This is a genomic window from Paenibacillus massiliensis 2301065 = DSM 16942 (assembly GCF_000377505.1).
GTDB lineage: Bacteria > Bacillota > Bacilli > Paenibacillales > Paenibacillaceae > Paenibacillus > Paenibacillus massiliensis.
In genome coordinates, this window is the sequence record NZ_KB898185.1 from 576,717 (window position 1) to 692,059 (window position 115,343).

Consider the following 115,343-nt stretch of genomic DNA (forward strand, 5'->3'; position numbering starts at 1 on the left):
CAACCTTGAATCTTGCCTGTTTACCTTCCTTATAAGGAATCTCCTCATTCGTGACCGCAATACCAGGCACACCAGGTTCAGGAGCTACCAACTCAGCGATTAACTGACCTTTACGCACATTCTTCAGCCTGGTTAGTTCTTTATAGTCTACTACCCCGTTGTTATTCTCAAGTGGCTTATGCTCATCATCCTGCAGCATAACATCTGCATACATGACATAGCCATCTACACCGTGAACCGGTTGCTTTCCTTTGGCAATCAGTGTCTTGGTATGCAAAAACAGCTCCGGCCTAACACAAAATTCAGCCAGTGCTGCATCGATGACACCAAAGCGAATCTGATTACGTTCCACGAACTGCTCCAGCTCCGGCAATGAGCAAGTGAAATCCTCCACCGGCTTGACGAACTCAAGATATGCAGCGCTTTTATCAGCAGATTGTGTAATTTTAAGTACAGATTCTAAGGTATGTGGCTGCTCCATTGCAATTAGCCCCCTTTGCATCAGTTCATTCCGATTTATCCTTAATCCTTGCTCATTAACAGATCCTTTTGTTTGTCTAGGGCTGCACGTAAGCGAAGAATGGCCTTGGAATGCAGCTGGGAAATGCGGGATGGGGAGAGCGACATTACCTCAGCAATCTCGCTTAAGGATAAATCCTCATAGTACAAGAGGGATACTACCGTACGTTCTTTCTCTGTAAGCTTATCAATACCTTGGACCAAGGCTTCCTTCAAGTAAAATTCATTGACCTTATGATCCGGATTTTTCGCTTTTTCATCTACCAACAGAGAAAGTCTAGTCTCGGATTCCTCTTCCCGAATCGGGTCCTCCAGAGAACAAATGGACATGACCGCTACTTCCTGCAGCATCGTATTGAATTCCTTCTCCGAGATGTCCAAGTAATTGCTCATCTCTTCATCGCTTACGGATCTGAGATAACGCTGCTCCAGATGCTGATAGGCATCCTCAATCCGTTTAGCTTTTTCTCTAACCGAACGCGGGACCCAATCTCCCTGACGAAGACCGTCCAGAATGGCGCCACGTACACGCCAGGAGGCGTAGGTCTCAAATTGCAAACCTCGCTCGTAGTCAAACTTTTCAATAGCATCAATCAAGCCCATTACCCCATTGCTGGCCAGATCATCTTTGGAGACATTTTTGGGCAAGCCCACAGCCAGACGGCCAGAGACATAGTCCACGATGGGAAGATAGTTCTCGATTAACTGCTTTTTGGCTTCCACTTCACCATGTTCTTTCCATTGCTCCCACAGCTCTGAGTAATTCAAATGAGCGGCTTTTCGCTCGTTCATCGAGTTCACCCTTCCTTATTGGTCTGTCAGGTGACGAACGGCCTTGGCCAATTCCTCAGGTTCCTTGGTTGTAACTAGCTTGGGCGGGTTCAAAGGCGTGAATGCTGCTTGTGCCGGATCAGGCTCCGGCTTTGGCTTCAGCATGTTGTTCAGATCTTCCCCCTCATCAGGAGTAACCAGGTCCAGATTGGTGCCGAGACCTTGCTCCTGCCCGTCCTGCCTCATGTTAGACAGCCCGGCAGACGACAAATCTGGTCTGGATACATACCCGATCACCCAGCGAACCAGATAAGCCAGGATAAACCATACCACAAAAGCAATTATGCCACGTATGAAGCTCGTCACCAGCAAGTTTTTGCCGGTAGATAACAAGAATGTCAGCACAAACCCAAATATTCCAGACCACAGATTAATGCGCAAGCTTCCAAATAGCATAGTTTACAGTTCCTTTACACCTTTTTGTACGCTCCGAATACTCAAAACGCCAGTCTCACAATTCAATTCGATTGTTCTGCCGACACTTCCGCCAGTGTCTTCACCTAGCAGTGGAATCTTCAGATCCAGCAGGACATCCCGGCAGGATTCCACATTCCGGGGACCGATTCTCATCGTATCCCCGCTGCCAGCAAATGCAAACATCTGAGAGCCACCAGCCATCTTGGCAACAATCCGGTGCTTGGATGCTCCCATGGAAATCAAGCGATTCAGCAGCTCCGGAAGGGCTGTGTCAGCATACTTGGCAATATTCAGATTTCCTTCACGGGCAATCTCCGAGGAGGGCAGCATGACATGTGCCATGCCTGCCAGCCTCAGATTTGGATCGTACATCGTTAATCCGACACAGGAGCCAAGGCCTGTAGTCCGGATTAAGTCTGTAGAACTAGCCACGTTTAAATCAGCCATTCCGACTTTAATGATGTTCTTTTCCTCAATCATGATTTAACGGACTCCTAGTGACTCAAATATTTTCGCAAAGGATTCTGGATCGGGAATCAGGAAGAATTGTCCCTCAATCTGATCCTGCCCTTCTAGAAAAGCTGTGTCAATCAACAAGGCGTCGTTACCCATTTGGCCAAATTGCAAGAGTCCATAGCTCAGAATGGCACCAGCCATATCCATCGCAAGTCCCGGTACGGTAGGGAACATGGACAGCTTGGTAAAGTCCGCCAATGAGGACAGATAAGAGCCTGCCAGAATGTTGCCAATTTCCGAAAGAGCTGAATGTTCCATCTCATTAAATGTTTCGTCATCGTCCGACTCAATTCCTGCTAATCTGCGCACCAGACTTTTGGCGGCCTCAGGAGAGAGAATAAAGAACAGATTGCCAGGGACCTCTCCCTCCACTCTAAAGAAAATAGCAATGACAAGCCGCTCAGGCCCGCCTACTTTCTCGGCTATCTCCTCGAATGGAAGAAGCTGTACCTTGGGAACCCCCATGTCAATTGGCTTATCCAGGAGACGGGATAGGGCGGTCGCCGCATTCCCTGCTCCGATATTGCCAACTTCCTTCAGCACATCTAGCTTAAAATCCTCCAAATGATTAAACACGGCTTAGTCCTCAATACTTTCCAGCTGAACAATCTCGCTCTTATTCAAGACTTCTGCAAGATTTAGCATAATCAGCAGACGGTCTTCGCTGATCTTCGCTACACCACGTAGGTATCTAGCTTTCACACCGCCAACGACCTCTGGTGGAGTCTCAATACTGTCTGTATTGAGATCGATAACGTCATTCGCAGAATCTACGATAAAGCCAACTTGCATCTCATTAACAGCCACGATGACAATCCGCGTCTGGTCCGTATATTCTGCTTCTGGAAGGCCAAAGCGTCCACGCAGGTCGATGACTGGGATCACGACCCCACGCATATTGAACACACCCTTCACGAAGGTGTACGTCTTCGGTACCCGCGTAATCGGCACCATCCGTTCGATGGACTGAACCTTATCTACCTCAATACCGTATTCCTCGTTCCCCAGTTTAAAGACGATAACTTTAATCTCTTCTCCCATGTCTAAAGACCTCCTCCAATGAGTTAAGCAGCTTTATTTAATGAAAACATTCGGGTCAAGAATGAGTGCTACCTGACCGTCTCCAAGAATGGTTGCACCTGAAATCCCTTGAATGGCCGGCAGATATTTCCCCATATTTTTAATGACAATTTCACTTTGTCCAAGGAAATCCTGCACTGAAATCGCAGCAAGTCGATCCCCTTTGCGGATGACTACGATTTCTGTCTCTTCCTCTTCGTTTTCATTAAAATCAGGTACCTCGAACACTTCGCTCAGAGAGATCAGCGGAATCGTGAACTCACGGTATGAGATCATCTTGTTACCATGTACATTCCGGATACGGTTGCGCTTGATAATAGCTGTCTCCAGGATTGAGGAGAGCGGAATGGCATATTTCTCGGAACCAATCTGCACCATCATGGCTGCGATAATCGACAAGGTCAGCGGAAGCTGTACAGAGAAATTGGTACCTTTTCCAGGTGTCGAGAATATCGTAACATTACCGCCGAGTGATGTGATCTTGGATTTGACCACGTCCAGTCCTACGCCGCGACCAGATACGTCGGAGATGACCTCTGCGGTACTAAAGCCCGGAGCGAATAGAATCTGGTAGGCTTCCTCATCGCTCATGGCGTCAGCCTGCTCCTGCGTAATGATGCCTTTCTTGATGGCATTTCCCAGCACCTTGTCACGGTTAATACCAGCGCCATCATCTTCGATTTCAATGAAGACATTGTTCCCACTATGGAAGGCACGAAGGTTTACCGTACCAATCTCCGGCTTGCCAGCAGCAATACGATCGGCAGCGGATTCGATACCATGGTCTACTGAGTTACGCAGCAAGTGAACCAGCGGATCCCCAATCTCATCAATAACTGTGCGGTCTAGCTCAGTCTCCGCGCCCGTAATGATAAGCTCCAACTTCTTATCCAGCGTCTTCGCCAGATCACGAACCATTCGAGGGAACCGATTAAATACCGTGTCGATCGGAACCATCCGCAGCTTCAGAACAATGTTTTGCAGGTCTGAGCTAACACGGCTCATGTGCTCAACCGTCTCTGTCAAGGACTGGCTGCCCACTTCCGAAGCCAGCTGCTCCAGACGAACACGATCAATCAGAAGCTCACTGAAGAGGTTCATCAGGACGTCCAGACGTTCTATATCCACGCGGATCGTCCGGCTCTGAGCTGCTGCTCCAGTCTTCGCAGGGCTACTAGCCGCCTTGGCAGTCTTTGGAGCTGCAGTTGGTTGTACAGGAGCAGCAGTAGGAGCTTCAACTGGCGTCACTGCCTCAGCTACAGCTGCAGCCATCTCTGTAGAAGCAGCTCTTGCAGCAGCCATACTCTCTTCTGTCATGTGCCGGAGTGATTCCTCATCCAGCAAAGTCAGCACTGCGTCTTCAATTTCGGAAATCCCTTTGATTTCTTTCTCCAGCTCAGCGGCGTCCTTCTGGGTTATGTAGTACAACGAGAAGCCGCGATCGAATTTCTCCTGTTCTATGTCCTGTACTGAAGGGTAAGCCTTCACTACTTCCCCCGAGTTCTCCAGAACGTTGAACACCATGAATGCGCGGGCAGCCTTTAATTGGCTTTCCTCACTTACCGTAACCTGAATATAAAGTACACGATGGCCTTCCTTGATGGATTGCTCAAGAATCGAGTACTGGTACTGGTCGAGCTCAAGTCCGGCATTGATGTAGGATACAGTAGCATCAGCAGGAGCTCCTGTTGCAGCTACTTCAGCAACGGCCGGGCTTGCTGCCTTGAAGTCTCCACTCACAATTGATTGCAGGGATGCAACAATTGAGGATACATCTGCCTTTCCGTCTCCACCCTCCGTAATGTTCTGGACCATGGATTCCAATGCATCCAGACCTTTAAAGAAGGTGTCGAAAATGAACTCATGCATTTCGAGCTTCTCGTTGCGCACTAGATCTAGTACGTTTTCCATTTGATGTGTTAGTGACGCAAGGTCTTCAAAGCCCATTGTAGCTGCCATACCCTTCAACGTATGGGCGGAACGGAAAATGATCTGAACGATTCCGAGATCGGTCGGATTGCTTTCCAATTGAAGCATGTTTTCGTTAAGAGACTGCAGATGATCATTCGACTCATCAATAAACATGGATAAATACTGATTCATGTCCATTGTGAGACACCTCCTCCATGAGTTACACTCCGATTATTTCACAACTTGTACAAGCTTTGGCGCTATCTGGTGCAATGGTAACAAGTACTGCACACAATTCAACTCCACAGCAGAGCGGGGCATCCCATATACAACACAGGTCTCCTCATTCTCCGCAAATGTAGATCGAACTCCCGAATCGTAAAGCTTCTTCATCATTCTGGCTCCATCACTGCCCATGCCTGTCAGCAATACCAGATGTCGATCTAGTGCAGTGAGCGGGGCAAGTGATTCGAACATCGTGTCCACAGAAGGTCTATGTCCGTTGCGTGGCTCCTCTGTCGTTAAGGAGAATGCGTATTTACCACCGGATTGTGATGTGACTCTTAACTGATAGCCGCCTGGTGCGATATAGGCTGTCCCACTCTCCAACGTCATTCCTTGTTCTGCCTCAACGACTCGAATAGCACTTAGCGAATTCAGACGCTGGGCAAGAGAACGGGTGAAATTCGGCGGCATGTGCTGCACAATTACAACGGGAGCAGGGAAATCGCCTGGAATCTGTTCCAGGAACGCCTTTAAGGCTCGAGGCCCCCCTGTAGAACAACCAACAGCCACAAGCTTACGGAACTGGACACCCCCGGTAGGTTTCTTCACGCTCTTTGCAGACTCCTCTGCCAATGATGATACGGTTGGCGGATTGGCCTTTGCTACTACTGGAGTAGTCTTCACTGGCTCTGGGGGTCTGGCAGTCATCCCAGAGGGCTTCTTCGTTACCGAAGGATCAGCAGGCTTCTTCTCACTTAAGCTCTTGGGAGGCTGTGCTTTTCCGATTTCCGCTTTGCGAGGCTCTGTCTTACGAGGCTCGCTAGGCTTGGAAGCACTTAGCTCCTGCCAAGTCCTGCGCAATTGTTCATCCAACTCTTTTCTAAGTAGCGATTGGGCTGGGACAGGCTTGGGCTCTGCACTAGGTGGGACCTTAAGTACTGCTTGAGCAGATTCCTCCGATTGTGATGGCTTAGGAGGAGCCACCTGCGAATCCTGCTTGCGTTCTGCCGGCGGTCTGCTAGACAGTGCAGGCTCGGTTCGAGAAGATTCCTTGAAGCGTTCCTGCTTCCTCTCAGCCGCCTGTACAGCTGCCTTCAATCTCTCCAGCAGTTCGACCCCCACCTTCGCAATATCATGAGAATTGCTGATTGAGGGTTTGCGGATGAAATCAAAAGCCCCATTTTCCAACGCTATGATGGTCTCCTTCATCCCCTGCTCATTAATTGCAGATAGCATAATAACAGGAAGAGGACATTCCTTCATAATCAGCTTTAGAGCCTCTAAGCCATTCATTTCAGGCATCTCGACATCCATCGTCACCAGATCGGGCTTCAGGTGTCTAATCTGTTCCACAGCCTCACGACCATTGCTGGCTGTCCCAGCAATTTCAAACGACGCGTCTGCTACGATCAGATCGGAAAAAATTTTCCTCATGAACGCAGAATCGTCGACGACGAGTACACGATATACCGTCATTCATTTCACACCTCTGTCCTCGTTTCAAGAATCATTTGGTTGTCAATCGAAGCCATTTTTGCATGAAGCCCTTGATTCCTGTCACGTTACCTCCATTTTGCTCTGGCAAAGCCATACCTGCATAGTGATGAGCCAAGCGCACAAGATCCCTTGTCGCTGGGCAGCCTGGAAAGCCAAGTGAGAAAGGGACCTGCTTTTTGACAGCCTCGCTCACATGAGGATCATCACTAATGTAGCCAAGCAGCGGAATATCAAGGTTCAGAAATCGACTGGTGACTAGTGAAATCTTATCAGCCACAAGACGGGCCTCATTATCGTTATCGGCACGGTTGACGATAATCTTAAATTTTGTATCTGATTGATTACCACTTACCACCTTTATAAGTGCATATGCATCTGTAATGGAGGTAGGTTCTGGCGTTGTTACAATTAAGCATTCGTCCGCGGCCATGATGAATTTCAGGTTCTCCATCGACAGTCCAGCTCCGGTGTCGAAGAAAACATAGTCCATGTCAGTGGCTAGGAGTTCTATTTCTTCCATAAAATAATCCAGATCAGCAGGAGTTAACGAGAACAGCTCCTTCACACCAGAGCCGCCTGGCACAAAAGGGAGTGAGCTGGCCCCCTTTTGCACAATCTGTGTCATCGTCTTTTCCCTTCTTAGAACATGGGAAAGGTTGTACTGGGAGGATGTCCCCATTAACACATCAATGTTGGCCATTCCTATATCCGCATCGAAAAGTAAAACCTTTCTTCCGAGCGATTGAAGAGCCAATGCAAGATTTAGCGTAATATTGGACTTACCTACTCCACCCTTGCCGCTCGCTACAGTAACGATTCTGGCCTGTCCCGTCCTCTTTGGAAGTCTGTATTTATCCAGAGAAGACACCAGTTGTCGCAACGACTGAGCTTGATCACTCATCACGATTCACCAAGCAGCAGATGTAATAGCCGCTTCGTATCTGGCAAAAATACATCCTCAGGCACGTTCTGTCCATTCGTCATATATGATATTTTCAACGGATACTCGTGCAAAAGATTGAACATGGCTCCAACACTGCCTGTCTCATCCACCTTGGTGAAGATGACCTTATCCAGATGATACTGGCTGAAATGCTGTGCAATGGTCTTCATATCTTTACTTTTGGAGGTGAGGCTGAGCACCAGGTATGTCTCGCTATCCTCCCTATGAGCCAGCAAGCTTTGTAGCTCGGATACAAGCAGCTCATTTCGATAATTCCGACCAGCTGTATCCATCAGGATCAGATCGCAGTCTTCCAGACGCTGCATCGCCCGGTGTAGGTCACCAGGAGATTGAACAATCTCCAAGGGAACATTCAAAATGGAAGCGTACGTTCTAAGCTGGTCAACTGCTGAGATTCTGTATGTGTCCGAAGTAATAAGTCCAACTTTCCGATTGAATCTGAATAGCTGCTCTGCTGCCAGCTTGGCAATAGTCGTCGTCTTACCGACACCCGTTGGTCCGGCTACATATATAATTCTGGTGCTTGGAGCAATTCCACCGCCAATTCGCTGGTCGATGAAGCCTTTAAGCACCTCCCGAAATGCTTGTTCCCAGTCGAAGTTACTTGCGCTGGACAGCTCTCGGTCTCTTTGCTGATACACCATTTCCAGCCAATCATCCAGTAGCTCGCGGTCCACATCCTGCTCAATAAGGCGATCGCAGATGCGCTGCGCTGGCTCTGGTAGCTGTGGCTCCGTGACCGCGCTTCGGGACAAGCGGGTCATCATCAACTTCATTTCTCGTATTTCCTCTAATAGAGCTTGGTCTGCTGTGCTTACTTCAGCATATGCATGAGGCTCATTCTTGACTGCACGGTGACCTGCTAGGGCCATCAGCTCCTGCATCTGATCCTCGGAAAAAGGTGCCGAGACCTTCGCCTGCGGTGCGCTCTGCTCAGGCTGAATATCATTCACTCTAATCTGTGGTTCTGTAGTTATATTGGGCCGAGCCTGTGGCGATGCGTAGTCCTCTGCTGCTCTTCGATAAGCATCTGGCGCGGCAGAGCGTGGCACCGTTACGGGCCGCGGAGGCTGTATTTCTTTGGTGACTAGCTTCTCCACAGGTCTTGCTATTGTAGCCGTGTTGACGCGTGGCGAAGAGTCAGCCTCCTTTTCCAGTGCAGCAATAACCTCTATTTTCTTCTGACGGAACATACCTAGGAAGCCGCCAGTTTTCATAGACTTCGTGCTTAGTATTACAGCGTCGGAACCCAGGTCTTCCCGAATCTGCTGCATGGCTTCCGGCATAGTGTTCACGATATACCGTTTGACCCTCATAGATTCACCACCCCGACACTTTGAATTTCAACGTTAGGCTCCAGCTCACTGTAAGACAGCACCGGAACATCCTGCATGGTCCGCTCCAGCACCTGGCGCAGATACATACGAATCGTTGGTGAGGTTAACAAAATTGGCTGTTGACCTGACTGAATCAAGCGATTGACTTGCTCTGAAATCTTCTGATATACGGTCTGTGTTGAGATAGGGTCAAGTGCCAGATAGCTTCCTTGCTCCGATTGCTGTACACTCTCTGCAATCTTCTTCTCCAGTGACGGACCGACTGTAATCACCTTCAGCGTGTCTCCTTGTCTGGAGAACTGCTGGGTAATCTGACGGGACAGCGCCTGACGTACATACTCTGTAAGTACATCCGGGTCTTTCGTGTAGGTTCCGTAATCTGCGAGCGTCTCGAAGATGGTCACAGTATCACGAATGGACACTTTCTCCCGCAGCAGCTTAGCCAGCACCTTCTGCACATCACCAATGGTGAGCACCGAAGGAATCAGCTCATCCACAAGCACTGGATAGTTCTCTTTCAGATTGTCTACAAGTGCACGTGTCTCCTGTCTGCCGATCAGTTCATGCGCGTGACGCTTGATCATCTCGGTCAGATGAGTAGCAACGACAGATGGCGGGTCAACCACTGTATAGCCAGATAGCTCTGCCGCATCCTTGGTTCCTTCGTCAATCCATAGCGCTGGCAGACCAAAGGCAGGTTCAGTGGTCTCAATACCTGTTATGCTTTCGTCATCGAATCCGGGACTCATAGCCAGATAGTGATTCAGCAGCAGCTCACCGCTACCTACGGTATTTCCTTTTATTTTAATAATGTACTCATTGGGCTTTAATTGAATATTGTCCCTGATGCGAATAACCGGTACAACCAGCCCCATCTCCAGCGCACATTGACGCCGTATCATGATGATCCGGTCAAGCAGGTCTCCGCCTTGCTGAGTATCCGCTAATGGTATCAGTCCATAGCCGAACTCGAACTCAATCGGATCTACCTGCAGCAGGTTAATGACACTCTCAGGACTTCGAACCTCTTCAATCTGCTGTTCCTCCTCCAGCTGTTCTTCCTCGATCGACTTTCGATCCAGATTCTGCTGCATTTTCCTGGCCACAAAAAAGAGCAATATCGCCAGAGGCAGCGTCGTAATTACATGAATTGGTGTGAAGAAGCCGAGTAGAGCAACCGTTACGGCAACAATATAAATCAGCTTCGGATACATGAAGAGCTGACCTGTCAGATCATCAGCCAAGTTCCCGTCGGAAGAAGCTCTGGTAACGATCAGACCCGCAGCCGTCGAAATCAGCAGCGCCGGAATCTGACTCACCAGTCCATCCCCGATCGTAAGAATCGAATAGGTGGACAAGGCGTCCGTAAAGCTCATCCCCTTGGCGGTCATACCGATAATAAAGCCGCCGACAAGGTTGATAATCATGATGATAATACTGGCGATCGCATCTCCCTTGACGAATTTACTCGCACCATCCATCGATCCATAGAAGTCAGCTTCTCTTTCGATCTTGCTACGACGCTCACGAGCCTGCTGTTCATTAATAAGTCCTGCATTCAGATCCGCGTCAATACTCATTTGCTTACCTGGCATAGCGTCGAGGGTAAATCGAGCCCCAACCTCAGCTACACGCTCCGAGCCCTTCGTAATGACGATGAACTGGACGACAACGAGGATCAGGAACACGACGAAGCCTACTGCAATCTGTCCTCCAGCGACCCAGCTACCGAAGGTAGCTACTACTTCACCAGCATGACCCTCGCCAAGAATTAGCTTGGTTGTGGACACGTTCAGGGATACCCGGAACAATGTCGTAATCAGCAGGAGGGCCGGGAAGATGGAGAATTCGAGCGGCTCCTTGGTGTTCATTGCCACCAACAGAATCATCAATGCAATCGAAATATTAATGACCAGCAAAATATCGAGCAGCCATGCAGGGATCGGAAGTATCAGCATGAGTACAATACCGATGATACCAACAAGGACAGATATATTTTTACTTTTCAATGGTCTCTTGGCCTCCGATCCCGTTATTTCGTTTTACCTTTAAGCTTATATACATAGGCCAGCACTTCAGCGACTGCCTGGAACAAGTCGGCAGGGATGGAGTCCCCGACCTCGGCCCGCTGGAACAGCGCACGTGCAAGCGGCTTATTTTCCATAGTTATCACACCATGCTGCTTGGCGATATCTTTAATACGGAGCGCCAGATAATCCTGACCTTTTGCAACAATCTGCGGCGCCTCCATCTCCGAGCCCTCATACTTCAAGGCTACAGCAAAGTGAGTCGGGTTCGTGATAATAACATCCGCCTTGGGCACCTCCTGCATCATACGCTGCATGGCCATCCGACGCTGTCGTTCACGAATTTTCCCTTTGATTAAGGGGTCCCCCTCCATCTTCTTATATTCATCCTTAATATCTTGCTTGGACATTCTAAGGTTCTTCTCATACTCATAGCGCTGATAGATATAGTCTAGAATAGCCAAGACAAACAGACATGCGCCTATCTTCAGACCCAGCTCCAATGTCAGGCCTGCAGCGAAGCTTAGAATCTGATCTCCTGATAGCTCGGACAACTTGGCCAGATTGCCACGCGTCCCCCAAATGACGTTATACACAAGAATCGCGATAATCGACATTTTGAATACGGACTTCAGAAGCTCCACAATGGAGCGCATAGAGAACATATTCTTGAAGCCTTTGATCGGACTTAGCTTACTGAATTTTGGCATCAATGGCTTGCCTGTAAGGAGAAAGCCGATCTGCACATAATTGGCCAGCAGCCCAACCAGAATCGTAACTCCAAATACGGGCGCCAAAAGTAAAACAATCTGGACTCCATATTCAGAGAACATCATCATGATATTTTGCTGTGTGACATCCATCGTGAGTCGATTTGTGAATACATCTGTAAAGAGACCAACTGTTCGGGTCTTGAAATAGTCGCCCAGCATCATTAAGCAACCGAATACGAGCAACAGGATCGAAGCAGCCGATATTTCCATACTCTTGGCTACTTGTCCTTCTTTTCGGGATTCCTGTCTTTTCTTCGGAGTAGCCTTCTCGGTCTTCTCCCCAGCGAACAGCTGCAGGTCCAGCGTATACCTCAGTCTCACTTGCACACCTCCAGCCCTTAAGGGCGGGTCCCAATTACGTTTAGCAGATCTCTCATTGATTCAAAAATCATATTGAACAGACGTTCGAATACAAAACCAAAGCTAGGCATCATCAGCAGGAGCATAAATAGCCCTACAATAATCTTCATCGGAACACCGATAACAAAAATATTGAACTGCGGAGCCGTCTTGGCAAGAAATCCCAAGCCAACATCCGTCAAAAAAATAGCCACCACAAATGGCGCTGCCATCTGAAAGGCTAACAGAAACGATACCGCAAACGTCCGGAGCAGAAAGCCCGAAATATTACCGGCGTACAGCTTGAGGAAAAATTCATTATCAAGCGGTACCCAATTGTAGCTGTACACGATCGCATCCAGGAGATAATGGTGACCATTCATTGTCAGAAAGAGCAATGTTGCTATAGCATATTTGAAGTTCGCCGTCACTGGCACCGAGGCACCTGTCATCGGATCATAGACGCTGGCCATAGCGAAGCCGATCTGAATATCAACGAAGGCTCCTGCGGTCTGGATGGCTGTCAGGATCAAATAAGCGACAAAACCAAGCAGCAGACCAATCAGTATCTCACGGACGACCAGCAATACATAGCTGACATCCGTAGGAATCTGCTGGTTCACACCAAAGATCAGAAATACAATAAGTGCAATAAACGCCGAGATGCCAACTTTATAACGAACGGGTACGCTTCGTGTTGAAAAGATTGGTGCAACTACAAAAAACGATGTAATTCGACAGAATAGCAGCAGAAAAATAGGAAAGCTCTGAAGTATGATCTGCATCGCTCTCCGCCTACCCTATATATCTATAAAGATTGTCTAGGATACCGTAAGTAAAATCGATCATCGTCGTCAAAATCCAGGGGCCGAACAACAATAGTGCCAACAGGACAGCTACAATTTTAGGTACAAAGGCGAGCGTCTGCTCCTGAATCTGGGTAGTGGCCTGGAATACACTGACGATTAGGCCCACAAGCAATCCCAAAATCAGCATGGGTGCGCTCGCCTTCAATACGGTAAAGACTGCTTGTGCGGCCAAAGAAATAATAAATTCTGTTGACATTTCCGGCCTCCTTGGCATGAATCTGGACTTGGATCGAATGTACTCAGGTGTTAAAGCTGAGCAGCAATGACTTCACAACCAAATACCAACCGTCCACAAGGACGAAGAGCAATATTTTGAAAGGCAGTGAAATCATGACAGGTGGTAGCATCATCATCCCCATGGCCATCAAGGTACTAGCAACAATGATGTCAATAATGAGAAATGGTATAAAGATCATGAAGCCCATCTGGAATGCCGTCTTTAATTCGCTGATTGCGAATGCAGGCACCAATACGTTCAGCGGAATCTCCTGATGATTGTTCGGCTTCTCCAAACCCGTATACTTCATGAACAACAGCAGGTCCTTCTCTCTCGTATGTGTGAACATGAAGGTCTTGATCGGCTCCTGGGCCTTTTCCAGCGCTTCCGACTGATTCAGCTCGCCTTTGAGATAAGGCTGTAAGGCTGTGTCATTCATTGTCGAGAACGTCGGCGCCATAATGAACAGGGTGAGGAACAATGCGAGTCCAACCAGTACCTGGTTGGGCGGCATTTGCTGCGTCCCCAGGGATGTCCGCACAAAACCGAGAACGATGACAATACGCGTAAAGCTGGTCATGAGCATCAATAGGGCTGGTGCGATACTAATGATGGTTATAAGTAAAATAATAGACAGCGACGTCGTTCCGGGCTGTCCGCTCTCTGAATTGCCAATGTCTATGCTAATATCAGGTATCGGATTGACAGCTGATGCTGAGGCAACCGTCACGGACATGAAATGACACAGAACGATCAGCAGACAAGCAAGTATCAACTTTTTCTTCATCTTTCTCCCGACCGATCTGTAGTATTATCCTCATCCCGCAGCTTTTCGAGCTTATCCTTGCGATCTGGCCTTTGCCGCAGCTTCGATTCGAACAGCTCATGGAATGAAGCGTCATCCTCTAGTTCCTGCGACTCTATCGTATTTCTCTTGCGGAGTCTCTCCGTTAGCTTGGCGACCAGCGGGGCTAACGGGCCGCTGTGCAGGGATGTCTCCTGCTCAAATGCGGCCACTATTCGCTCCACTTCCTCGGGATCGGATACTTTGTCAATGAGACGAATCTCTTCTCCTACACCAATCAGATATATACTGCTGCCAACCTCGATAAGCTGCAATGATTTGTTGGGGGCCAGTCCCACGCCACCCAAAATACGAACCGAACGGCTGCTGAACCAGCTCTGATTCCGACGGCTCAAGAAACGAATCAGATAGAGGATCAGCATAATGACGAAGGCAAGGACGACGATCACCCAGATCAGATTTCCAATACCGTAATCGTCTCCGCTAACCATTAGCTGGTTTCCTTGGTCAGTACCCATATTCAGCGTGCCTTAGCCCAGCGTTTTGCTGATCGCCTCGATGACACGATCGGATTGGAATGGCTTCACGATGAAGTCTTTTGCACCAGCTTGAATCGCATCGATAACCATCGCTTGTTGTCCCATCGCAGAGCACATGATGACCTTGGCATTTGCATCAATTTTCTTGATTTCTTTCAAAGCCGCGATTCCATCCATTTCTGGCATTGTGATATCCATCGTGATCAGATCAGGACGCAGTTCCTTGAACTTCTCAACAGCTTGTGCTCCATCTGGTGCCTCTCCTACCACTTCATAGCCATTCTTGGACAAAATGTCACGAATCATCATTCTCATAAATGCAGCGTCATCAACGATCAAAATACGGTTAGCCATGTAAAATAAATCCTCCCTAGATTATGCTTATTGTAATTTCTGAATCCGGTCCCATTGGCTTACGATATCCGTTACGCGCACACCAAAGTTCTCGTCGATAACTACGACTTCCCCTTTGGCAATCAATTTATTGTTAACCAGTATATCTACTGGCTCACCGGCTAGCTTGTCCAGCTCGATGATTGACCCCTGCGACAGTTCCAAAATATCTTTAATTTGCTTCTGGGTCCTTCCTAATTCTACGGTGACTTTAAGGGGAATGTCCATCAATAAATTCAGATTGTTCTCGTCCAGGTTCGAATAGGAGCCTGACTGCAGATTCGCGAATTGAATTGGCTGGACATTTACATTTCTACCCGGTGTTCCACCATAATGCTGAGGCCCGCCATAGGCTGGCTGTGGAGGCATACCTCCGTAATTCATCCCCTGCTGCTGCATGCCGTAATCCTGCGGCATACTATAATCCTGCTGCATTGGCGGTGGATTATAAGCAGGCTGCGCTGGCGGTGCTGGTGGCGTATGAGCTACCGGTGGTGCTGGTGGGGCTACTGGTGGTGCAGAGGCGGCCGCTTCAGCTGGTGCCGAATCATCGCCTTGAACCAGAATTCTCACCATTTCCTTGGCAAATGGTACTGGGAGCAGCTGCATTAATGTCGAGTCAATCAGATCCCCAATCAGCAAGCGGAAGGAAACGGTGATTAACGTCTCATCGCTAGGCAAGCTGGTCACTCCGCTCCCATTCGCTGGGTCCAGAATGTCAATTCCCGGTGGCGAAATGTTCACGAACCGGTTAAAGATCGTGGACATGGAGGTAGCCGATGAGCCCATCATCTGGTTCATCGCTTCCTGAACAGCACTGATGTGAATTTCGTTCAGTTCCTCATCCTTCGGATTACCCTCTCCCCCCAGCATCAGATCAGCAATCACCTGTGCATCCCGGGTCTTGATTACCAATGAGTTGATTCCTTCAAAGCCATCCACATAATTGACATGTACAGTTACATGCGGCTTAGGAAAAGTCGTCTCAAACTCAGAGCGAGTAATAATCGACACCTTTGGCGTTGTAATATCTACTTTCTTGCCGAGCAACGTTGAAAGAGCTGTCGCAGCACTACCAAACGTGATATTCCCAATCTCTCCCAAAGCATCCTGCTCAAGAGGAGTCAAGTAATCATCCACAGTACTCTGACTGGAGGAAGCAGGAGCCGAAGCACTTTCCCCCGATTCAGTCTGCTTCAAGAGAGCATCGATCTCCTCCTGAGACAGATAGTCTTTACTCGTCAATTTCTTCAACTCCTTCGCTGACGATTTCATCAATCTGGATAGCTGCCCGATCCTTGACGACACCAGGGCTTCCAATATATTTAAGCTTTTCTCCTACCCGGATGGACAGGCCCTCACCGACGGGTTTATTCAATGAAATGACATCACCGACAGTCAGACCCAGGAATTCTGCAATTGAAATCTGGGATTCACCTAATTCAGCCACAATAGGTAATTGCGCCTTGCTGACACGTGCACGCAGTGCATCAAATTCCTCTGGTGCGCGTGATTTCTTCTCGGATATGAACCACTGGTGCGTCGATAATCTTGACATTATCGGCTCCAGCACCACATGTGGAATACATAGATTGATCATCCCGGTAGTATCACCGATTTTGGTGCTTAAGGAGATCAACGCAATGGTTTCGTTCGGAGAGACGATCTGCATAAATTGCGGATTGGTCTCCAATGCTTCCATCCGAGGTGTAATATCAAGCACAGTCTTCCAAGCTTCTTGCAAGCTGTCAAAGGCACGGCTAAAAATTCTCTCCATTATAATGGTCTCAATCTCCGTCAAGGAGCTGATCTTCGCAGGAGATGAGCCTACTCCACCTAAAAGACGATCCAGCATCGCAAAGGCCACGTTGGGGTGAACCTCAAGCACCATCCGGCCTTCAAGCGGCTCAGCTTCAAAAATATTCAGAATCGTCATCTTCGGAATCGAACGGATGAACTCATCATATGGGAGCTGCTCGACCTGAACCACACTGATCTGCACAAAAGTACGAAGCTGTGCCGAGAAATACGTGGTTAGGAAACGTGCAAAGTTCTCATGAATTCGGGTGAGACTTCGGATGTGATCCTTGGAGAAGCGAACGGCTCTCTTAAAATCATAAGACCGGACTTTCTTCTGCGTATCCTCTTTCTTTAACTCTTCCGCATCCATCTCGCCCGAGGAAAGTGCGGCTAATAGTGCGTCTATCTCACCTTGCGATAATACATCCACCAATGTTTCTTCACCCCCCCTGCATGCTCAACCGGCTGTGTGATCAAATAGGTGCTAGAATAAAGTTTGTGATCTTCACCGAGGTCAGCTTTCCATCGGGGATCGATTCGTTAATAAGTTCCATAAGCTTGTCGCTGAATTCAACTCTTCCTTTGGCAGATCTGAGCTGCTCAGGCTTGGTATCCGCCAGAGTCTGAATAACGACAGGCTTGATACTGATCTCCTTGATCTTCTCGAAGGACTCCTTCGCTTCCTTGCTGTTCAACTGGAAGGAAAAATTCACAGAGACGATGTAGTCAGCATCAGCAAGGTTCGTCTTGATGTCTTGAATCTCAGAGGTTACTTCCACAATTTCGTCAGCCGTGAGTTTAGGCTCGGTATGATCAACAGCAGCTGATCTGGCATTATTGCCTGATGGATTACCCATGAATTGCGGGACCAGCAGGAACACGGCAAGTACAATTAATGTGATAGACAATAAAATCGTAATTAGCCAAGGCAACATCTTTTTCATTCGTCTTCCTCCAATTGTTGCACCTTAATCGTGGCGGCGTGTATACCGACCTCCCGATTGTAATCCTTGATCATCTTCACAACCTCTGCCGCTTTCTCAAGTACAATCAGCCTCTTGCCGGTGACCAGAGTGACATAAGTGTCAGGCGTTTCCTCCACGACCTCAATCATCAATGCATTCAGCCACATGGGGGAACCATTCAAGCGTGTTACCGGGATCATCTATATACTCGCCTCCTGATTTATACGAAGAGACCCGGAGGTCTCTCCGCTATAAATAACTTAATTATCGTTTCAGGTTAACGACTTCCTGAAGAATCTCGTCAGAAGTAGTAATAATCCGGGAGTTTGCCTGGAATCCACGCTGTGCAACGATCATTTCCGTGAACTCGGATGTCAGCTCTACGTTGGACATCTCAAGCTGTCCAGCAATGATAGCTCCTGTTCCAGCTTCGGCGTCGTTACCTCCGAAGAATTCTGCCATTTCTCCGTCCGGATTGGCATTGACAGTCATGCGATACAGGCTACCTCCGATTTTCTCCAAGCCTTCAGGGTTAACTACCATGCCGAGGCCAATCTGGGAAGTCACTCCTGCTACACCATCCACTACCTCAACAATTTGGCCATCCTGCTGAATGGAGAAGGAAGTTGTATCCTCACCAATCGTAATTGGTGCTCCACCGATATCTGTAACGAAGAATCCGTCACTGGTAACCAGGTTGCGGTTGGCATCCAAGTGGAAATCCCCTGCTCTGGTCAGGTAAGGAACATCCTGGTCTGCATTTAGCTTGACGAGGAAGAAGCCGTCTCCGTTAATACGCAGGTCAGTTGGATTGTTTGTAGTCATGGCGCTACCAGCCAGGTGAAGTGTATCAATCGAACTGATACTCATTCCAAGGCCAACCTGTTTTGCATTCGTACCCGCTACGTCCGTACCGTCAGGTCCACCTGCTCCGGTAGTTGTCTGGCTCAAGATATCCTTGAACATAACCCGCGAGCCTTTGAAGCCTGTTGTATTTACGTTCGCGATGTTATTACCAATTACGTCCAGCTTGGTCTGAAAACCTTTCATCCCGGATACCCCAGAGTACATGGATCTTAGCATGAATTAAGCCCTCCTAAATGTAATTGCTTGATTACCGCATCAGTCGGTCAGCGGTATTCTGGCTTCCTTATCGGGCCAGCCAGGGATCTACGATATAATGACAGCACTATCAATTTGTGTAAATACATTGTTCTTCATGGACTGCTCATCCAGAGCAGTGACTACTGTTCTATTCTGAACATTCACGATCAAGGCGACATCCTTCATGAGAATCAGCGATTCCTTGGCGCCTTTGGCAGCCGCTTTATCCAATGCAGAATTGATCTGATCCATCTGCTCTGTCCTCAGCTCAATGCCTCTCTGCTCCAAGCGCTTCGCAGCGTGTCCACTCAGCTTAACCACTTGCTCCTGAAGGACCTCATTGAATGGCTTGATGGCCTGTCCTGAAGCCTGTGGAGCCTTTTTTTGATGAACCGTAGACGGTGGTGCCGCTGTCGGATATAGACGTCCAACGGTCATACGTTCATTCATGACTCTTCTCCCTGCTCCGTCGTTGTGGAGATATCAGAGGAATCACTTTCTGAATCATTCGCAGCATTCGTGCTAGACTGTGCTTTGTTAGCAGTTATTGAAGTGATCTCTGATAACAGCACTTCTGCTGCTCCGACAACAGCATATTGCTTGCCATCTTTCATCACAATCGATTCCACGACACCCTTCTTCGTGGCACCTTCAGCTGCTTCACCAGTAATACTGTCTTTAGCACCTGCCTGAATCCATGTGATTTCTTTACCAATCATACTGGATGCAATACTCAGGGACTGACTTAGAGACGTCACTTGTGTATTAATGTTCATCAGTTGCTCTACGGTTGAGAATTGCGCCATCTGGGCAATGAATTCCTTGTCTTCCATCGGATTCATCGGGTCCTGATTCTTAAGCTGTGCAATCAGGATCTTAAGGAATTGATCCTTCCCCATCTCAGCGTTGCCATTGGTGTCCTTCTTGGCCGCAGCCGCTCTGGTGACATTCTGCTCTGAGTAGTTCGGCCAAACATTCGATGTTGATACCGCCTCATTGGCCATTTCTGTATTCACCTCCACTTTAAGCTCTGGCTGTGAAGGAAGTTGTATTTCCTTCTCGTTCTACCCTTTGCTCCTCATTCCAGTTGCGAAGCTCTTCCACCATCTCAGACATCTTCACTGCATCATCCGACTCTTCCTCGGTGCGTTGCTTGGAACGACGTCCAGATTGCTGCTGCTGTGAGCCCGAGCCTTTGCCATCCTGATACATGTAAGAAGATGCGGACTCGTTGTGAGTTACTTCTACCTTGCTCACTTGAATCCCCTGACTCTGCAAGTTCGCGCGCAGCTGGGACATTTGTTGCTCCAGTAGATCCTTAGCGCCGATTCGCTCTGTTACAAATTGTGCTACCAGTTGTCCATTTTGCATACTCAGCTTGATATCCAGCTGTCCTAGGTGATCTGGACGAAGAGAAATCTTCGCTTCAGTAATACCAAGCTGCTTCACGATATCCAGCTTCTGTACCACGAACTCTGTCATTTCCTGCGAGAACTGCCTTACATGAACAGTTGAAGCAGCGGGGCCTGTTGCTGTAGTCCCATGATTCTGAACGACCAGTTGACCAGCTGTAGTAGTTACTGGTGCAGTTTTACCATCTGTCAATGTAGCTTCAGGTGCTGCGTTTGTCGTCACATCCTGTTCATTCGCATTGGCCGCATTTACAGTAGCTTGCGTCTGAATGACCGGCATGGCTGGCTTAGCCTGCGCATTTCCCTGATTCAGGTTCGTGCTGCTTTGCCCCTGACTGGAAGCCTCTACAGTAGCATGTGTTGGCTTCGTCTGAGGTAGTGCCTGATTAACTTCTTGCTTCACAATTACTTTAGGTGCATCCGGCTCCAACTGCTCTACTGCCTTCGTTACGGATGACCAGAGCTCCTTCGGAAAAATATCCGTGTTTTTCGTCAGCGTCTGCAGGGATTGGAGTAGCTGCGCAGCCTTAGTCGCTACCTCCGGATTCTGTTGATCACCTGTTAGAGCCACGAGCTGCGTCAATGCATCCTGTACTGCAAATCGAATCGTTGCTGGCTCCTGTGCAAGCAGTGTAATCGTCGCTGACGCTTCTTGATCTGCTCCATTGTTGGATGACACTTCAGAAAGCAACTGCTGTACCTGCTGAATCCAATTCTGAAGCACCGCAAGCAGCTCAGGATCCGCTTCAATCTCGGTATCCAGCTCCTTCAGTCCATCCAGCAATGCTGGCAGTAGCTCAAGCAAAGCTTCAGCTCCTTCTGCGCTTGCCTCAGCCTCCTGCGGTATTACCATCATGGTAAGCAGATTGCCTGCATTCCCTCCGGTCTCTGCATCAGCAGAAGTTCCTTGACCCATAACCTGATTCAAGGTGGCGGTAAAACCTCCTGTACCAGCCGCAGCAGTATTACCTGCAGAGGTCGTACTGGATGTTGAGGTCGTACTCGCAGGACTGCTCATAGAAATATTTCCGGCTACCATTGTCATATTGTCACCTCCTTTCCTAATCTCGTTAATTGCTACCCAGCATCTTGTTCAAAATCTTGGTTGTTGCTGCCGGGTTCTCCTTGTTCATGGCCTCTAGCAATTTAGAACGAGTCGCAGCATCTACGGAGCTCAAAATGTTCAGAGCCTTATCCGGGCTGATCTTGTTCGTCTCCAGAATCAGCTTGGCACCAGTATCAGCATTCATGGAAGAGAAAGTCGCTCCCAGTTGTGTGGTATCAAGGTTCGTCGAAGAGGTAGACGAAGGCGTCGCCGCTTCCTTCTTAATTCTGGATTGTAGAGCTGCTACGCTCAGGTCACTAGAATTGGTCGCATTCTTCAGCTCTTGCGTAATGTCAGCTGCGAGCTGAGGGTCCATCTTCTCCAAGATTCGCACCTGATTCTCAGGACGCATGAAGCTCAGTAGCTGCACAACCTCTTCATTCGTCATATTTTGCAGAATTGGAGCAGATTTGCTTGGTCGCATGTCCTCATACATCGACGACAGTGACTTCACTTGTTTGAGATAAGGGTCCTCATTTGTCGTAGAAGAATCTTGCTGCTGTTCTGCCTGAGCTGTCTGCTCCTGCTCTATGGTGCTGATCTTCTGCTCAAGCTCCTGAACTTTCTTATCCTGCTCGGCCTTCTCGGTTGCCGCTTGCTCCAGTTGAGCCGTCTGCTCTGTAAGCTCCGTTTTCAACTGCTTGATTGTTGCCTCCGAGCTCTCGGTCTGTGCCTTGGCATCAGCCACCTTCTGCTCCTCGGGAGTCAATTTGGGATCAGGAACCCAGTTGTTTACATAAGGAATTTTGTTGGCCACTTTCAGTAAGCCGTCGCGGAAATCCATATTAAAAAGAGTTAGCAGTACGGCAACCAGGACCGCAGTAAACACGATTGGAATCAGGACAAACATGACCCGCTCCATTCCCGTACTAGACTCTTTCTCTAAATCCAAATCGTTGTCTGCCATCGTTACCCTCCTCAAACCGTCACTCGCAAGTGACCCGTGCTAGCGCGCTCTCATTGCAAAACGAACGGTCGCCATCTCATCCAGCTCGTTTTGTTCTTGGAGGAGCAGTTCTTGTTGGAATCTGACTTTAGCTTTCTCTCTTGCCTTCAACCAGACTTGCTCATCCAGCATTTTATCGGTCAGAACTACCTTTTTACTGTTCACGTTCTCCTGTGCATACCGCACATCCATTTGTTTGCGGGCAATACACTGATTCAAATGGTTGATATAGCTTTGCAGCTCTTGAATTGTGGACAAGGATACGCACTGCTCAGCAGCTTGCTGAATCCCCATGAACACTCGCTGTTGCTCAGCCATCAATTGCTGTAATGTCTGTTCCTCGCACTGTAACTGGCCTACTGCACTAGAGAGCATCCATTCTGCCTGTGACTTCTCATTGGACTTCAGGTCCACAACCTTTTGAAATGAGTACTGGAACTTCATTATTCAGTAGTCAACTCCTCGCAAACTCTGATATCAACCGTTTCTGTACTTCTTCAAGCTCAACCTTCTCATCCGTGCGCTGACGGGTGAAATCCCAGACATCCTTAATTCGTTCAATGGACTCATCTATATCGGCATTCGAACCTGGCTGGTAAGCACCGATATTAATCAGATCCTCCGACTCTCGATATACAGACATAATTCGTTTGATATTCTCAGCCGCATCCAGCTGTTCGCTTGGGGAGATATCCTTCATCACCCGACTTATGCTGGCCAACACATCAATGGCGGGAAAATGTCCTTTATTCGCAATCGAACGATTCAAGACGATGTGACCATCCAATATCCCTCGAACTGCATCTGCAATCGGCTCATTCATATCATCACCGTCTACCAGAACGGTATAGAAGGCAGTGATCGAACCTGCAGGACCCGTGCCAGCACGCTCCAGTAGCTTCGGTAGACTTGCAAATACAGAGGGAGTATAACCACGCATCGCTGGTGGCTCACCCACAGCAAGGCCCACTTCACGTAATGCCATCGCATACCGGGTGACAGAGTCCATCATCAGCATGACATTCAGACCACGATCCCGGAAATATTCCGCGATCGTCGTAGCAATCAGAGCCGCTTTAATCCGAATTAGCGCCGGCTGATCGGAGGTAGCAACAATGACTACCGAACGGGACAAGCCTTCAGGACCGAGATCCCGTTCGATGAAATCGAGTACCTCCCGACCCCGCTCACCGACGAGTGCAATGACATTGACATCTGCTTCTGTATTCCGTGCAATCATCCCCATCAGGGTACTTTTACCAACACCAGAGCCCGCAAAAATACCTACACGCTGGCCCTTACCGACCGTTAGCAGGCCATCAATCGCGCGCACTCCAATACTGATCGGCTCCAGTACACGAGGTCGAGTTAGCGGATTGGGAGGAGCATTAAATGTCGAATAACGAGTCATCCTTGACGGAATCAAGGAGCCGTCAAGCGGTTGTCCAAGTCCATCCAGCACCTTGCCCAGCAGCTCAGATCCAACCTGGACATTAAGCGGCTTGCCTGTACCGACCACATCGCAGCCTGGTCCAATTGATTGTAGCTCACCGAGCGGCATCAAGAGCACCTTGTTATCACGGAAGCCTACGACCTCAGCCTGCAACGGCTTTGCATTCTTACCAGGATAGATGTAGCATACATCTCCGATGCTGGCATCCGGCCCTTCCGACTCTACCATGAGTCCGATAACCTGGGTGACCTTGCCGTTCACACGAACGGTGTCAAGATTCTTCAGATGATCCAGATAACGACGTGCACTAAGCTCCTTCATGTCTATGCTCCTCTTCCTCTAGCACCAGACGCAGCAGCTCTTTTTTGATCTCTGCCAGCTGGGTATCCACCCGAGCATCCACACTACCGAATGCAGAACGGATCACAACTCCACGGTCCTTGACAGAACCATCAGGAACAATTTGAAGCTCAGCCTGTGAATCAATAGACAGTGTCAGTTCTTCACGAGCAGCATTCACATAGGCAAAATGATCAGGTGACACGCACAATGTAATTGTTCCTTGCTCACGTTTACGCGCCAGATGCTTGCGGATCAGCTCAATCGTGTACTCAGGGTCTGTGCTTAGCTGTCTATCAATCACTTTCTCGGCAATTCCACAGCTCAGCTCTACCAAGAAAGGCTCGGCCTCCAAAATAAGCTGTTCCTTCACCGCATAAGCGTGCTGAAGCACTTCCTGAGCTTCTTCCATCATCTTGTCTGATTTGGCCTGCCATTCTGCTGCCGCAAGCCTCTGTCCTTCCTCATAGCCCTGTTGAAAGCCCTCTGCCCTGAGTGATTCGGACAGCTGCTCATCCTGTTCACGCTTCTCCAGCCACCAGGCTTCAATCTGTGCCTGAGCCTCCTGCACCATTCGCTCTGCTTCCTCTGAGGCTTCACGGATCTGACGCTCAGCAAAATCACGGGCATCCCTCAGCATCTCATCACGCATGCGCAGAGCCTCTACACTTACTTGAGGTTCTGCCTGAGCCGCCTCGACTGCAGTCTCGGTTACTTCCGACTCCTCAGTCTCTACATATGAATAGCTGGGCTCAAGCTTTTTTAAAGTCTCGACAGGAACGTATTGGAAAGACTTAATCAAATTAGACAATGATGTCATCTCCTCCGCCGCGTGCAATGATAATCTCTCCGGATTCTTCCAGTCTGCGGATTGTAGCTACAATTCGAGTCTGAGCCTCTTCTACATCACGCAGCCGGACAGGACCCATGAATTCCATTTCTTCCTTGAAGGTCTCTGCCATCCGCTTGGACATGTTGTTGAAGATCGCATCCCGAACTTCCTCGCTGGACACCTTGAGTGCCAGTTGCAAGTCAGCATTGTCAATATCACGAATAATACGCTGAATCGAGCGATTATCCACATTGACGATATCTTCGAATACAAACATCCGTTTCTTGATTTCTTCGGCCAGCTCCGGATCTTGAATTTCCAGAGAATCGAGAATCGTACGCTCTGTTCCGCGGTCTACACCATTGAGTATCTGTACGATTGATTCAATACCACCTGCATTAGTGTAATCTTGAGTAACGGTAGATGAGAGCTTCTGCTCCAGAACACGCTCAACCTGTGAAATGACTTCAGGCGATGTGCTGTCCATCACTGCAATTCTTCTCGCCACATCAGCTTGCTTCTCTTGTGGAAGCGATGAGAGAATGGCTGCTGCTTGATCGAACTGCAGATAAGAGAGTACCAGTGCAATTGTCTGAGGGCTCTCATTCTGGATAAAGTTCAAGATTTGGTTCGGATCAGCCTTACGCGCAAAGTCAAACGGTCTAACTTGCAGCGTAGCCGTCAATCTGTTAAGCACCTCAATGGCTTTTTGTGAGCCGAGCGCTTTCTCCAGAATCTCACGAGCGTAGTTAATACCGCCCTGGGAAATGTACTCTTGGGCCAGACACATCTGATGGAATTCAGCCATAATGACATCTTTTTCTGACGCATCGACCGTTCTCACATTCGCAATTTCCAAGGTGAGCTGTTCGATTTCTTCATCACGCAGGTGCTTGAAAATTTCAGCCGATACTTCTGGTCCTAACGTAATTAATAAAATGGCTGCTTTCTGTCGTCCCGATAATGTTCCCGATTTAGCCAATGCATTCACCTCTATTCGTCAGCCAGCCACGTACGCAGCAGATTGACGAATTCATCCGGCTTTTTCTTAGCCAAACTTTCGAGCTGTTTGCGTACTTGACTTTCACTAGTCACACTTTCCAGATTAATGGACGGGAATTCCGCAGGTGTTGGCAGCGACAATTCGTCCTCAAGCTCTTCCTCTTGCTTGCGACGGTTTCTGACAATCATGATGATTGCGCCCGCTACAAGTGCGAGAACCGCGGCACCAATCCCCCATAACCATGGATTGGACAGGGACAAGAAGTTAGCATTCGTTGCAGCTGCAGGAACATACTGAGGAACTACTGATACTTTCTGAGTCAATTGTTGCTCTGTAAACTCAGTTCCTGAATCCGCCAATGAAGCTCTGACAATATTGGTCAGAATGGTATTGATTGGCCCGGATATATTAGGGTCTACTTGCGCACCCTCTGGCGTCTCAACTGAAACGTTAATCGTCAGATCCTTGACCGTATAAGGGCTAGAGATAATATCTCTTGCAATCCGGTTAACCTCGTAGTTAATCGTGCTTTGACTTTTCTCCGACTCACTGTTGCCGGAGGTATCACCACCTGGATAACCAGGTACATCCTGTTCACCAGTTCCAGCAACACCGCCAGTGTTTCCGCTGGACCCAGAGAAGCTCTCCTGAATGTCCTGAACACTGATCTCGATGCCCTTCATTCGATCCTGATCGACTGGTGTGACCAGCTGCTCCTTGGAGCTCACCTTGTCGAAGCTCAGCTTGGAGGCTACCAGTACCTTGATCTTGCGATCCCCAGCGATCTCGGAGAGGAATTGCTCAACCTTGAGCTTTACGTCATTCTCGAACTTCTTCTGCAAGGCCATGTTCTCCTGCACGCCGCTGGAGATACCACCTTGTCCACCTTTAATAGTAGGAATCAGTTCATATTCGTTGTTCGTAATCGTAATATTCTCTACTGGAAGATTCGGAACTGCCGTCTTCACCAGGTTAAAGTAGCCGTCAATCGCCTGCTGACTTGGCCGGAAGCCTGGTTGGAAGTCCATGACTACCGATGCGGAAGCCTTATCAGCCTCCTCAAGTCCTGCAAAGATGTTTTCCTTTGGAAGATTAATAATGGCCTTGGCGCTCTTGACCCCTTCCATCCGGCTCAGCAATTGCTGAACCTCGCCATTGAGTGCGTTGTTATACTTCACATCGAACTCATTCTCGGTCATCCCGATGGCATTGGTGGATTGATCAAATGCGCTCATTCCAATAGAGCCATTCTGAATAAGACCTTGGGACCCCACTCCCACTTTGGCCTGAGCTGCTTGTGCAGTCGGCACACTGATCGTCGTACCGCTGGCGCTGAGCTGATATGGAATGCTTGCTGAGTCCAGATACTGCATAACTGCGGCCGCATCGTTAGCATTCAATTCCTGAAATGCAACCTCATACTCCGTCTTGGTAAACTGCACGGTCAGTACGCTGAGTGCGACGATGATAATCGCTAAGGTCGAGATCAATAATATTTTTTGTTTGTTACTAAAGTTATTCCAAATACCGGATACTTTGTCACGATATTGGGCAAGTCTCTCGTTCACTGTGTCACCCCATCCGAAACTTTGCTAGATCTATTAAATCTGCGTTCGCATTATTTCTTGATATGCTTCAATCGCCTTGTTTCGAACCTGGGTTGTGAACTGTAAGGACAGCAAAGCTTCTTGGGAAGCAATCATTACTTGATCAATATCAACCTGCCCGGTCAAAAACTTGTTTGACATTTCCTGAGAGTTTTGTTCCTGCTGATTGACTTCTTCCAGAGCATTTTTCAGATACGCCCCAAAATCCTGCATCGCCTCAGATGGAGAGGTCTTATTTCCTTTTCCAGCTATGTCTGTACTAGGAGCAATGGGTACCGGGATGTTAAACATGGTGTTCTGAATCATTTCTTGCAGTCCTCCTTAATGAATTGTAGAATCGCTCTTATTTCCCGATTTCCAAAGCTTTGGTAATCATGGCCTTCGTGGCATTCAGAGCCGTTACATTGGCCTCATAAGATCTAGTAGCTGAGATCATGTCTACCATTTCTTTCATAATGTCTACGTTAGGCATATATACATAACCGCTGGCATCTGCATCAGGATGTGATGGATTATATACCGGCTTCAGCGGGGATTCATCATTTCGAATCTGGGCCACTTTAACACCTGGCGTGTTCGCCTTGCCTTCCATCTGGTTTCTCATCGTTTCGGCAAAGCTCGCTTGATTCGGCTCCAGCACCACTACTTTTCGGCGGTATGGAACTGCTTGTCCGTTAACTACCTGTGCACGTGTCGTTTCAGCGTTGGCAATGTTACTTGAGATTACATCCATGCGCAGACGCTGAGCGGTAAGCGCTGAGGAGCTGATATCAAAGCTGTTGCTAATCTTCATCCTTAGGTTCTCCCTTCAATGGCGGTTCGGACCATTTTAATGCGGTCATTGACTTGCTGGATATAAGCATTGTAGCGTAGCTGATTTTCAGCCATGAGACTCATTTCCCGATCCACATCCACGTTGTTAAAGTTATTATTCATGGTGGAATATGGGTCTATAGTAACAACGGATTCCGGTACGAAATTTACAGGACCTATACGAAAATGCCGGCGATCCGTCACCCGGCCAACGAGCTGCGGCATCTCTCCTTCAACCTGCTCGCTTAGCATGCTTTCAAACTGCACTTCTGCTCGTTTGAAATAAGGCGTATCCACGTTTGCAATGTTGTTTGCGAGCGCTCTTTGCCTTACGTTGGCGGCTTGCAGCCCTGCTTCAAGCCTGTTGAAGGTTACTCCGCCGAGTAAATTCATAAGTACCTCCTCTCCGCTGTCTAACTGTCTTATTCAGGTGATTTTCAGCATTTAATCGCCGAAAATCTCCTTTTTCGACAAAAGAACTACATTTTTACACACCAAGACTTAGGTCTTAAGTAGAAATATCTCTTCTGCTGTCGTATATTCTAAGTTTCGTAGAGTTTGGACCTAATTACAATAAGAAAAAAGCCCTATCTTTTCAGAAAAAGCGGGCTTGAGGTGTATTTTTTTGTAATTTCTTTCATTTTATACGTCTATACCCGAGTAACTTTACAGTATTATATCCTTTTATAAGGTCCTATTTCCTATCACAGAATTGGGCCATTCATAGCGGTTTCAAAAATTGCAAGTTGCACCATTGGCTTGTTATCGGCCTTAACTAGCTTTTCTGAACGCAAAATAGGGACAACGGCAGCCGTTGTCCCTATTTTTGCATCCAGCAGAAGCGAAAGGATTCGACATCCTACGACTATGACATGTCGATTTCAGTAAATGTTGTACTTGATGCAGTCGAAATCGAATTGTTCAGTTCCGCTTGAAAATGTATAAATGCTTTATCTATAAAATATACTGGCTAAGATCCCGATCCTCGGCGATCGTCCCCAGCTTCTCTTTTACATATTCCGGTGTGATGATCATACGCTCCAGGGTAAGCTCAGGCGCCTCGAAGGACAGATCCTCCAGCAGCTTTTCCAAAATAGTATGAAGTCTGCGAGCACCGATGTTTTCCGTATTTTTATTCACGGATTCCGCTATCTTGGCAATTTCACGAATAGCATCCTCAGAGAACTCCACCTCAATATCTTCGGTACGGAGCAGTTCTACATATTGCTTGGTCAGTGCATTTTGGGGCTCGGTCAAAATAGACACGAATTCATCCAGCGTAAGGCTGCTTAGCTCCACCCGGATTGGGAAACGCCCTTGAAGCTCGGGAATCAGATCGGATGGCTTGGAGACATGGAAGGCTCCTGCTGCGATGAACAGAATGTAGTCCGTTTTGACAGGTCCATATTTGGTCATAATAGTGGACCCTTCAACGATAGGAAGGATATCCCGCTGCACCCCTTCTCTGGACACATCAGGACCGCTTCCTTGACCGCGAGCGGCAATTTTGTCGATCTCATCGATGAATATGATTCCCGATTGTTCAACACGCTGTATGGAGTCCTGAATGACGTCATCCATATCGATCAGCTTGCCAGCCTCTTCCTGAATAAGCACCTTGCGTGCTTCCTTGACGGTCAGCTTGCGTTTCTTCGTACGCTTCGGCAGAAGGTTGCCGAACATCTCTTGCATATTCATGCCCATCTGCTCATTGCCTTGTCCAGCAAACATGTCGAACATATTGGGTGCGTTATCCTCAACATCAATCTCGATCAGGTCATTCTCCAAGTTACCAGCCAACAAATTGAACTTAACCTGGCGTCGTTTCTCAGTAACAGAGGAATCCTGTTGCTCATCCTCTTCCTTGTCGTTGTTATCATTGTTGCCGAACAGCATTTCAAACGGATTGCGTTGGGAACGGGAGGAGCGTGCAGACGGCACAAGGATACTCACAATACGATCATTGGCCAGTTCCTCGGCTTTATCTTTGACCCGCTCTGTACGCTCACCTCTCACAATCCGGATCGAGGTCTCCATCAGGTCACGAATCATGGATTCGACATCTCTGCCGACATAGCCAACCTCAGTGAATTTGGTAGCCTCAATCTTGACGAAGGGGGCACCAACCAATTTGGCGAGTCTGCGTGCAATCTCTGTCTTGCCGACCCCTGTTGGACCGATCATGAGAATGTTCTTAGGTACAATCTCATCACGGACACTCTCAGGCAATCGACTACGCCGATAGCGGTTGCGCAGAGCAACCGCTACTGATTTCTTGGCATCCTTTTGACCCACAATATACTTATCCAGCTCAGCTACAATCTCTCTGGGGGTTAACGCCTGATTTTTCATTTACATTCCTCCAACCAGATTACTGAATCCGTTTATCAGTATGGAGAGCGGTGTCGTGAGCGCCATCGTCACAGCTCTTCCACGATAATATTATCATTCGTATATACGCAAATCTCAGATGCGACTTGAAGAGCTTCCTTAGCAATATCCTTCGCTTCCAGACCAGCTGGATGACGCTTCAGCGCACGCGCTGCTGCCAGAGCAAAGTTGCCGCCAGAGCCTATCGCCAAAATATGATCATCTGGCTCGATGATCTCGCCGCCACCAGAGATGAGCAGCATTCCTGTACGATCCATCACAATCATGAGTGCTTCTAGCTTGCGCAGTATGCGGTCCTGACGCCAATCCTTGGCCAGCTCTACCGCTGCTCTCTGAAGATTGCCATGATGCTCCTCCAGCTTGCCCTCGAACTTCTCGAATAGCGTGATCGCATCAGCGACCGAGCCAGCAAAGCCAGCAATCACTTGACCTCTATACAGTCTGCGAACCTTTTTCGCGGTCTGCTTCATCACGACATTGTTGCCGAAGGTTACCTGCCCGTCACCAGCAATAGCTCCCTTACCATTATGCATGACTGCGCAAATCGTAGTTGCGTGAAAAGACATCTCCATGTCCTGCCTCCTCCCTGAAAGTAACCTTATGCTTACTGCCCAGCAGGTATGACATCTGACTCTGTCATGTACCGACGCAAGGAATCCAGCGCACGCTGAGCGAGAGCTTCATTTTTTTCCTTTTTGTTACGGATGCGTGTCTCCAGCTTAGGCAACAATCCAAAGTTAGCATTCATAGGTTGAAAATGCTTGAAGTCTGCCGTCGTGATATAACGAGCCATACTGCCCAGTGTGGTATCTGCTGGCAGCACCAGCAGCTCTTGACCCAAGGCTGCACGCGCTGCATTCATGCCAGCGATCAGACCTGATGCAGCTGACTCGACATAGCCCTCTACGCCTGTCATTTGTCCTGCGAAGAACAAGGTGCTACGGCCCTTGAACTGATAAGTCGGCTCAAGCTGCTTCGGTGAGTTAATAAATGTATTGCGATGCATTACGCCATATCTGACGAATTCAGCATTTTCCAGACCCGGAATCATAGAGAAGACCCGCTTCTGCTCACCCCACTTCAGATGCGTCTGGAATCCGACCAGATTGTATAACGTACCTGCCGCATTGTCCTGACGCAACTGGACAACCGCATGCGGCAACGTCCCCGTATGCGGGTTCATCAGTCCTACCGGCTTCATCGGGCCGAATAAAGCCGTCTGCTTCCCGCGCTTCATCATAACCTCGATTGGCATGCAGCCCTCAAAATAGATTTCCTTCTCGAACTCCTTCAGTTGTGCAACTTCGGCAGTGATAAGTGCATCATAGAATGCATCGAATTCAGCCTCGTTCATCGGACAGTTCAGATACGCGGCTTCTCCTTTATCATAGCGGGAAGCCAAATACACCTTGCTCATATCGATAGAATCCTTCTCGATAATTGGTGCAGCTGCATCATAGAAATAGAAATATTCCTCGCCTGTCAGCTTCTTGATCTGCTCAGATAGGGCCGGGGAGGTCAGTGGGCCTGTCGCTACGACCACAATGCCATCCTGCGGAAGCTCCTGCAGTTCCTCCTGAACAACCTCCACAAGTGGATGCTCGTGTAGTCTGGAGGTAATCTCTCCAGAGAAGCCGTCCCGATCTACGGCAAGCGCTCCACCCGCAGGAACTGCATGTCGATCAGCCGCATTCAGTATGAGTGAATCTAACATTCTCATCTCTTCCTTGAGCACGCCGACTGCGTTACTCAAGCCATTAGCCCGCAATGAATTACTACAGACCAACTCAGCGAATTTATCCGTATGATGCGCCGGCGTCTTCACGACCGGTCTCATCTCATATAATCGAACAGGTACACCGCGACTGGCAATCTGCCAAGCAGCCTCACTTCCGGCCAGACCGGCGCCAATCACAGTGACCTTCTGTAATTCACTCACTTGATAATCCCCCTACACTTTCCATTTTCACATCGCTGCTTCATGCTCTCAAGAATTTTCCGCAGCCTCATCGCTTTCTTCCACCATCTCGACATGGTCGCAGGATGTACATTGCAGCTTGGTACCTTGTTTACTGCGCTTCTCCACCATCATGCTGCTGCATACAGGACATGGCTTTGTCGAAGGACGATCCCAGGATACAAAATCACATTCAGGATAGCGGTCACAGCCGTAGAAAATTCTCCCCTTCTTGCTCCGACGCTCCACTACATGCCCCGTTTTGCAGGAAGGACAAGTAACGCCTATATCCTTCACAATCGGCTTCGTATTTCGACAATCCGGAAATCCTGAGCAGGCGAGGAATTTGCCAAAACGCCCCAGCTTGTAGACCATCGGCTTGCCACATTTGTCGCAGACCTCATCGGATACTTCATCCTCAATCTCAATCTCTGCCATCTCTTCTTCAGCAACCTCAAGCCGCTTCTCAAAGGACTTGTAAAAGTCATTCAGGACCTTTACCCAATCCTCGGCCCCTTCCTCAACATGGTCCAGATCCCCTTCCATGTTCGCGGTGAACTCTACATTCAGAATTTCAGGGAAGAATTGCTCCATCTGCTCAATGACCAGTTCACCCAGTTCCGTAGGGACGAATTTCTTCTCTTCGATCGCTACATATCCACGCTTCTGGATCGTCTCCAGTGTCGGTGCATAGGTACTCGGTCTCCCAATTCCCAGCTCCTCCAGAGTCTTTACTAGTCTGGCCTCCGTATAACGGGGCGGCGGCTGCGTGAAGTGCTGCTTCGGCTCAATGCCCTCACGCTTCAACGCATCTCCTGTCTGGAGCGGAGGCAGCAGTTTGTCCTCCTCAGTCTTACCGTCGTCGTTACCCTCAACGTAGACCTTCATGAAGCCTGGGAACCGAACCTTGGAGCCATTGGCACGGAACACGGTATCGCCCGCTGTGATATCCACAGAGAGGGTATCCATAATTGCTGATGACATTTGGCTTGCCATGAAACGTTCCCAGATCAGCTTATATAGCCGCAGTTGGTCTCTACTCAGGAAAGGCTTCATTGTATCGGGATCACGCAGCATCGAGGTAGGCCTGATGGCTTCATGCGCATCCTGCGCATTGGCTGACTTCTTGGCATACTGGCGAGGAGTCTCCGGCACAAAAGCATCCCCATATTGACCAACGATATACTCCTTGGCCTCTTCCTGTGCGGATGCAGCTACACGAGTGGAGTCGGTACGCATGTAAGTAATCAGACCGACCGTTCCTTCTTTGCCCAGATCCACACCCTCATACAACTGCTGAGCTACAGACATCGTCTTCGACGCCCGGAAATTCAGCTTCCGAGCAGCTTCTTGTTGGAGAGAGCTTGTCGTGAATGGAGGCGAAGGATTACGGAGACGTTCCTTCTCCTTCACACTGGCGACAGTGAATTCATCATTGCCGATGGCTGCCAGCACCTTTTGAACATCCGCTTCACTGCCGAGCTCTGTTTTCTCACCGTTCAGCTTGTGAAATTTGGCTTCAAAGGTGCTGCCCTTGATCGCAAGCTTGGCTGTTATCGTCCAGTATTCTTCAGGCACGAAGTCACTGATTTCATTCTCACGGTCCAGAATAATCTTCACAGCTACTGACTGTACACGCCCAGCTGATAGACCCTTCTTAACCTTCTTCCACAATAGAGGACTAATCTTGTAGCCCACAAGTCGATCCAGAATACGTCTGGCTTGCTGTGCGTTCACAAGGTCCATATTGATCTTGCGTGGTGTCTTGAAGGCATCCTTGACCGCCTGCTTCGTAATCTCATTGAACACTACCCGACATTCCTCAGTACCATCCAGCTCCAAAGCATGAGCTAAATGCCAGGCAATCGCTTCCCCTTCGCGATCGGGGTCAGCCGCCAGATATACTTTTTTTACTTTCTTGCGGGCATCCTTTAATTCCTTCAGAACCGAGCCCTTCCCGCGAATGGTAATATACTTGGGATTGAAATCATTTTCGACCTCTACGCCGATCTGGCTTTTGGGCAAATCCCGCACATGCCCCATAGATGCCTTTACTATGAATTTGCTGCCCAGGTACTTGCCGATTGTCTTCGCCTTGGAAGGCGATTCCACAATGACGAGTGAATCCGCCACAGGCCCATCCTCCTCTCAAATGCAACCGTTACTCTCTACTTCACACATAGACAGAATAGGATCTGCCCATAAGCGGCTTATTTCGCACGCTCCCTGTTAAGATCAGTTTATCTGATCAATCATGCATCACAGGTATAGTAAGTTCCGCTACAAGCCGTAGATTTATGGTTCAATTTACATTGTTTTTTCGTTTTCATGTTCATTTTTACTTTTTCGTTGATATTAAAGAAATTCACTATGGATTGTCGCAGATATTGCCCATTAAATCAAATGATAGCGAGCACCTGCTAGTTGAAGAACGCGTTTTTTTATGATTAACGATAACAGAACTGAGTGTAAAAGTCCAAAATCCCAGCCTGTCATGGTTAGCAACTCATCTAATGTCTGGTCCCCTTGTTCCAGCAGTTCAACAATTCGCTGTTCCTCGCTACTGAACTGGCCATCGACCGCACCAAGCATACTAGAAGACTGTGCGCAGGCAGCTGAACCTTGGACTGGCACTGCTGTTCTGTCCAATGAAGCCGTATACTCCTCCATAACGTCCTCAGCCTCTGTCACAAGCTTCGCCCCTTGCTTGATCAGCTGTAGCGTGCCCCGACTCTTCGGGGAAGTTATTGGTCCCGGGACAGCAAATACATCTCTACCTGATTCCAAGGCGCAATCCGCCGTAATCAGCGAGCCACTTCGTGCGTCTGCCTCCACAACAAGCGTCCCACGCGAAAGCCCTGCGATAATCCGGTTACGTTGCGGGAACAGACCTGGATGAGATTTGGTACCTGGCGGATACTCGGAGATCACCAGTCCTGTACGTGCAATCTTCCAGTAAAGCCCATGATTCTCGGCAGGATAGACCGCATCAATGGCCGTTCCTAACACAGCAATTGTACGTCCCTGGACTTGCAATGCCGCTTCATGACATATACCATCGATCCCTTTCGCCAATCCACTGATGATCGTGATGCCATTAGAAGCCAGTGCAGCGCCTAGCGCTTCAGCGACCTTCCGTCCGTATGCCGTAGGTACACGGGTACCAACCATGGCTACTCCCAAAGTATGAAGCAACTCGGTGTTGCCCAACGCATACAGCACCCAAGGCGGATCTGCAATCTCACTTAGCATCTGCGGATATTCCTGATCAAGAAATGTTATAACCTGAATGCCTGCCTCTTGAATCTGGCGCTGTCGCTCCAGAATCCAAGCTTTATTAAAGGTAGCAACCGCCCGACGGGACTGCTCAGGCTTCATACCCGCCCCAATCCATTCCTTCTCCCCGAACCAAAGTGTATCCGATAAAGCACATCCACTGTTCAACAAACGAGAGATGGTCTTGCGGCCTACGCCTTCCAAGGCATCCAAGGCGACTAATATCCATTTATCCTCCATCAGTAGCTCTCTCCTCTTACAGGGAAGTAGAGCACTTCCCTATTATTTGATATGCGCAACTATTTTGCAAGCGTTTCAATCCGATTCCTTATGCACAACAAAAAAAGCAACCCTTTTTCTCCCCGGTACAGGGACAAAAAAGGTTGCTTACCTTTGTTCTACATTATAATGCAGATAATATGAAAATGCTATGCTGCCTTAATGTGTCGTGCATTGGCTGAGAAGACCCTTCTCTTCCAATACACTGACCAATGTCGAGCCCATCTCGGATGGGGTCGGTGCAACCTTGATTCCACAGGACTCAAGCTTCTCGATCTTCTCTTTGGCCGTACCTTTCCCTCCAGAGATGATGGCGCCCGCATGTCCCATCCGCTTGCCTGGAGGCGCCGTTACGCCGCCAATGAAGCCCACGACTGGCTTCGTCATGTTCGCCTGAATCCACTCTGCTGCTTCTTCCTCAGCTGTACCACCGATTTCACCAATCATAATTACTGCATATGTGTTCGGGTCCTCGTTGAAGCGACGCAGTACGTCAATGAACTCCGTTCCTTTAACAGGGTCGCCACCGATACCCACAGCAGAAGATTGGCCAATGCCACGCGTTGTCAGCTGGTGAACAGCCTCGTACGTCAGTGTTCCACTACGGGATACTACGCCGACATGGCCTGGTGTGTGGATATAGCCCGGCATGATACCGATTTTGCACTCGCCGGGTGTAATGACACCTGGACAGTTCGGGCCGATCAATACGGTATCCTTACCTTCCATGAAGCGGCTAACCTTGATCATGTCCACGACCGGAATTCCTTCCGTAATACAGATCACCAGCTCCAGCCCTGCATCCACAGCCTCCATAATGGAATCCGCTGCAAATGCTGGGGGAACATAAATAACACTTGCCGTTGCGCCCGTTGCTTCCTTGGCCTCAACAACCGTATTGAAGACCGGCAGACTGACTGTGCTGCCATTCTCCAGTGTAATTTCTACTTGCGTACCGCCCTTGCCTGGAGAGGTTCCGCCGACCATCTGGGTACCGTAATCAAGCGCCCCTTTGGCATGGAACAATGCCGTCTTCCCTGTAATCCCTTGCGTAATCACCTTGGTATGCTTATCGACCAAAATACTCACGTTGTTCACATCCCCTATCTTTATATTCATCCATCTGGAATGCAATTGCTGATGAAGGATGCAAATACGCATCCTCAATTCATAATTACTTCACAAGAGCAACGATCTTCTGAGCACCATCTGCCATGGAATCAGCCGATACGATGTTCAGACCGGATTCCGACAGGATTTTCTTGCCCAGATCGACATTCGTGCCTTCAAGACGAACAACAAGAGGACGAGTAAGACCGATTTGTCTAGCAGCCTCCACGACACCGTTCGCAATGACGTCACACTGCATAATTCCACCGAAAATATTAACGAAAATCCCCTTCACACTAGGGTCTGACAAAATAATTTTGAAGGCCTCGGTAACCTTCTCGGTTGTCGCACCGCCCCCTACGTCGAGGAAGTTCGCGGGCTCACCGCCGTAATATTTAATAATATCCATAGTAGCCATCGCAAGTCCTGCACCATTAACCATACAGCCAATGTTGCCATCCAGCGCAATGTAGCTGAGGTCGAACTTGGAAGCCTGAATTTCTCTCTCATCTTCTTCGTCCAGATCCCGGAGCTCCTGGATATCCTTATGACGATAAAGAGCATTGGAGTCAAAGTTCAGCTTGGCGTCCAGTGCCATTACATTTCCGTCGCCAGTTACTACCAGTGGATTAATCTCAGCAATCGAACAATCCTTGTCGATGAATGCCGCATAGAGAGCAAGCATGAATTGGGCAGCCTTGTTCACCAGCTCATTCGGAATATTGATGCTGTATGCCAGCTTCCGCGCCTGGAACACCTGCAGTCCGACAGCCGGATCAACCACTTCCTTGAAGATCTTCTCTGGCGTAGCTTCTGCTACCTCTTCAATCTCTGTTCCGCCTTCTTCAGAGGCCATCATAACGACACGTCCGGTCGCACGATCTACTACCACACCCACGTAATACTCCTTGCGGATGTCACAGCCCTCTTCAATCAGAAGACGCTTAACTTCTTTCCCTTCTGGGCCTGTCTGATGCGTGACCAGGACCTTGCCCAGAATTTCTGATGCATAGGTACGTACTTCGTCCAGATTCTTTGCGACCTTTACACCGCCTGCTTTTCCGCGGCCACCCGCATGGATTTGTGCCTTTACAACAGTAACAGCGCTTCCAAGGGACTCAGCTGCTGCTACAGCCTCCTCCACCGTGTATGCTACCTTACCGTTCGGTACCGAAACTCCGTATTGCTTCAACACTTCTTTCCCTTGATATTCATGGATATTCATTCTAGTATCCTCCTATCAACATGACTGCAACAAGGCGGTTTACAAAAAAATCTGACTATAAACCCACATCATTGTAACATGTTTTTAAAACGCTTTCCTTAAAAATGCATCCATAAATACACAGCATTTTTATATCGGTATCATTCCTAAAATCGAATATTTGGAATTATATGTAATTTAAATGGAATACAAAAAGGACTATCCCCGCTGCAAAAATCCTCTGCGGCTGGAACAGTCCCTTCCATAGGGGCCTAGCTTTGCTCTTTGGGCTCTAGATTACACGCATGAACGCGTTTCAAAAGATCATTAAATTCCTCTAGCAAAGACTGAAAATGCTGAGTCGAGAAGCACACCTTCCCACGAATGGCTCCAGGGATAGAGGCAGCCTTCAAGCGCAGCTGATCCCCTTCCTCGGTCAAGCTGATCATCACTTTGCGTTCATCCTGTTGCGAGCGTTCCCGGTGGATCAAGCCAGAGCTCTGTAGCCGCTTCAGCAGCGGAGTGAGCGTTCCGGAATCCAGATGCAGGGCATCGCCAAGCTCCTTGACCGTTGAAGTCCCTTTCTCCCACAGCACCATCAGGACGAGATACTGTGAATAAGTAACGCCAAGCTGCTCCAAGTAAGGCTGATACAGCTTGGTTATCTCGCGCGAACACGCATATATGGCAAAGCAGAGCTGATTCTCAAGCTTCAAAGCCTCTTCTGGACGATTGATTTCAATCACGTTGTTCACCTACTTTCTTGCTCTATTTTAACACAAATTCATCTCTAAAGCATATAAATTGACAACAATTTAAATTATGTTCAATATTATTTACCACAATTATATATGTATCATCGGCCCAATACAAAGTTATGTGTGTATTCAGCAACCTCTGTGCACTAATCTTGGCTGCAAAAATACACTACATCACATTTCGTTCGCCGTGTGCCCATAATATGGCCCTATGCTGCACGATTCATGCGCTCGTAGTCAGCATAAGACCGCAACCTGCCAAGCACTATTCCAGTCGTTTGAGCATCATTACACTATAGGCACGACGCAGCAGCACTTTGACTACCATATATACAGGAATGGCCAGCAGCAGACCCCAGAATCCGCCAACCTTAACACCTGCAATGCTGACAAGCACCGCACTAAGCGGATGAAGATCCATACTTTTCCCGTATACAACTGGTGAGAACACATTGCTCTCAATCTGCTGTGCCACAATAATGATGACTAATGACCATAGCGCCGTCACGGGGGAGTCAATGAAGGCGACAATCACAATCGGAATCGTGGATATGATCGGTCCGAAATATGGGATAAAATTAAAGATAGCTGAGATAAGTGTCATCAGAAGTGGGTAGGGCTGATCAATGATGAGAAAGCCCGCATAGATTAGTATGCTCATGAGAAAGGTCACGATGAAGCGCCCCATAATGAATCCACCTAAAGCCTTGTCAATATCATGCAGCATGATTTGGACATCACTACGATAATGGTGCGGAACCAGATTCCCGAGCCCGGTTCTGAATTTCTCCCCTTCCTTAAGCATGTAATACAGTACGATAGGAACTGTTGATACAACCAGCACAATATTCGTGATCGTCGTCATCCAATTTGAAATCGAATTAATAGCTAGGTTGATAAAATGATCCAAAAATTCGGATACCCGATTCAGCAAATCTGATTGCTCGGGGATCACTCCTGCCCAGAATGGATGCCGCCGCAGCTCCTCCAGAGCGATTCTTGCATTTTGGATCATATCCGGGGCATTCTCCGCAAAGCTGACGGCCTGCTCTTGCAGGGACGGCCAGATCCAGATCATGAAGACTGCACTGGCAACAGCTGCAAAAAGATAGATAAGCAATACTGATATCATCCGGCGAATATGAAGCTTGTCCATGTAATGAATTAGCGGACGCAATATATAATAGAAGAAACCCGCTATGACAACCGGAGCAAGGATCAGAAAGGCCACACTGAATACTGGAGTGAATAGAAAGCTCAGCTTGTTCGCCATATACAGGATCAGCATGGTTAGCAGAATACGAAGCGCATTTCGCAAATATACATCTTTAAGCATAGGACACCTTCCTCCAGTGATATGAATTCGACCTCTACTAAAGTAGAGTTAGCAGTGCGGTAGCTATGCTAAAGTAAATGAACAAGGAGAGAATGTCATTGATGGTCGTAATCAGCGGGCCTGACGCTACAGCAGGATCTACCTTCAGTCGGTTCAGCAGCAAAGGAATCACAGTTCCCGACATGGTGCCGATGATCAATGTCAGGAACAGAGAAATTCCCACGACGAGACCCAGCATCATATCTCCCCTCCATAGATAGGCAATGAGAAAAATCAACACTCCGCAGCAGGCTCCAATGGTAACACCCACTTGCAGCTCACGCAGGAGCAGCTTCCAGAGCTTGCGCCGATTCAATCGCTCGGAGGCAAGCCCTCGTACAATCACCGCAAGAGATTGCGTACCTGTATTTCCCGTCATTCCTGCAATCATGGGCATAAAAAAGGCCAACGCCACGACCTGGGTTAGAGTATCTTCGAACCCGGCAATAATGCTGCCTGATACCAGGCCAATGAAGAGCAGCAGCACCAGCCAAGGTAAGCGCCTGAGGGAAGCTGTAAGTGCCGGGGTATGAAGGCCGATCTCCTTACCTGAGCCTGACAAACGTCCAATATCCTCATCTGCCTCCCGCACGACTACATCTACAGCATCATCAATGGTGATAATGCCGCATATCCTGTGCTGCTCATCCACTACAGGCAGCGCTAAGAGATCATACTTGCGAATCGTACGCGCCGCCTCCTCCTGATCCATATCCGCCGCAATCGTAATAACTTCCGTATTCATGAAGTTCTCTACAAGATCATCTGGCTCGGCTAACAAGAGATCACGATAGGAGCAGACACCGAGCAGTCCTTCGTTCTTGTCCACGACGTAGACATAGCTCACACTTTCAAGGACAGGCAGCATTGCTTTTAGTTGTCCAACGATTGCTTGTACACTCGAATGAATCGGTACGGCCAGATATCTACTCGTCATCATTCGTCCAGCTGTCTCAGGAGGATAATTCATTCTTCGCCTAATGACTGCCGAATACTCAGCCTCCAGAGTAGACAATAGCTTATGCTTCTCTTCTGTATTCAGGGCATCCAGCATATAAGTAAGGTCATCATCTTCCATAGCTGCGACGACCAGCATCTGCTGCTCCGGGTCCATTAACCCGAATGCCTCGGACTGCTCCTCCGGCTCCAGTTCCGGGATCAGGGCTGCTACTTGCTCTGCAGTCATCTGGCTTAGTAGCTTGAATTGGTGATCCAGGACCAGGTCTCTATACAATTGGCCTACATCGTAAGGATGCAGCTTTTCGATCAAGCCTTGCAGCTCGAACTCATTTCCTTGCAGAATCAATTCGATAATAGTTGTCGTTGAGATAGCTTTTGACATATAACCCCCTCTTTCTTACACTCTCTGGATTTATATAGATTTATATGGATCTTTCTTGATCTTTCTTGATTTATCCTTATCTCTTCGAACTATTCACATATTCCCCCATCTGTTTTCTTCTATTTTGATCTCCTTTGATTACTCTGAACCACCTTGTCCTCTCTGGACTACCTTGATTCCTCTAGGTCGTTCTTGCTTTTCCATTACCCATAAATTCCGAGGTTTAGACACAGGGGTTCACTATAGATCAGTTCTATAGTCGGCATCACCGCAACGCATTTATACAAAAAAGGAAACCCCAGATCGGAGTTTCCCTTGTCGATTTCATATCTACGTGCTGTTATAAGCGTCATCTTGCTCTACTTCAAGGTTATATTGAATCTTTGCTCAGCGCTAATATATTCCACCTGAGCCCCTAGTCCTCTGGCTACAACCTGAAGAGGCACATACGTTACCCCATTGATGACTTTGGGAGCTACCTGCACAGTATCAGCCGTCTCGCCGTAGTACACCGTTTTGCTCCCGATCTGAAGAGTCAGCTTGTGTTCTCCACGAATCACTTCAACCTTCCCGGCTTGCTGATCCCAGCTCAGCGTGGCTTTCATGGCGTCCGCAATATCACGGAGCGGCACTACATTAGTCTGCTCGATAAGCAATGGACGATTCGTGAGGCTCAGCTTGCTACCATCCACATACACTTGTAGGTCAGAACTCTTATAGGTCGGAGTAGATGAGGCTGTGCTCTTTTGGGTGCTTGAGGAGGACTTGGACTTCGAATCTGAGCTAGAGCTCTTGCCAGATCCCGAACTGCTTCCACCGTTATGTTTGTGATACTCCCCGTCTTCAAGCCCCCACTTGGCACAATTCGTTCGGCAATAGTGTCCTCCCTTACTATCTGTTCTTCCCGGATGAGCAGAGGCAGTAGAGCTCACCATTAGTAGCAGAACTAGAACCATTGAAGCGGACAACCAGCGTTTGATCATAACCAACTCTCCATTTCTAGTATATTTTTCCTACATCCTATCACAATAGTCCTATTAACTGTGCTGTTTTTCAAAATTTAATTACCATTCGACAGCCTTTGACACCAATTTCAGCTAATAGTACACTCTTCAACTGAATCTGCAAGTTCTTCTGGAATACGTTTGTGCAACAAAAAAAGAGTATCTGCCAACTCCAGTGCAGATACTCTACATATACAGTCCTTCCTATTCAACATACTTATAATCAAGTTCAGCATACTTATAATCAAGATTAGTTATTCGAGATGATCATAGTCAGAATACTAATAGCACGCTAGCTACAGTTGAAAGTCACGACCATAGAAAAATACAGTGTTTTTGCCAGCACGCTTGGAGCGGTACAATCCCTCATCCGCCAGATTCAGCACCTCATCAAATTGCAGGCTATGATCAGGGTAGACGGCACCGCCTATACTGCAGCCGATGTGAACCTGCTGGTAATCAATGACGAAAGGCCGATTCATGGCAGCAATGACCTGCTCCGCAAGCTGTCCAGCCTTCTCAAACTGATGATCGCGCGGTGTATGCATGACAATCAGGAACTCGTCACCACCTAGACGAACCGCAATATCCCCTTCCGACAGCAGCTCAACAAGTCGCTGAGCCACCTTTTGCAGCAGAATATCTCCGGTCTGATGCCCTCGTGTGTCATTCACAAGCTTGAAGCCATCCAGATCAATATATAGGAAGGTTAACGTATGCCTGTTAGCATCTACAGTAGTGATTGCCTTCTCCAGATAGCTCTCCAATGCGATACGGTTCGGCAGCCCCGTAAGCTGGTCCGAATGAGCCAGGTTCTGCATGATTCCAAGCTCTGTCTCCTTCTTGGATACAGCCTCTACCATCTCCCGCAGTGAACGGGACAACGTGCTGATCTCCTGAAAGCCACCAGTCTGGGGAATCTCACGAATCTCCCCTTCCTTTAATCGGTTGGCATGGCGAGTCAGCGTACGAATAGGCAATGATATTCGGGCAGCAAGCACCCAGCCAATAAGCGCGAACAGCAAGACAGCTGCTCCACCTGCGAGCAGGTTGAAGCGGAGGAGGCTGGTAACTGAGGAAAAAGCCTCCGGCTCTGGCTGACGCACCACTACAGTCCAGCCCAAGCCCGGATAGTCCAGATATCCATCCCCATAAGCATATCCCGTGAGATAGCTCTTGCCGTCTGGCCACGTCTCGACAGCCCAGCCGTCCTTAGCCCTCTTGGTCGCCTCAAGGCTCGGCAGCTGGAGCGGCATACCTACCATGGACCTTGGGCCAAGCAGGATGGTCTGATCGTTCTTGCTGACGATGAACATTTCCACGGACTCATTGCGCGCCGCCTCCGGTTCCATCACAGTCTTCTGCACCTCATCTGCCCAAGCCCAGCTCATATGTGCCGCTAACACCCCATATAGCGTTCCTTCTTTGTCCTTAATCGGGATACTGATATCTACGAATTGCAAGGGCTCTCCGGTCGGATTCGGCAGCAAGGATGCCAGAAGAACTGCATCATGCACGTCTCCAATGAACTTTCCCTTAATGCCTTCCAGATAGACAGGCCTTTCAGCCAGACTCTTCCCCTCCAATATACGTCCTGTAGCAGCCAGCACTTTACCTTGCGGGTCCGTGAAGCCTACCCAGGAGAAAGAAGGGAAGCTAGTCTGAAGCTGATGAATCATGCTCCGGACTTGATCTGGATCAGGCTTGCCCTGCGAAGCAACCAGATTCCCCAGTAGATCCACTTCTCCACTTCGTGACCACATGAAATTATCCAGTTTATCCGCCATATGGTTGGCCATTCCCATCAGGGATTGACCAACCTCTGTCCGGACCGTGTCTGCGGATTTTTTGTTCAGCACCCAGCTCAGGCTGGTTGTCAGCAATAAGGACACGATCACAAATGTCATGATTAATACCGTCTTCAATCGAAAAGACATCTCTCTACTCCCCGGATGAAAAATTTAGTAGAAGAATCACTCCTTCTAACATAACATAGCTTGAGCGAGGAGGTGTATCCATAATGTATCATTTGAATCTCATGCCTACTCCTGAGCCTCCCCCGGCTTCATACCCAGCTTGCGGTAGTCACCCGGAGTAACTCCTACGATCCGTTTGAATACCCGACCGAAGGTGATAGAATTCGCATAGCCCACCTGCTGGGCGATGTCCTGTAGCGTCTCAGCTGTGGTTGCCAGCAAATATTCCGCACGCTGCATACGTAGTTGGGTAAGGAAATCCACGAATTTCATATCAAACTCTTCCTTGAATAAATAGCTCGCATACTTCCCCGAAATCTGAAATCGATCACTCAAATGCTTCAATGATAGATCTGGATTAGCAAAATTCTCTTCAATATAGACTTTCATCTCACTGATCATGGCCCTGTAGCTCTTCGACTCATTTACCGATACATAGATTCGATAGATCTCTCCCAGCCAGCGTAGCATCACGGCCTGCACCTGGGACAGCGTCGTCTCAGCCTCAATTTCCCGATAATAGGACTGAAGACTAGGTTCCTCAAAAATTCGCTGCAGACTGTCCGACACCTCACTCAACTCGCGTCCAAGCATCTGAATGAGCGTATACAGCATCATGCGAATCTCTTCATCTCTAATCTGATCGTTGCGAAAAGAAATGAACAATTCCTCCAGCTTGCGCCGCCAGCGCTCATCAGCCAGCCGGAAGTCACGGACAAGCTCGCCCAACTGCTGAAGATATTGATAGGACTGCAGAGTTGTCTTGTCGGGTAAATGATCGCTTAAGACAACCATATTCTGCCCTAGTGACAACTTATGCTGTAGTGCGATGTCCGCCGCCTCACGAGAAATCGAGATTGCCTCCAGCCCCTTGACGACAGGCCCAACGCCGATCGCGAGAGACAACCCCAAATTGTCAGTGATCCAGCGCAGACAAGCTTCAGCGAGCCTGCGGAGCTGCTGGGTATCCACCTCTGCTTCCATTGGAAAACCGATGATCAGACCGATTCGGCTACTGCTCACCCATTCTGCCCAACCCTCCAATCCTTCCTGATACGTGAGCTCCCGCAGCAAATTCATCAGCGTCAGCTTCAGCACACTCTGATCCTTTAATGCATGGCTCTCACGGAACTGGTCATATTGGTTGATCTCGGCTGTGACAAAGGCATATTGCCCTACTGACTCAGAGAACAGCTTAAAGCGCTCAAGGATTTCATCCGGGATCGGTAATGCTTCACCCTCCAGCAGATTCAGAAAGAGCTGCCTGCGCTGTACGAGCATATTCTCATCATATTGCTTCTGATAATTGACGGTCTGCTCAATCAGGTTCTCTAGCGCCTGATCAATGATGAGCAGTTCATTTCTCGCTCTCACACCTGTACCTGTCGGCTCCTGTCTAAGCTGTAGCTCCTGAATCCGATTAAGCATGACCTTGATGGGGCGGTAGTTCTTACGGGTGATGTACAGAATGTATGCTGTGCCTGCCGCTACCGTCAAAATGCCAAGTATGATCCATACATAAGACACGACCGACATCCAGGCGAACAGCTCTCCAGCCCGAATACCGCTCTCGAATGTCCAGCCTGTACTATCCAACCGTATCGCGGTCAAGACATTCGTCTGTGCTGAATCCTCGACCAGATCTGGAGTATATACGAGCTCACGATCATCGTTAACAACTCGCAAAAAAGAGACCTGGCTATTGACCATATCATTGATCATTCGTTCCAATCGGTACATACTCAGACTGACGACGACTACGCCCTCCTGCCCGAACGGCAATGGAAGCTGCTTGTACATGCTGATTACCCTTCGCTCTGATTCCGAGGTTGCCAGCCGCAGCTTACGCACAGGACTCCAGCCGCGCTCTTCCTTGTCCCTTAGCGCCATCTCCAGAAACGCTCGGTCTGCGAACACATCCAGATCAACCAAACCATTCAAGGTCAGTACCTTTCCATCTACAGCACGATAAATATACAGGGAATCTATCAGATCATTACGCACCAGCAACCGTCGCATATCATTGACTGTCAAGTAGAGGTGTGTGAGGTTACCTTCCTCATCCCGTCCACTAAGGAAATTGCCATACCTTTCATTGGTCTCCATTTCCTGCAGCAGTGACAACTCGGCACTCTTTAGCGCATTGCTCACGGAGTCAACCACATAGCCTGTAGAAATTCGATTGGCCTTGGTCGTCTCATTTCGCGATAGCTCCCCAACAATAACAATTGACAGGAAAATCAGGATCGACACTGTCAGCAGAAAGATGGGAAAATAGGAGAACATCATCCTGCTAGACCAACTCCGCTTCATTCGCCATCCCCCCATTTTTTTCTTTGGTCGGAATCAGAAGGAGTTGCCTGATCTTCTGTTCATGAGTCGAGTTAATGTCATCTAATGTGACACAACAACCCGCTTGGCCATTTTATTTATCCAATATAGCATGCCCGCCCCGATTAGTGCACTAATTGTACATGCAAAATACATGACATTGGCACCTCCACTCGAAAAGAGAAAGCCATTAAGCAAATTCCCTGCAATCCCTCCAAGACCGGAAAACACCATATTAAAGATACTTTGTCCTGTTGCTTGCATCCTCTTGCCCGCAGCGGCTGCCACATATTCCACAGCGGCGACGTAGAACAGACCAAACGATAAGCCGTGCAGCACCTGGATGCCAACCATAACCATAGGAATCGGAAACAGCCATTGTATAGCCCAGCGCAGGGCGTAGAAGAAAGCAGCGAGCAACAGCGTTCTCTCATGTCCCCACGCCTTGAGTATTTTCGCTGCCAGCAGCATCGAAGGCACATTGGTCAGGGAAGCGAGCAGCAGGGCCGTTCCCACAAGTGAATAGCTCCCCCCTGCCTCCTGAAAAGCAAGCACAAAAAACGAATTGTAAGCTGTCAGTGTCTGATTCACAAAAAAGCAGGCAATCAAAAACAACAAGAACAGACGATTTCCCAGCAGCTCACGCAAGCCTTCCGAGAGAGATACCGGCGCCGCTGCATACTCTCGCTTGTTATTTGACAGACTGAGCACCGTCGCAGCCCCCGCCAGACTCAGAAGCAGGAAGGGTAACCATAATCGAGTTATCTCGAAATGCGATAAATAAAAACCACCCGCATAGCCTCCCAGCGCAGTCCCGAGGCTGCCCAGCATGCGAATCGTTCCATAGGACGTACCTGCTGCGCGGGCTGCCGACACCGCATAAGAGTCTGCAATCGGACTTTGCGTTGTACTGAAGATAATAGAAATAATATAAGCGAATACGATAACAGCAAAGATTTGAAAGCTATAAAAAAAGGAGAGCACCGCCGGAATAATAATCGCTAGCAGGAGCACTCCTTTCGTCTGACGGTAGCGGTCCACCAGCACTCCCCAGATCGGCTGTACGATGATCGACAGCAATATCCCTACAGACATCATTCCTCCTACGATGCTCGCATTCATCTTCTGGTGCACTAATAATGTTGTCAAATAAGGATTAAATAGCCCTCCTGCTGTACCCGTCAGCAAATAGAGAAGCCGAAGCCGATATAGATCTCTTTTGGCTCCTAATGGGATGACCGCTGTATTTTCCATGTCCATAACTTCCTTTTCGTGGATTCAAGCTAGAAAAATAACCTCCGGCAGTGCCGGAGGACTTTGAACATTAACCATATAAATACAGTGCAACTTCAAGGTTACAGTATGTTCAAAAGGAGTCGCTTGAGATGGCATTACGAATGGTTATGTTTCCTTCTATTCGGCCACAGGGTCCAGCTCCAGATCAAAGCTCATATGACCGTTAACATTCGTCCCGAGATGAGCGTATACGATTTCAATCCGGTTATCTGTCCGAATAACATGAGGATGCGGCGCCTTGCTATCTACCTTGCAGGATAGTCCGGGTAGCTTCCAGCTGTCAGCCGTAATCTCCGCTTGTGATAGACCCGGTCCCTCAATCTCAAAGTACACCTCGACATCCAACTCCGTTTCCAGACTTACCTCTGCAGACAAGCGGTCTTTATCCACCTTAGCGTCGAAAACAATACCTTTCAGATGAGTGTTCCAGCCCTTGCCCTTTTCCCTTCGAATCAGCCGCATATAATACTTATCCCCACTGACTGACTTCCAGTGTATGGTTGCGGAATGCATCTGACCATTCGTATTGCGACTCCCAGACATCGCTCCAATCATGCGGGAGCGCTCGATCCACGCACTCGCTGTGCAGAGATGACGATTCTCTCCAGGCTTATTACGTTCACAGAGCTCACGAAACTGCTTATCCACTCTACGGTCTCCAGCATGAGTGGCGAGCTGCTGCCGCACATCCTCTGGTACATTCACGCCAACCAGCGCAATCATCGGATCATGACTTGTCTCACAATTGGGAAGCGTCAAATGCTTATAGTCCTGTCCTAAGGCCAGATAAATGAAAACGCCCATCGAGCTGTGCCCCAGCATTTCCATTTCATAGGCTCTTGCGAAGGGACCAGACACATTCTCAAGCTCAGGGTTGTAGAACAGCGCAATATTCCGCCATAGCCCCTCTTCAATCTCGGCTCCAATCTCCTTAAGAGCAGCGGTACGCCCATAACATCTCCACATCCCAAGCACGGTTAGATCAACACCGTAGTAAGTCGTTGTGTTGAACTCGGCGAAGCTACCGAATTCACGGAATTCAGCCAGCAATCGCTCGGCCTGAAGCTGGGCATGCTCCTGCCAATCCTGCCGCTTCAAGCGATATCCGAAATAGTGAACGGCGAAAATATGCATAAGTTCAATATTGGTATTCATGGGGATAGCATCGGAGCCACGGCGATCTATGGAAGCTCCCACCGTCTTTACCATGCACTCATCCATTCGGGCTACCACCTCGGAAGGCAGAATATGCTCAAAATGCTCCAATATAATAGCAAATGCACAAGCAATGAACTCTCTCCAGTTCGGATCGTAGCTTCTCCAGACACGCGGAATGACCTTATCGGCCGCATCGCGCAAAGATTGTATAATGAACCGGGAATCCGATGCATCGGGCCCCATATTCGTATTCTGGCTCCATTGGATGCTTAGTTGCTGCCCGATCCTGTCCAGAGTATCATCCCAGAAATAGGTGAAGCCGGGTGCAAACTCCTTCCAGGCGTAGTTCCCAGCAGGTGGATCTGGTCGCTCGGGTGCCGTACGAAAGGTACCGTGATAGATTTCATCCGGTAGATCAAATTGCAAATCCATTACCTGATGTAGCAGGGTGCAGGCGCGGGTGATGTCCCCTTCACCTGCACGTATCAACAGACCTAATGCATAATGGACACTACTTCGGGTATCATGGCGTTCCGGTACTTCTTCATCCTGCAACAGCCCTTGCTCATCATCGTAGAGACCATCCATCACATGCATAGCCTGGTCTACCAAATAACGCTGCTCCTCTGTCAACTGCTCTCGTAAAGAGATCATGAATATACTCCTCCTCATTAGCCCTTCACGGCACCTGCCGTAATTCCACTGATAAAGAAACGCTGCAAAAACGGGTACACGATCAGGATCGGAATAGTTGAGAATACGACGCTGGCTGCCTTCAGACTTTCCGGCATCATTTGTGCCATCCCTATCCCTTCCTGCATCATCTCACTCACCTGATTATTCTGAATCATCTGATAGAGCTTAAGCTGCAGCGGGTACAGCTCTGGCTTCGAAATATACATCAAGGCATCCTGGAACCCATTCCAGCGGCCTACTGCGTAGAACAGACTAAGCGTAGCCAGCACCGGTAACGACAAGGGGAGAATAATGCGAAACAATGTCCCTATGTGACTGCTGCCGTCAATCTCGGCCGCCTCCTCCAGGCTTTCGGGAATCCCGTGCAGAAAGGAGATGAGAATAATCATATAGAAGGGACTGATCAAGTTCGGCAGTACGAGCGCCCAAATCGAATCCAACAGCTCCAGATTACGAATCAGAATATAGTCCGGAATAATTCCCCCGCTAAAAAACATCGTAACCACAATAATCAGCATGATCCATTTACGACCGCGCAGGTTCCGCTTCGACATGGCATAACCCGCCATAATGGTCATCAGCATAGACAGCACGGTCGTAAGCAGCGTTAGAAAAATGGTGAAGCCCAGTGATCGAATCATCGACATGTCCGCAAATACTTTACTATAGGCATCCAGTGTAAATTCGACCGGTATAAAAGAGACGAGACCTGCCATGATCGGACGGCTGGAACTTAAGGATATTGCGACAATATGGATAAAGGGTGTCAAACACAGCAGAATGACTACCGAAATCAACAGGACATTAAAGATATCGAATATCCGATTTGAAGTGTGCTCGCTCATCGCTTCTTTCCCCTTTCAATACATCATTGTACGTTAGATCTACAATATGCTCTCATCTGTAAGCTTCTTGGATGTATAGTTCGCCACGAGCAGGAAGATCAATCCGACAAGAGCCTGGAACAAGCCCACTGCCGTAGCCAGGGAGATCTGCCCGGACTGAAGACCTACGCGGTACACGAATGTACTCAGCACCTCAGCATAATCTCTGACGGCAACGTTACCAATGATGTAAGGACGGTCGAATCCTATCGATATCATATTCCCAAGGTTAATAATAAGCAAGGTAACAATTGTCGTCTTGATGCCTGGGATAGATATGTGCCAGATCTTCTTGAAACGCCCTGCTCCATCGACCTCAGCAGCCTCGAACAGTTCCTTGTTAATGCCCGTCAACGCAGCCAAATAGAGAATCGTGCCCCATCCCGCGCTTTGCCATACCCCAACGAGCAGGTAGGTAATCAGCCAGTAATTTTTGTCGGCGAGGAACGGGATTGCATCAAGACCAAGACTTGTCAGCAAGTTGTTAATAAAGCCGGATTGGGTACCGAATACCTGTAGCACAATGCCGCCAATAATCACCCACGAAATAAAGTGTGGAATGTATAGAATCGTCTGCGATAGCTTCTTGAACCACTTGACCTTCAGCTCATAGAGCATAATAGCGAGAATCAGCGGAGCTGGAAAGGATACGATCAGGTCCAGAAAATTCAGCATCAATGTGTTGCGCAGTGCTTTGAAGAAATCGTTGTTCGAGAACGCCTCACGGAAGAATTCCAATCCGACCCATGGACTATCCGAGATCCCTTGAAAAAAGTTAAAATCCTTAAATGCCACCTGTACTCCGTACATTGGACCATACTTGAAAATAATAAAGTACAGCATAGGAAGCATTAGCAGCGCGTACAGCTGCCAATGTCTTCGTAGGTATGTGGATGTCCGCACTGCCTTCACCTCTCCTTGATCATTAATGATGCTACAGTGAAGAGTACTTGGACCATTGCCTTGACCAGATCAAATGTGAGTAAAGAGCCGCTTCAAGCGGGGAGCCCTGTCGACCACTGATAAGCTTGCTGTTCTAATGAACGAATATATAAGCAGATGAACAGCAAGCTTAAAGGCGTCCACTCCGTTTCTTTAGGGCTTCCCCGCTTTCCGCTAACCACGCTCTTTGCAGATCATTTAAGCCCAAAATCGTATTCGGCCAAGGTACTAGTAGCCCCTCCACTGTGCCAAGGTATTCATACGACACTCATACGACATTCATAACAATATCCCTTAAGACGCTTTAGTTAGATGTGTAGTTCAGTCCGTTAGTGTAATTAGCATTTGATGAGCATTTGAATGAGCTTGTGACAATGCTTTATTGGCCTTTCATAGCCTTATAGGCTGCCGTACGCTCGTCCAGAATGGCCTGTCCACCACTTGCCATATAGTCTTTGAGCATCGAATCAAAGGTAGCATCGAACTGATCCGCCTTCACCATCGCAGTCTTCACGATAATTTCCTGATACTTGTCAGCCAGTGTTGTGCCATATTTAGCCTCTGATTCAATCGGGTGACCAAAGCGAACCTGCTGGATATTGTCCACATTCGAGATTTCAACTGACTTACGCATATCCTCTTGATAGACGTCCATCGTCTGTGCGATATAAGCCGCTTCATTCTTGGCATCGTCTCCTGCGAACTTACCGTTTACGATGATAGCCAGGTCTCCAAAATTGTAGAGACGGTTCTTCGCTTCATCTGTCGCATCGGACTTCACTACAGGCACGCCATCCTTCATGACATAGTTCTCATTTTCAATACCAAATTGAATGTCGAACAAATTGCTATCCGAGGCCATCCAATCCAGATACTTCAGCGCAGCCTCCACATTTTCACTGGATTTCGGAATCATGACGTACATTGCATTTGGTGCATAGGCCGGCTTGGAATGCTTGCCCTCAGAGTCTGTGAAAGCATCGACAGGCGTCATGACAGCTCCAGGAACGTTCTTCTGCAAATTCTCATAGGTGCCGTTGTACGGGAAGTACATTTCGCCTGCATCATCCGTGTAGAATCCGACATTACCATTCTGAACATCTTGCCACAGCTGCTTCTTGTCCTTATCCAGACCGAAGTCCTTGCTGATTAGCCCCTCATTATAGAGATTGTTCAGGAATTTCATGGCATCCTTGAAGCCTGGCAGCAAGGTTGGGTAATCGCTGGACCCGAGTTGCTGAGTCAGAGTGTAGCGTTGCTCCTCCGTAAGCGGCTGGATGAACGACCAGATTAACGGATCATATTGAGCGGGAGCCAGGCTCATACCGAACGGAATGGCTTTGCCACCTGTATTTCCCGGGTCCTGTTCTTTAAATGCCTTAAGGGTGCTGTGCAGCTCCTCTGTTGTCTGTGGAACTGGCATATTCAGCTTGTCCAGCCAATCCTGGCGAACATATCCTGCATACTTGCCCAGTACAAGACGTTTTCCAGGAATCGCGAACTGTCTTCCGTCATACTGACCATATGCCAGCGTCTCCTCTCCCAGAAACTTCTTCAGGTTCGGTGCATGCTGATCCAGTAGCTCAGTGAGGTCTGTCAGACCACCTTGTTCGGCATAACGGTTGAAGGTACCCGAATCGTAGGTGAAGACAATATCTGGCACTTCACTTTTACTGGCCATGAGAACATTCAGCTTTTGTGTCTCTTCTGAGCGCGGCACAGGTACGAATTGCACCTTAATATTGTTCGGATCGCCGAATCTCTCCTGAATGAGGTTGGTCAAATAGCTGTCTGTTATCGTATAGCCTGCAGGAGTATTCCCCCGATCAAACAGCTCTACCTTTAATGTAGTAGCTCCAGCAGAGCCTCCATTCCCAGTGGAGGACTGTCCTTCAGTAGCTCCGCCACACGCCGAGATGAGCATCGTGGATGCGAGTACAGTCGCCATCAGAGGACCCGACCATTTCTTGGACCAACCTTTTGTCATGAACACATCACCTTTCCCCTTTTAAATAATAGGATGCCTTCTGTGCTTTCTGTCATCTCCAGCAGCTCGCCTTATAGGCATCGAACTCTAATCGCTTGCTTGTATACGCCAGCGCCTTTGATGTTAACAAGTATCACACAGAAAAACAAAAATGCACAATAAACTATTTTCAAATCATTTTTAAAAGCGAAATTTTATTGATTTAGGTCATATTTATTCACATATAAACTGTTGTCCCGTGCAATAAACTTGTTTCCATATACATTTTATGTCACATTATATTACATTATATGAGTATTTCGAAACATACTAAGAATGAACTCTCAATCTCCCCCATACTTGACTCAACTGCACGATTCCTTCTTCGATTCGCTCCTCATCCATGCCGGCAAAGCCGATGATGAATTCACGCCGTTCCTGATGCCTTGTCCCATGCCAGGTATAAGCTGAGGAGGCAACGTGAATGCCTGCCATTCTGGCTAGCTGCAGCAGCTCAGCTTCTGTATGCTCCATATGTACCCTCAGCACGATATGAAAGCCCGCATTCTGTCCAATAACCTCTCCCCAGCCTGCAAAATGCTGCTTGATCGCCTCCACAAGAATATCGTGCTTACGGCGATAGATCTTTCGCATTTTACGAATATGCTGCTCCAGGTAACCACGCTTCATGAATAGCTCCATCGCGCATTGGTGAATCCGAGAAGCAGATTGCTCGAATAACAGCTCGTATTGTAGGGCCCGGAATGCTTCCATCAGTTCAGGAGGCAGCACCATATAATGCAGGGATAAGGCCGGCGCCATAATCTGAGAGAAGCCTCCCATATAGATAACTCGACTCGACTCCATCCAGCCCTGCAGAGACGGAATGGGACGACCGTGATAACGAAATTCTCCATCATAATCGTCTTCAATAATATATCCCTGCTGCTGCTGAGCCCATTCCAGTAATTGCAGACGTTTACTGACCGACATAACCATCCCCTGAGGATATTGATGGGATGGTGTTACCGCTACTAGCGTTGCTTCACTGGCAAGCAGTCTACTAACATCCATTCCGTCAGGCTCTAGCGGGATTCGCTCCAGCTGGTAGCCCATCCGGCGAAAGGCCGCCGCTATAAGCGGGTAGCCCGGGTTCTCCAAGCCTATGACACTGTATCTGTCCTGCAATAGCATGGCTAGAAAGACCAATAAAGTCATTTGGTCAGCTGCAACGACGATATGATCCGGGTTGGTACGTACACCGCGAAAATGCTCCAAATAGGTACAAATCTCCTTGCGCAATCCAAGCTCTCCCTGCGGATCGCCATAGAACAGCACGTCTGGTGACTGCTGCATGACCTCTGCGGTCACCCTGCGCCATTGTATATGGGGAAATCGACTAAAATCATTACGTGACAAATGAAAATCATAGGTGTATTCTCGCTGTGGTCGCAGAGGATTTGGCACGAATGACTTTAGAGCGGGCGTATCTGCGCTGGAATAGTTCCAAGTCCGGGTACCAAGACGAGCGTAATCCTCTGGCAATGGAAGCACATGATAACCACTTCGATTTCGTGCCTCGACGAATCCTTCAGCGACTAGCTGCTGATAAGCCATTTCGACTGGCGTCGTACTGATGCCGAGTGTGTCCGCGCATTGACGGACGGAGGGGAGACGAGTGCTCACCTCCCAAGCTCCTAATACAATCTGTTCCTTCATATAATCATAAAGCTGAATATAGAGTGGGGAGTCCGGTTCAAATCGAATGCCTGCCAATATCATAGTGATCCTCCATACATCTGTCCTTTAGTTTTTATTCAATCTGACTATTTCTGAGTATACAGAAATCCATTATAGTAATGGAGTCTGGACATGCAGGAACCATTAATGGGCTTATTTCTATTACGGAGGGAAAATATATATGAGCAAGTGGATCGATGATGAAGCTACAAAGGACTTGCGCTTGGTCCAAGGGAAGAAGGTATATCTACGCCCGGTCGAGGTCGAGGATGCGAGGATGTACTATAGCACTTTGAATGATCCAGATATGCGTAGACTGACAGGTACCCAGGCTGTCTTCTCCCTTGCACGAGTGCAGAGCTATCTGGATCGCAAAGTCACCGATACCTCATCCGTGCTGCTGTGGATCGGACTGCAGGATACAAACGAGCTGATTGGGGATATTGCCCTTCAGGATATCGACACCACGAATCGGAATGCGAATCTGCGGATTGCGATCGGCAATGCAGACCACCAGGGGAAAGGCTATGGCAGTGAAGCCATTCGGCTACTACTGGGCTATGGCTTTGGCATTTTGAATCTGCACCGCATTGAGCTGAATGTATTCAGCTATAACGATCGGGCCATTCATGTGTATGAAAAGGCAGGCTTTGTACGGGAAGGAGTGCAGCGACAAGTCCTCTATTACGATCATGCCTACCACGATTCCATCTGGATGAGCATACTTGCGGATGAATTCCGCCAACAAGGCTGAGTCCAAATACTACGAGGTCCCGAGAGCCCTGTTCTCGGGGCTTTTTTGCCCATCAAGGTTCATTTTGTACACTCCGATCCACATCCTTCACATTAGAAAAATATACTTTTGTTCACCAACCACGAAAGGCTTCACTTCCCAAACTGTATGCGCTTACATAATAATGAACATACGCTACTTCTGCTTGCATCACCACGGCTCCACATCTGATAGCAGCTGGGCGAGCATGAAATCACACGAGTGAACTCTTTTTACTCACTATTCGTCTTCATGCTACTTCTACTCTGTCTACATACCAGAAAGGAGTGACCTGCATTGACCCCTGCCTCCAAGCAAGCCGTTCATTTGCCTGCAGATGCCTCCCTCCCCGTCCCTACGCCCAAAGTCGGGAGACTCCGAGGCTTCCTGCTGGAGCTACGACGAAATCACATCCTGTTCCTGATGCTGCTACCGACCTTGATCTTCTTCTTCATTAATTCCTATCTCCCTATGGTCGGGATCTATTACGCCTTCACCCAGTTCGATTTCAATACCAGCTTGTTCAATGCTCAGTTCGTTGGTCTGCAGAACTTTCAATTTCTATGGCAATCTGGCACCTTGACCAAGCTGACGCTGAACACGGTCGGCTATAATGCCGCCTTTATTCTGCTCGGCAATACGATGGCGATCGCCTTCGCCATTATGCTCAATGAGCTGCGGACTCGCTGGTTCAAGCGTCTGGCTCAATCCGTCATGTTCCTGCCCTACTTCGTATCCTTCGTGATCCTGAGTGTCATTGTGTATAATCTTTTCAATTATGAGAGCGGATTCCTCAATACGATGCTTCAGCAGCTCGGGAGCGAGCCCGTTGACGTGTACAACAAGCCTTGGGTATGGATATTCCTGATTATCTTCTTCTACCTATGGAAGAACCTTGGCTACAGCACGGTCATCTATCTGGCAGCCATTGTCGGTATTAATGAAGAATATTATGAAGCCGCCAAAATGGATGGAGCGAATATCTGGCAGCGAGTCTGGTACATTACCGTGCCCATGCTCAAGTCCACCTTCATCGTCCTGCTACTATTCGCACTCGGCAGTATTATGAAGGGACAATTCGACCTGTTCTATCAGCTTATTGGCAACAACGGGATGCTGTACAATACGACTGACATTCTGGATACCTACGTATACCGTTCACTCAAGGTTACCTTTGATGTGGGGATGGCTACGGCCGCCGGTGTGTATCAATCTCTGTTCGGCTTCGTGCTAATCATGACCGTCAATTATATCATTCGCAAGATTAATGATGAATACGCCTTATTCTAGGAAAGGAGTTCCCTTGCCATGACTATTAAAGAGGAGCTTTCCAGTCGTATTTTCCAATGGATATCCTACTTGTTGACCCTTGCAGCAGCCATCGTCTGCCTGCTTCCCTTTCTGTTCATCCTGTCGGCATCGTTCACGAGCAATGAATCGATCATACGCGATGGCTTCCATTTCATTCCTAAAGAGTTCTCGCTGGAGGGCTACCGCACCGTGTTCACCTTCCCGGAAGAGGTCCTTCGAGCCTATGGGGTCACCGTCTTCACCACGGTTGTCGGTACGACGCTAGGTCTATTCTTCATGACGATGGCTGGCTATGTATTGGCACGCAAGGATTTCAAATATCGTAACAGCCTGTCCTTCTACATTTACTTCACAACCCTGTTTGGCGGTGGTCTTGTGCCTTGGTACATCCTGCTGACCAAATATTTGGGATTGCTGGACTCGTATGCTGTTCTCATTTTTCCGGGCCTGATGACTCCATTCCTCATCATTCTTATGAAGAACTTCATTCGTTCCTCGATGCCAGATGAGCTATTCGATTCTGCCAAGATCGATGGGGCGGGTGACTTCAAGATTTATTACAAAATTGTACTGCCACTGTCCACGCCAGGCATTGCCACCATAGGTCTGTTCCTGGCCCTTGCTTACTGGAATGACTGGTTCTTATCCTCGCTCTTCATCAATGATCCGCACAAGTACCAACTGCAGTACTATCTGTACAATGTCGTTAATTCGATGCAGTTCATTGCGCAGATGGGCGCAGGCACAGGAGTCTCTCTCTCGGCGGATATGCCGACCGAATCCACCAAGATGGCCATGGCCATCGTCGTCACTGGTCCGATCCTGCTACTGTACCCCTTCGTTCAGCGCTACTTCGTCAAGGGACTGACCATCGGTGCAGTCAAAGGATAATGGGTCGGATTACCTGTTGTATCGCCAGGTCCAAACATAACTTACGTAACCTAAGGAGGCCTTCCAATGGATTTTTTTCAATACAGCAAGCCGTATCTGCTTATACTGGTGCCAATGCTGCTCGTCCTCTTTCTGCTGAGCGGCTGCGGTGGTAGTCAAGAGCCACAGAAACCAGGTAATCCTACAGCCGTTGTCAAGGATGATATGTCCAAGAAAGTGCAGCTGCAATTCTATATGCTGGGAGATGCACCTAAGGAGCTGCCAACGATCGAAGCTGAGATTAACAAGATGGCGGAGCAGGAGCTCAATGCCACCGTCAAATTCAACTATACGACCTGGACCGATTGGGATCAGAAATACAAGCTGCTTCTATCTTCAGGCCAGCCCATTGACTTGATTTTCACAGCCGATTGGACACAATATCAATCCTATGCCAAAAAAGGGGCCTTTCTCCCTCTGGATGAGCTCCTGCCTGAAGCCGCTCCTACATTAAATTCATTCGTGCCCAAGGAGATGTGGGATGCCGTCAAGATTGATGGCAAAATCTATACCGTACCTAGCACCTTCAAGGAATATGTCACGAATGGGTTCGTCTGGCGCGAGGACCTGCGCGAGAAATACAACCTGCCAAAGCCCACGGATCTAGCCAGCTTTGAGGCTTATCTGGATGGTATCCGTCAGCATGAGCCCAATATGCGTCCCATCTCGCTCAACAGCGATGTCAAAGGCAATCTGCATGATCGCTACACAGAATTGGCCACGAAGAGCGTCGGTGCGCTTCCTTATGGCATCGGGATCAAATATGAGCAGCCCACCAAGGTATATGCCTATTGGGGCTCCGACGAGCATAAGGAAGAGCTGATTACCTACAAGCGCTGGGCCGACAAAGGCTTCATTCCGAAGAACGTTCTGAATATTAAGGATACCCTGCAGGATCAGGTGACATCAGGTAAGGCTGCCACCATCTTCGGCGACAATCCGAATCGCTTCAACGATATGGTCATCAAGCTGAAGTCCTCCCACCCGGATTGGAAGCTGGAATACTATCCATTCCCACTGACGACAGGCTATGCGACACCCGTGCACCCGATTCATAATGGGTTCGCCATTCCAAAGAGCAGCCCGAATCCTGCTCGAGCGCTGGCCTTCTATGAGAAGCTTGTGACCGACAAGCGTTACAATCTGCTGACGCAGTATGGAATTGAGGGTACAAATTACACCGTCAAGGATGGCTACTATCAAATGCTGGGGACGAGCGCAAGCAATGGCTTCCCACGCGAGGCCATGAACGGCTGGGCTTGGCGCAATCCCGAATATATGCTGTTTGATCCAAGCTTTGATAAGGTGAAGGAGATTTTTGCAGAGCTGGACACGATTCAAAAGCCTGATATCTATACTGGGTTCGCCGAGGACTACACCACCTATCAAGCTGAGAAGGCTGCCCTGGAGCAAGTGGAGAAGCAATATCTTTATCCACTGCAGGCTGGGCTTGTAGCTGATCTTAATGAAGGTCTTGAATTATTTATGCAAAAAGCCAAGCAAGCCGGACTAGAGAAGGTGCAAAGCGAGTACACCAAGCAATGGGAAGCCTATGTGCAGGAAAAGGGAATTCAATAATCCTCTCAAGTAACGCAGCTATGATAGATCGAACCGATGCTGACCAAAAATAACAGCCGTGCTACGCTCCACTTAAGGAGCTGTATTGCACGGCTGTTGTCTGTAGACTTGCTTGCCTTATACCGAGATCGGACGGGAGCGGCGATAATCTGTAGGAGTTACGCCTAGAGCACGTTTGAACATCCGGTGAAAGTAAGATGTACTGGCAAAGCCCGTTTGCATCGCAATATCCGCTACAGGCCAATCTGTCTCCAGAAGCAATTGACAGGCCTTCTCGATACGGGTTCGCTGCAGAGCATCTACGATCGTAATCATCATCTGCTGCTTGTAGATTCGACTGATATACACAGGGGAGCGATCAAGTTCCTCCGCGATCTGATTCAGACAAAAATTAGCATCCCCATAACATCTATTTATTTTCTCCTGAATCTGCTCCACCAGTCGCTCTTGCTTGGTACTTCTCTTATGCAGCAGCTGTTGCCGTACACAAGAGAATACGATTTCCACCTCCCTTTGCCATTCCGTCACCGTATCGTAGGCTTCTGGTACGGGTACCTGTGGGAATACTCCTGCCTTAAAGCCGTTCATTTCCTCGATATGACCGATCATTTGCTGTAGATTCAGCACCAACCTTGAAAGCGCTATCTGCGTTGCCGAGAACGAAGCCCCCTGCATCGCTGCAATCATTTTCTGCAACAGCGTATAGGCTTCATCGGTATGCCCTGACCTCAAGTAATCCAGCAGCTTCTTCTCCTTATCAGCAGGATAATAGTACGTATGCTGAAGTGCAGCTTGCTCCATCGCCTTTGCATCCACAATAATTCCATTACCCAGGAAATAACGTTGCTCCATCGCCTCCTGTACCTGAAGGTATAAGGTTGGTAGTTGCTGTGGCTGATTACTTACTTGACTATAAGTCGTTGATATAGATAACCGTAAATATTCAAGGCATGCCTCACGTATTTGACGCAGCACAGCTTCCAGCAGTAGCTTCGAATCGTCCCCCTGATGTGAAATCGTAGCACTCTCCATATGCAGCAGCAGAATAACCTCTGCTCCCTCCGCATCAATCGTCTCCACACGATAAGCCTGACCTCCGATCTCGGATGCAATGTTCATAATCGCGAATTTGTAGGGAAGGAGATCCGGGCCGCGCTCCTGCTGCCAGCGGAGATATTCATCAATGTGGATGAGTACGAGACGATAATCCTCATGAAATGGGAATGTAATGCCAAGCTCCATTCGTCGAGTCAGCCCCTTCTCCTCTAACATGGACTGATTGCCTCGTACCATACTCAAGAGCATGCTTTGACGAATCGTGTACATACTGTTACGTTTCTCCGATTCAAGTCTGTTCACATAGGCCAGCATACGGTTGATCGGCTTATATAGAATACGAGATATTTTCCAAGAAGCCGCGAGCCCCGCCACAGCAATCATAAAAGCAATGAACAGCATTGTATTTCGTAATGAACTAGTCGTACTAATAACGCTTTCATAAGGAGTGATACTGATATATTGCCAATGCATTTGGTCTGGTGAGGTGAACGAGATCAACGATTTCCTTCCCTGGAATTCATCAATAAAGTAGCCTGAGCTCTGCTTATAGATCTTCGTCGTTAACCAACCCCGATCGTGCTTATTTGCCTCTGTGTCTATTAGTGTCCCAGCAGACAATAGTCTCCCCTGATCATTCAGAATATAGGATTGAATAGCAGAGCTGCTATTTCCTTCTTCGGCAGCCATCCCTGTATTCATCCAGGCCGCAGATACATTAACGATAATTGCGGATTGGATCCGCTCCTCCGCATTGATTGCGTCATAGCATAGATACGTATAAGCAGCTACTCTTGAATCATCCCACTGACTCGCTCCAGCTGCTGATTCGGCAGCCGCAAGCTCCGCGGGAGGTAACACGGAGTACACTCTTGGAATTGGCGTAAAGGGCTTATACCTCTGATACTGCTTCATGATCTGCAGAATGCCTTTATCCGCCAGCTCCTCCTTGTGAAAGATGCCATTTTGTCCGCGATTAGAGGCGATGTATACGGTATTGCTTTGTGCATTATACACATAGATGGACTCAATATAAGGCATAGAGCTTAGATAGTTGTTCATTTCCGCCATAGCACCCGTGACATCATAGACTATGGGCTCCGGGTAATACAGCAACTTGGACAGTGTACTACTTCGATACATCTGAAAGGCGAGCGACTGAGCTACAGACGTCATATTATTGACCTCACGACTCCTGCGCATCAGACCAGCATGGTTCGCCTCGAAGGCTTGCTCCTGCTCAACCTGAACATAATAGAAATAATAGACTGTAGTCGATAGCACAAGGGTTAGTGTAACGCATAGGGTAATTCCGACGAGTAGCCTGCTTCGCAGGTTGCGGTACATGTAGAACGAGCTCAAGTGGACTCCCTCCCTGTCTGCATGCAGCTGATGTTTGAACTAAGTCTATTATATGTACTTTGGCTTGAACAGAATATTGTACAAATGGTATGTTTGTGTACAATTTGAATTTTTTCAGTTTTGTATTGAATTTTTATTCTTGTGGTTGTATATTTATTCAATCACTTCACAAAAACAGAATTGGAGAAACTAGCCATGACAACAATGATTAGAAATGTGACACCACATGATCTGACCCAGCTGACGGAATTGATGTATGAATACATAGTGGATTTTTACAAAAATCCTGCTCCATCCGAAGAGAAGCTTCACAGCATGGTTCATTTGTTAATGGATCAGCAGGAAGGAATTCAATTTATTGCCGAGGATCAAGGGAAGTGTGTAGGCTTCGCAACCCTATTCTTTACATTGAGTACGATGAAGGCTGATCGGATTGCGGTCATGAATGACCTTTATGTACAAGAGGCTTATCGCAATTCGGAGCTTGAGGAGAAGCTATACCAGTCCTGTGTCACGTATGCCCTAGAGCATGGTTTTGCCAATATGACGTGGATAACTGCCAGTGACAATACACGGGCACAGTCCTTTTTTCATGCAATGAACGCCCGCCAAGGCAGAGAGTGGGTCCACTTCTCCATGAATTGACGGGCGCAGCTACTTACTTTTTCAGATGGTACGGTACGGTGGTAATAATGACATTTTTCCTGTAGAGCAAGTGTGCTCTGATCAACAGACTGGACTGATTATGCAAAATATTATGCCACCCCTTCTTGGGGATGAATTGCGGGATGATCACCGTCACCTGATAGTTCGCCGAGCTAGCCTTGCGCTGCACCGTATCAATGAATTTACTCAAGGGATGAATAATGCTGCGATAAGGAGAGTACAAGGTAACCAGTCGAATGTCAGGCTGCCATTCCTTCCATTTCTTCTCGAAGACCAGCTCATCCTCCCGCTCGAACGGGACATAGACTGCAATAATCTGTTGTGGTGATAAGGACTTGGCATAATTCAATGAATTCTCGACAACATGGGTAATACCAGCCACAGGCAGTATGACCACATTCCCATCAATCGGTAATGGTGGCTCACACGTAGACAATCTGAGCTGATCAGCTACATCATCATAATGTCTGCGCACACGGTAGAACAGCCATACGATGACAGGCAGGAATATGAGCACTGGCCATACCTGGCCAAATTTGGTCAGGAAGAACATCAGAGCAACCATCAGGCTGATTAGAGCTCCTGTCGTATTGGTTATCCATTTAAGCACCCAGCCCTTGGGCTTCTCACGTAGCCATTTAAGCATCATGCCTGTCTGGGAGAGGGTGAATGGAATGAACACACCCACTGCATACAGTGGAATCAGATGCTCAGTCTGTCCCTCGAAGGCAATGATCAGAATAATAGACAAGGCACCGAGACTGATAATCCCATTCGAATAGCCAAGACGATCCCCTCGAACTGTGAACATTCGCGGAATAAATTTATCCTTGGCCAGATTAACCGCCAGCAGCGGGAAGGCCGAATACCCCGTATTGGCTGCCAGAATAAGAATGAGCGCTGTCGTACCTTGAATGAAATAGTACATAACATTCCTGCCGAAGGTCTGTTCGGCAATCTGCGATACCACAGTCACCTCCCTAAGCGGAGTCACACCATAATAGTAGGCAAGGAGCACAATACCCGAGAACAACAGGGCTAGCAATGAGCCCATTGCAAGTAGTGTCTTGGCTGCATTGTTCGGTGCCGGACTCTTGAAGTTCGGGATCGCATTCGAGATGGCCTCTACCCCTGTCAGGGCAGAGCTGCCTGATGAGAAGGCGCGTAGCAGCAAGAACAAACTGATACCCGCCACAGGCGTCCCAATATTCGCATGCATCGTTGGGTCCACCTGACCTGTGACAATACGATATAATCCTGCCCCGATCAGGATAAATAAAGCGATCACGAACAAATACACCGGATACGCAAGTACCGAAGCCGACTCCGTCACGCCCCGTAAATTCAGAATCGTGAGTAATACCACAAAGATTACCGCAATAAGCACGTTATAAGGATGTAGACTTGGAAAAGCCGAGGTAATCGCGTCCGTACCGGCTGATACACTGACCGCAACCGTCAAAATGTAATCCACCAGCAATGACCCGCCAGCTATAAGCCCTGGATATTTTCCAAGGTTCTCCTTGGAGACTACATAGGCTCCGCCCCCCTGAGGATACGCAAAAATAATCTGCCGATAGGACAGGATCAAGGCCGTCAGCAGCACGAGCACACATACTGCGATAGGAATGGAATACCAGAAGGCTGCCGTGCCCACGGTCACCAGAACAATCAGGATCTGCTCCGGTCCATAAGCCACAGAGGACAGGGCATCCGAGGACAGGATTGCGAGCGCCTTTTTCTTGTTCAGCTTCTGCTCCCCGGCTTCATGAGATTTCAAGGGTCTACCGATTAAAAAGCGTTTTAATTGAGAAAACACAAGGCTCACCGCTACTTTCTAAGAAGAATGAATCAGTTCACACATGCTTAAGCATGCGAATCTGCTCGTTGTCATAGTCTCCCCCAAGCGGCCAGGATTATCTTCGCCAGTCGGGACTTGAATAGAATATTCCTTTATACCGATGGTGTAAAACGGCGGCTAGCTTAATTTTGACAGGAATGATTTATGTAAACGGGTAAAGTTGCCTTTTTCTATTCCAAGCTCTCGATAGCTTATGAAATCATGCAATTAACCACTTCTTATCAAAAACACCGCTACCGAGCGGTAGCGGGTGATTTCATGTCCGTCTGCAGCCTATTCAGCACTTGTAACTACTTTGGAATTAGCTATTGGATTCCAGTCTCTCCATAGCCTGTAGCGGCCTGTACCTAGGCTGCCACATAGCAGAGCGCACTGCCTCCTCTACATCCTCTGGCACCTGTAATGCAACCTCATCCTCTATGGCGGCCTTGGCTACAGCTATAGCTACTGCAACCGAGACATTTTTCAGATCCTTCACCCGCGGCAGCAACGGAGCACCCTGCTTGGTTGAATCTACAGCATCCGCTACGGCATGAGCAGCGGCGGTGAACATTTTGCTGGTGAATACCTTGGCTTGAGCTACAATAGCTCCAAGTCCCAAGCCCGGAAATACGAAGGCATTGTTCGCTTGCCCAATCTCATAGATCGTCCCTTTGTAAATGACGGGCTCAAATGGACTGCCTGTCGCAATCAAGGCCTTGCCGTCCGTCCAATGGAGCAGATCCTCAGGCACCGCCTCCGCAAGCTTGGTCGGGTTAGACATGGGCATGATTACGGGACGCTCCACATGTCTGCTCATCTCCCTGATAACCTGCTCACTAAATGCACCAGATACACCGGAGGTGCCGATCAGAATAGTCGGCTTCACTTGCTTCACCACCTCCAGCAGTGATATTTTGCCGCTCGGGTCCATCGTCCAGGAACGAAGCTCTTCGGCACCTCGAATATACGGCTTCTGGAACTCCAGCACCCCCTCCGTCTCATCCGTGAGTAGTCCACGATAATCATATGCCCAGAACCGTCTCTCCGCCTCCTCCTTACTCAGCCCTTCCTTCATCAACGCATCGCGAATCTGATCCGCATTGCCGATGCCTGCAGCCCCAGGACCGAAGATAAGAATTCGCTGATCACGTAGAGGAATACCGCTAACCTGCACCCCGGATAAAATCGCTGCCAGTGTTACGGCACCAGTGCCCTGAATATCATCGTTGAAGGTCAGCATATGCGGACCGTAGCGGTTCAAGATGCTTCTGGCATGGACATGACTCATGTCCTCCCAATGCAGCAGTGCCTTCGGAAATAACCTGCGGGCTGTCTGGACATAGGCATCAATGAATTGCTCGTATTGCTCTCCACGAATTCGTTCATGCCGATTCCCGATATATAGCGGATCATGGAGCAAGGTCTGATTATTCGTCCCCGCATCCAATACAACTGGCAAGACTCGACCAGGATCGATCCCGGCAGCAGCCGTATATACAGCAAGCTTGCCGATGGCTATGTTAATGCCGCCAATGCCCCAGTCTCCAATGCCCAGTATACTTTCCGAGTCGGTAGCTACGATCAGATCTATATCGCCAGCCTCCACGCCTGTATTGTGGAATGCTTCTGCAATGCCATCCAGATTGTGAATCGACAAATACACACCGCCTGGCTTATGGTACTGGTGGCTATATTCCTGAATGGCCTGTCCTACCGTCGGTGTGTAGACAATAGGCAGCAATTCGCTAAGATGCTCACTCAACAGGCGATAATAGAGGACCACATTTCGGTTGTACAAATCATTCAGCATTATATTTTTGCGCAGATCGCTTGGCTCATTCTTCAATTGCTCATAAGCACGACTCACCTGCTCCTCGATATTCAGGACGACTGGAGGCAGGATGCCATTAAGATGCAGGGCTGACCGCTCCGCTTCCGTAAAGGCAACTCCCTTGTTCAATAACGGATTGGACAGGATATCCTTGCCTCTGAGTGGCGTTCGGAGCACACCCGTCGAATCCCGATATAATGTTTGCATATACTCATTCCTTTCTTATGTCAGCATCAGTAGTTTCAGAAAAAGCAAAGCACATGACATGCCACGGATGATGGAATATAAGTAATTAGGTTACTTAGACAGGAGTGAAGGTTAGCTTTCCCCGGAAGTCCCAGATTATTACTCCAGCACTTTTGCAATGCCCTGCTTTTTGCGCCTCAGCCTGAATAGTCTTTGAAACTACCACAACCTAGAATCAGCACAGAAAAATTCCTACTTACATACAATGAACAAGATATTTGTATTAGCTATGAAAAGGAGGGATGAGCCATTAATAGTTTCTACACACACGATGAGCTCGCTGAGCTTGGATTAGCCGAATACGGTCATAACGTATGGATTAGCCGCAAAGCTAGCATCTACGGTGCACAGCACATACGTCTAGGCAATCATGTCCGTATTGATGATTTTTGCATTTTGAGCGGAAAGATCACCCTCGGCAGTTATATTCATGTAGCTGCTTATTCTGCTTTGTACGGGGGAGATCAGGGTATATTCATCGAAGATTTTGCCAACATTTCCTCACGTGTGTCCATTTATTCGATATCTGACGATTACTCCGGCGAGACGATGACGAATCCTATGGTGCCTGAGAAGTATAAGCACGTGACCAGTGAGCCGGTACGGATTGAAAAGCATTCCCTTATCGGCAGCGGCAGCATCGTCATGCCGGGAGTCACCATCAGGGAGGGAAGCTCATTTGGCGCGTTCAGCTTTATCAAGAATGACTCCAATGAATGGTCAATCAATGCGGGAATTCCGAGCAAAGAGCTTAAAAAAAGGAGCATGCAAGCTCTTGTGCTCGAACAAAAATGGTTAGAGGAGCGCGGCGGACTTGAGTAAAAAACCAATCTATGTCTCCCGTTCCTCAATGCCGCCATTTGAGGAATATATGAATGAGATCAGACCAATGTGGGAAACGGCCTGGCTGACCAATATGGGGGCATATCATAATCGCTTTGAGCAGCAGCTTGTTGAATATTTGGATGTTGATTATATCTCTTTATTTACGAATGGGCATCTGGCACTGGAGCTAGTGCTGCAATCCATGAATCTGACAGGCGAGGTCATCACCACACCGTTCACCTTTGCCTCCACGACCCACGCGATTGTCAGGAATGGACTGACTCCAGTCTTTTGCGACGTGAACCCGGTCGATTACACCATGGATGTCAGCAGGATTGAAAGCCTGATTACCGATAAGACCTCAGCGATCTTACCCGTTCATGTGTACGGCAATATTTGCAATGTCTATGAGATCGAACGAATCGCCAAGAAATATGAGCTGAAGGTCATCTATGATGCCGCTCACGCCTTTGGGGAGAAAATTCACGGTCAGAGCGTAGGTAGATTTGGAGACGCCAGCATGTTCAGCTTTCATGCCACCAAGGTATTTCACACCATCGAGGGTGGTGCAGTTACCTTTGCTGACGAAGGGATCGGCAAGAAGCTGTATCATCTGAAAAACTTCGGGATTACGTCAGAGGAATCAGTAGAAGGAATAGGCTCCAATGCCAAAATGAATGAATTCCAGGCGGCCATGGGTATCTGTAATCTGCGGCACCTGTCTGAGGTTCTGGAGAAAAGAAAACAGATTGTAAGCCGTTATCGGGAGCGATTAGCTCATGTGAAAGGGATTCAATTGATTCGTCCCGTGGAGGGTGTGCAATCGAACTATGCTTACTTTCCGGTTGTCTTCCATCAGACGACTTTCGGATTCACCCGAAATGAAATCTATGAACGGCTCAAGAAACATCAGATCATCACCAGAAAGTATTTCTATCCTCTGACCAATACACTCGCATGCTATAATCAGCGATTTGATGTCAATGCAACTCCTGTAGCCCAAACTATTGCCAAGCGTGTGCTCACCCTGCCTCTGTATGCCGAGCTGGCAGTAGAAGATGTCGACCGGATTTGCGATATTATATTAGAAAGATAGGCGGGGAAAGCATATGATTATACATGTATACTCCATCTGCTGGAATGAGGAGAAGATGCTCCCTTTTTTCTTCAGGCATTATGATGATATCGTGGACCAATACTTTATCTTCGATAATGGCTCGACCGATCGCTCCTTATCCATCCTGGAGGCGCATCCGAAGGTAACGGTCGGTAGCTTCGAGACCAAGGAGCATTCACTCGTATTGACAGCTCTTGATCTATTCAATCAGTTCTGGAAAAACAGCATCGGCAAGGCGGACTGGATTATTGTCTGTGACGTGGATGAGCACTTATATCATACGGATCTCAGGGCCTACCTGGAGGATTGCCAGGCGCAAGGAATTACCCTGGTTACTCCCCTCGGATTCGAAATGGTGACAGATACTTTTCCGGATGAAGCAAGCAAGTTGTGCGAGACAGTTCAACACGGAGTACGACGCCACATGTATGACAAGCCGCAAATTTTCAATCCCAACGCGATTACAGAGACGAACTTTACGCCTGGTCGACATCGAGCTGCTCCTGTAGGCAATATCATTTCACCACCCACCATCGAGATCGTTCTGCTTCATTACAAGTACCTGGGCTTCGAGTATGTGAACTCCCGATTTTCGATCTTACAGCAGGGGCTACAGCATCTGGACATTGCCCATGGGTACGGAGTCCAGTACTCATGGGGCGAGCAGCAGCGATTTCAGGAATTCTCCAATCTGCTTATGAGCGCAACAAAAATTGTGTAATCAAACCATCCTGTCGCATTTGAGAGTCTAATTATTGCTGATTAATAGAAGAGGACTCCACCAACGTATAGTTGGGTCTGGAGTCCTTTACAATAAACTGCGTTAGCCAGCAATGCTCGTCATATCATTCTCTACCATCCCTTATCATGACTGTTCATGAGTGGAAGGATTGAAATGAAAAAAAAAAATATTTTTACATAAAGGTTTTTGGGAATATTTGGCGAATATGATATGTGTTAGATTTTTTACATAACCAATTTCAGTATTATAATACACAGAATAGAAAGCGCTTACTTATATGAGAAATTGGGCTATGAGAAAGGAGAATGTCGCGGCGAGTGCATAAAGGTGTGCACGGAAAGTGTGCTCAGACTGTTACAGAGGCTGCATGTCTAAAAGTGTACGGTGCTATGCAATTATTTATTAATAAGGAGATGAGATCATGATTTCACGGGTAAAAAAGACCATTTGCACGCTATTGGCCTGCGTGACGGCATTACCGCTACTATTGAGTGTACCTGCCCCTAATCCAGTGTCTGCGGCAAGTGATGCTACCATTAATTTATCAGCACAAAAGCAAGTCATTCGTGGCTTTGGCGGCATCAACCACCCTGCATGGGCTGGTGATCTGACAGCATCCCAACGTGAGACGGCTTTCGGTAATGGACAAAATCAGTTAGGCTTCTCGGTGCTGAGAATCTACGTAGACTCCAATCGCAATAACTGGAATCGCGAGGTAGCCACCGCTAAGAAGGCTATTGAAAAAGGCGCCATTGTCTTCGCTTCCCCTTGGAATCCTCCAAGCGATATGATTGAGACCTTCAATCGCAACGGTGACAGCAATGCCAAGCGGCTCAGATATGACAAGTACGCTGCTTATGCACAGCATCTTAATGATTTCGTGACTTATATGAAAAATAACGGAGTAGATCTCTATGCGATCTCGGTGCAAAACGAGCCCGACTATGCTCATGACTGGACATGGTGGACTCCGCAGGAGATTCTTCGCTTCATGAAGGAAAATGCCGGCTCCATCAATTGCAAGGTCATTGCACCCGAATCGTTCCAATATCTTAAAAATATATCGGACCCGATCCTGAATGATCCGCAGGCGCTTGCCAATATGGATATCCTCGGCGCTCATCTGTATGGAACCCAGGTCAGCAATTTTGCCTATCCCCTCTTTAAGCAAAAAGGAGCAGGCAAAGAGCTATGGATGACCGAGGTATACTATCCTAATAGTGACAATAATTCGGCAGACCGCTGGCCTGAAGCGCTGGACGTCTCCTATCACATGCATAATGCCATGGTAGAAGGCGATTTTCAAGCGTATGTATGGTGGTATATCCGCAGACAATACGGTCCTATGAAAGAAGATGGTACCATCAGCAAGCGTGGTTATAATATGGCTCATTTTTCGAAATTCGTCCGTCCTGGCTATGTGCGCGTCGATGCGACCAAGAATCCGGATACGAACGTGCATGTGTCTGCTTACAAAGGCAACAACAAAGTCGTTATCGTAGCAATCAATCGTGGGGATTCAGCCGTCAATCAGAATTTCGTCCTGCAAAATGGAAGGGCAGGTACACTATCCCGATGGATCACAGATGCCAATCGGAATATGGCATCTGAAGCCACACTCAATGCATCCAGCGGCTCATTCTATGCCCACCTGCCAGCCAGAAGCGTCACAACCTTCGTGGGCGATCTGACAAGTTCAGCTACCCTGAATCTAGATGATGCAGCTCTGACGAACACCGTGGTAGAAGATACTTATTCCAAATAAAACAATTGTACGTCGATGTACGAAGACAAATACAGCCTTCACTCCCTTATCTCAAGTGGAGTGAAGGCTGTCGTATTACGTCATACCACAAGCAGCCAGGTTATTCCAACCCTGCAGTAATTCTAGATATCTTCGCGATAGCTTCTGTTCCTTGACTACCTTCCATCTGGATGGAAACCATCCTTCTGCACATAATCCTCTATACTCCAAATACCGATTCCTGCCTTCTGGGCGTCGGATTGAATCTCCTTGAACCGGTCCACATATTTCACATTAGGGGGATAGATGTATGCGACACGGGCGTACCCTTCCTCCAGTAGCATTTCATTCAGCATACGGTCTCCAACCCAAGCATAGGCTAACAGTCGTCCATAGCGATCCCGTTCAGACACATCGAATTCAAGCGATAATTCTTCCTGCTCAAGCATACTTTTCGTATAATCCGAAGCTTCCTTCGCAAATGGCTGCACTGGCGTATTGGGCTTCACGCTTTCTGGAGTATCAATCAACAGTAAACGTACCTTCTCTTCGTTCCCTCCGATAGAGACAACGAACGTGTCACCATCTACCGCCCTGACCCATGTAGCAGGAACACGCCCACCAGCAGTCCATTTATCTGTTTCTGATCGTCCTGTTTCCTCGTGCTGCAGCGCTACACTGAATAACGAAGCTACGGCAATGATCAGCATGAAGATCAATGCCCGATAACGTTTGAACTGATGCAGCCAAATGTTAGCTGTGTTGTTCCTATTGCGGTGCATCTGTTTCCTCTGACTGTCTGTATTTCTCATCCTGTCCTGTTCCCCACTTCTCTCCACCTTTTTCTAGTATGTATGATACTACAATCAAGGGACGGTATAAACCATCCCCTGAAGATCGAGTATGTGGAGGACATTCATGGACAAGTATCACAGCCAAACAGTGCTTGCTTCGAGTTTATGCAATGACTTTCTGTTGGGCACGTATATTTTGTACACGCCTAGGATGTCTTGGACCTACGAGACTTGCTCCCTCCCCTTTTCCTGATAAAGCTGACGATCAGCAGCATGACCGGGATGATCCCGAACAAAAGGACAGATATATCCCCCAGTAGATCTCCTAACGCCAGGGTCTGATCCAAATCCTTCGGCAAATAGGAAATGATATACAGCACGGGTAGTAGAATGAACTGTATGGTCTTTATTTTCTTAATTCCAAATATATCTCGAATACCCACAGATGCGAAATAGTGCTTGAAGACATAAGTGGCAAAGATCTGTACTAACCAAAAGATAAGAAACTGGGATTCAAAGCGCTCAAAAAGAAAACCCTCCATCTCAAAGCTTCTGACCATATCAAAGGTCGGCCAAGTCCTTGCCTCAGCTCCCTCAAGAGACAGGCTCCCTATCACCATAATAATGGTAACCAGATAAATTAAGGTAACAATAGATATGCTGGTGTATACTGCTTTATTGCTATCCTTGATATTGGCCATGTATGCCGTCGTGATCAGAACAACTTCATATCCCGAATATGACAGAAACGATGGCTTGATTCCTTTTAGCACAGGCACGATACCTTGGCCTAATACCGGTCTGAGATGGTTCAATTCAAACGTCTGGCTGCTAAGTAGCATGACAAGAAGAAACAGTGCTAATGTAATCGGTAAAATAATTGCAAATACCCGTATCATCACCGTAATGCCACCCGTAATCATATAGATCCCAACCCACATGATCACCATAATGCTGGCCCAGGTCGGCGTACGATCCAGCAAATACATATCCGTAATCTCTGCCATGACCCTAATCTCAAAGGAACAAAGAATTGTAAAATACAAAATAATAAAAATCCCGAGTAAATAAGAAAGCCATTTCCCAATAATCTCGGGAATGAACTCAAATACCGTCTTTCCGGGGAATTTTCTGCACAAAAAAACCAGTAGGAGGCCTATTCCCGTAACCATCAGACCTGATAGGATTATGGAGATCCAGGCATCAGGCGTGCCCACCGCTTGGCTAATAGTCCGGGGAAGCGTCAATATTCCAGCCCCCAACATGCTGTTCATGACAACCATGACAACTCCGGATGCTTTTATTTTCGAAAAGGAACTATCCATTCATTTCACTCCACTGGAGAATTTGATAAAAGTATCCCCGGGTTCCATTATTTTTATGTGGAGTTAGTGGAGTTAGGTTCACTCAATATTCAATCTGGTATAAATACAAGGCCATTACCATTTCCCAGCTATTCGATCTTTAACCACTTGGTTAATAGTCTCTTCATATGTGATTTTGTCCAATTTATTAAGCTCATTCGTATATTCGAGCCATATCTTCTCGAAATTGCTTGTAGACTCCATGATCAGCTTAGGAAGGTACTTCATTTGCAGATCATCAGACCTCGTGATAAAGATCTGCTCTGGAGAGCCCTGAGCCAACTCAATAGACCAAGCTGGAAACCACGGGCGCTCTTCCGGTTTGGCAAATAGCTCGCTAAAGGTATTTACACCATATGCATCCAGAAGCTTTTTGTCTCCCTCGGTATATGAAAACGATGCAGCCTCTGGCTGATTCCCGGGATTATAAGCGTTACCATCCGTCAAGGTCGAATTATCACCGTAACGCGGCCAATATGCGCCAAAATAAGAGAAACCAAAGGTGCGTCTTAGCTCAGGATCATCATGATATCTACGCTGCTCGTCATTTTTATAATAGTAACGACCATTCTCGTCTACACTGTACGTTTGATCCCGAATTCCCCATTGAACAAGTACCTGGTTTTCCTCCTTTAGTAAAGTATCAAAATACTGGATAATACGGACTGGATCCTTAGCTTTGACCGAAATGCCGATCCCGTAGTTGTTCACGAAGCCTGGAGGATCTATATATTGGTCTTTGATGCCTTTGTCAAATACTATGGGTAGAGGAGCATACCGTTTATCATCAATACCTGCACTTAATAAATTTTTGTTGGCATCGCCCACCTGCCATTCGTAATTGAAATACCCCAGCACACGACCAGAGGTCAGTTTGGCTAAATACTGATCCTTATTCATAGTAAAAGATTCTGGATCAAGTAATCCCTGAGCATGGATCTCGTTCAGCTTCTGAATCCATCTTTTCTGATAGTCTGTTCCTGCTACAAGCTTTGCATCGTGAGTGTTCATATCTACAATGACGCTTCCGTCGTTAGGATAACCAGCCAGATGCATGGCCGGATTCTGCAGCGTAAAGAAGTTATTAGTAACACCTGCAAGGGAAACAAATCCGATCGTGTCGAGGCCGTCCACCTTCGGATATTTCTCCTTATAACGTTTGATTATGTCAAAATACTCATCCAGCGTAGTGATCTTCGGATAATCGAATGCTTTCAATACAGCTCGCTGAATCCAGAATGCTCCGCCACTGATGTTAGGAGATCCGATATACTCACCCATATTGGCCGTGTAAGGTAATGTATAGATAGCGCCATCCTTCTGTCTCATCTTGTCAAAATAGGGACCGTACACGCGCTTAATATTAGGACCATGCTTTTCAATCAGATCATCCAATGGAATATATGCGCCTGCACCAAGCAACTTATCCATCTCACCACTTGAGCTAATAATATCCGGGTAATCTCCGCTAGCGATCATAACACCTGCTTTGGTAGAGCTGTCACCAACCAGGTACTCCAGCTTCCAGTCTACGCCAGTCTGTTTTTGAAGCTCCTTTCCAATCGTAGTCTCGCTAGCTAATATATCTCTGTTTCCAGGTGCAAAATGATAATAGGTGAAGGTGACCGCTTGACTCTCACTTCCATCGGTGGTCGATGTGGCTGGGGTTGCCTCCTTGCTGCAACCAACAAGCATGAACAGAACGGCTAGGCAGACATTTAGTAGCTTATTTCTAAACATTTGGCTGAATCCCCCTTAGTTTTGGATATTTTTGTAAGCCCTTTCAATATAACAAGAAGCCTCATGTTCAGTGACCTAAAAAAGTATAGAACATACTTTGAAAATCTTTCAATTTTCAAAAAAAATTGCTTTCTTGATCACGAAGAACAAATTGTTTTTACAAGGCAACAAATACATTCGAATCCTTGCTCAATAAAAAAGCTCCACCAGCATGAGCTGATGAAGCCAAAATATACGATATGACTATTCATTAGGATGTCTTTAGATTGAAGATACCATTAACTCTTATTAAATAACGAATTCAAAATACCCTTCGGGAAGGCTCCCTCGGATTGTGTTCTGCGATGCTATAGATCGGATCATGCCTCAGACGCCTCAGCTGAATCAAGATAGAAACTCTGTGCGTACAGGATGAATCTGATCTCTTAATTTGAACTCATAATTACTCTCATCCACAATCCCTACTACTGCGTTGCTATCATACAGCTCCAGCATGAAACCAGCCATTTGCTTCGCGGTGTGGTACATCGGGATGTTGGCTTTAAAGTCAAAATCCTCGATACCCGTTGTGTTTTTTATCATATCTGTCTCAGTTGCACCAGGTGCCAATACTTTGGCCCTTAATTTCGCCCCCTTTACCTCAAGCTCCTTGGCAAGCCCTTCAGTCCAAGCACTGACAAAAAATTTGGTTGCAGCATATCCAACACTTGTAACGGGTACATAATATCCAAGACCCGAGGACACGTTAATCAACTGCGCTCCCTCTACATTCACATAATCACGCACATACAATAAAGTAAGGACGCTCAAGGAATTAATGTTGACATTCAGCATATCCTCGACTCTTTTCAGATCATTCTCTACTACAAGCCCGGCTACTGAAAGCCCGGCATTATTAATCCAGGTCTCAATCTGAAATTCTTTTAGGCTGTTATACAGGTCATGAGCCTGTTCTACCACAGCAAGGTCACTTGAACGAACTACTACATCCACATTGGGATACGATTGTTGAATCGCTGATCGTAATTCTTCAAGCTTATCCAGTCTTCTCGCTACCAAAACCAAATGCTTGCCACGTGCAGCAAATGCAAATGCAGTCTCATATCCGATACCTGAGCTTGCCCCAGTAATCACTGTGTACTTCATAATATTAGCCCCTCCTAAATGCAGATCACAAACTGGTGTAGCATAGTAATTCATCTTTCTAGAACGATCGTTCACTTTCGAGTTGAATAGGTTAAATTTAACTTGCTTTAGAATATCAATTCTAGAACGATAAGTAAAGAATTATTTTAGGCTATTTTTTGCATGCGCCCGGGTACAAACTCTTCTCTCAACTGAATTGACAAAAGAACTTGTACCTAGATGTCGCCCTCTTGGACCGATGATGTTAAAGTCAGTTAATCTAACACAGACAAAGTCACATCAAGAATATTCTTTAGCTTTTGATAATCATTCGTTGTCTTGACCATCGTCCGCAGCCCCAACCAGGCATTCAGGATATAATGAGATAGCGTTTGGGCATCAATCATAGCCTTAACCTCACCCGAATGCTGCCCTTTCCGAATAAGGTTAGCGAACAATTCTTCAGTGGCTAGATGACTCTCTTTTACAAAGGCTGCAACCTCAGGGTCTAACAGAACTAGCTCGATACCCGAATTTACGAGAAAACAGCCTGGGGGAGCTTCCTGATTACTAAATGTCGTGAACTCCACTATTTTCCGAATCGTTTCTTTCACTGGCAACTCTTCTGCAATAATAGAATTGATGCTTCTTTTTTGGCCCTCCTCATAACGCGTAAGGGATTTCATAAACAAGTCATGCTTGTCCCCAAAGGTATCATAAATACTTTTACGATGGATACCCATGAAGTTCACTAAATCCTGCATTGAAGTCTTTTCATAGCCTTGTGCCCAGAATAGCTGTATTGCTTTATCTAGTACCTCATTAATTTCGAATTCTTTGGACCTTGCCATTGTAGTCACCTCGGATTACATTATACATGAACTCATGAATGGACAAAACGTATTTAACTGATTCCATCCCTCGCCCTATTACTCCACTAATCTGTACTCCCCTAAAATCGCTAAAATCGGCAATAAGGTACTTCTGATGCCAGTGTATGGCAGGAAAAGCCACGAGCTGGATGCTTCGTAATCTCGTTCGCCTTCATTTGTCAGAGACAGGTGAGCACATTCGAATCCAGCCTTATTTTGCGCGCGGGCTAGATTACGTAGCAGGGGCCATAGATACGATATACGGTGAGGCTTCACTGGCGTGGCGGAAGAAATCTGACCGAATATACGAGGTCCATATACATCTTCCGATCGGTATGAAATGTACATTCAATGATGAACTATCTTATCAAATGCTCTCCAGCAGGATGGAATCGAGTCACCTAACAGGACATATCCATTGGGTATACGAATTTCAAGATATGGTATAACGACGAAGCGGCCTATTCCCGATATGATCGGAAGTAGGCCGCTTCGCTTTGTCTCTTTACTCTCTACTCTTTACTCTTTAATCTCTACTCTTTTAACCGCATCATTCCTGAACAGCCAATAGCTTCTGTAGAGCTTCCAATGTAATGGAGGTCGAAGGCTGAAATGCGTGACTCTCCATATACGCCATCAGACTGTCTCTTAGGGCCCGGGCGACGGTCCGATCAGCCAGTTGATGCTGGAGGTCCATGCCGCACACAAGCAGTGAGCCCTTCCCCACTTGATATTCAAATAGATTGGCTAGCCTACGGTTATGATAGAAATTTGGGATGACCTGTACGATGGGATTGAAGGGGTACGGCTCCTCGAAGGCAATGGAGACGGAACGGTCTAATAAATCCCTCCATGGGTGCTCGGCGTACTCCCTGGAAGGAAACGATTGCAGTGATGGATGATGCTTCTCGATGTATACCCCACAAGGATGATCGGTAGTAAAATGAACCGGGCTCCAGAACACCGGATGAAATTTTCCTGGTACAGCATTCTTCAATCCGCTGTCTGAAGCCAGAAACAGTACCTTCTGCCCTGCTTTCAACCGTTCCACCGCCTCAGAGCTCAGTACGGTAGTCACATGTATGCGACCAGAATCTGATACATTCCCATCTGTACTGTACAGGAGACTGTTCTCCTCCTCTTTGTCCTTGTCCTTGTCTTTGTCCTTGTCTTCCTCCTTGTATATCCAGATTGGCCATTCATTCATCACATCGGAATTCCCCCACTGTACAGACACCGTCAGTCTGGTGTTTTCTGTAATTTTTCGGACTGCATCCGTAGTGAATTTTCCAAGTGGAATGCCTGCTCCAATAGGTATAGATCCACAAGGGATAGAGCCTTGGTCCAGCACATGATCGCTCTCGTTTTTCAGCAGCCAGTGAATGTCCGCAGCAGGTAGCTCGCAGGGACCGAATTGTGCGATCTCCACCTGTGCCTCAAATACCTCCCTATCGCTATAGATACGTTTGGGCATTCGTAGCAGGAGAACAACCGGTCCGCAGAAGCGACGAAACAGCTCAGGCTCTATCAAGCCCTTGGACTGCCAAAATGCATTGAGAATACCGACCGTTGCTGTGCTTTGGCCAGGAAAATCATGCAAATCCAGCAGCTGAAATCCGCCAAGGTCCGGTGTGCGCAGAGCCGCCTCGATCTCATCGCGATAGAGCTGAAGTGCCAGCATGCCAGAGCCTCTAACCCACTTTTGGACATCGCCAATCAGCCCTTTGCGCTCTAGGTCCGCTTGGATAACCTCCAGATTGACCGGCCTTAATGCTCCGGTATATCGTCCAATCTCTGTAACATCTGGATACACCGCGTATTGCCCTATCTCATGTGTGATGACAGGGACGTCCCTCAAGGCAGTCGCCGCTTGAAAGTCAAGCTCTGTGGATTCTGTCAGCTCGGTCAGGAAATACTGTCCTCTAGCACCTATGCCATCCACCGACTGTGCTATGAATATATCGTCTGTTCCATCCACAGGCCGATCCCAATTGGTAGTTAGCGTATAGACTCGGCGCTGATCCGTTGCTTTGAGCTCATTAACGATACGGCGCAGTAGTGCAAAATCGCCATTTAATTCATTGCCGTTACTATATACACAGAAGGACGGATGATTGCCATATGCATTCAGCAGCCTTCTCGCCTCCAGCGGTAAATACTCATAATGCTCAGTGTGTTCGCCTACAGGCATGTTCCATGTATCCATCCACATCGGCGCCTCTGCCTGTACATAGATGCCCAATTGATCCGCAGCATCAAAGGCTGCCTTCGGGGGACACCAGGAATGGAAACGAATATGATTCAAGCCATAATCCTTGATGGTCTGAAGCAATGAGACCCAGGAAGCCAGCTCCATCGGAGGATGACCGGTTAACGGGAAAATACAGCACTCCAGCGTCCCTCTCAAAAAAACTCGGCGCCCATTCACTTCCAGGTGCTTACCAACCTGGCGAAATGAGCGCATTCCGAATGTATAGTGCTGCTCACTGCTCATGATCTTCTCGCCGTCATTAGCCTGAAGCGTCAGCCTCAGATTATACAGATTGGGCACGAACTCATCCCATAGCAAAGCATCCATTCCCATATCATAGTTGATCACAAAAGATAGTCCGGTTAATGGTGGAACTACATAGCTGTACATACTTGACGGTATCTGATGTGGCCTTGCTCCCTGCTTAATGGATGCTTCTATATTCAATTCAACCTCAGCCATGGTATCCCATTCATTCTCCAAGACACCCATAACCGTTAGCTGTCGGTTGTCCACATCGGGAAATAACTGCACATGGCGAATGAAGATACGCTCCTGCGCGCGAATTTCCAGCTTCCCGATCATCCCGTTCCAGATCGTCTGCGTCTCATCTGTATAGGCACTTGGCGATGTCCCCAGCTGATGCATATCCCTGTTATCAATCCGTAGAATGATACTATTCGACTCCCCGGCAGTGACCAGATTCGTAATATCAAATTCATGAGGGGTCGAGAGACTGTCCTGGCGCCCCGCCAACTGACCATTGACCCACAAAGAAGATTCCCACATGACACGTTCCAGATGTAAGGTCATTCGTTTACCTTCCCAATCGTCCGGGAGCTTCACATGATGTTGATACCAGGCTACTCCGACATACCGATAGCGCTGCCGCAGCGAACGGATCGTGTCCGCGTCCATGAGATCACTCCAGACCTCCACCTCTCCCACTTGATTCGTAGTCAGGGTACCAGGTAATGTTACTTGCCCCTGCTGCTTCTCATCCCATGAAAGATACCACTGCCCCTGCTCGCCTATATCTGCATAGTCCAATATATAAGCCCATTGCCCATCTAAGGAAATAACCGCACAATCATGCTGTGTAGTCAAATGCATATAGAACATCCCTTCCTCTCAGCAGCTTTTGACAATATAGCGATCATCTATTGTGCTGTGTGTACTTCTGATTGTAAGATAGGATAGATCGGAAAGGAATGATAATATGGCTGTTAAACCTAACTATCCTGCTGTTCGCAAATCGAATAAGCAAGCCCCCCATCCACCAGGCATTCTGGTATCCGATCATTATCGTGAGCCTTACGGATATAAGTGCCAGCGTCCCGAGGGCACCAAGGACTGGCTAATTATGTACACGTTATCAGGCCAAGGGCGGATTCGGAATGGTAACGGAGGCTATCTGGAGTGTATACCAGGCTCAGTGACTCTCCTCTCTCCCGGAACACCGCAAGAATACTTCACTACTGAAGACATGATCTGGGAGAAAATGTGGGCTCATTTCATCCCGCGCATCACCTGGGTTGATTGGATGCCTTCCAGCAATACGGATGGACCTGTATATCAGATCAATATTACTGATAAGAGCACCCGCGCTTCCATCGAATCGGCGTTTCGCCGTGTGCTTTCCTACCGCTTGGACCCATTTGCATTGCTACGAGATGAGCTCACTCTCAACGCTCTGGAAGAGATCATTCTATTGCTCTCCGGGCTGCAGTCCGACAAGAAAACTTTGGACCCCCGCATTCGGGAGGTTCTCAATATCCTTGTGGAGCAATACGCAGAGGATCATCCGATCAAGGAGCTGGCGCACAAAGTATGTCTTTCCCCGTCAAGACTCTCGCACCTATTCAAAGAGCAGGTAGGGGATTCGATTATTGAGAGCTTGATGAAGTATAGACTCAGACAAGCCGAGAAGCTCCTGCAATATACATTCCGTCCCATCACCGAAATTGCACTGGATGTGGGCTTTCATTCATCGGACTATTTCTCAAGGCAATTCGCTTCTTATTATGGAGTAACGCCTTCCCATTTCCGTAAGCAGCATCGAGAGCAATCGTGATAGCTCATACAAGCCATACGTTAAGTACATGAAGAACATCTTTCGACGTACTATCATAGAAGACAGACCGCCTTTAATGGAGTTTTTCTTTCGTATTTTCGGATGGCTCAGCTCCGCTGAAAACATATACATTCTATCCATTAAAAAAGCCCCGTAGAATAGACTTGGCGGTCACCAAAATCTGTTCCACGGGGCTTTGCTTACTACTTCACCGCACGGCGTCGCAGAATGCAAGCACCGTTGACAGGTAGCTCTACTTGACCTGAGAGTACGTCACCAGATTCCATATTCTCATATTCCTCACCGTCCAGCTCAATCGTAACGATCGTACCTGAGAAATTCAGCAAGAACACGTAATCCGTATCACCGTCGGTTCGCAATTGCGCAGTCACACCTGCTGGGAGCTTACTTTGAAGAGCACGTGTTACCTGCTTCTCTTCAACAAGCCCTGCATAGAATAATTGATAGAACAGAGGTTCATGTACCCGAGCCGCAAGATAATAGGCTTGACCCTCGCCAAAATGATTCACGGTAAGCACTGGACGTCCCGCGTAGAAGTCATCACCATACACAGCCAGCACTTCTGCCGTCTCGGTGTGGATTAACTCACACAATTCCCGTATCTCAAACGAACCCTCAAAGCCCAGCGAATTGCCAGCATCCATCACCAAGGCATTGCGATCCTGGTCGTGCAGCCCCTCGATCTCCTCCGCCCAGATGCCGGCTACGGTCCGCAATGGACCCGGAAAGCCACCCAGATAGCACAGGTCACTTTCATTCACGATACCACTCCAGTAGGTGATAACTACAGTGCCACCCTCGCTGACGAATCTTTCAATCTTCTCCCCTGTTTCTTGCCTTAGAAGGTAAGCCATTGGCAGTAGTAATAGCTTATAGCCCGAGAAATCATCATGGGAGCCAACAATATCTACGGGTACCCCCATATCCCACAATGCACGGTAATGCTGCATCACGGTCTCCTCATAATGAAGACCACTGTTGCGTGGGCCTTGTGCGTCATTTATCGCCCAGCGATTATCCCAGTCGGCCAGAATTGCAGCTTCAGCTGGAACCAGCGTGCCGATCAAGTCTGTAAGCTGCCCCAGCGTCTTGCCTAGCTCAGCTACATCCTCAAATACACGATTGTGCTCGTGGCCAACATGATCCACCACGGCCCCATGGAATTTCTCGCTGGCGCCGCGGCTCTTACGCCACTGGAAATACTGTACGGTATCAGCCCCGTGTGCAACAGCCTGCAAGGAGGACAATTTATGCATGCCAGGTCGTTTCAGCTTGCTCACAGCCTGCCAATTCGTCAAGCTGGGCGTGCTCTCCATCAGCATGAATGGCTTTTTCTTCAATGAACGAAACAGATCATGATTGAAGGCGAACCATGAGGCTACATTACGATCCGAGGGCGCTTCGTGCCATGCCGGGTACGCATCCCAGGAAATCACGTCCAGCTCCTCAGCAAACTTATGATAATCCAGCCCATAGAACCAGTCCATCATGTTCGTCGTGCACGGTAGCTCAGGGTTGGCTGCCTTGAGCGGGAGCACCTCGTGCTTATAAAAGTCCAGTGTTTGATCGGATACAAAACGCCGCCAATCCAGATTTTGTCCATGGACAGCGTTCTCTCCGTGAGGCGCTGGCGACTCCACCTGCGACCAATCCGTATACGTGTGGCTCCAGAAGGTTGCCCACCAAGCGTGATTTAACGCCTCCATGGAACCATACTTCACCTTCACCCATTCGCGGAACGCCGCTTGGCAGTAATCGCAGTGGCACTCACCGCCCATTTCGTTCGAAATGTGCCAGCCCAAGACGGCAGGATGATGGGCATACCTTTCAGCGAGTCGCGAGTTCATAATCTTTGTCTTCTCCCGGTAGACGGGCGAGGTGTAGCAGTGATTATGACGCAGTCCATGCAGATTGCGAATGCGGTTAGCTTCGACTCGCAATACTTCAGGATACTTCTGCGACATCCAGGCTGGTCTTGCACCACTAGGTGTAGCGAGCCATGCATAGATGCCATTCTCTGCAAATGTGTCCAAGACATGATCTAACCACTCGAACTCAAAGCGTCCTTCCTCCGGCTCCAGTGCTGACCAAGCAAAGATCCCCACAGACATTACGTTACAATTTGCCAGCTTCATCAGCCGAATATCTTCTGCGAAAATCCGAGGATCATGCAGCCATTGCTCAGGATTATAATCTGCACCATGCATGAATACTGGAAGCTTGTTACTGATCGGCGCGACTTTATGTGACATCTTTATTCATCTCCCCTGTTGTCTATGAAAAAGAGAAAGAGGGGACTAGCCCCTCAACCTGTGCTCATCACTTGGCAAGAAAAGCATCAATCTGCGATTGCATCTCTTGCTGAACTTTATCGATTCCCGCGGCCTTGAGCTGAGAATTCAGGGCTGCCAGTCCTTGATCCAGATCCTGAATGAGTCCGTACTCAAGCGGAATGCCGTAGCGCACCATAACATTACTAATATTAGCTACTTCGGACTTCACCTTGGCATCGTCGAATACAAATGTCTCCAATGGATAGTGGTATACATTTTCCTGCCAATTGTTAAAGATGTCGTCTGCTTCTACTGGATAAGAGGAGTCCTGACGATTCAAATAGGAGTTCCAGCCCCAGTTCGAGAATCCTGTGTAGTTACTTGCACTTGGTCCTGGTGAGAACTTGTCATCGCCTTCCGGGTTGTAGTGCGTACCAGCAATACCGTACATCGTTAAATAATGAATCTCCTTGTCGTTCTGTAGCAGATCAATCAGCATTAATGCCTTCTCTGGCTGCTTGGTAGTCGCGTGAATAGCGATCCCGTTCTGCGTCGAAATGGCCCCAAGCTTCTTGCTGCCAGGTGTAATATCTGCAATCGCATATTCTTGCTCTGGTGTATCGCGACGGGCTTCCGCCAAATTGAATGCCGTTGTACCGAGATTGTGTGCGTACGAGGATACCTTACCAGCCTTCATGTCTTGCCAGATATCATTCTTATTGGTCACCACATTCTTCGACCATGCTCCGTTATCAGACAAATCTTTATAATAGCCTAGCAGGGATTTGAATTCTGCAGTTTCATATACATTGAACACCTTGCCAGTCGTATCATCCAGCTTGTAGGCCAGCGGAATACGCAGATCGACAACCTTGAAATCATTATTTTGCTCCAGTGCAATCTGATCCAGCTCATGCCATCTCCAGCCATCAGCAGCTTTTGCCCCAAAAGCCGTAATTCCCTTCTCATTCGCCGCAACCGTCTTCAGATAATTCGCATAGGTATCCAAGCTATTAATAGCTGGCAAGTCGTATTTCTTGCGAAGATCCTCACGGTACAGTACAACCTTGTTGGTGATCTCCAGATTATTGTTAGGAACCATATACAATTTGCCGTTGATTTTTGCCTGATCCCACGATACCTTAGGCATTTTCTCCCACGTTAGTGGCGCATTTTTTTGCAGCATCTCATCTGTAATTTCCAGGAATCCGCCTTTAATGGCCTGATCGTTATAGTAAGCCCAGCTTGAGGTATATACCAGATCAAAATCTTCATTTGCGGCAAATTTCAATGGATATTTCTGATTCCAATCGGACCAATCCAGGAACTCCACTTCGAGAGTCGCATTCATTTTTTCCTTCAGCTTCTTGTTCAGCTCAGCGAAGACAAGATCATAATCAACCGGCTTTCCGCCAAGAAGGATCATCTTGAGCTTAACCTCGCCTGCTGCTCCCGACGCTCCCGAGCCTTCGTTTGCAGTATTCTCATTACTTCCCCCGCAGGCCGCCAGGACAGCAGACAAGACCAAAATAAGGGCAAGCAGCACTACAGTAGATTTAGCAGATGTATACTTATGTCTCATGGTCGTAACCCCCATCAAATATTGTTAACAATATGAACTCATCCTTTTACAGCACCAATCGTAAGACCCTTCACAAAATAGCGTTGAATAAACGGATACAGGAGAAGAATCGGGCCAATCGCCACAATAGTCATCGCCATTTTAAGGCTTTCTGTAGGAATCTGGAGATTCACGACCGCCCCCGACGAGATCATTGCCTTTCGCATACCATCCATATTCCCTAACATCTTGTACAAATAATATTGCAGTGGCATCAGATCTTCTTTCGTTATAAATAGCATGGCATGATACCAGTCATTCCAATACCCTAGAGCTATGAACAAACCGATCGTTGCCAATGCAGGCTTGGACAACGGGAGAATGAGACGCGTGAAGATCAGGAAATCTCCTGCTCCGTCAATTTTTGCAGATTCCGTAATGGCTTCTGGAATACCATGCATGAAAGACTTCATGACGATAATATAGAAGACATTCATCAGCATCGGCAATACCAATACAAGAAACGTATCATTCAAATGCAGATAATTAACAATCATTAAGTACCATGGAACCAAGCCTCCGCTGAACAGCGTGGTGAAGAAGAAGAAGAATGAAAATCCGTTCCGCCACTTAAAATCTCTTCGCGCCAGCACATATGCCGTCATCGACGTCAGGAACAAGCCAATGACCGTTCCGACAACCGTCACGCTGATCGTGACTGCATAGGCTTTTATCAACTGCTCTGGAAATTCGAAGAGCAGGCTGTATGCATCCAGTGAGAACACCGAGGGAATGAGTTGGTATCCGTTCTCGATGATGCTGCTCTCCTCCGTCAGTGACGACGAGAGTACGAGGATGAATGGAACCAGGCAGATGAGCGAGATGATCGCGAGCAGGAGGTAACCAATAATCTGAAGCAGCCATTCATCGGCGCTTCTCCTACTCACCGTGCTACTTGTTACTTGTGTACTCATGTTGAATTACTCCTTTCTAAGCACCTGTGCAAACCTGCTCTAGAACAACGCGCGGTCCTTATCATATTTACGTACAGCATAGTTAGCCAGCAGAATAGTCACGAACCCGAGTACCGACTGATAGAATCCGACAGCTGAGGACATTCCGATATCATTGGCTGTAGTTAACGAGCGGAACACGAACGTATCAATGACATCGGTGTTTCCGAACAAGAGGCCATTGTTGCCGACCATATTGTAGAACATCCCAAAATCACCACGGAATATGTTGCCAACTGCGAGAAGCACCAGAATGATGACCGTTGGATACAGATTCGGTATCGTAATCCTGAAGATGCGTTGGAACACATTGGCACCATCAATCTCAGCAGCTTCATACATCTCTGTATCAATGCTCGTAATGGCTGCCAAATACATAATGGAGCCGTAGCCGACCGCTTTCCAAGCTGCTACAAGCACCAGCAAAAATGGCCAATAAGCAGCCGTGTTATAAATATCCACCGGTTCCATACCCACGGCTTGCAGCACAACGTTAATCATGCCGAAATCGTAGCTGAACAGATTGTAAGCAATGGCGCCAACAACGACCCAGGATATAAAATAGGGCAGAAATAGCATGGTCTGAAAGATTTTTCTGAACCATTTGTTCGCCACCTCGAACAGTAAAATCGCCATCGTGATTTGCAGCACGTTATTCACAATAATAAAGGCGATATTGTATAAAGCCGTGTTGCGGGTCACCTGCCATGCCTGACCTGATTCAAAGAAAAAACGAAAGTTGTCCAGCCCATTCCAGGGGCTGCCGAAGATCCCACCTTCGTACGTGAATTGCTTAAAGGCCATAACTACCCCAGCCATTGGAACATAAGCAAACACAAGAAAGAACAGCAGACCTGGTGCCAGCATGAGCAACAAGGTACGATATTTTACCACGTCACTCCAAAAGCCGCTTCGATTCATAGATGTCACCTCTCATGTAACCGTATAAGGTTAGCGTTTTCATACTCTGATTATAGGCTGTATGAGAGCTCCTACGGCATTAAGGCAAGCAACTAAATATTATACTCATTCTACGATTCGAACGAAAAAGCGTCAGAGCCTGATCGCTCTGACGCTAGCCGCAATTATATATTGTGTTTTTTTCGATATTCCCCTGGGGACATTCCCGTTGCTTGCTTGAACTGCCGATTGAAGTAAATGATATTCTTATAGCCGACTCGCTCGGCAATCTCATAGATCTTAAGTGATGGCTCCGCCAGCAGCTCGCATACGCGCTGCATGCGCTGCTCAAGAAGAAAATCACTGAAGTTCATGCCCGTGTCTTCCTTGAACAGATGCCCCAGGTAGTTCGGCGAGAAGTTAAAATAGGCTGCGACCTCCTTGAGCGTCACCTTGTATTCAATTCTCAGCTTGACATAATTCAGAATTTCCTCAATTAGCTTCCGATTGGAATTCGACCGCTTGATGAACAACATCTCAGACAGTTCAAAAAAACGTCGCCTCAACCAGGACAAAATGTCACTAACCGTCTCAAACTGAAACAGCACCGCTGGTTGATGGGATTCCCATTGAAGTAGCTCATACAAATTTTCCTTCAATTGCTGTAGCTCGGCATGCAGCTTGGAAGTGATTCTAATGATCAGATTATACACATCATCGAGCTGGTGAATGGGGCGGTTGTGCCCAAAAATCTGTAGCAGACAATCATCAATGCCCACCAGGTCATAAGACATTATGGCCTTTAGCATGCGTTCAATCGTCTCATCCAAATTCTCAAGGGGCTGATGATGTAATGGCCTCTCAGCCACGTCACGGATCAGTCGATTTTTACCGACTAGCCATTTGGCATTTAGCGCAGCTATCGCTTGATCATAGGATTCAGGAAGCTGTCTCCAATCATCGGTAGACTTGCCACACCCAACGGTTACTGTCAGCGGAAAGGCGGTAGCTACGGTGAGGATCATTTCTTCCAGCAGGACATTATTTTCCTCTTCCGTCCCTCTTGCCAGTAGAACAAATCTATAATCCGATGGACTGGCGATGATCGTTCCCAGCCCATTTTCCACAGCGAAATTCTCAATAGACCTGAGTATCTCACTGGATAATTGGTCACGCTCATTCAAGGGTATATCACGCATTTTCCACTCCACATCATCCAACTCAATGACAGCCACTGCAGCTCCGCCGAGGACAATCGGCGCTATGATCTGTTGTACATGCTCCTCAACCTCCCTGTGCGATCGCCCACGCAGCCAGCGGAGAAGAAGCGCCTGACTGGCCAACGACAATACCTCATCATCAGACCTCATCTTCTCCCACTCCTGTCTGATCTCGCTACATAACTCAGCCAGCATCTCCTGCAGCTCGTGGTCATCCACAGGCTTCAGTAAGTAACCAGATGCATGGAGAGACAGCGCCTCTCGTGCATAACCAAAGTCCTCGTGCCCGCTAATAAATATGATTTTAATTCGTGGATTCATTTCCTTCGCTTTTCGTGCAAATTCGGTCCCTGTCATAATTGGCATTCGGATGTCGGATATCAGCAAGTCAATCCGATGCTCCTTCAATATGTCTAGCGCAGCGAAGCCACTGTTCGCCGTCGCAACCACATGAAGTGCCAAGCCGCTACCTGCCACTCTGCGTCGAAGCCATTCCAGGTCGATTCTCTCATCATCAACGAGCAGGGCATTTACAATCATGTCGTCTCCTCCATTCAGCAAGGCTTAGGATATTTCTACATCCGAAGATGGATCTGCAGGTAGTAATATGCGCACCGTTGTACCTCCACCGTACACGCTTCCGATCTCGATCCCATATTCCTGGCCATACCGGAGTTTAATTCTTTCGTTGACGTTCTTCAGCCCATACCCGCCTTCCTTCCCGGCTTCAGTAAGTATGGAATGAACCGTGTCCGGCTTCATGCCAACACCGTTGTCAATCACTTCAAGCTCAATAAGGCTACCTACCCTTCGCCCCGTAATCCGGACTGCGATGGTGTCCCCATACCAGGCATGCTTGAATACATTCTCAACACATGGCTGCAGGATCAGCTTAATGACCGGAATTTCTAATATGTCAGGGTCCACGTCTTTAGTAAAGGTAAAGGCATCAACATATTTGACTCTCTGAATATTCATATACGTCTCCACCTGCTCCAGCTCCTTGCCAATGGGTATGAGCACATTCCCCTGGTTGAGCGTAAGACGATAAAATTTCGACAACCCCTTAACCATTTCAGTAACTTGAGCGGTCTCTCCAAGGTTTGCAAGACTGCTAATCGTAGACAATGTGTTGTACAGAAAATGTGGATTAATCTGCGCCTGTAGCGCGTCAAGCTCAGCCTGTTTACGGCGAATGCCCTGTATGTAGACATTACTGATTAGCTCTTGAATATTCGTAGCCATAGCATTGAACGCATCAGCAATACGACTGAACTCGTCGTTGCCATGGATACGAAGCCGCTGCTCAAACCCGCCGCTTTCAAACGTTCGAACAAGCGATATGATTTTCCCCATTTTCCGGCCTGAAAGTCTGGCTAACACGTAGCCGATCAACACCATCACCAGAAAACTGATGGTACACACAGCCAGGATGACCCATTGAAGACGACGGGCATCCTTTCGCAAATAGTCTTGGGGCACCCAGGTTTCGATGACCAGATCCGTTCCAGCTACCTCCTCCTTCAGGGTAAGATAGGAGCTAGCTTGCTCCAGTTCCACCCCCGTGCCACCACGCTCGTACAACACCACACCTGTAGTCCCCTCAACGAGCCGCATAGTGATACCATCTTCCTCCGGAAACGACACATGGTCCCCAACCAAATCACCGAGCCCGACTGTAATTCGCAGCGTACCGCTGACCTGATAATCGTTAAAAGACAACATCCGGCGCACATGAGAAATATGGCTTAGCTCCTGATCCGACTCAACCTGCATCCAGCGATTGTCGCGTCCGTTCAAGATCGCCGGCAGCCAATCGCTATCCTTAATCTCATTCGAGGATAAGATATAATAATCGCTCTCCTGCAGCGGCTTCGACAGGTCATCCCCCTCTACCACATTCAGATCACTATTATTGGCGTATAGGATGATGCGTATCGGATTACCAAATAACTGCAAGGGTGCTTTCATTTGTGGAACGATGTGATCCAGCATGGTCAGATACATTTCATAGGGATCGCCTTTCTTCTGCAGGGCACGCTGAAAAGCTGCGCTGCTGAACAGCGTGTCGGATATGCGCTGAATCTCGTCTAATTGGTACTTCAGGTTACCACTTGTCTGGGTCATTACTGTCCGAATGTTGGACTCAGCAATCTCTGTGCGCGACTCCGTCAGTACTATAAATGAGAAATAGCCGATGGCCACATCGGTTACGAGGACAAGCAACAGGTAGGAGATCATCATTCTGTACGTATAAGGGATTATTTTCTTTTTATGTATCACTCGGCTCAAATCTGTCCCCACCTCATCGCTTGGATTATCTACAGGTCTCTAATGGGGTAAATGGCTTATCATGCGTCCTTGCTCCATACGCCTCATAGGCCGATCTCATTGATCGGCCTTATTGGCTACCTAAGCTACCTTAATCATATCATTCGGTCATATCTCATCGGTAGCATCTCAACCAGTCACACCTCATCATTATATCCAACTTCATAGATTCATGGCATGGAGTTAACCAATGAAAAGTAATACTATATCTACGAGGGTTACCCCATTCTCATATTTCCATAAATTCAATCAGTTCACCATACACTACAGAGAAGCCAGTTGGCCTATGAATCTGAAGGAAGCTTTGTTGCCAATGGTCTGTAGCGATGCCATCAAGACTCACTACATAGCTCTTACCTGGCAACATGTTAGGAAGTGTGATGCTCGTGTTCCCTCCGTCTGGTTCATGTACTGTTAATGTATACCCTGTCAAAGTGTAGCTAGGAATACTATCACGAATGGTAATACTTAGCTCAAGCCCATCCTTTTCCGGCTTCCAGGCAGCGCTTAGTTCCAATGGAGAGCCCAATTCTCTCAGCACCTCATAGGACGGCTTTGGCATTCCGTAGCAATCCATAGATCCATGTATACGCTGTCGAAGTCTTCCCTCTCCATCCTCACCCATCTGCGTGCGATAGTCGTTCAAGCTGAAATAGATGAGTGCTGCAATGCCAGGGTGCTTGCGGTACTCCAGGGTATTCTCTACCAGAATCTCTCCACGTCGTGCATCTCCACCTGAAAATGCTGGTTCACACAATCCGAATTCCGCTACAATAATAGGTTGATCAGGATAGTCCTCGCCTATGCTCCGAATGACGGCAGGGCGCTCCAGATCCCCATGCCATGTTCCAATATAATCATTCCACATAATTACATCGCCCACCCCGGTTGCATCTAGCCCAGGATTCTCATGAACCGTATTAGATACGTAGTTAATGAACCTTGTATCATCTATTTCGTGCACCAGCGATTTTAGCTTCCTGAAAAAGTGAACCGTAACTGGAGACTGTCCATTGACCTCATTACCTAATCCCCAGGCATAAATACAAGGATGGTTATAATGGCGATGGATCATCTCCGAGGCGTGCTGTATGGAGCGCTCCAGCCAGGTATCATCAGGATCTGCTGGTGTCTGCCAATGCGGAATCTCCTCCTGCACAAGCAAGCCATGACGATCACACCAGTCCAGAAGCTTGCTATCTTGCTGCCAATGAAAACGGGTAATTACGCAATTCGCATGCTTGATATGTTCAAGCATCTCAATCCATTGCTCTTCCGTCTCTGCCATTCCGTGATCTGGATGCGACCCTGGCATCCACTCTACACCCATTAATCGCACAGGCTCTCGATTCAATAGCAGCAGATTACCTTGTGCTTGAATCTCCCTAAAGCCTATGGTTCCCTTCCATTCATCGGTCATGAGTCCTTGGCATGTTAAAGAGATGGAGACGGTATATAGGTGGGGATGATCAAAATGCCACAAATGCGGTCGCTCTACTCGGATCTCGGGTAGCTGTACTGGATTCCCCTTCGGTATTATCTCTATTTCTTGCTGAGCAATAAGGCTGTCTTCTCTGAAAATGCCTATCTTCATTGTCAAAGGTACGTCCAATTGGGCGGATTTCTCCGTAGTTAAAAAAACATCACCAGATAATACACCATAGGCAGCACTATCGCCCTCATCCGTAAATACAGGTACAGCCTTGAGCTTGGTATAATCCATCGCATATTGTCCTGTGACGATCAGCGATACGCCGCGAATAATCCCGCCATCATCAGGCCAATCGAAGCTATTGCTTAACGGAAGCGCCGTCATGCTGTTCTCATTATTGACTGACACCACGATCAAATTGTCTTGACCAGGAGCAATAAGTCCTGTCACATCCAATACAAAGGAGGTGTAGCCGGCATTGGCATGCTCACCTGCATGCTGCCCATTAACCCAGACCGTGGCATCGTGGTAGACAGCATCGAATTGTAATCGGAGCAGCTGCCCTTCCCATTCCGGTTGACCAAATAAGGAATAGGAATACCAGCCCGTACCTCTGAACTCCTCCAGCCCTTCCTGTACGTTCCAGGTGTGTGGGATGCTGACTTCTTGAGCATCTGGAAGCCCATGCTCATACCAGTTCTGCATGCTTCCTTCGCTCGTAGGGTCTACTTGGAACTTCCAAATCTCGCTAAGGGGATAACTGAATCTCGCCATGATTGATTTCCTCCATACTCTTTCTGATTCGCTATGTCGTGCCTCTGCTCTATTGAGTACTGCTGCCTTTATATCTTTGCATGAAAGTATGGAGTTGAAATAGTTCAATCATGCTGAAAAACAGAAGGATTATGCTACAATTCTCTTTTTGCCCATTTTTTTAAATAAGAAGCTGGCAAGAAGTAAAGCTGTGCTTACAGCGGCAAAACCCAGCCAATTCAAATACAGGACAGATGTACGGCTGATGACCAGCCCACCTAATCCAGATCCCAGTGCAAAGCCAAATTGAATGAACGAAGTATTTACGCTCAGGGCAATGTCGGGATTTCGAGGCGCTAAAGTTACCAGATATAGTTGCTGCGCAGGGGAAATACTCCACGTTGCTAGCATGAAGATCATTAAAACCAAGATCAATACATAGAGATTGACACCGGCTAGAGCGAATAAAAGAAGTGTCGCCCCTTGTAACAGCAGCCCCAGACAAATTGTAAATTTCGAGCCCTTGGCATCTGCCAGCTGTCCACCCACTTTTGACCCAACGAAGCTACAAATTCCCGCCAGGAACAGAACCCCGCTAATTTCCGTAATAGACAGTGAGGATGTGGCTTGCAAGAAAGGCGTAATATAAGTGAACAGTGTAGAATAGCCTCCGACATACAATAAAGTAATGACCAGGGCAGTCAGAACCGTTGAACTCTTCAGCATAGAGAGCTGCATTCCGAGCGTAACTTTTTCTTCTTCTTTGATTGCCGGAACCTTGTTATAGATGATAACTAATGGCAGAATGCTTAGTACACCAATGAAAATAAAAAGATTCCTCCATCCAAACATCTCACTAAAAAATGTGCCAATAGGAACGCCGAGCACTAGCGAGCTGCTAAGCCCCATCAGAATAATACCGATGGCGTTACCTCTTTTCTCATGTTCCACGAGTCGTGTCGCTATTGCCATGGCTACTACGGTAGTGATACCTCCACTAGCTCCCTGAATCATTCGAATCCATAATAATGTTTCGTAGGAGAGATCCACCAGCATCATTCCGTTACTCACGATAAACACACCCAGAGTGGACATTAATAGCTTCTTGCGATCTATATTGATCGTGAGTGCAATGAGAATCGGTGTGATCATGGCCGCTGCGAGAGCAAACACCGTCACCAGCAACCCTGCCTCGGAGGTAGATACTTTCAAGTCCGTAGCGATCATCTCAATGACTCCAGTAATAATGTATTCAATGGTCCCGATCAGAAAAACAGCCAGTGCGAGGACATAGATGATCAGTTTGTTTTTCAATCCACTCACTCCTCCTTGCCCAGTTCGCTATATCGTATTGGAATTTGTATTTCTATCAATTGTGCATCCTGTTCTGAAGTTAACGAATAATACAGCTCCCTACCGGATTCGCTTTCCTTGATCTGATAGTGATGTCTCTCAATCCATCTAGCTAAATGAACACAAGCTGCACAATCAAAATGAGTATTGGAATGAAAAGCCATCGTGGCCATCATCGGCTCAGGAGGAAGAGTCCGTAGCTGAAAAGGCTCTGGGTACGATCGCAGCTCACAGGTTACAAAATAACCGACTTCAAATTCAAACTCATCCTCTTTTCCGTCGATTTCTTTCCACAAAACAACCTGCGGACCTTGAATCCATTGGCGAATTTCCTTTGTTAATAACTGCTCCAACCGACAAAGCAAATCTGGAATGTCCTCTTCTCTCCCGCATGCGGTCTGAAAAAGAAACTGCCTGGTCTCTTCTGCTTTGACTCTGACGTCTTGCTCTGTCTCAAATTGTCCCTCTTGTTCTATAAGCTGCATACGCTCCTCAATCCTGATGAGTCTGGCTTGTTCCATGTCAATGATTTGCTGGATTTCACTTCTTTTCAGCTTGAACATCCCCTGGATGTTCTCCAATGAAATATCTTCCTGCAGCAGCTGTGCAATTTGTGGCAATGTGAAGCCCAATTCCTTGTAGATTAAGATTCGATTGAGCTCCAGAAGCTGATCAGCGGAATAGTAACGATAGCCAGTATCGTGATCCACCCTTCTCGGCTTCAGTATCCCAATCTGGTCATAATAACGAAGTGTTTTTAAGGAGACCTTACTTAGCCTTGCAAACTCACTGATTTTAAACAAAATATCACCTCCGCTCTAAATATAATAGGAGTATATAGGTTCCCGTGCAGGGGAAAGTCAAGTACGGAGTAGTACTAGCCATATCACACTGTCCTTTAGCGAACAAAAGGATGCCACTGATCACGGCATCCTCTTGGTATTCATTCATTATAAATGATTGAATCTTAACAGCCTAAGTTCAATCAATAAAGTACTTTATTGTCGTTTGGCACTTATTTATAATTCCGAAATGCATTTGGGTCCTCTTGGATATTCTCCAGATATACAATCTTGCCTGCTTCATTCAGCCTGGCAATGTCAATGCCGGTTCTGGCATATACTGTGCCATCTGCAGCTTGCCCACATACGGCCCAATTTGTCCGGTAGCTGCCGTCCGGCTGCAGTTCCCATTGATCCCACATATGCTTGACATCACTGTTGTACTCATAGAAAGCCTTCATAAAGCCTTCAAAGCCTGTTCTAGTCGTACCGTTAAGTACGATCTCGGCATCAGGTGTGAACATGGAGAGCAGATCGTCCATCGCACGTTGCTCTGTGCGGGAAGCGTCAAACAAGCGGAAATAGTTATTCAAAATAGTAGTCATGATGTTCCTCCAGGTAAAAGTGTTTCATCTTAGTTCGATAAATTTCGAACCAACGTTAATCACAATAACATAACCGTTAGCCCATCACAACCCTCAGTTCGAAAATAATCAAACATTGAAACAGCAAGCCCCCTGTGTTACCGTAATGTTATGAGAACACCAACGATCCCAGATGCCACTACCCTAAAGCTGACGACCGTCTTCAACGCACTTGGAGATCCGATTCGCATGAAGATCGCCTATTGCTTAGCTAGCTCAGGCGAGAAGAACTGTTCCGCCTTTGAAGTAGGTCATATATCCAAATCAACGTTGTCCCATCACATCAAGATTTTACGAGAAGCAGGAGTCATTCAACCACGAATTGAAGGAAAGCAACATTACTACTCTATTCGGAAGGCGGATTTGAATCATCGTTTCCCTGGAATTGTGGACCTGATTATAGCTGAGGGCGGGGAAGAAAAGTAGCAACGCTAGTATGTTCATTCAGATAGCAAAAACTCTGCCAGCAACTAGCCAGCAGAGCTCTGTTTAATTCTTATAAAAAGTTAGGTGTATAGTTGGTATTGCCCAGCATTTGATTCACAATATACACCAGATCATCATCGTTTATGTTTCCATCCAGAATTTGATCTGCACTATGATTGATTGTATCCGTATCGGCAGCGGCACGTCCAAAGTAATACCCATCGATCGCAAGATCAACCAGTGTGTATTCGCCAGAATGATTAACGTCCAGAACGTCAGCTAGCTCTACGGTTACCGTATCACTTCCGCATGCATCTCCCTCCAGATTCCATTCGGTGGTTGTATTCGCTACACGACAGTACAAGGCACTCACATCGCCCATACCAACGGCTTTTGCTCTGAAGTTCAGATTCAAGAAGATCTTTTCTCCAGTAATCCCGTATTGCTCACCTTGACTAGCAACGATGAAGCGGATGTTGCCATTCTCATCCGTTGTCGTGTTGTAGACTTTAAAGCCCTCAACTTCATCAAATCCCACGTATTCGAACCGTTCTGTGTCATACTTTATTTTGAAATCTTCTGCATAGATCCCACTGACACGATTAAGAGAAATAGCCGCTATAAATTCATCCCCGACCTTTACAGTATCTTCAGCAATCGTAACATTCAGCGCAGCGGCACCTTCAAGGGTAGCCTGTGGGGTTGCAGAGACTTCCACGGAGCGGACGGATTCCTTTCCGTTAACTGTAGCAGTTACAACAAAATAGTAAGTTGTCTCATTAGTAAGACCTGGGACAACATAGTTACCATAAGTATCCTTTGTCACCGTTACTGTATCTGTGTACTTGCCAGACTCTGTTCCATATCTGATGGTGTAGCTGTCAGCTTCTTGAATCTCATCCCAATTCAGTGTAACTTGACCGTCTCCAGGGGTAGCTCCAAGATGATCAGGCGTATAAGGATCCAGCAATTCTCCATCCGCATCAATATCTATGGCATCCAGTGAAAAGTTACCACTTATGCTATTCGTTGTTAGCTTTACTTCATGAACCCCAGGTGGTAGATCTAAAGCTTCAAACACAACAACTTGATACTGATTTTTTCCAATACTAGGATTGTAAGTAGATGTTATTCCATCAATCTCTATATTCACATTGTTTACTCGATTATCCCAATGCAAATCAATAATTCGCAACTTGGTTCCAGAGAATTTGATTTTTATCGCATTACTTGTTGGTCCAGATAGTTGCGTAAAGTGGCCTGTTCTAGCATAAACCGTATTAGCTTCTGCAGTCTTTATATCTTCCCAACTACTACCTTCATACTTAATGAATGGATTCATATCGTCATATCTGGTCCAACCCGGTTCAGCGGAAGTTAACTGATCACCGACCGACGCTGCATACGTATTTGAAATCAGAACAAAGCTAGCTGCAAACATGAAAATGCCTAACAACATACTTACCTTTTTCATAAAACTTACCTTCACAAAAGTTCCTCCTACTAGGGTTAATTGATCCGTTACTAACGTAAATGAATTGCTTGAGATTGTCTAAACATTAACTTGCTGATCTATAAATATATACTATAATTTTGAATATTTATTTTTTATTGGATGTTATATAGATAGCAAAACCCTGACGTTCACACTGTACGGTTTTGTAACAACTTTAGTATGTCATATATATTTGACATATCTTTAATAAAGATATACCTAAGAGCTAACTTTCTTGTCATTTATATATGACATAATAGGAGGGTTTATGAATAAAATCAGTGAATTCAGAAAGAAATTAGGCTTGTCTCAGCTTGCTCTCTCTCAGAAGGTTGGCGTTGCTAGACAAACTATTAATCTAATTGAAAATGACAAATACAATCCTTCACTGGATTTATGTATTAAAATAGCTAAAGCCCTAAACACTGATTTGAACACACTTTTCTGGGAGGAAAATTAATGGAAGCGAATCATTTTGAGAAAAAATGATAAAGCATTTTATTGGTTATGTGGAAGATAGAGATGAGTACCAACTTGAAGCGATCAACCGTATTTTAGCTGATGCCTGTCTGTATGCCTTTTATCTGACAACTATTCTAATGCTTATAAATTTGATTATAGATACTGCACATCACACATTTAGCTTCGGGACGATGTCATTATTCATTGTGCAACAATTTATATCTTACTTCACTGTATATAAACTCAAAAAAACAGGGATAGCTGAAACTGAGTATGATCTTGAAAAGGACTACAATAATAAAATACATGTCTTTAAGGTAAAATGTATTATATATGGTATTAAATGGATTTTTAGCATGTGATAGAATTTCTGTTTCCTACTATAGCTAATCGGACGATCACAATTAATTGGTTCTCGATGGTTGTTTGGATTATTGCCGATACAGCCTTTGGATTGTGGGTGTATTTTCAACAGAAGAAAAATATCAAACTGTTCAAAGATAGCTAGATTTCAGCTCTACATAACAATTCAATATAGATAAGCTTGTGTAGGTGTGGAGGCAGTTCACCTCGAGCATGGCTATTCTTGACGGACTCAATTATCATATAATAGTGTGTATTGTCTCTGATATATAATTATAGGTGCTCACATAAAGGCAAAAAAAGCTCTTCTAGCATAGCCAGTAGAGCTTTTCATGTGTTAGTTATAATAGATACTTATCTGTAGCAAGCATACAATACTATTTCAATACGCCGCTTAGGCTACCACCTTTAGCAAATAACGGATCAATTCGCTTCTCGACAGCTGGCTCCAAAATCAGTGGAGGGGCATGATGTGGCTTCGTTCTGGCATCAATAATGAGATTGTCGCAGCCCCAATGCTTAAAGGTACTGTCAGCATTCACTCCATAAATATCATGAGAAGGATTACTCCGAGTGAAGGTCGTCCACAGGAAATTATCAAGCTTCTCACTGACAAAAGAGCTACTGTCACATAGAACGATTAGCGGACAGCTGGACAAATTACCACGCATATTAATGGCATTCGTCAGTTCATCCAGCTGCTGCTCTGCATCTGCATACGTATTGAACGCCGGCCCTTCGATCGCCACCATACCCGGAAGGATGAGCCGTGGATTGACGTAATTCCTTAGCTCCTTCAGCTGTTCTGGAACCTCTGTACACAAGTCACGCTTCTTGTCGCCACAAGCTGCAAATATGACTTTACTTCCCTGATTCAGTCCATTACCCGAATAATCTAATGTATCAATAGTTGTGTTGGTCTGAAAATGAATATCTCGCTTCAGATCAATGCGCTCCAGCACATAAGATAAGAACTGAGATATGTTATGAGTGCTGAGCGGCTGCTCTTCCTCTGCTGCAATGAATAAATATTTGGCAAGACTCAGTTGGTTGGTACCCAGAATTCGGTTAGCGATGGTGAGCAGTTCAGCCGGTTGCTTTACCTTCGTGTACGGAGTATAGCGTTCATAGCCAACTGCAAGCAGCAGTGGGTGTACCCCCGCAGCATCAACAGCATGTACCTCTTTTACCCCTGGAATCTCCTGCCTGATGGCCCCGCCTGTCAGCTCATGAATGAGTGCTCCGAACGTGGTGTCTTCCTGCGGTGGCCGGCCAACGACGGTGAAGGGCCAGATGGCATTCTGTTTAGCATAGACTTTGCGGATGCGCATCATAGGAAATGGATGAGTTAAGCTATAATAGCCCAGATGATCACCAAAAGGTCCCTCAGGCTTTGTTTCGCTAGGATGAATTTCTCCAGTAATCACAAAGTCCGCATCCCGGCTTATACAGTAGCCGGCCTCATCATATCCATACCTGAACCTTTTTCCAGCTAACAGTCCAGCAAACAGCATCTCGCTTAATCCCTCTGGTAGCGGCATCACAGCTGATACAGTATGTGCGGGTGGTCCGCCGACGAAGATGCTTACTTTAAGCGGCTCCCCTTTACGATTGGCCTTATGCTGATGAACTCCGATGCCCCGGTGAATTTGATAATGCAGACCGAGCTCCTTGTTCGTTTCAAATTCATTGCCTGTGAGCTGTACACGGTACATCCCAAGGTTAGCTTGCATGATTCCTTGCTTGTCAGGGTCCTCACTATATACTTGCGGCAACGTAATGAAAGCCCCACCATCCATTGGCCAATGCTTAATCAACGGAAGGTCGGTTATTTGGATTTCTTTGAAGCCTGATAGGACATTTCCTTGCTTGAGTGGTAGAGCTTTAATGGCCGACGTAGCATCGGAAATATGCCGAAACGGGGTCTTTAAAGCCTTCATCGGATCATTGCGCAAGGCAATGATATTCTGTGTTGATTCCCAGGTATCCCTAAAAATAAATTTGCCCCGCTCCATTGTGCCGAACAGGTTAGATACCGCCTTATAACGCGATCCCTTGATATTCTCGAATAAAAGGGCGGGACCTCCCGCTTCAAACACTCGCAGGTGAATGGCCGACATTTCAAGCAGTGGGTCTACTTCTTCTCGTATGCGAATGAGATGCCCATTTTGTTCCAAGTCCTTTATGCATGCCTCTAGTGATGTATAGATTGTAAGACACTCCTTTCATGAGCTACCCCTATATGCCATTAGCAATTCTATTGCAGGAAAATAAACATTTTATTTTACCCTTCCTCTATAGTACTTATATGTGAATAATATCTCAACCTAGTCACTACTTACATAACCCATGTTCTCGCCTAGAAGAGGCTCTCATTAGACATGGAAGAAGTTCTTTTAGGTCAAGAGAGGCAGTCATCTCCCGCAATGTGATGAATTGAGTCCAATGAGAATGGTACAGTACAAAGCTATCCGATGGCAAATGATGATTATGAAATGGTATACTTACATGAAAAAAGTAGCTTATGTCATGAATCTTATTCAAGATTACAGATAATCAACATTCATGGAGGGAGGTAGAGACTTGGAGTCTATCAGCATTAATGATCGTTGTCCTGTAGAGTTTGCTGTGAGTCTGATCGGCGGAAAATGGAAGCTTTTAATATTATATCGGCTAATGACGCATTCAACCATTCGCTTCAATGAGCTGCAAAAGATGCTTGCGCCCATAACCCATCGAACATTAACACGACAGTTAAGAGAGCTAGAGGAATCGGGCCTGCTTAACCGCGTTACTTATCCTGTAGTGCCACCCAAGGTCGAATATTCACTTTCCGATAAAGGCAAAAGTCTTGCTACAATACTTACACATTTAGAGGACTGGGGATTACATCATATGAATTAAGTAGGATTAATCCCTCTAACATCCTGTACGGAGGCTCCTACTCTCCATGCCCAGAGCTTTACTCCCGGCTAAGTCCAAGATGAATTTATCTTGACTTAGCTTATTCGTCATTGTGTAGATTCCGCAGTTCCTCCCTTGTCTAAAGCCACTTTATCATCTCTCCCCTGCCCCGTAGTATCCCCGAGGATACTTCATATCAAGAATGTGCGTACTTACATTGCAGAGTCCAGGATGTTAATCTATGACCACAAGTTGAGTACCTTTTCGTATTCAATCAGTATCCAAAACTCTTAATGGAAAGGTAGTGTTCATAATCATGAATAATACGGAGCAATATTTAGTATATGGGGCATCGGGTACACAAGGAGGGGCTGTTGCCAAATTACTCATTCAAGCGGGTCATACCGTGCGGACCATAACTCGTAACGAAGAGACTGCAAGGGCATTGGCCGACCAAGGAATCCAAGCTTGTATTGGAGATCTGGCTGATGCCGAGCTGCTTCATCAAGCACATGAAGGTGTCGACCGCGTGTTCTTGAACCTCCCTGTTGAATTCAACCAGGACAAATTAAGACAGTATACCAAAAATGCTATCGACGCAGCCCTGCGGGCAAACGTGAAATTGTTCGTTGTCAACACGAGTATTTATGTCCCTGACGTCGTCACCGAAGCAGCAGGACTTGAAATTAAACGCGAGATCATTGCTGAAGTACAACAGAGCGGCCTGCCCTTTATTATTGTAGAACCGATTATTTACATGGAGAACTTCTTGATTCCAGGAACACTGAACAGTGGGGTACTATCGTATCCTGTACCTGCAGATAGACCGATCTCGTGGATCAGCATTGATGATGCGGCCCAGTATCATTACTATGCTCTACAGCACCCTGAGCTTGCAGGAAGTACGATTCCGGCACCAGGGCCAGAGGCTCTCACGGGTTCACAGTTAGCTGAAGCATTCAGTGATGCCTTGGGTGAGAATGTAAGCTTCGTTCCCTTGCCTTTTGACAGCTTCGAAGCGGGCATTCGTCCATTTCTAGGGGAAGAGACAGCAAGCGGTCTGAAGGGAGTGTACCAGTGGATTTATGATCATACCGATCATCTTCCATTGTATCAAGAGGTTGATGAGCGCCTTAAAGCCAGCCTTCAGTTAACTACACTGACAGAGTGGATTCGTCAGACGATGATTAAAGCATAATACTTGAGTTATCAGCTATAAAATGAAGCAAAACAAGTAAGAAAAGATAGATTGCTATCTTTTCTTACTTGTTTTTTTGCACAATCACACTAGCACCTTGACCAGATCACACAACAGAATAGAGCCGCTGCATGTGAAATGATTTTTCCACCACTGCTAAGCTGCCAGCTTCACTTTATATACCAGTTCATTGCATTTTTATATAGAACCTGTTCCGTCTGTTCTTCACCGAGCGTATTATAAATCAGTTCAATATCAGAAGGATGATAAGGCCTCTTTGCTCTCGTGGATGGTAAATCCGTGCCAAACATAAGGGCCTCAGGATTCACCGAGCAAATGGAACGGATCGCCTCTGCTACATCAAGCTCAACCCTGCCAAAGCCGGTTGCTTTAACTCTTACTCCTTTATCGACCAAGGATAGCAGATGATGAAATCCTTCCTTTGATAGACCCAAATGGTCTACCGAGACGGCTGGAAGATGCTCTAATACAGATGCGATGTCCGGTAAGGAAGTAGAGTCAATGTATAATTCCGCGTGCCATCCTGCTACCTCATAGACTCTTCTTGCAAAGTAGTCCAAACGAGAGATATCCTCTGAACCTCCGCGCCTGACATTGAACCGAATGGCTCTTACACCATGCCCATGAAGCCTTATAATTTCTTCGTCCGACGTGTCGTATCGTAATTGAGTTACACCAACAAAATGTTCTCCGAGCTTTTGCAATGAATCGATCAAATAAGTCTGATCAAAGCCTTGAAATGAACCAGATACGACAGCACCCCCTATAATATCTACATCTTGGACTTGATCTAAATAGTCTGTGCAAGTGAACGCATCAGGTAAAAAACCTTGATTCTCAATGAGTGGAAAACGTGGGTCAATAATGTGTAAATGAGCATCAAGTATGGTTCGTATTGGGACCATACATTTGCATAAATGGTATCCAAAATAAATTTTATTCAATATATTACATTTAATGTTTAGACAAAAACTTTTATTATGCTATGCTTCAGGGATACCTATAAAGGTTCCTTAACAACACTACATTATAGGAGGTGAATGCTGTGATCCAGGTTAAAGAATTTATAAGCACTGATATTTCTTATGCCGAAAAAGAAGCTAATATTTTCCTAGCTGATCTTCATGAGGAACAATTTATAAAGGTGCTATACGATACTCACACTGTACTGGATGTCCAAGGCTGTAAACATAACAGATCAGCCATTTTAGTAGTCTACAAAAAAATCTGATGGTTTGACGGTGAGTATAGCAATCGAATAAGAAGTGAATGATCACATTTCGTCAGTGAGGCGAAGTGTCTTAGTTGTATGTCCTCTTATAGGAATACTATTAAGGAGGGGATCACGAGATCTAACTTAGTTTCTCTATAACAAAAGAAATACGGAGGGTTTAACATGAGCTATTTATCCAATCCACTTATCTTTCAGGGGGAGCATATCTATTATGAACCATAGTTTGTTGCTGGAAGGTTCAAGAGTACAACTCATTGACCAATTAGTGTATCTGGACGAAGGTTTGTCTACCTTTATGGATGAGTACTTCCCAACTCCCAATAGACAACGAAAGTTAGTGGAGAATACACTAACAAAATATACGTCCATTATTGAAGGCATTGTTCAGAACTTTACGGATCGTAATTTGAATACATTCGTATTGATTGGAAGCAAAGTCACTATACAATATCTGGATGATGGTACAAGTGAGTCCTTTGTCCTTGTCTTTCCTTCCCTTGCAGATCCGGACAAAAATCTCATATCCTTTCTTTCTCCTATAGGCTTACATTTGCTGATGGCACAAAAAAATGAAATGTATGAGCTGGAAATTCCTTCGGGAACTGTACCCGTTCAGGTAGAGAATATTCAATATTACAACCATGGAAGCCTGGAGTAATGTGATCGCTCAAAAAGAACCTCTCGTCCAAATGGACGAGGGGTGTTCCCCATCGGTTGGGCCTAATTGTAAAAGGAACAAAAAACTCTGCCCACGTTAGCCGGCAGAGTTTTAGCTATTTTCTATAAGAGGTTGGGTGCATAATTGGTATTGCTCAGCATTTGATTCACAATATATACAAGGTCATCGTCGTTTACGTTCCCATCAACAACTTGATCTGCACTATGATTGATTGTATCCGTATCAGCAGCTGCACGTCCAAAATAAAACCCATCGATCGCAAGATCAACCAGTGTGTATTCACCGGAATGATTAACGTCCAGCATATCAGCTTGTTCTACGGTCACCGTGTCTCCTCCGCATGAATCGTCTTCCAGATCCCACTCCGTCTCTGTATTCGCTATGCGGCAGTACAATGCATCCACATCACCCGTCCCCACAGATTTCGCTTTGAATTTCAAATTCAAGAATGTTCTGGCTTCCGCTCCGGTAATTCCGTATTCCTCGCCTTGACTAGCCACGATAAAGCGAATCTGGCCATTCTCATCCACTGGGGTATTATATACCTTGTATCCATCCACTTGATCAAACCCTAAATAGTCAAATCGTTCTGTGTCATACTTTATTCTGAAATCCTCAGCATAGATGCTACTAACATTCTCAAGCGAAATGGCAGCTATGAATTCATCCCCGACTTTTACCGTATCTTCAGCGATGGTAACATTCAACACAGCTTCAGGTGCAGCTTGAAGTGTTACTGAGGCTTCATTAGAATAGGTCGTTTCCGCATCGTTCACTATCCCTGCAACAACGAAATAATACGTCGCTCCGCTTGCTAATCCGGGGATTTCATAATTGCCATAAGCATCCTTGGTAACCGACACCGTATCTGTGTATTTACCAGGCTCCGTTCCGTATTTAATCGTATAGCTATCTGCATACGGATTCGGTTCCCAATCTAATATGACTTGTTGATTAGAGGCAGTAGCATTTAAATTTGTAGGAGCATAATTTATCATTTCTCCCGTACTATCGATATCTATCGATTCCACTGTAATAAAACCAGTCCCATTAATTCCACCAATAATTTCCACATGATGCTCCTGATCACTCAGACCCTCTACCTCAAACACTAGTGTGTTCCGCTGATCCCCCCCACGCTCGGCATATGTATATGTGACACCATCAATGATCACCCTATTATCTGTGAATCGCTGATCGTACCGATAAGCTATGATTCTTAGCTTACTACCCCGAAAGCCAAAGACAACCTTTGAGTTCCTGACCCCTCTATACAAAGAAAAATTAGGAATCTGTGTCCAGGTTTTATTGTAGTAAAAGAAGTTTTGCGGGTTAGCAACCACTCTCTTCCAGCCCGCTTCCGGTGCTGTAAGTCTACCACCAACGGATGCCGCAAAAATACTACCAGCACCTATGAAGCAAAAAAGTAACAATGCGCTAAACATCAAGCAGACTCTTTTAATCAACGTTGTACTCATCGTTGTCCCCCTACGTAAATAATCATTCTATTAAGTTAGTGAATATCCGTAATATTGTCTAAACAATTCCTTGCTGATCTATAAATTTATACTATATTTCTTAGGAAGGATGCGAATACACCTGCCCTTGGGCAAAAAATCAAAAAGACTCTGCCACAAATGCAGAGCCTTAATATGCAATAATACCTCATCACTACCTCATAGTTTTAAATGTAAAACCATGATCCTTCAAATATCTCAGAATTTCTGGGAGAGCCTTTGCCGTCTCTTCTTTACCATAGGTGTCGTGCATCAAGATTACTGCTTTTTCCCTGCCAGCATCGCTATAAATGGATTGACCTTCTGTCTTGTCCTACTATAGCAAGGAGTTGTATCTTTCCTCCCCATACTTGTAACGATGTTGTTACAGCGTTGTCACGGTGTTGTGAAATCATAAAAAAACTGCACAAAAGCACAAAGCTTTCATACAGTAATTTTCCTACCACACTTTAAATGTAAAACGATAGATTTCACTTGTGTCTCGGGTGCTTCCAGCGACAAATAGACTGTCTTCCAACCAGGTCAATTGGTAGAAATCCTGGATGTTGCGATAGATGATTGTATCTGACTGGAGTGTGCCATTTCTCAGGTAGGTGACATGCAGCTCATTATTACTGCGCTGTTCATCCAGTATTTGCAGGTAGGCAAGGCGTGAGCGGCTCTCATCCCATTCAAAGCCAAGAAAGTCACCTTTCTTTAACAGCTTGTACTCCTTATTGCTGGAATCGTACAGGAACAGCCCTCTGGTTCCATCTACTCTGCCCATTAGCATGATATCGCCATTATTTAATAGGGAGTATTGCAAGATTTCTTCAGCACGAATGAACAGCTCATCATCCTTGGCATCTTGAAGCGCATAACGATAGATAGCCTCATTGCCTTGCCCAAGATAAACGACCATAAATATACTTGCCTGATCCTTACTAATGGTTATGCTATCAGGATTAGCCATCATTCCATTGTCAGACTCGCTAGCGTCGAATTGAGACATACGGAAAGCGAGCTCTTCATGAGTAAATAACTTTCGTTCCTTACCAGACGACAAATCAACTTCTTTATAGCCTGTGTCGTCATAGCCAACATAGACGTTCTCATTTAAAAAAACGCGCTTGTAAGCCTGATCCTGCCCCAGCGTTTCACTCTCTCCGCTCTTCCAGTCATAGGAGAAAGTCTCGGGGCTCCTACTCCCTTGCTTGTATCGGGTGTATATGATCTTCGTACGATCATAGGTAAAATCAACTCCGTAGTCGGTATTGGTCACGAGGTCCTGTACAGCGTTATCATCCATGCGCAATAAGGAAAGCTTAATTCCCTGATAAGAAGAGTATATGCTATTGAATAATATGGTATTGGAATCCGCCACCCAGAACCCGTACATCGGGAATCTATTACTCTGCTTCGTCGCACTTTCAAGGAGAAATGCAGAATCCGAAGGAGGCGTGAGCGGCTGACTTACAAGACTTTCTGGTAGAATTGTGAGCCTGGCCTTGGTAGTCAACGCCGTGAATAGACCACTGATCCCATAGAGCCCAGACACAAAGAACAATAGCAGCCCTGCAAGGATCAACACATCTCGCTTTCCCCGCAACCATTCGCGAATAAGCCTCATGTTCGCTGTACCGGCAGGACAATTTTGAATTCGCTTCCCTTGTTCAATGTGCTTGCCATCCTGACTTTTCCTCCATGCTGCTCAATCGTATTTTTGACAATGGCTAATCCCAGACCAGCACTCCCCTTTTCCTCCCGGTTCACATCGTTATCACGATAGAACGGCTCGAAGATTCGTTCCAGCGCCTCCTCACGAATACCCTCACCCTCATCAAGAATGATAATAACAATCTCATTGACTTGCTTGAAAGCATGCACTTGAATTATGGAATTCACGTACCCATACTTAATGGAATTATCCAGTACATTAATGAATACTTCCTTCAGCTTGTTGATGTCGCCTTGCATGAACAAGGGATTCTCCATTTGAACACTTACAGATATATTGTATTTGGCTGCTTTCAGGGACATTTCATCACAGGTCTCCTGCAAGACATCTGATAGATTCATATGCTCAAACCGAAAAACCTGCCCTGGTGAGGCAGCGACGGATGCATCCAAAATATCTACGACCATCGTATTAAGTCGCTTGGTTTCATTAATGATAAAATTCATTCCCTTTTCATAAAAAGCGTAATCGGTAAAACCGTTATCTCGCAAAATCTGGGCATATCCAAAAATCGTCGTAAGCGGCGTCTTCAATTCATGGGTTACGTTATCGAAGAAGATCTTGCTGCGTTCCTGAACCTGCTTCACTTCATCGCGCTCACGCTCGATGACATCGATCTGCTCTTTGATTCGCTGAATCATGCTTGAGAAGCTTATCGCCAATTCACCAATTTCGTCACGCGAGCTCACTCCGATATCCGAATTAAGCTTCCCCTCCGACACGGACTTGGCGTGCTGTGTCAGCACCCGTATCGGCTTCGTCATTTTTCTAGAGATCACAAGCGCCCCAACAAAGACACACACGAAAATAACGATCGCAAAGGCGGTAATCGTGTTCTGGAACTGCATACGCTGCATGAGCAGATCCGCATAATCCTTTTCAAAACGGATGATACCAATAACCTTATTCTCTCTGATCAACGGAGCCGAGAGGCTTGCCTTGATATGTCCCTTATCAATGGTTGTACTATAAGCAATTTGTGAGTTCACTGCTGCCTTCACATCTTCCTGATGAATACTAATCGGCACCTCATCACCCTGAACAGGTAAGAAGTTAGATGCATCTGGGCGGTAGAGATTGACCTCTCCTCCAATGGCCAGACCGATTTGCCGTTCGATCTCATTGACCTCTGCTGCTAGAGTGGCTTCATCCATCCGCTTGTTCAGAAGAAGAAAGTATTGGCTGATTGCAATGTCCATATTTTTTTTGTAATTGACCATATCCTTGTCGATCTCTCGGTACATATTATCCAGGCCGACCTTATTGGAGGCCGCTAATAGAGAGGCGAAGCCAATGAATATGATGACGGAAAATAACACCACCATCTTGAACTGAATCGTCCATTTCATGTCTGCACCGACGCATCCAGCTTGTAGCCGATACCAAAGACCGTTACAATCATAGACCCTGATGAATGGAGATGATCCAGCTTCTTACGAATGCGCTGTACGTGTATATCTACGGTACGGGTATCCCCCGCGAACTCAAAGCCCCACACCTTATCCAGTAGCTCCGATCGAGAGAATACTTGTCGATTATGGTCCACCAGGAACATTAGCAGATCATACTCCTTATTCGTTAACAGTACGTGAGCTCCATCTTTCCACACTTCACGTTCCTTCCGGTATATTTCGATACGATGGTCCAGACGAATGACTTCACGAGTAGACTGCTCTACAGGCTCCCCTAACAATTCGATGCGCCGGAAGATCGCACGAATGCGGGCTACGACTTCACGAATATCGAACGGCTTTGTAATGTAATCGTCTGCACCAATTTCCATACCGAGCACCTTATCGAGCATATCGGATTTGGCCGTAATCATGATGACTGGCGTACGGGTCGTGGCTGACAGATGTCTGCAAATATCGAATCCGCTCATGTCCGGCAGCATCACATCCAACAACACGAGATCAGCACTGTCTCTTTCCATGAGCATAAGTCCAGCTCGTCCGTTCTGAGCCTCCAAAATGTCGAATCCTTCCTTACGCAACGAATACGACAAGATGTCACGGATGCCCTCTTCATCCTCAATAATTAATATCCTTTTGGGTCTCATGCGTCTTTCGATCTCCTGTCTTTATAATATCTGCCTCAGATTGTGATTCGTTCATCCCTCTATTTTGTGGGATTCGTCGATGCTTGACTAGCCCCTTTTCTGAAAAGTTACAACTTGGAAACACGAGCATCTAGTCAAAAATTACTGTTCGATACTTCCGACATCATATTCACAATTTCTATTCCATAGGTTGGACTGCTTGCCCATGCCCCTCCTAACGATTCCACCGTCGTTGCTTTGCCCATTAAATGTGGAAAATGTCGCGGGTCCACTGTATCCGTTCTTGGATAGCCCCTAGCTCCTGCATACAATGCCAAATGATCAATCTGCGCTCGAACCCCTTCCTCCCAGCTAAAAAAGCGTTGATGTGCCCCTTGATCAATATCCGAGCCACCCGCTTGTGTCTTCAGACCAGCAGGGTTCATGAACATATCGTCTAACACGCCTCCGAAATTTCCATACCCCGTCTCTTTGGCAGACTGAGTGTATACCACTAATGGATCAACTCCCACTGCAGGAGCCTCGTTCCAGACGATATCCGCCAGTTCAATAAATACAGCGCTTGCTCCCTTGGACTCTGCCCACGCCTTGGCTTGCTGGACAGTGGCTCTTGGAGCGGACAATATAGGAGTTTCACTGGATGTATTCCCAGTCGAATCCATGTCTGCGGTATGGTCATCTATTATGGTGACTGCACCATTGACAGAGTCCCAACGAATATCCATCCCCACCAGCTCCCCCAAAAATTTTAATGGAACAAAGGTATACTCCTGAACGATTGCTGCGCTTGTGTCCATTTCTAGCTGTACTCCGTTCACAACAGCAAGTCGATCACCGATATTAAGCGTTATATTTACTTGGTCTTTGGTAAGACGAGCTGTTTTACGGTTACCCGTAACCTCCCAAGCCACATGAAAATTTAAGGCTTCTGCTATAAATCGTAAAGGCACCTGTACCCTGTCGTTAGCGTCTATATACGGCTTCGCATCCTGGAAGCGTACCTTCGTATCATTCAGCATCAAATAGATTTCACGCTCAACACGTGGATTTATACCAACAGGCTCGGACGAGCTGCTAGAAGCATTCTGCTGAATGCTCAAGTATATCGCATTTGCCCAGCCTGTCCTACCATCTGATAGCTTGACACGATACCAATCTGCTTCTTTCGCTACAAGAGTTACTTGGTCATCTCGATGAAGCTGAGTTATCACCGGATATTGCAAGCCACTTCCCTTTCGAATATTCAAATTATCCACAGTAATCGTTGCCATCATTGGCTCCATTGGTGTCCCATTCGTCATCGATGGTATTGGAGTCACTGGTATTTGATTTTGATCCGTTGGCTTGGACGGTGAATCGACTTTCTCATCCGTCCCATTGAGCTGGGACATCGTAACAAGTGTGTATCCCTGAGATTTATAATAGTTAATAATTTGCGGCAGCGCCTTGACTGTGTTCCCCCGTTTTCCTCCACCCGAATGCATGAGCACCGTAATCTTGTTACTGGAATTCGATTTTACCGCTTTGAGTATCTCAGCAACCGAGGGACTCGTCCAATCCCGGGTATCCACATCCCACAGAGCCTGAACATATCCTGCTGCCTGGATTTCTTTCTTCACTTGCACCGAAGTTGCGCCATACGGCGGACGCATCAGTCTGGGTGTTACCCCGCTAATTTCACGAATTACCTTATCTGTGTTGGCTAGCTCGTTATGTATCTTCTCCTTGCTAAGCTTGGTCAAATGGGGATGACTCCAGGAATGATTCCCTACCTCATGTCCTTCCCTTGCCATTCGTTGCATCGTGTCAGGATATTGCTTGACCTGCTCCCCTATTACGAAGAACGTGCCCTTAACATTGTATTCTTTCAGAACATCCAGCACTGCCTCCGTATATGTTCTGTCTGGTCCATCATCGAATGTCAAAGCTACCATTTTCACAGGCGCACTTGCTGAACTGGTATTCACTTTCGAATCTATTGACTTGTCTGAAGCAGATATTGAGTAGCTCTGGGCTTGGGATTTACCAATCCCGACCATGAGAAATGGTGCAACTGCCAACAGCATCGTAGCGATAACAACACGCTTAACTAAATCTTACTTATGTTTCATTATGAATTCTACCTACTTTCAGTGTCATTCTATCTGGTATACGTAGAAGTATAGGCAGTGATTATTTCATAATGTAGTAGACTTGTATCCAACTTGTAACTTTATATTGAAATATAATAGAGCTAGCTGAATCTCATAACAAAAAAAGAGTATCCTCGTAGCTCAGGGACTGACCCCTTACACGATGGATAGCTCTTTGTTAATCTCCCAGCTATTCGTAACGCAGCGCATCGATGGGCTTCAGCTTGGAGGCCTTGAGTGCCGGATATACCCCGAAGATTACCCCAACCAGCACACAGCTGGTAAAGGAATAGATGATCGGCTGATAAGAGAACTCGATCGGCATGCTTGCGAGCTTCTCCAGCAGCTTCGCTGCGCCAATTCCACCAAAGATACCAATGATTCCCCCCATGATGCTAATGAAAATCGACTCCGTCAGGAATTGGGTCAAAATACTACTGCGCCGTGCCCCGATCGCCTTGCGGATACCAATCTCACGCGTACGCTCGGTTACGGATACCAGCATAATGTTCATAATGCCGACTCCACCAATGACGAGTGCAATGCCAGCTACGCCAAGCAGCAGCAGATTCATCGTATTGCTGACACCAGAGGACATTGACATAATCTCCGACTGCGTCGTGAATTGGAAATCATCCTGCTCTTCAGGCTTCAACTTATGGCTGCTACGCAATAGCTGGCGGATCTCCTCCTTCGCCTGATCAATCTTGTCGAAGGCGATGGCGGAGGCATTCATTTCCTGAATGGCCATCTGCCCGAACATATTTATCCCAGTCGTAATGGGGATGTACACCTGGTTGTTCGAGGAGCCCTGCGAGCTGCTCGGTTTATTCATCACGCCGATAATTTTGAACGGTATCCCCTTAAGCTGGATCGTCTGTCCCACTGCCGTTGTAACCGATTGCCCAAACAGCTTCTGTGCTGCATCAGAGCCCAGAATGACAACGTTCATGCGGCTGTCCACCTCATGATGGGTGAAGGTGCGCCCATAGTTCAGCGAGAGCTTTTTGACAAGGTAAAAGGACTCGGTTGTAGCCTCAACCTGAATATCGACCACCTGCCGCTTCCACGTAGCTTTCGCCGAACTTGTAGCACTGGGCGCTATATGGGCAACAGAAGGAAGCTTCTCAATGGCTTCGACATCCTTAAGAGTGAAATTTTTGGGCTGGGCCATCGTCATCCAGTTATTCTCGTCGTAAGGCGCAAACGCATAGATCATGAGCAGATTGCTACCAAGCCCGTTAATCTCCTTCGTGATGCTGGCAGTTGATCCGCGACCAATGGCCATGATGGCAATGACCGCACCGATCCCGATGATGATCCCTAGCATGGTCAGGATCGTGCGGAGCAGATTACTGCGCAGACTGCTTAGCGCTACTCGAATCGTCTCAAAGATATTCACTCTACCACCACTTCCTCCCGCGCGAATCTCCGATTCACTACCGGATGATCCTGTTCAATCTGACCATCACGAAAGTGAATCAGTCTCTTGGTATATTCCGATACCTCAATATCATGCGTGACCAATACAATCGTCTTGCCGCTATCATTCAGGTCCTGAAAGATCTCCATAATCTCGCGGCTCGTCCGCGAATCCAGCGCTCCAGTCGGCTCATCTCCCAGCAGAATTACGGGATTGGCGACGAGCGCTCTCGCAATGGAGACACGCTGCTGCTGTCCGCCAGATAGCTCGTTAGGCTTGTTGTACATCCGCTCAGCCAGCCCAACCTTCACCAGCGCCTCCATGGCCCGTTCACGTCGCTCCCGGGCAGGCACACCCGCATAGAGTAAGGGCAATTCTACATTTGCAAGAGCTGTCGAGCGGGGAAGCAGATGGAACTTTTGGAAGACGAAGCCGATCTTCTCATTGCGAATATGTGCCAGCTCATTTTCACGCGCATCCAGAATGGAATACCCGTCCAGATAGAATTCGCCAGATGTAGGGGAATCGAGACAGCCCATTACATTCATCATCGTCGATTTGCCAGAGCCTGATGGGCCCATGACCGTTACGAATTCTCCCTCATGAATGGACAGACTTACGTCCCGAAGTGCATGAATCTCTTGATCGGCTACATGATAGATTTTTCTCAGATTTCGAATCTCCATGACTGCATTCATGATTGAGGAGCTCCTCCCGAGCCGTCCATCATGCCGGCGCTGCCTGGTGCAGGGATTACGATGGTGTCCCCTTCACTTACGCCTGACTTTAGCTCCACGCGGTCTGTTGTGTAGAGTCCCAGCTCTACCGACTTGAATTCATAGGCAGATATATTGGAGGGATCAG

Annotated in this window: 101 protein-coding genes and 1 pseudogene (2 of these 102 cut by a window edge); 18 read left to right on the plus strand and 84 right to left on the minus strand. The window is 47.2% G+C overall.

Features of this window, described 5'->3' with window-relative positions; genetic code table 11:
* The 53 genes from D328_RS0102550 to pdxR form a co-directional block, all read right to left on the minus strand.
* Window positions 1-481: the 5' portion of a DUF342 domain-containing protein gene (locus D328_RS0102550; RefSeq protein WP_018883380.1), read on the minus strand. It extends 929 nt beyond the left edge of the window; only the first 481 of its 1,410 coding nucleotides appear in the window; its start codon is at window positions 479-481; its stop codon lies beyond the left edge, outside the window.
* A 41-nt stretch (window positions 482-522) separates the two neighbouring features.
* Window positions 523-1,311 (minus strand): FliA/WhiG family RNA polymerase sigma factor, encoded by a 789-nt coding sequence (locus D328_RS0102555; RefSeq protein ID WP_018883381.1) that lies wholly within the window; start codon window positions 1,309-1,311, stop codon window positions 523-525.
* 15 nt (window positions 1,312-1,326) lie between these two features.
* Window positions 1,327-1,746 carry a hypothetical protein gene (locus D328_RS0102560; protein ID WP_018883382.1) on the minus strand — a complete coding sequence of 140 codons (420 nt, stop codon included), beginning with the start codon at window positions 1,744-1,746 and terminating at the stop codon, window positions 1,327-1,329.
* Window positions 1,747-1,749: 3 nt separating this feature from the next.
* Window positions 1,750-2,247, minus strand: a complete 498-nt coding sequence (locus tag D328_RS0102565; protein WP_018883383.1) for a chemotaxis protein CheD — start codon at window positions 2,245-2,247, stop codon at window positions 1,750-1,752.
* A 3-nt stretch (window positions 2,248-2,250) separates the two neighbouring features.
* Window positions 2,251-2,859 carry a chemotaxis protein CheC gene (locus D328_RS0102570; protein ID WP_018883384.1) on the minus strand — a complete coding sequence of 203 codons (609 nt, stop codon included), beginning with the start codon at window positions 2,857-2,859 and terminating at the stop codon, window positions 2,251-2,253.
* Between the two features lie 3 nt (window positions 2,860-2,862).
* A complete protein-coding gene (locus D328_RS0102575) occupies window positions 2,863-3,324 on the minus strand; it encodes a chemotaxis protein CheW (protein ID WP_018883385.1) in 462 nt (153 codons plus the stop codon).
* Window positions 3,325-3,357: 33 nt separating this feature from the next.
* Window positions 3,358-5,472 (minus strand): chemotaxis protein CheA, encoded by a 2,115-nt coding sequence (locus tag D328_RS0102580; protein WP_018883386.1) that lies wholly within the window; start codon window positions 5,470-5,472, stop codon window positions 3,358-3,360.
* Between the two features lie 33 nt (window positions 5,473-5,505).
* A complete protein-coding gene (locus D328_RS0102585) occupies window positions 5,506-6,975 on the minus strand; it encodes a protein-glutamate methylesterase/protein-glutamine glutaminase (RefSeq protein WP_018883387.1) in 1,470 nt (489 codons plus the stop codon).
* Window positions 6,976-7,006: 31 nt separating this feature from the next.
* Window positions 7,007-7,897 carry a MinD/ParA family protein gene (locus D328_RS0102590; protein ID WP_018883388.1) on the minus strand — a complete coding sequence of 297 codons (891 nt, stop codon included), beginning with the start codon at window positions 7,895-7,897 and terminating at the stop codon, window positions 7,007-7,009.
* Window positions 7,897-9,276 carry a flagellar biosynthesis protein FlhF gene (flhF, locus tag D328_RS0102595; protein ID WP_018883389.1) on the minus strand — a complete coding sequence of 460 codons (1,380 nt, stop codon included), beginning with the start codon at window positions 9,274-9,276 and terminating at the stop codon, window positions 7,897-7,899. The genes D328_RS0102590 and flhF overlap by 1 nt, the downstream gene beginning before the upstream one ends.
* A complete protein-coding gene (gene flhA / locus D328_RS0102600; RefSeq protein ID WP_018883390.1) occupies window positions 9,273-11,306 on the minus strand; it encodes a flagellar biosynthesis protein FlhA in 2,034 nt (677 codons plus the stop codon). Before flhA ends, flhF begins: the two co-directional genes overlap by 4 nt.
* Before the next feature lie 23 nt (window positions 11,307-11,329).
* Entirely contained in the window at window positions 11,330-12,418 is a 1,089-nt protein-coding gene (flhB, locus tag D328_RS0102605) for a flagellar biosynthesis protein FlhB (protein ID WP_018883391.1), read from the minus strand.
* A gap of 17 nt (window positions 12,419-12,435) precedes the next feature.
* The gene (gene fliR, locus D328_RS0102610; RefSeq protein ID WP_018883392.1) at window positions 12,436-13,221 is read right to left on the minus strand and encodes a flagellar biosynthetic protein FliR; all 786 of its coding nucleotides are present in this window, start codon (window positions 13,219-13,221) and stop codon (window positions 12,436-12,438) included.
* Between the two features lie 10 nt (window positions 13,222-13,231).
* Window positions 13,232-13,501, minus strand: a complete 270-nt coding sequence (fliQ, locus tag D328_RS0102615) for a flagellar biosynthesis protein FliQ (protein WP_018883393.1) — start codon at window positions 13,499-13,501, stop codon at window positions 13,232-13,234.
* A gap of 43 nt (window positions 13,502-13,544) precedes the next feature.
* Window positions 13,545-14,309 (minus strand): flagellar type III secretion system pore protein FliP, encoded by a 765-nt coding sequence (gene fliP / locus D328_RS0102620; RefSeq protein ID WP_018883394.1) that lies wholly within the window; start codon window positions 14,307-14,309, stop codon window positions 13,545-13,547.
* A complete protein-coding gene (locus tag D328_RS0102625) occupies window positions 14,306-14,845 on the minus strand; it encodes a flagellar biosynthetic protein FliO (protein ID WP_026280975.1) in 540 nt (179 codons plus the stop codon). The genes fliP and D328_RS0102625 overlap by 4 nt, the downstream gene beginning before the upstream one ends.
* 12 nt (window positions 14,846-14,857) lie before the next feature.
* Window positions 14,858-15,220, minus strand: a complete 363-nt coding sequence (locus D328_RS0102630; protein WP_018883396.1) for a response regulator — start codon at window positions 15,218-15,220, stop codon at window positions 14,858-14,860.
* Window positions 15,221-15,247: 27 nt separating this feature from the next.
* On the minus strand, window positions 15,248-16,504 hold the full coding sequence (fliY, locus tag D328_RS0102635; protein WP_018883397.1) for a flagellar motor switch phosphatase FliY: 1,257 nt from the start codon (window positions 16,502-16,504) through the stop codon (window positions 15,248-15,250).
* A complete protein-coding gene (gene fliM / locus D328_RS0102640; protein WP_018883398.1) occupies window positions 16,494-17,492 on the minus strand; it encodes a flagellar motor switch protein FliM in 999 nt (332 codons plus the stop codon). The genes fliY and fliM overlap by 11 nt, the downstream gene beginning before the upstream one ends.
* 40 nt (window positions 17,493-17,532) lie before the next feature.
* The gene (locus D328_RS0102645; RefSeq protein ID WP_018883399.1) at window positions 17,533-18,003 is read right to left on the minus strand and encodes a flagellar basal body-associated FliL family protein; all 471 of its coding nucleotides are present in this window, start codon (window positions 18,001-18,003) and stop codon (window positions 17,533-17,535) included.
* Entirely contained in the window at window positions 18,000-18,224 is a 225-nt protein-coding gene (locus D328_RS0102650) for a flagellar FlbD family protein (RefSeq protein ID WP_018883400.1), read from the minus strand. The genes D328_RS0102645 and D328_RS0102650 overlap by 4 nt, the downstream gene beginning before the upstream one ends.
* Before the next feature lie 64 nt (window positions 18,225-18,288).
* Window positions 18,289-19,107 carry a flagellar hook-basal body complex protein gene (locus D328_RS0102655; protein ID WP_018883401.1) on the minus strand — a complete coding sequence of 273 codons (819 nt, stop codon included), beginning with the start codon at window positions 19,105-19,107 and terminating at the stop codon, window positions 18,289-18,291.
* 87 nt (window positions 19,108-19,194) lie between these two features.
* Window positions 19,195-19,578 (minus strand): TIGR02530 family flagellar biosynthesis protein, encoded by a 384-nt coding sequence (locus D328_RS0102660; RefSeq protein ID WP_018883402.1) that lies wholly within the window; start codon window positions 19,576-19,578, stop codon window positions 19,195-19,197.
* Window positions 19,575-20,132: a flagellar hook capping FlgD N-terminal domain-containing protein gene (locus tag D328_RS0102665; RefSeq protein WP_018883403.1), complete on the minus strand. Its 558-nt coding sequence runs from the start codon at window positions 20,130-20,132 to the stop codon at window positions 19,575-19,577. Before D328_RS0102665 ends, D328_RS0102660 begins: the two co-directional genes overlap by 4 nt.
* A 19-nt stretch (window positions 20,133-20,151) precedes the next feature.
* Window positions 20,152-21,585, minus strand: a complete 1,434-nt coding sequence (locus D328_RS0102670; RefSeq protein WP_018883404.1) for a flagellar hook-length control protein FliK — start codon at window positions 21,583-21,585, stop codon at window positions 20,152-20,154.
* A gap of 25 nt (window positions 21,586-21,610) precedes the next feature.
* On the minus strand, window positions 21,611-22,552 hold the full coding sequence (locus D328_RS0102675) for a magnesium transporter MgtE N-terminal domain-containing protein (protein WP_018883405.1): 942 nt from the start codon (window positions 22,550-22,552) through the stop codon (window positions 21,611-21,613).
* Between the two features lie 39 nt (window positions 22,553-22,591).
* Window positions 22,592-23,035, minus strand: coding sequence for a flagellar export protein FliJ (fliJ, locus tag D328_RS0102680; protein ID WP_018883406.1), 444 nt, complete (start codon window positions 23,033-23,035; stop codon window positions 22,592-22,594).
* Window positions 23,036-23,045: 10 nt separating this feature from the next.
* Window positions 23,046-24,365, minus strand: a complete 1,320-nt coding sequence (gene fliI, locus D328_RS0102685; protein WP_018883407.1) for a flagellar protein export ATPase FliI — start codon at window positions 24,363-24,365, stop codon at window positions 23,046-23,048.
* On the minus strand, window positions 24,352-25,194 hold the full coding sequence (locus tag D328_RS0102690; protein WP_018883408.1) for a FliH/SctL family protein: 843 nt from the start codon (window positions 25,192-25,194) through the stop codon (window positions 24,352-24,354). The genes fliI and D328_RS0102690 overlap by 14 nt, the downstream gene beginning before the upstream one ends.
* Window positions 25,187-26,197, minus strand: a complete 1,011-nt coding sequence (gene fliG / locus D328_RS0102695) for a flagellar motor switch protein FliG (protein WP_018883409.1) — start codon at window positions 26,195-26,197, stop codon at window positions 25,187-25,189. The genes D328_RS0102690 and fliG overlap by 8 nt, the downstream gene beginning before the upstream one ends.
* Window positions 26,198-26,208: 11 nt before the next feature.
* On the minus strand, window positions 26,209-27,786 hold the full coding sequence (gene fliF, locus D328_RS0102700) for a flagellar basal-body MS-ring/collar protein FliF (protein ID WP_018883410.1): 1,578 nt from the start codon (window positions 27,784-27,786) through the stop codon (window positions 26,209-26,211).
* Window positions 27,787-27,819: 33 nt separating this feature from the next.
* On the minus strand, window positions 27,820-28,131 hold the full coding sequence (gene fliE, locus D328_RS0102705) for a flagellar hook-basal body complex protein FliE (protein ID WP_018883411.1): 312 nt from the start codon (window positions 28,129-28,131) through the stop codon (window positions 27,820-27,822).
* Between the two features lie 37 nt (window positions 28,132-28,168).
* Window positions 28,169-28,618, minus strand: a complete 450-nt coding sequence (gene flgC / locus D328_RS0102710) for a flagellar basal body rod protein FlgC (RefSeq protein ID WP_018883412.1) — start codon at window positions 28,616-28,618, stop codon at window positions 28,169-28,171.
* A 2-nt stretch (window positions 28,619-28,620) separates the two neighbouring features.
* Complete coding sequence (flgB, locus tag D328_RS0102715; RefSeq protein WP_018883413.1) at window positions 28,621-29,031, minus strand: flagellar basal body rod protein FlgB; 411 nt, start codon at window positions 29,029-29,031, stop codon at window positions 28,621-28,623.
* A gap of 561 nt (window positions 29,032-29,592) precedes the next feature.
* Window positions 29,593-30,990: an ATP-dependent protease ATPase subunit HslU gene (gene hslU, locus D328_RS0102720; protein ID WP_018883414.1), complete on the minus strand. Its 1,398-nt coding sequence runs from the start codon at window positions 30,988-30,990 to the stop codon at window positions 29,593-29,595.
* Window positions 30,991-31,058: 68 nt separating this feature from the next.
* A complete protein-coding gene (hslV, locus tag D328_RS0102725; protein WP_018883415.1) occupies window positions 31,059-31,601 on the minus strand; it encodes an ATP-dependent protease subunit HslV in 543 nt (180 codons plus the stop codon).
* Window positions 31,602-31,633: 32 nt separating this feature from the next.
* On the minus strand, window positions 31,634-32,968 hold the full coding sequence (trmFO, locus tag D328_RS0102730) for an FADH(2)-oxidizing methylenetetrahydrofolate--tRNA-(uracil(54)-C(5))-methyltransferase TrmFO (protein ID WP_018883416.1): 1,335 nt from the start codon (window positions 32,966-32,968) through the stop codon (window positions 31,634-31,636).
* Window positions 32,969-33,016: 48 nt separating this feature from the next.
* Window positions 33,017-35,119 (minus strand): type I DNA topoisomerase, encoded by a 2,103-nt coding sequence (gene topA, locus D328_RS0102735; protein WP_018883417.1) that lies wholly within the window; start codon window positions 35,117-35,119, stop codon window positions 33,017-33,019.
* 261 nt (window positions 35,120-35,380) lie between these two features.
* Window positions 35,381-36,502 (minus strand): DNA-processing protein DprA, encoded by a 1,122-nt coding sequence (gene dprA, locus D328_RS0102740; RefSeq protein WP_018883418.1) that lies wholly within the window; start codon window positions 36,500-36,502, stop codon window positions 35,381-35,383.
* A 198-nt stretch (window positions 36,503-36,700) separates the two neighbouring features.
* A complete protein-coding gene (sucD, locus tag D328_RS0102745; protein ID WP_018883419.1) occupies window positions 36,701-37,630 on the minus strand; it encodes a succinate--CoA ligase subunit alpha in 930 nt (309 codons plus the stop codon).
* An 85-nt stretch (window positions 37,631-37,715) separates the two neighbouring features.
* A complete protein-coding gene (gene sucC / locus D328_RS0102750) occupies window positions 37,716-38,876 on the minus strand; it encodes an ADP-forming succinate--CoA ligase subunit beta (RefSeq protein WP_018883420.1) in 1,161 nt (386 codons plus the stop codon).
* 251 nt (window positions 38,877-39,127) lie between these two features.
* A complete protein-coding gene (locus D328_RS0102755) occupies window positions 39,128-39,598 on the minus strand; it encodes a MarR family winged helix-turn-helix transcriptional regulator (protein WP_026280976.1) in 471 nt (156 codons plus the stop codon).
* A gap of 280 nt (window positions 39,599-39,878) precedes the next feature.
* On the minus strand, window positions 39,879-40,949 hold the full coding sequence (locus D328_RS0102760; RefSeq protein WP_018883422.1) for an AI-2E family transporter: 1,071 nt from the start codon (window positions 40,947-40,949) through the stop codon (window positions 39,879-39,881).
* A gap of 37 nt (window positions 40,950-40,986) precedes the next feature.
* On the minus strand, window positions 40,987-42,330 hold the full coding sequence (gene mgtE / locus D328_RS0102765) for a magnesium transporter (protein WP_018883423.1): 1,344 nt from the start codon (window positions 42,328-42,330) through the stop codon (window positions 40,987-40,989).
* A gap of 359 nt (window positions 42,331-42,689) precedes the next feature.
* Window positions 42,690-43,313 (minus strand): copper amine oxidase N-terminal domain-containing protein, encoded by a 624-nt coding sequence (locus tag D328_RS0102770; RefSeq protein ID WP_018883424.1) that lies wholly within the window; start codon window positions 43,311-43,313, stop codon window positions 42,690-42,692.
* 317 nt (window positions 43,314-43,630) lie between these two features.
* A complete protein-coding gene (locus D328_RS0102775; protein WP_018883425.1) occupies window positions 43,631-45,271 on the minus strand; it encodes a sensor domain-containing diguanylate cyclase in 1,641 nt (546 codons plus the stop codon).
* Window positions 45,272-45,376: 105 nt separating this feature from the next.
* Entirely contained in the window at window positions 45,377-47,623 is a 2,247-nt protein-coding gene (locus D328_RS0102780) for a helix-turn-helix domain-containing protein (protein ID WP_018883426.1), read from the minus strand.
* Between the two features lie 81 nt (window positions 47,624-47,704).
* Window positions 47,705-48,895: an MFS transporter gene (locus D328_RS0102785; RefSeq protein ID WP_018883427.1), complete on the minus strand. Its 1,191-nt coding sequence runs from the start codon at window positions 48,893-48,895 to the stop codon at window positions 47,705-47,707.
* Between the two features lie 159 nt (window positions 48,896-49,054).
* Window positions 49,055-50,749: a hypothetical protein gene (locus D328_RS0102790; RefSeq protein ID WP_018883428.1), complete on the minus strand. Its 1,695-nt coding sequence runs from the start codon at window positions 50,747-50,749 to the stop codon at window positions 49,055-49,057.
* A 17-nt stretch (window positions 50,750-50,766) separates the two neighbouring features.
* Window positions 50,767-51,636 carry a carbohydrate ABC transporter permease gene (locus tag D328_RS0102795; protein ID WP_018883429.1) on the minus strand — a complete coding sequence of 290 codons (870 nt, stop codon included), beginning with the start codon at window positions 51,634-51,636 and terminating at the stop codon, window positions 50,767-50,769.
* A gap of 39 nt (window positions 51,637-51,675) precedes the next feature.
* Window positions 51,676-52,527 carry an ABC transporter permease gene (locus D328_RS0102800; protein ID WP_404821469.1) on the minus strand — a complete coding sequence of 284 codons (852 nt, stop codon included), beginning with the start codon at window positions 52,525-52,527 and terminating at the stop codon, window positions 51,676-51,678.
* Between the two features lie 469 nt (window positions 52,528-52,996).
* A complete protein-coding gene (locus D328_RS0102805) occupies window positions 52,997-54,604 on the minus strand; it encodes an extracellular solute-binding protein (protein ID WP_033411986.1) in 1,608 nt (535 codons plus the stop codon).
* Between the two features lie 309 nt (window positions 54,605-54,913).
* Window positions 54,914-56,365 (minus strand): MocR-like pyridoxine biosynthesis transcription factor PdxR, encoded by a 1,452-nt coding sequence (gene pdxR / locus D328_RS0102810; protein WP_018883432.1) that lies wholly within the window; start codon window positions 56,363-56,365, stop codon window positions 54,914-54,916.
* A gap of 139 nt (window positions 56,366-56,504) precedes the next feature.
* Between pdxR and D328_RS0102815 the strand changes: the two genes are divergently transcribed.
* The 4 genes from D328_RS0102815 to D328_RS0102830 all read left to right on the plus strand — a co-directional run bounded on the left by D328_RS0102815 (window position 56,505) and on the right by D328_RS0102830 (window position 60,914).
* Window positions 56,505-57,077: a GNAT family N-acetyltransferase gene (locus tag D328_RS0102815; protein ID WP_018883433.1), complete on the plus strand. Its 573-nt coding sequence runs from the start codon at window positions 56,505-56,507 to the stop codon at window positions 57,075-57,077.
* Between the two features lie 441 nt (window positions 57,078-57,518).
* A complete protein-coding gene (locus D328_RS0102820; RefSeq protein WP_154658954.1) occupies window positions 57,519-58,385 on the plus strand; it encodes an ABC transporter permease in 867 nt (288 codons plus the stop codon).
* 18 nt (window positions 58,386-58,403) lie between these two features.
* Entirely contained in the window at window positions 58,404-59,297 is an 894-nt protein-coding gene (locus D328_RS0102825) for a carbohydrate ABC transporter permease (protein WP_018883435.1), read from the plus strand.
* 114 nt (window positions 59,298-59,411) lie between these two features.
* On the plus strand, window positions 59,412-60,914 hold the full coding sequence (locus tag D328_RS0102830) for an extracellular solute-binding protein (RefSeq protein ID WP_407667779.1): 1,503 nt from the start codon (window positions 59,412-59,414) through the stop codon (window positions 60,912-60,914).
* Between the two features lie 117 nt (window positions 60,915-61,031).
* Here the strand turns inward: D328_RS0102830 and D328_RS0102835 are convergent, their stop codons facing one another.
* Window positions 61,032-63,332, minus strand: a complete 2,301-nt coding sequence (locus D328_RS0102835) for a helix-turn-helix domain-containing protein (protein ID WP_018883437.1) — start codon at window positions 63,330-63,332, stop codon at window positions 61,032-61,034.
* 195 nt (window positions 63,333-63,527) lie between these two features.
* Here D328_RS0102835 and D328_RS0102840 point away from each other — a divergent pair, with 195 nt between their 5' ends.
* Window positions 63,528-63,977 carry a GNAT family N-acetyltransferase gene (locus tag D328_RS0102840; RefSeq protein WP_018883438.1) on the plus strand — a complete coding sequence of 150 codons (450 nt, stop codon included), beginning with the start codon at window positions 63,528-63,530 and terminating at the stop codon, window positions 63,975-63,977.
* Between the two features lie 13 nt (window positions 63,978-63,990).
* Here D328_RS0102840 and D328_RS0102845 read toward each other — a convergent pair whose 3' ends face one another.
* Together D328_RS0102845 and D328_RS0102850 are read right to left on the minus strand one after the other, a co-directional pair.
* A complete protein-coding gene (locus tag D328_RS0102845; RefSeq protein WP_026280978.1) occupies window positions 63,991-65,817 on the minus strand; it encodes an APC family permease in 1,827 nt (608 codons plus the stop codon).
* Window positions 65,818-66,160: 343 nt separating this feature from the next.
* A complete protein-coding gene (locus tag D328_RS0102850; protein WP_018883440.1) occupies window positions 66,161-67,879 on the minus strand; it encodes an NAD-dependent malic enzyme in 1,719 nt (572 codons plus the stop codon).
* A 435-nt stretch (window positions 67,880-68,314) separates the two neighbouring features.
* Here D328_RS0102850 and D328_RS0102855 point away from each other — a divergent pair, with 435 nt between their 5' ends.
* The 4 genes from D328_RS0102855 (at window position 68,315) to D328_RS0102870 (ending at window position 72,367) form a co-directional block, all read left to right on the plus strand.
* Window positions 68,315-68,740, plus strand: a complete 426-nt coding sequence (locus D328_RS0102855; protein WP_018883441.1) for an acyltransferase — start codon at window positions 68,315-68,317, stop codon at window positions 68,738-68,740.
* Window positions 68,733-69,839: a DegT/DnrJ/EryC1/StrS family aminotransferase gene (locus tag D328_RS0102860; RefSeq protein ID WP_018883442.1), complete on the plus strand. Its 1,107-nt coding sequence runs from the start codon at window positions 68,733-68,735 to the stop codon at window positions 69,837-69,839. The genes D328_RS0102855 and D328_RS0102860 overlap by 8 nt, the downstream gene beginning before the upstream one ends.
* A gap of 13 nt (window positions 69,840-69,852) precedes the next feature.
* A complete protein-coding gene (locus D328_RS0102865; RefSeq protein ID WP_018883443.1) occupies window positions 69,853-70,581 on the plus strand; it encodes a glycosyltransferase family 2 protein in 729 nt (242 codons plus the stop codon).
* A 442-nt stretch (window positions 70,582-71,023) separates the two neighbouring features.
* Window positions 71,024-72,367: a glycoside hydrolase family 30 beta sandwich domain-containing protein gene (locus tag D328_RS0102870; protein ID WP_018883444.1), complete on the plus strand. Its 1,344-nt coding sequence runs from the start codon at window positions 71,024-71,026 to the stop codon at window positions 72,365-72,367.
* Between the two features lie 155 nt (window positions 72,368-72,522).
* Here D328_RS0102870 and D328_RS28230 read toward each other — a convergent pair whose 3' ends face one another.
* The 5 genes from D328_RS28230 to D328_RS0102895 all read right to left on the minus strand — a co-directional run bounded on the left by D328_RS28230 (window position 72,523) and on the right by D328_RS0102895 (window position 78,220).
* Window positions 72,523-73,128, minus strand: coding sequence for a thermonuclease family protein (locus tag D328_RS28230; RefSeq protein WP_233426143.1), 606 nt, complete (start codon window positions 73,126-73,128; stop codon window positions 72,523-72,525).
* 218 nt (window positions 73,129-73,346) lie between these two features.
* Window positions 73,347-74,465: a GerAB/ArcD/ProY family transporter gene (locus tag D328_RS0102880; protein WP_018883446.1), complete on the minus strand. Its 1,119-nt coding sequence runs from the start codon at window positions 74,463-74,465 to the stop codon at window positions 73,347-73,349.
* Window positions 74,466-74,579: 114 nt separating this feature from the next.
* Complete coding sequence (locus D328_RS0102885) at window positions 74,580-76,244, minus strand: extracellular solute-binding protein (RefSeq protein ID WP_018883447.1); 1,665 nt, start codon at window positions 76,242-76,244, stop codon at window positions 74,580-74,582.
* Window positions 76,245-76,628: 384 nt separating this feature from the next.
* Window positions 76,629-77,390, minus strand: a complete 762-nt coding sequence (locus D328_RS0102890; protein ID WP_018883448.1) for an SDR family NAD(P)-dependent oxidoreductase — start codon at window positions 77,388-77,390, stop codon at window positions 76,629-76,631.
* Between the two features lie 254 nt (window positions 77,391-77,644).
* Window positions 77,645-78,220 (minus strand): TetR/AcrR family transcriptional regulator, encoded by a 576-nt coding sequence (locus D328_RS0102895; protein ID WP_018883449.1) that lies wholly within the window; start codon window positions 78,218-78,220, stop codon window positions 77,645-77,647.
* A gap of 146 nt (window positions 78,221-78,366) precedes the next feature.
* Here D328_RS0102895 and D328_RS0102900 point away from each other — a divergent pair, with 146 nt between their 5' ends.
* Window positions 78,367-78,690, plus strand: coding sequence for an alpha-L-rhamnosidase C-terminal domain-containing protein (locus tag D328_RS0102900; RefSeq protein WP_154658937.1), 324 nt, complete (start codon window positions 78,367-78,369; stop codon window positions 78,688-78,690).
* A 101-nt stretch (window positions 78,691-78,791) separates the two neighbouring features.
* On the opposite strand, the gene D328_RS0102905 is transcribed toward D328_RS0102900, so the two are convergent.
* Window positions 78,792-81,605 carry a glycoside hydrolase family 2 gene (locus tag D328_RS0102905; protein ID WP_018883451.1) on the minus strand — a complete coding sequence of 938 codons (2,814 nt, stop codon included), beginning with the start codon at window positions 81,603-81,605 and terminating at the stop codon, window positions 78,792-78,794.
* Between the two features lie 106 nt (window positions 81,606-81,711).
* Here D328_RS0102905 and D328_RS0102910 point away from each other — a divergent pair, with 106 nt between their 5' ends.
* Complete coding sequence (locus D328_RS0102910) at window positions 81,712-82,566, plus strand: helix-turn-helix domain-containing protein (protein WP_018883452.1); 855 nt, start codon at window positions 81,712-81,714, stop codon at window positions 82,564-82,566.
* A gap of 203 nt (window positions 82,567-82,769) precedes the next feature.
* On the opposite strand, the gene D328_RS0102915 is transcribed toward D328_RS0102910, so the two are convergent.
* The 10 genes from D328_RS0102915 to D328_RS0102960 form a co-directional block, all read right to left on the minus strand.
* Window positions 82,770-84,839 carry a beta-galactosidase gene (locus D328_RS0102915; RefSeq protein ID WP_018883453.1) on the minus strand — a complete coding sequence of 690 codons (2,070 nt, stop codon included), beginning with the start codon at window positions 84,837-84,839 and terminating at the stop codon, window positions 82,770-82,772.
* A gap of 67 nt (window positions 84,840-84,906) precedes the next feature.
* Window positions 84,907-86,442 (minus strand): ABC transporter substrate-binding protein, encoded by a 1,536-nt coding sequence (locus D328_RS0102920; protein WP_018883454.1) that lies wholly within the window; start codon window positions 86,440-86,442, stop codon window positions 84,907-84,909.
* Window positions 86,443-86,480: 38 nt separating this feature from the next.
* Entirely contained in the window at window positions 86,481-87,395 is a 915-nt protein-coding gene (locus D328_RS0102925) for a carbohydrate ABC transporter permease (RefSeq protein ID WP_018883455.1), read from the minus strand.
* Between the two features lie 39 nt (window positions 87,396-87,434).
* Window positions 87,435-88,355 carry an ABC transporter permease gene (locus D328_RS0102930; protein ID WP_018883456.1) on the minus strand — a complete coding sequence of 307 codons (921 nt, stop codon included), beginning with the start codon at window positions 88,353-88,355 and terminating at the stop codon, window positions 87,435-87,437.
* Window positions 88,356-88,519: 164 nt separating this feature from the next.
* Window positions 88,520-90,094, minus strand: a complete 1,575-nt coding sequence (locus tag D328_RS0102935; protein ID WP_018883457.1) for a response regulator transcription factor — start codon at window positions 90,092-90,094, stop codon at window positions 88,520-88,522.
* 24 nt (window positions 90,095-90,118) lie between these two features.
* The gene (locus D328_RS0102940; RefSeq protein ID WP_231505449.1) at window positions 90,119-91,837 is read right to left on the minus strand and encodes a sensor histidine kinase; all 1,719 of its coding nucleotides are present in this window, start codon (window positions 91,835-91,837) and stop codon (window positions 90,119-90,121) included.
* A 277-nt stretch (window positions 91,838-92,114) separates the two neighbouring features.
* Window positions 92,115-94,091, minus strand: coding sequence for a glycoside hydrolase family 2 protein (locus tag D328_RS0102945; protein ID WP_018883459.1), 1,977 nt, complete (start codon window positions 94,089-94,091; stop codon window positions 92,115-92,117).
* Window positions 94,092-94,220: 129 nt separating this feature from the next.
* Complete coding sequence (locus D328_RS0102950) at window positions 94,221-95,384, minus strand: MFS transporter (protein WP_018883460.1); 1,164 nt, start codon at window positions 95,382-95,384, stop codon at window positions 94,221-94,223.
* A gap of 5 nt (window positions 95,385-95,389) precedes the next feature.
* Complete coding sequence (locus D328_RS0102955) at window positions 95,390-96,226, minus strand: MerR family transcriptional regulator (protein ID WP_018883461.1); 837 nt, start codon at window positions 96,224-96,226, stop codon at window positions 95,390-95,392.
* Between the two features lie 212 nt (window positions 96,227-96,438).
* Window positions 96,439-96,810: a nuclear transport factor 2 family protein gene (locus D328_RS0102960; RefSeq protein ID WP_018883462.1), complete on the minus strand. Its 372-nt coding sequence runs from the start codon at window positions 96,808-96,810 to the stop codon at window positions 96,439-96,441.
* Between the two features lie 150 nt (window positions 96,811-96,960).
* Between D328_RS0102960 and D328_RS0102965 the strand changes: the two genes are divergently transcribed.
* The gene (locus D328_RS0102965; RefSeq protein ID WP_026280980.1) at window positions 96,961-97,275 is read left to right on the plus strand and encodes an ArsR/SmtB family transcription factor; all 315 of its coding nucleotides are present in this window, start codon (window positions 96,961-96,963) and stop codon (window positions 97,273-97,275) included.
* A 70-nt stretch (window positions 97,276-97,345) separates the two neighbouring features.
* Here D328_RS0102965 and D328_RS30110 read toward each other — a convergent pair whose 3' ends face one another.
* Window positions 97,346-98,764, minus strand: a complete 1,419-nt coding sequence (locus D328_RS30110) for a cohesin domain-containing protein (protein ID WP_018883464.1) — start codon at window positions 98,762-98,764, stop codon at window positions 97,346-97,348.
* Between the two features lie 274 nt (window positions 98,765-99,038).
* Here D328_RS30110 and D328_RS0102975 point away from each other — a divergent pair, with 274 nt between their 5' ends.
* Together D328_RS0102975 and D328_RS31860 are read left to right on the plus strand one after the other, a co-directional pair.
* Window positions 99,039-99,230 carry a helix-turn-helix transcriptional regulator gene (locus D328_RS0102975; protein ID WP_018883465.1) on the plus strand — a complete coding sequence of 64 codons (192 nt, stop codon included), beginning with the start codon at window positions 99,039-99,041 and terminating at the stop codon, window positions 99,228-99,230.
* A 25-nt stretch (window positions 99,231-99,255) separates the two neighbouring features.
* On the plus strand, window positions 99,256-99,594 hold the full coding sequence (locus D328_RS31860; protein ID WP_018883466.1) for a DUF3278 domain-containing protein: 339 nt from the start codon (window positions 99,256-99,258) through the stop codon (window positions 99,592-99,594).
* A 378-nt stretch (window positions 99,595-99,972) separates the two neighbouring features.
* On the opposite strand, the gene D328_RS0102985 is transcribed toward D328_RS31860, so the two are convergent.
* Window positions 99,973-101,805: a UbiD family decarboxylase gene (locus tag D328_RS0102985; protein WP_026280981.1), complete on the minus strand. Its 1,833-nt coding sequence runs from the start codon at window positions 101,803-101,805 to the stop codon at window positions 99,973-99,975.
* 373 nt (window positions 101,806-102,178) lie between these two features.
* Here D328_RS0102985 and D328_RS0102990 point away from each other — a divergent pair, with 373 nt between their 5' ends.
* Window positions 102,179-102,499: a winged helix-turn-helix transcriptional regulator gene (locus D328_RS0102990; RefSeq protein WP_018883469.1), complete on the plus strand. Its 321-nt coding sequence runs from the start codon at window positions 102,179-102,181 to the stop codon at window positions 102,497-102,499.
* 316 nt (window positions 102,500-102,815) lie between these two features.
* Window positions 102,816-103,697 carry an SDR family oxidoreductase gene (locus D328_RS0102995; RefSeq protein WP_018883470.1) on the plus strand — a complete coding sequence of 294 codons (882 nt, stop codon included), beginning with the start codon at window positions 102,816-102,818 and terminating at the stop codon, window positions 103,695-103,697.
* A 170-nt stretch (window positions 103,698-103,867) separates the two neighbouring features.
* Here the strand turns inward: D328_RS0102995 and D328_RS0103000 are convergent, their stop codons facing one another.
* A complete protein-coding gene (locus D328_RS0103000; RefSeq protein WP_018883471.1) occupies window positions 103,868-104,623 on the minus strand; it encodes an amidohydrolase family protein in 756 nt (251 codons plus the stop codon).
* A gap of 140 nt (window positions 104,624-104,763) precedes the next feature.
* Here D328_RS0103000 and D328_RS0103005 point away from each other — a divergent pair, with 140 nt between their 5' ends.
* Together D328_RS0103005 and D328_RS0103010 are read left to right on the plus strand one after the other, a co-directional pair.
* Window positions 104,764-104,949: a sporulation protein Cse60 gene (locus D328_RS0103005; protein ID WP_018883472.1), complete on the plus strand. Its 186-nt coding sequence runs from the start codon at window positions 104,764-104,766 to the stop codon at window positions 104,947-104,949.
* A 214-nt stretch (window positions 104,950-105,163) separates the two neighbouring features.
* Window positions 105,164-105,610, plus strand: coding sequence for a GreA/GreB family elongation factor (locus D328_RS0103010; RefSeq protein ID WP_018883473.1), 447 nt, complete (start codon window positions 105,164-105,166; stop codon window positions 105,608-105,610).
* Window positions 105,611-105,732: 122 nt separating this feature from the next.
* Here the strand turns inward: D328_RS0103010 and D328_RS30115 are convergent, their stop codons facing one another.
* The 9 genes and pseudogenes from D328_RS30115 to D328_RS0103055 all read right to left on the minus strand — a co-directional run.
* Entirely contained in the window at window positions 105,733-107,109 is a 1,377-nt protein-coding gene (locus D328_RS30115) for a cohesin domain-containing protein (RefSeq protein ID WP_018883474.1), read from the minus strand.
* A 193-nt stretch (window positions 107,110-107,302) separates the two neighbouring features.
* Window positions 107,303-107,434 (minus strand): annotated as a pseudogene (locus tag D328_RS31415) (polysaccharide deacetylase family protein); the annotation flags it as partial.
* Between the two features lie 153 nt (window positions 107,435-107,587).
* The gene (locus D328_RS0103020) at window positions 107,588-108,718 is read right to left on the minus strand and encodes a hypothetical protein (RefSeq protein WP_233426144.1); all 1,131 of its coding nucleotides are present in this window, start codon (window positions 108,716-108,718) and stop codon (window positions 107,588-107,590) included.
* 35 nt (window positions 108,719-108,753) lie between these two features.
* Window positions 108,754-110,214, minus strand: a complete 1,461-nt coding sequence (locus D328_RS0103025; RefSeq protein ID WP_018883476.1) for a HAMP domain-containing sensor histidine kinase — start codon at window positions 110,212-110,214, stop codon at window positions 108,754-108,756.
* On the minus strand, window positions 110,211-110,924 hold the full coding sequence (locus tag D328_RS0103030; protein ID WP_018883477.1) for a response regulator transcription factor: 714 nt from the start codon (window positions 110,922-110,924) through the stop codon (window positions 110,211-110,213). The genes D328_RS0103025 and D328_RS0103030 overlap by 4 nt, the downstream gene beginning before the upstream one ends.
* 134 nt (window positions 110,925-111,058) lie before the next feature.
* A complete protein-coding gene (locus tag D328_RS30120; protein ID WP_018883478.1) occupies window positions 111,059-112,858 on the minus strand; it encodes a polysaccharide deacetylase family protein in 1,800 nt (599 codons plus the stop codon).
* Between the two features lie 388 nt (window positions 112,859-113,246).
* Window positions 113,247-114,458, minus strand: coding sequence for an ABC transporter permease (locus D328_RS0103045; protein ID WP_018883479.1), 1,212 nt, complete (start codon window positions 114,456-114,458; stop codon window positions 113,247-113,249).
* Window positions 114,455-115,177, minus strand: a complete 723-nt coding sequence (locus D328_RS0103050; RefSeq protein WP_018883480.1) for an ABC transporter ATP-binding protein — start codon at window positions 115,175-115,177, stop codon at window positions 114,455-114,457. Before D328_RS0103050 ends, D328_RS0103045 begins: the two co-directional genes overlap by 4 nt.
* Window positions 115,174-115,343 carry the 3' end of an efflux RND transporter periplasmic adaptor subunit gene (locus tag D328_RS0103055; RefSeq protein ID WP_018883481.1) on the minus strand. Its footprint extends 1,288 nt past the window's final position, so only the last 170 of its 1,458 coding nucleotides appear in the window; its start codon lies beyond the right edge, outside the window — the gene reads right to left on this strand; the stop codon is at window positions 115,174-115,176. The genes D328_RS0103050 and D328_RS0103055 overlap by 4 nt, the downstream gene beginning before the upstream one ends.

What these genes read in the sequence shown, in the direction of transcription:
- pdxR (WP_018883432.1), bottom strand. Translation starts at nt 56,365, where the DNA reads ATGATATTGGCAGGCATTCGATTTGAACCGGACTCCCCACTCTATATT.
- D328_RS0102790 (WP_018883428.1), bottom strand. Translation starts at nt 50,749, where the DNA reads ATGATCTCTTTACGAGAGCAGTTGACAGAGGAGCAGCGTTATTTGGTA.
- D328_RS31860 (WP_018883466.1), top strand. Translation starts at nt 99,256, where the DNA reads ATGATAAAGCATTTTATTGGTTATGTGGAAGATAGAGATGAGTACCAA.
- D328_RS0102650 (WP_018883400.1), bottom strand. Translation starts at nt 18,224, where the DNA reads ATGATCCCGGTAACACGCTTGAATGGTTCCCCCATGTGGCTGAATGCA.
- D328_RS0102805 (WP_033411986.1), bottom strand. Translation starts at nt 54,604, where the DNA reads ATGACAAAAGGTTGGTCCAAGAAATGGTCGGGTCCTCTGATGGCGACT.
- D328_RS0102555 (WP_018883381.1), bottom strand. Translation starts at nt 1,311, where the DNA reads ATGAACGAGCGAAAAGCCGCTCATTTGAATTACTCAGAGCTGTGGGAG.
- D328_RS0102910 (WP_018883452.1), top strand. Translation starts at nt 81,712, where the DNA reads ATGGCTGTTAAACCTAACTATCCTGCTGTTCGCAAATCGAATAAGCAA.
- D328_RS0102895 (WP_018883449.1), bottom strand. Translation starts at nt 78,220, where the DNA reads ATGGCAAGGTCCAAAGAATTCGAAATTAATGAGGTACTAGATAAAGCA.
- D328_RS0102975 (WP_018883465.1), top strand. Translation starts at nt 99,039, where the DNA reads ATGAATAAAATCAGTGAATTCAGAAAGAAATTAGGCTTGTCTCAGCTT.
- D328_RS0102960 (WP_018883462.1), bottom strand. Translation starts at nt 96,810, where the DNA reads ATGACTACTATTTTGAATAACTATTTCCGCTTGTTTGACGCTTCCCGC.
- D328_RS0102820 (WP_154658954.1), top strand. Translation starts at nt 57,519, where the DNA reads ATGCTGCTACCGACCTTGATCTTCTTCTTCATTAATTCCTATCTCCCT.
- dprA (WP_018883418.1), bottom strand. Translation starts at nt 36,502, where the DNA reads ATGGAGGATAAATGGATATTAGTCGCCTTGGATGCCTTGGAAGGCGTA.
- D328_RS0102880 (WP_018883446.1), bottom strand. Translation starts at nt 74,465, where the DNA reads ATGGATAGTTCCTTTTCGAAAATAAAAGCATCCGGAGTTGTCATGGTT.
- D328_RS0102630 (WP_018883396.1), bottom strand. Translation starts at nt 15,220, where the DNA reads ATGGCTAACCGTATTTTGATCGTTGATGACGCTGCATTTATGAGAATG.
- fliJ (WP_018883406.1), bottom strand. Translation starts at nt 23,035, where the DNA reads ATGAAGTTCCAGTACTCATTTCAAAAGGTTGTGGACCTGAAGTCCAAT.
- D328_RS0102565 (WP_018883383.1), bottom strand. Translation starts at nt 2,247, where the DNA reads ATGATTGAGGAAAAGAACATCATTAAAGTCGGAATGGCTGATTTAAAC.
- D328_RS0102915 (WP_018883453.1), bottom strand. Translation starts at nt 84,839, where the DNA reads ATGTCACATAAAGTCGCGCCGATCAGTAACAAGCTTCCAGTATTCATG.
- D328_RS0102840 (WP_018883438.1), top strand. Translation starts at nt 63,528, where the DNA reads ATGACAACAATGATTAGAAATGTGACACCACATGATCTGACCCAGCTG.
- D328_RS0102930 (WP_018883456.1), bottom strand. Translation starts at nt 88,355, where the DNA reads ATGAATCGAAGCGGCTTTTGGAGTGACGTGGTAAAATATCGTACCTTG.
- D328_RS0102575 (WP_018883385.1), bottom strand. Translation starts at nt 3,324, where the DNA reads ATGGGAGAAGAGATTAAAGTTATCGTCTTTAAACTGGGGAACGAGGAA.
- D328_RS0102760 (WP_018883422.1), bottom strand. Translation starts at nt 40,949, where the DNA reads ATGCTTAAAGATGTATATTTGCGAAATGCGCTTCGTATTCTGCTAACC.
- D328_RS0103000 (WP_018883471.1), bottom strand. Translation starts at nt 104,623, where the DNA reads ATGGTCCCAATACGAACCATACTTGATGCTCATTTACACATTATTGAC.
- D328_RS0102585 (WP_018883387.1), bottom strand. Translation starts at nt 6,975, where the DNA reads ATGACGGTATATCGTGTACTCGTCGTCGACGATTCTGCGTTCATGAGG.
- D328_RS0102625 (WP_026280975.1), bottom strand. Translation starts at nt 14,845, where the DNA reads ATGGGTACTGACCAAGGAAACCAGCTAATGGTTAGCGGAGACGATTAC.
- D328_RS0102560 (WP_018883382.1), bottom strand. Translation starts at nt 1,746, where the DNA reads ATGCTATTTGGAAGCTTGCGCATTAATCTGTGGTCTGGAATATTTGGG.
- sucC (WP_018883420.1), bottom strand. Translation starts at nt 38,876, where the DNA reads ATGAATATCCATGAATATCAAGGGAAAGAAGTGTTGAAGCAATACGGA.
- D328_RS0102905 (WP_018883451.1), bottom strand. Translation starts at nt 81,605, where the DNA reads ATGCATTTGACTACACAGCATGATTGTGCGGTTATTTCCTTAGATGGG.
- D328_RS0102965 (WP_026280980.1), top strand. Translation starts at nt 96,961, where the DNA reads ATGAGAACACCAACGATCCCAGATGCCACTACCCTAAAGCTGACGACC.
- hslV (WP_018883415.1), bottom strand. Translation starts at nt 31,601, where the DNA reads ATGGAGATGTCTTTTCACGCAACTACGATTTGCGCAGTCATGCATAAT.
- D328_RS0102775 (WP_018883425.1), bottom strand. Translation starts at nt 45,271, where the DNA reads ATGTCTTTTCGATTGAAGACGGTATTAATCATGACATTTGTGATCGTG.
- D328_RS0102660 (WP_018883402.1), bottom strand. Translation starts at nt 19,578, where the DNA reads ATGAATGAACGTATGACCGTTGGACGTCTATATCCGACAGCGGCACCA.
- fliQ (WP_018883393.1), bottom strand. Translation starts at nt 13,501, where the DNA reads ATGTCAACAGAATTTATTATTTCTTTGGCCGCACAAGCAGTCTTTACC.
- D328_RS0102825 (WP_018883435.1), top strand. Translation starts at nt 58,404, where the DNA reads ATGACTATTAAAGAGGAGCTTTCCAGTCGTATTTTCCAATGGATATCC.
- D328_RS0102770 (WP_018883424.1), bottom strand. Translation starts at nt 43,313, where the DNA reads ATGATCAAACGCTGGTTGTCCGCTTCAATGGTTCTAGTTCTGCTACTA.
- fliR (WP_018883392.1), bottom strand. Translation starts at nt 13,221, where the DNA reads ATGCAGATCATACTTCAGAGCTTTCCTATTTTTCTGCTGCTATTCTGT.
- D328_RS0102580 (WP_018883386.1), bottom strand. Translation starts at nt 5,472, where the DNA reads ATGGACATGAATCAGTATTTATCCATGTTTATTGATGAGTCGAATGAT.
- D328_RS0102830 (WP_407667779.1), top strand. Translation starts at nt 59,412, where the DNA reads ATGCTGCTCGTCCTCTTTCTGCTGAGCGGCTGCGGTGGTAGTCAAGAG.
- D328_RS0102675 (WP_018883405.1), bottom strand. Translation starts at nt 22,552, where the DNA reads ATGGCAGACAACGATTTGGATTTAGAGAAAGAGTCTAGTACGGGAATG.
- D328_RS0102655 (WP_018883401.1), bottom strand. Translation starts at nt 19,107, where the DNA reads ATGCTAAGATCCATGTACTCTGGGGTATCCGGGATGAAAGGTTTTCAG.
- flgB (WP_018883413.1), bottom strand. Translation starts at nt 29,031, where the DNA reads ATGAATTTACTCGGCGGAGTAACCTTCAACAGGCTTGAAGCAGGGCTG.
- fliI (WP_018883407.1), bottom strand. Translation starts at nt 24,365, where the DNA reads ATGAAGGAGCTTAGTGCACGTCGTTATCTGGATCATCTGAAGAATCTT.
- D328_RS0102780 (WP_018883426.1), bottom strand. Translation starts at nt 47,623, where the DNA reads ATGAAGCGGAGTTGGTCTAGCAGGATGATGTTCTCCTATTTTCCCATC.
- D328_RS0102670 (WP_018883404.1), bottom strand. Translation starts at nt 21,585, where the DNA reads ATGACAATGGTAGCCGGAAATATTTCTATGAGCAGTCCTGCGAGTACG.
- D328_RS0103010 (WP_018883473.1), top strand. Translation starts at nt 105,164, where the DNA reads ATGAACCATAGTTTGTTGCTGGAAGGTTCAAGAGTACAACTCATTGAC.
- D328_RS0102815 (WP_018883433.1), top strand. Translation starts at nt 56,505, where the DNA reads ATGAGCAAGTGGATCGATGATGAAGCTACAAAGGACTTGCGCTTGGTC.
- D328_RS0102920 (WP_018883454.1), bottom strand. Translation starts at nt 86,442, where the DNA reads ATGAGACATAAGTATACATCTGCTAAATCTACTGTAGTGCTGCTTGCC.
- D328_RS0102590 (WP_018883388.1), bottom strand. Translation starts at nt 7,897, where the DNA reads ATGAGTGATCAAGCTCAGTCGTTGCGACAACTGGTGTCTTCTCTGGAT.
- D328_RS0102945 (WP_018883459.1), bottom strand. Translation starts at nt 94,091, where the DNA reads ATGGCGAGATTCAGTTATCCCCTTAGCGAGATTTGGAAGTTCCAAGTA.
- D328_RS0102865 (WP_018883443.1), top strand. Translation starts at nt 69,853, where the DNA reads ATGATTATACATGTATACTCCATCTGCTGGAATGAGGAGAAGATGCTC.
- D328_RS0102995 (WP_018883470.1), top strand. Translation starts at nt 102,816, where the DNA reads ATGAATAATACGGAGCAATATTTAGTATATGGGGCATCGGGTACACAA.
- D328_RS30115 (WP_018883474.1), bottom strand. Translation starts at nt 107,109, where the DNA reads ATGAGTACAACGTTGATTAAAAGAGTCTGCTTGATGTTTAGCGCATTG.
- hslU (WP_018883414.1), bottom strand. Translation starts at nt 30,990, where the DNA reads ATGAAAAATCAGGCGTTAACCCCCAGAGAGATTGTAGCTGAGCTGGAT.
- flhF (WP_018883389.1), bottom strand. Translation starts at nt 9,276, where the DNA reads ATGAGGGTCAAACGGTATATCGTGAACACTATGCCGGAAGCCATGCAG.
- D328_RS0102900 (WP_154658937.1), top strand. Translation starts at nt 78,367, where the DNA reads ATGGCAGGAAAAGCCACGAGCTGGATGCTTCGTAATCTCGTTCGCCTT.
- D328_RS30120 (WP_018883478.1), bottom strand. Translation starts at nt 112,858, where the DNA reads ATGGTAGCTTTGACATTCGATGATGGACCAGACAGAACATATACGGAG.
- D328_RS0102925 (WP_018883455.1), bottom strand. Translation starts at nt 87,395, where the DNA reads ATGAGTACACAAGTAACAAGTAGCACGGTGAGTAGGAGAAGCGCCGAT.
- fliP (WP_018883394.1), bottom strand. Translation starts at nt 14,309, where the DNA reads ATGAAGAAAAAGTTGATACTTGCTTGTCTGCTGATCGTTCTGTGTCAT.
- D328_RS0102890 (WP_018883448.1), bottom strand. Translation starts at nt 77,390, where the DNA reads ATGAAGTACACAGTGATTACTGGGGCAAGCTCAGGTATCGGATATGAG.
- D328_RS0102785 (WP_018883427.1), bottom strand. Translation starts at nt 48,895, where the DNA reads ATGGAAAATACAGCGGTCATCCCATTAGGAGCCAAAAGAGATCTATAT.
- D328_RS0102870 (WP_018883444.1), top strand. Translation starts at nt 71,024, where the DNA reads ATGATTTCACGGGTAAAAAAGACCATTTGCACGCTATTGGCCTGCGTG.
- D328_RS0102885 (WP_018883447.1), bottom strand. Translation starts at nt 76,244, where the DNA reads ATGTTTAGAAATAAGCTACTAAATGTCTGCCTAGCCGTTCTGTTCATG.
- D328_RS0103025 (WP_018883476.1), bottom strand. Translation starts at nt 110,214, where the DNA reads ATGAAATGGACGATTCAGTTCAAGATGGTGGTGTTATTTTCCGTCATC.
- fliE (WP_018883411.1), bottom strand. Translation starts at nt 28,131, where the DNA reads ATGATTCAGAACACCATGTTTAACATCCCGGTACCCATTGCTCCTAGT.
- D328_RS28230 (WP_233426143.1), bottom strand. Translation starts at nt 73,128, where the DNA reads ATGCACCGCAATAGGAACAACACAGCTAACATTTGGCTGCATCAGTTC.
- mgtE (WP_018883423.1), bottom strand. Translation starts at nt 42,330, where the DNA reads ATGTCAAAAGCTATCTCAACGACAACTATTATCGAATTGATTCTGCAA.
- D328_RS0102850 (WP_018883440.1), bottom strand. Translation starts at nt 67,879, where the DNA reads ATGCAAACATTATATCGGGATTCGACGGGTGTGCTCCGAACGCCACTC.
- D328_RS0103050 (WP_018883480.1), bottom strand. Translation starts at nt 115,177, where the DNA reads ATGAATGCAGTCATGGAGATTCGAAATCTGAGAAAAATCTATCATGTA.
- D328_RS0102645 (WP_018883399.1), bottom strand. Translation starts at nt 18,003, where the DNA reads ATGAAAAAGATGTTGCCTTGGCTAATTACGATTTTATTGTCTATCACA.
- flgC (WP_018883412.1), bottom strand. Translation starts at nt 28,618, where the DNA reads ATGAAGATTAGCAACAGCTTTGATATCAGCTCCTCAGCGCTTACCGCT.
- D328_RS0102795 (WP_018883429.1), bottom strand. Translation starts at nt 51,636, where the DNA reads ATGAGCGAGCACACTTCAAATCGGATATTCGATATCTTTAATGTCCTG.
- D328_RS0102665 (WP_018883403.1), bottom strand. Translation starts at nt 20,132, where the DNA reads ATGGCCAATGAGGCGGTATCAACATCGAATGTTTGGCCGAACTACTCA.
- D328_RS0102935 (WP_018883457.1), bottom strand. Translation starts at nt 90,094, where the DNA reads ATGATTGTAAATGCCCTGCTCGTTGATGATGAGAGAATCGACCTGGAA.
- D328_RS0103030 (WP_018883477.1), bottom strand. Translation starts at nt 110,924, where the DNA reads ATGAGACCCAAAAGGATATTAATTATTGAGGATGAAGAGGGCATCCGT.
- D328_RS0102800 (WP_404821469.1), bottom strand. Translation starts at nt 52,527, where the DNA reads ATGCTTCCTATGCTGTACTTTATTATTTTCAAGTATGGTCCAATGTAC.